This is a genomic window from Rothia kristinae (assembly GCF_016028855.1).
GTDB lineage: Bacteria > Actinomycetota > Actinomycetes > Actinomycetales > Micrococcaceae > Rothia > Rothia kristinae.
On the sequence record NZ_CP065738.1, the window covers coordinates 1,890,635 to 2,005,977 of the forward strand.

96 protein-coding genes, 5 tRNA genes, 1 pseudogene and 1 riboswitch (2 of these 103 running past the window's edge) are annotated in these 115,343 nt (G+C 70.8%); of the genes and pseudogenes, 68 read left to right on the forward strand and 34 right to left on the reverse strand.

Annotation, left to right across the window (positions count from 1 at the left end):
• On the reverse strand, positions 1-1,901 hold the 5' portion of the coding sequence (locus tag I6G21_RS08320; protein ID WP_129357587.1) for a DNA gyrase/topoisomerase IV subunit A. Its footprint begins 646 nt before the window's first position; the window shows 1,901 of its 2,547 coding nt (coding positions 1-1,901); it begins with the start codon at positions 1,899-1,901; its stop codon lies beyond the left edge, outside the window.
• A gap of 138 nt (positions 1,902-2,039) precedes the next feature.
• Here I6G21_RS08320 and I6G21_RS08325 point away from each other — a divergent pair, with 138 nt between their 5' ends.
• The 3 genes from I6G21_RS08325 (at position 2,040) to I6G21_RS08335 (ending at position 6,697) form a co-directional block, all read left to right on the forward strand.
• Positions 2,040-4,766, forward strand: a complete 2,727-nt coding sequence (locus tag I6G21_RS08325) for a bifunctional acetate--CoA ligase family protein/GNAT family N-acetyltransferase (RefSeq protein ID WP_129357586.1) — start codon at positions 2,040-2,042, stop codon at positions 4,764-4,766.
• 111 nt (positions 4,767-4,877) lie between these two features.
• Positions 4,878-5,477 (forward strand): DUF5998 family protein, encoded by a 600-nt coding sequence (locus I6G21_RS08330; RefSeq protein ID WP_075513917.1) that lies wholly within the window; start codon positions 4,878-4,880, stop codon positions 5,475-5,477.
• On the forward strand, positions 5,474-6,697 hold the full coding sequence (locus I6G21_RS08335) for an alkaline phosphatase family protein (protein ID WP_232238434.1): 1,224 nt from the start codon (positions 5,474-5,476) through the stop codon (positions 6,695-6,697). The genes I6G21_RS08330 and I6G21_RS08335 overlap by 4 nt, the downstream gene beginning before the upstream one ends.
• A 72-nt stretch (positions 6,698-6,769) precedes the next feature.
• Here the strand turns inward: I6G21_RS08335 and I6G21_RS08340 are convergent, their stop codons facing one another.
• Entirely contained in the window at positions 6,770-7,780 is a 1,011-nt protein-coding gene (locus I6G21_RS08340) for a hypothetical protein (protein WP_129357585.1), read from the reverse strand.
• Positions 7,781-7,864: 84 nt separating this feature from the next.
• Positions 7,865-8,929 (reverse strand): septation protein SepH, encoded by a 1,065-nt coding sequence (gene sepH, locus I6G21_RS08345; protein WP_165590124.1) that lies wholly within the window; start codon positions 8,927-8,929, stop codon positions 7,865-7,867.
• Positions 8,930-9,272: 343 nt separating this feature from the next.
• Between sepH and I6G21_RS08350 the strand changes: the two genes are divergently transcribed.
• Positions 9,273-9,572 carry a DUF4193 domain-containing protein gene (locus I6G21_RS08350; RefSeq protein WP_058731643.1) on the forward strand — a complete coding sequence of 100 codons (300 nt, stop codon included), beginning with the start codon at positions 9,273-9,275 and terminating at the stop codon, positions 9,570-9,572.
• Between the two features lie 123 nt (positions 9,573-9,695).
• Here I6G21_RS08350 and I6G21_RS08355 read toward each other — a convergent pair whose 3' ends face one another.
• On the reverse strand, positions 9,696-10,277 hold the full coding sequence (locus tag I6G21_RS08355; RefSeq protein ID WP_081101582.1) for a DUF3093 domain-containing protein: 582 nt from the start codon (positions 10,275-10,277) through the stop codon (positions 9,696-9,698).
• Between the two features lie 224 nt (positions 10,278-10,501).
• Here I6G21_RS08355 and dut point away from each other — a divergent pair, with 224 nt between their 5' ends.
• From dut to I6G21_RS08375, 4 genes are all read left to right on the forward strand, one after another.
• Complete coding sequence (gene dut / locus I6G21_RS08360) at positions 10,502-10,960, forward strand: dUTP diphosphatase (protein ID WP_129357584.1); 459 nt, start codon at positions 10,502-10,504, stop codon at positions 10,958-10,960.
• Between the two features lie 69 nt (positions 10,961-11,029).
• Positions 11,030-11,827: a DUF3710 domain-containing protein gene (locus tag I6G21_RS08365; protein WP_129357583.1), complete on the forward strand. Its 798-nt coding sequence runs from the start codon at positions 11,030-11,032 to the stop codon at positions 11,825-11,827.
• 1 nt (position 11,828) lies between these two features.
• Positions 11,829-12,293 carry a hypothetical protein gene (locus tag I6G21_RS08370; protein WP_061225476.1) on the forward strand — a complete coding sequence of 155 codons (465 nt, stop codon included), beginning with the start codon at positions 11,829-11,831 and terminating at the stop codon, positions 12,291-12,293.
• Between the two features lie 40 nt (positions 12,294-12,333).
• The gene (locus I6G21_RS08375; RefSeq protein WP_196826034.1) at positions 12,334-13,083 is read left to right on the forward strand and encodes a DUF3159 domain-containing protein; all 750 of its coding nucleotides are present in this window, start codon (positions 12,334-12,336) and stop codon (positions 13,081-13,083) included.
• Here I6G21_RS08375 and I6G21_RS08380 read toward each other — a convergent pair.
• Together I6G21_RS08380 and I6G21_RS08385 are read right to left on the reverse strand one after the other, a co-directional pair.
• Positions 13,034-13,771, reverse strand: a complete 738-nt coding sequence (locus I6G21_RS08380; protein WP_064725255.1) for a potassium channel family protein — start codon at positions 13,769-13,771, stop codon at positions 13,034-13,036. The genes I6G21_RS08375 and I6G21_RS08380 overlap by 50 nt on opposite strands.
• 2 nt (positions 13,772-13,773) lie before the next feature.
• Positions 13,774-14,511: a potassium channel family protein gene (locus tag I6G21_RS08385; protein WP_058730299.1), complete on the reverse strand. Its 738-nt coding sequence runs from the start codon at positions 14,509-14,511 to the stop codon at positions 13,774-13,776.
• A gap of 116 nt (positions 14,512-14,627) precedes the next feature.
• Between I6G21_RS08385 and I6G21_RS08390 the strand changes: the two genes are divergently transcribed.
• From I6G21_RS08390 to acnA, 4 genes are all read left to right on the forward strand, one after another.
• Positions 14,628-16,676, forward strand: a complete 2,049-nt coding sequence (locus I6G21_RS08390) for an APC family permease (protein ID WP_129357581.1) — start codon at positions 14,628-14,630, stop codon at positions 16,674-16,676.
• On the forward strand, positions 16,673-17,989 hold the full coding sequence (locus tag I6G21_RS08395) for a class I SAM-dependent RNA methyltransferase (protein WP_129357580.1): 1,317 nt from the start codon (positions 16,673-16,675) through the stop codon (positions 17,987-17,989). The genes I6G21_RS08390 and I6G21_RS08395 overlap by 4 nt, the downstream gene beginning before the upstream one ends.
• A complete protein-coding gene (locus I6G21_RS08400) occupies positions 17,986-18,186 on the forward strand; it encodes a hypothetical protein (RefSeq protein WP_129357579.1) in 201 nt (66 codons plus the stop codon). The genes I6G21_RS08395 and I6G21_RS08400 overlap by 4 nt, the downstream gene beginning before the upstream one ends.
• Positions 18,187-18,472: 286 nt before the next feature.
• On the forward strand, positions 18,473-21,280 hold the full coding sequence (gene acnA, locus I6G21_RS08405; protein WP_058730302.1) for an aconitate hydratase AcnA: 2,808 nt from the start codon (positions 18,473-18,475) through the stop codon (positions 21,278-21,280).
• A gap of 92 nt (positions 21,281-21,372) precedes the next feature.
• Here the strand turns inward: acnA and I6G21_RS08410 are convergent, their stop codons facing one another.
• The 5 genes from I6G21_RS08410 to I6G21_RS08430 all read right to left on the reverse strand — a co-directional run bounded on the left by I6G21_RS08410 (position 21,373) and on the right by I6G21_RS08430 (position 26,566).
• Positions 21,373-21,882, reverse strand: coding sequence for a Rieske (2Fe-2S) protein (locus I6G21_RS08410; protein ID WP_129357578.1), 510 nt, complete (start codon positions 21,880-21,882; stop codon positions 21,373-21,375).
• 113 nt (positions 21,883-21,995) lie between these two features.
• On the reverse strand, positions 21,996-24,140 hold the full coding sequence (locus I6G21_RS08415) for a 3-hydroxyacyl-CoA dehydrogenase NAD-binding domain-containing protein (RefSeq protein WP_129357577.1): 2,145 nt from the start codon (positions 24,138-24,140) through the stop codon (positions 21,996-21,998).
• Between the two features lie 120 nt (positions 24,141-24,260).
• Complete coding sequence (locus I6G21_RS08420; RefSeq protein WP_099049727.1) at positions 24,261-25,547, reverse strand: ribonuclease D; 1,287 nt, start codon at positions 25,545-25,547, stop codon at positions 24,261-24,263.
• Positions 25,548-25,590: 43 nt separating this feature from the next.
• Positions 25,591-26,055: a peptide-methionine (R)-S-oxide reductase MsrB gene (gene msrB, locus I6G21_RS08425; protein ID WP_081046413.1), complete on the reverse strand. Its 465-nt coding sequence runs from the start codon at positions 26,053-26,055 to the stop codon at positions 25,591-25,593.
• Positions 26,048-26,566, reverse strand: coding sequence for a hypothetical protein (locus tag I6G21_RS08430; RefSeq protein ID WP_100514587.1), 519 nt, complete (start codon positions 26,564-26,566; stop codon positions 26,048-26,050). Before I6G21_RS08430 ends, msrB begins: the two co-directional genes overlap by 8 nt.
• An 85-nt stretch (positions 26,567-26,651) precedes the next feature.
• Between I6G21_RS08430 and I6G21_RS08435 the strand changes: the two genes are divergently transcribed.
• Positions 26,652-27,905, forward strand: coding sequence for an alpha/beta hydrolase family protein (locus I6G21_RS08435; protein ID WP_058731813.1), 1,254 nt, complete (start codon positions 26,652-26,654; stop codon positions 27,903-27,905).
• A 10-nt stretch (positions 27,906-27,915) separates the two neighbouring features.
• Here I6G21_RS08435 and ybaK read toward each other — a convergent pair whose 3' ends face one another.
• Positions 27,916-28,407, reverse strand: coding sequence for a Cys-tRNA(Pro) deacylase (ybaK, locus tag I6G21_RS08440; RefSeq protein ID WP_058731812.1), 492 nt, complete (start codon positions 28,405-28,407; stop codon positions 27,916-27,918).
• A 204-nt stretch (positions 28,408-28,611) separates the two neighbouring features.
• On the opposite strand from ybaK, the gene zapE reads away from it, so the two are divergent.
• Together zapE and I6G21_RS08450 are read left to right on the forward strand one after the other, a co-directional pair.
• A complete protein-coding gene (gene zapE, locus I6G21_RS08445) occupies positions 28,612-29,667 on the forward strand; it encodes a cell division protein ZapE (protein ID WP_129357576.1) in 1,056 nt (351 codons plus the stop codon).
• An 18-nt stretch (positions 29,668-29,685) separates the two neighbouring features.
• Positions 29,686-30,423, forward strand: a complete 738-nt coding sequence (locus tag I6G21_RS08450; protein ID WP_058730315.1) for a TSUP family transporter — start codon at positions 29,686-29,688, stop codon at positions 30,421-30,423.
• A gap of 133 nt (positions 30,424-30,556) precedes the next feature.
• On the opposite strand, the gene I6G21_RS08455 is transcribed toward I6G21_RS08450, so the two are convergent.
• From I6G21_RS08455 to I6G21_RS08465, 3 genes are all read right to left on the reverse strand, one after another.
• Positions 30,557-30,628, reverse strand: a tRNA-Val gene (locus I6G21_RS08455).
• 29 nt (positions 30,629-30,657) lie between these two features.
• Positions 30,658-30,728: transfer RNA gene (locus I6G21_RS08460), tRNA-Cys, on the reverse strand.
• Between the two features lie 56 nt (positions 30,729-30,784).
• Positions 30,785-30,857 (reverse strand) — tRNA-Gly (locus I6G21_RS08465).
• 284 nt (positions 30,858-31,141) lie between these two features.
• On the opposite strand from I6G21_RS08465, the gene I6G21_RS08470 reads away from it, so the two are divergent.
• The 6 genes from I6G21_RS08470 to rpe all read left to right on the forward strand — a co-directional run bounded on the left by I6G21_RS08470 (position 31,142) and on the right by rpe (position 36,279).
• Positions 31,142-31,213, forward strand: a tRNA-Val gene (locus I6G21_RS08470).
• A 151-nt stretch (positions 31,214-31,364) separates the two neighbouring features.
• A complete protein-coding gene (locus tag I6G21_RS08475) occupies positions 31,365-32,297 on the forward strand; it encodes a PD-(D/E)XK nuclease family protein (RefSeq protein WP_129357575.1) in 933 nt (310 codons plus the stop codon).
• Positions 32,294-32,893: a peptide deformylase gene (def, locus tag I6G21_RS08480; protein WP_075513899.1), complete on the forward strand. Its 600-nt coding sequence runs from the start codon at positions 32,294-32,296 to the stop codon at positions 32,891-32,893. Before I6G21_RS08475 ends, def begins: the two co-directional genes overlap by 4 nt.
• Entirely contained in the window at positions 32,893-33,828 is a 936-nt protein-coding gene (gene fmt / locus I6G21_RS08485) for a methionyl-tRNA formyltransferase (protein WP_129357574.1), read from the forward strand. The genes def and fmt overlap by 1 nt, the downstream gene beginning before the upstream one ends.
• Positions 33,825-35,471 (forward strand): RsmB/NOP family class I SAM-dependent RNA methyltransferase, encoded by a 1,647-nt coding sequence (locus I6G21_RS08490; protein WP_129357573.1) that lies wholly within the window; start codon positions 33,825-33,827, stop codon positions 35,469-35,471. The genes fmt and I6G21_RS08490 overlap by 4 nt, the downstream gene beginning before the upstream one ends.
• A gap of 106 nt (positions 35,472-35,577) precedes the next feature.
• The gene (gene rpe, locus I6G21_RS08495) at positions 35,578-36,279 is read left to right on the forward strand and encodes a ribulose-phosphate 3-epimerase (protein WP_129357572.1); all 702 of its coding nucleotides are present in this window, start codon (positions 35,578-35,580) and stop codon (positions 36,277-36,279) included.
• On the opposite strand, the gene I6G21_RS08500 is transcribed toward rpe, so the two are convergent.
• Positions 36,254-37,192: an SDR family oxidoreductase gene (locus I6G21_RS08500; RefSeq protein ID WP_100463581.1), complete on the reverse strand. Its 939-nt coding sequence runs from the start codon at positions 37,190-37,192 to the stop codon at positions 36,254-36,256. The genes rpe and I6G21_RS08500 overlap by 26 nt on opposite strands.
• Before the next feature lie 148 nt (positions 37,193-37,340).
• Positions 37,341-37,479, forward strand: a riboswitch (FMN riboswitch).
• A gap of 148 nt (positions 37,480-37,627) precedes the next feature.
• Here I6G21_RS08500 and pnuC point away from each other — a divergent pair.
• The 7 genes from pnuC (at position 37,628) to hisF (ending at position 44,078) form a co-directional block, all read left to right on the forward strand.
• Positions 37,628-38,365: a nicotinamide riboside transporter PnuC gene (gene pnuC, locus I6G21_RS08505; protein ID WP_129357571.1), complete on the forward strand. Its 738-nt coding sequence runs from the start codon at positions 37,628-37,630 to the stop codon at positions 38,363-38,365.
• A complete protein-coding gene (gene ribD / locus I6G21_RS08510) occupies positions 38,362-39,465 on the forward strand; it encodes a bifunctional diaminohydroxyphosphoribosylaminopyrimidine deaminase/5-amino-6-(5-phosphoribosylamino)uracil reductase RibD (protein ID WP_269148339.1) in 1,104 nt (367 codons plus the stop codon). The genes pnuC and ribD overlap by 4 nt, the downstream gene beginning before the upstream one ends.
• A gap of 74 nt (positions 39,466-39,539) precedes the next feature.
• Positions 39,540-41,534, forward strand: a complete 1,995-nt coding sequence (gene ribB / locus I6G21_RS10860; protein ID WP_129357569.1) for a 3,4-dihydroxy-2-butanone-4-phosphate synthase — start codon at positions 39,540-39,542, stop codon at positions 41,532-41,534.
• The gene (gene ribH / locus I6G21_RS08520) at positions 41,531-42,016 is read left to right on the forward strand and encodes a 6,7-dimethyl-8-ribityllumazine synthase (protein ID WP_058730307.1); all 486 of its coding nucleotides are present in this window, start codon (positions 41,531-41,533) and stop codon (positions 42,014-42,016) included. The genes ribB and ribH overlap by 4 nt, the downstream gene beginning before the upstream one ends.
• Positions 42,017-42,130: 114 nt before the next feature.
• Positions 42,131-42,394 (forward strand): phosphoribosyl-ATP diphosphatase, encoded by a 264-nt coding sequence (locus tag I6G21_RS08525; protein ID WP_058730306.1) that lies wholly within the window; start codon positions 42,131-42,133, stop codon positions 42,392-42,394.
• A gap of 30 nt (positions 42,395-42,424) precedes the next feature.
• A complete protein-coding gene (gene hisG / locus I6G21_RS08530) occupies positions 42,425-43,270 on the forward strand; it encodes an ATP phosphoribosyltransferase (RefSeq protein WP_129357568.1) in 846 nt (281 codons plus the stop codon).
• A gap of 43 nt (positions 43,271-43,313) precedes the next feature.
• The gene (gene hisF, locus I6G21_RS08535; protein WP_129357567.1) at positions 43,314-44,078 is read left to right on the forward strand and encodes an imidazole glycerol phosphate synthase subunit HisF; all 765 of its coding nucleotides are present in this window, start codon (positions 43,314-43,316) and stop codon (positions 44,076-44,078) included.
• Between the two features lie 54 nt (positions 44,079-44,132).
• Here hisF and I6G21_RS08540 read toward each other — a convergent pair whose 3' ends face one another.
• The gene (locus I6G21_RS08540) at positions 44,133-44,804 is read right to left on the reverse strand and encodes a maleylpyruvate isomerase family mycothiol-dependent enzyme (protein ID WP_129357566.1); all 672 of its coding nucleotides are present in this window, start codon (positions 44,802-44,804) and stop codon (positions 44,133-44,135) included.
• An 81-nt stretch (positions 44,805-44,885) separates the two neighbouring features.
• On the opposite strand from I6G21_RS08540, the gene hisI reads away from it, so the two are divergent.
• The 10 genes from hisI (at position 44,886) to I6G21_RS08590 (ending at position 58,656) form a co-directional block, all read left to right on the forward strand.
• Positions 44,886-45,371, forward strand: a complete 486-nt coding sequence (hisI, locus tag I6G21_RS08545) for a phosphoribosyl-AMP cyclohydrolase (RefSeq protein ID WP_129357618.1) — start codon at positions 44,886-44,888, stop codon at positions 45,369-45,371.
• Entirely contained in the window at positions 45,368-46,996 is a 1,629-nt protein-coding gene (locus I6G21_RS08550) for an anthranilate synthase component I (protein WP_129357565.1), read from the forward strand. Before hisI ends, I6G21_RS08550 begins: the two co-directional genes overlap by 4 nt.
• A complete protein-coding gene (locus I6G21_RS08555; protein WP_129357564.1) occupies positions 46,993-47,649 on the forward strand; it encodes a Trp biosynthesis-associated membrane protein in 657 nt (218 codons plus the stop codon). Before I6G21_RS08550 ends, I6G21_RS08555 begins: the two co-directional genes overlap by 4 nt.
• Positions 47,650-47,715: 66 nt before the next feature.
• Positions 47,716-47,979 (forward strand): HGxxPAAW family protein, encoded by a 264-nt coding sequence (locus I6G21_RS08560; protein ID WP_061225461.1) that lies wholly within the window; start codon positions 47,716-47,718, stop codon positions 47,977-47,979.
• A 133-nt stretch (positions 47,980-48,112) separates the two neighbouring features.
• Positions 48,113-48,949, forward strand: coding sequence for an indole-3-glycerol phosphate synthase TrpC (gene trpC / locus I6G21_RS08565; RefSeq protein ID WP_058731320.1), 837 nt, complete (start codon positions 48,113-48,115; stop codon positions 48,947-48,949).
• On the forward strand, positions 48,946-50,415 hold the full coding sequence (gene trpB, locus I6G21_RS08570; protein WP_129357563.1) for a tryptophan synthase subunit beta: 1,470 nt from the start codon (positions 48,946-48,948) through the stop codon (positions 50,413-50,415). Before trpC ends, trpB begins: the two co-directional genes overlap by 4 nt.
• Positions 50,412-51,380 (forward strand): tryptophan synthase subunit alpha, encoded by a 969-nt coding sequence (trpA, locus tag I6G21_RS08575; protein ID WP_129357562.1) that lies wholly within the window; start codon positions 50,412-50,414, stop codon positions 51,378-51,380. Before trpB ends, trpA begins: the two co-directional genes overlap by 4 nt.
• Entirely contained in the window at positions 51,377-52,264 is an 888-nt protein-coding gene (gene lgt, locus I6G21_RS08580; RefSeq protein WP_058731319.1) for a prolipoprotein diacylglyceryl transferase, read from the forward strand. The genes trpA and lgt overlap by 4 nt, the downstream gene beginning before the upstream one ends.
• A gap of 301 nt (positions 52,265-52,565) precedes the next feature.
• A complete protein-coding gene (gene gltB, locus I6G21_RS08585) occupies positions 52,566-57,203 on the forward strand; it encodes a glutamate synthase large subunit (protein WP_129357561.1) in 4,638 nt (1,545 codons plus the stop codon).
• Positions 57,196-58,656 (forward strand): glutamate synthase subunit beta, encoded by a 1,461-nt coding sequence (locus I6G21_RS08590; protein WP_064725235.1) that lies wholly within the window; start codon positions 57,196-57,198, stop codon positions 58,654-58,656. The genes gltB and I6G21_RS08590 overlap by 8 nt, the downstream gene beginning before the upstream one ends.
• Positions 58,657-58,776: 120 nt before the next feature.
• Here the strand turns inward: I6G21_RS08590 and I6G21_RS08595 are convergent, their stop codons facing one another.
• Complete coding sequence (locus I6G21_RS08595; RefSeq protein ID WP_100463594.1) at positions 58,777-59,328, reverse strand: flavodoxin domain-containing protein; 552 nt, start codon at positions 59,326-59,328, stop codon at positions 58,777-58,779.
• 139 nt (positions 59,329-59,467) lie between these two features.
• Between I6G21_RS08595 and pyk the strand changes: the two genes are divergently transcribed.
• Both pyk and I6G21_RS08605 read left to right on the forward strand, forming a co-directional pair.
• Positions 59,468-60,937, forward strand: a complete 1,470-nt coding sequence (gene pyk, locus I6G21_RS08600; RefSeq protein WP_061225457.1) for a pyruvate kinase — start codon at positions 59,468-59,470, stop codon at positions 60,935-60,937.
• A 98-nt stretch (positions 60,938-61,035) separates the two neighbouring features.
• Positions 61,036-61,120 (forward strand) — tRNA-Leu (locus I6G21_RS08605).
• Between the two features lie 36 nt (positions 61,121-61,156).
• Here I6G21_RS08605 and I6G21_RS08610 read toward each other — a convergent pair.
• Positions 61,157-64,135: an ExeM/NucH family extracellular endonuclease gene (locus I6G21_RS08610; RefSeq protein ID WP_129357559.1), complete on the reverse strand. Its 2,979-nt coding sequence runs from the start codon at positions 64,133-64,135 to the stop codon at positions 61,157-61,159.
• Between the two features lie 324 nt (positions 64,136-64,459).
• Between I6G21_RS08610 and I6G21_RS08615 the strand changes: the two genes are divergently transcribed.
• Positions 64,460-64,924, forward strand: coding sequence for an SRPBCC family protein (locus I6G21_RS08615; protein WP_064725233.1), 465 nt, complete (start codon positions 64,460-64,462; stop codon positions 64,922-64,924).
• A 209-nt stretch (positions 64,925-65,133) separates the two neighbouring features.
• The gene (locus I6G21_RS08620; protein ID WP_100463597.1) at positions 65,134-65,808 is read left to right on the forward strand and encodes an ANTAR domain-containing response regulator; all 675 of its coding nucleotides are present in this window, start codon (positions 65,134-65,136) and stop codon (positions 65,806-65,808) included.
• Positions 65,809-65,850: 42 nt separating this feature from the next.
• On the opposite strand, the gene I6G21_RS08625 is transcribed toward I6G21_RS08620, so the two are convergent.
• Positions 65,851-66,309, reverse strand: coding sequence for a hotdog fold thioesterase (locus I6G21_RS08625; RefSeq protein ID WP_061225455.1), 459 nt, complete (start codon positions 66,307-66,309; stop codon positions 65,851-65,853).
• A gap of 70 nt (positions 66,310-66,379) precedes the next feature.
• On the opposite strand from I6G21_RS08625, the gene polA reads away from it, so the two are divergent.
• The 3 genes from polA to rpsA all read left to right on the forward strand — a co-directional run bounded on the left by polA (position 66,380) and on the right by rpsA (position 72,394).
• Positions 66,380-69,148 carry a DNA polymerase I gene (gene polA, locus I6G21_RS08630; RefSeq protein ID WP_269148338.1) on the forward strand — a complete coding sequence of 923 codons (2,769 nt, stop codon included), beginning with the start codon at positions 66,380-66,382 and terminating at the stop codon, positions 69,146-69,148.
• 55 nt (positions 69,149-69,203) lie between these two features.
• Complete coding sequence (locus I6G21_RS08635) at positions 69,204-70,685, forward strand: GNAT family N-acetyltransferase (RefSeq protein WP_100463598.1); 1,482 nt, start codon at positions 69,204-69,206, stop codon at positions 70,683-70,685.
• Positions 70,686-70,921: 236 nt separating this feature from the next.
• The gene (gene rpsA / locus I6G21_RS08640; protein WP_064725231.1) at positions 70,922-72,394 is read left to right on the forward strand and encodes a 30S ribosomal protein S1; all 1,473 of its coding nucleotides are present in this window, start codon (positions 70,922-70,924) and stop codon (positions 72,392-72,394) included.
• 207 nt (positions 72,395-72,601) lie between these two features.
• On the opposite strand, the gene I6G21_RS08645 is transcribed toward rpsA, so the two are convergent.
• The gene (locus I6G21_RS08645; protein WP_058731324.1) at positions 72,602-73,252 is read right to left on the reverse strand and encodes an IMPACT family protein; all 651 of its coding nucleotides are present in this window, start codon (positions 73,250-73,252) and stop codon (positions 72,602-72,604) included.
• Positions 73,253-73,617: 365 nt separating this feature from the next.
• On the opposite strand from I6G21_RS08645, the gene I6G21_RS08650 reads away from it, so the two are divergent.
• Positions 73,618-74,367 (forward strand): SLC5/6 family protein, encoded by a 750-nt coding sequence (locus I6G21_RS08650; protein WP_129357558.1) that lies wholly within the window; start codon positions 73,618-73,620, stop codon positions 74,365-74,367.
• Positions 74,368-74,588: 221 nt separating this feature from the next.
• On the forward strand, positions 74,589-75,209 hold the full coding sequence (gene coaE / locus I6G21_RS08655) for a dephospho-CoA kinase (RefSeq protein ID WP_232238436.1): 621 nt from the start codon (positions 74,589-74,591) through the stop codon (positions 75,207-75,209).
• Positions 75,210-75,222: 13 nt separating this feature from the next.
• Here coaE and I6G21_RS08660 read toward each other — a convergent pair whose 3' ends face one another.
• Both I6G21_RS08660 and I6G21_RS08665 read right to left on the reverse strand, forming a co-directional pair.
• Entirely contained in the window at positions 75,223-75,960 is a 738-nt protein-coding gene (locus tag I6G21_RS08660) for a hypothetical protein (protein WP_129357557.1), read from the reverse strand.
• Positions 75,893-77,359 carry a siderophore-interacting protein gene (locus I6G21_RS08665; RefSeq protein ID WP_129357556.1) on the reverse strand — a complete coding sequence of 489 codons (1,467 nt, stop codon included), beginning with the start codon at positions 77,357-77,359 and terminating at the stop codon, positions 75,893-75,895. Before I6G21_RS08665 ends, I6G21_RS08660 begins: the two co-directional genes overlap by 68 nt.
• A gap of 139 nt (positions 77,360-77,498) precedes the next feature.
• On the opposite strand from I6G21_RS08665, the gene I6G21_RS08670 reads away from it, so the two are divergent.
• From I6G21_RS08670 to I6G21_RS08680, 3 genes are all read left to right on the forward strand, one after another.
• The gene (locus tag I6G21_RS08670) at positions 77,499-79,328 is read left to right on the forward strand and encodes a BCCT family transporter (protein ID WP_129357555.1); all 1,830 of its coding nucleotides are present in this window, start codon (positions 77,499-77,501) and stop codon (positions 79,326-79,328) included.
• A gap of 182 nt (positions 79,329-79,510) precedes the next feature.
• Entirely contained in the window at positions 79,511-81,016 is a 1,506-nt protein-coding gene (locus tag I6G21_RS08675; RefSeq protein ID WP_129357554.1) for an APC family permease, read from the forward strand.
• Between the two features lie 27 nt (positions 81,017-81,043).
• A complete protein-coding gene (locus I6G21_RS08680; protein WP_061225448.1) occupies positions 81,044-82,372 on the forward strand; it encodes an NAD(P)/FAD-dependent oxidoreductase in 1,329 nt (442 codons plus the stop codon).
• Positions 82,373-82,399: 27 nt separating this feature from the next.
• Here I6G21_RS08680 and I6G21_RS08685 read toward each other — a convergent pair whose 3' ends face one another.
• The gene (locus I6G21_RS08685) at positions 82,400-83,323 is read right to left on the reverse strand and encodes an AraC-like ligand-binding domain-containing protein (RefSeq protein WP_232238437.1); all 924 of its coding nucleotides are present in this window, start codon (positions 83,321-83,323) and stop codon (positions 82,400-82,402) included.
• Positions 83,324-83,461: 138 nt separating this feature from the next.
• On the opposite strand from I6G21_RS08685, the gene I6G21_RS08690 reads away from it, so the two are divergent.
• The 9 genes and pseudogenes from I6G21_RS08690 to I6G21_RS08725 all read left to right on the forward strand — a co-directional run bounded on the left by I6G21_RS08690 (position 83,462) and on the right by I6G21_RS08725 (position 95,098).
• Positions 83,462-84,889 (forward strand): aldehyde dehydrogenase family protein, encoded by a 1,428-nt coding sequence (locus tag I6G21_RS08690; RefSeq protein ID WP_061225446.1) that lies wholly within the window; start codon positions 83,462-83,464, stop codon positions 84,887-84,889.
• Between the two features lie 76 nt (positions 84,890-84,965).
• Complete coding sequence (locus tag I6G21_RS08695; protein ID WP_129357552.1) at positions 84,966-86,492, forward strand: GMC family oxidoreductase; 1,527 nt, start codon at positions 84,966-84,968, stop codon at positions 86,490-86,492.
• A gap of 159 nt (positions 86,493-86,651) precedes the next feature.
• On the forward strand, positions 86,652-88,853 hold the full coding sequence (gene uvrB, locus I6G21_RS08700; RefSeq protein ID WP_129357551.1) for an excinuclease ABC subunit UvrB: 2,202 nt from the start codon (positions 86,652-86,654) through the stop codon (positions 88,851-88,853).
• Positions 88,854-88,864: 11 nt separating this feature from the next.
• Complete coding sequence (locus I6G21_RS08705) at positions 88,865-89,911, forward strand: DUF4238 domain-containing protein (protein WP_129357550.1); 1,047 nt, start codon at positions 88,865-88,867, stop codon at positions 89,909-89,911.
• A 400-nt stretch (positions 89,912-90,311) separates the two neighbouring features.
• Positions 90,312-90,614 carry a transposase gene (locus tag I6G21_RS08710; protein ID WP_165869973.1) on the forward strand — a complete coding sequence of 101 codons (303 nt, stop codon included), beginning with the start codon at positions 90,312-90,314 and terminating at the stop codon, positions 90,612-90,614.
• 164 nt (positions 90,615-90,778) lie between these two features.
• Positions 90,779-90,913: pseudogene (locus tag I6G21_RS10910) on the forward strand (IS3 family transposase); the annotation flags it as partial.
• A gap of 74 nt (positions 90,914-90,987) precedes the next feature.
• Positions 90,988-91,365 (forward strand): DDE-type integrase/transposase/recombinase, encoded by a 378-nt coding sequence (locus I6G21_RS10915; RefSeq protein ID WP_408015190.1) that lies wholly within the window; start codon positions 90,988-90,990, stop codon positions 91,363-91,365.
• Between the two features lie 863 nt (positions 91,366-92,228).
• Entirely contained in the window at positions 92,229-93,395 is a 1,167-nt protein-coding gene (locus tag I6G21_RS08720; protein WP_129357547.1) for an SIR2 family protein, read from the forward strand.
• Entirely contained in the window at positions 93,392-95,098 is a 1,707-nt protein-coding gene (locus tag I6G21_RS08725; RefSeq protein WP_165869971.1) for an ATP-binding protein, read from the forward strand. Before I6G21_RS08720 ends, I6G21_RS08725 begins: the two co-directional genes overlap by 4 nt.
• 529 nt (positions 95,099-95,627) lie before the next feature.
• On the opposite strand, the gene I6G21_RS10920 is transcribed toward I6G21_RS08725, so the two are convergent.
• The 3 genes from I6G21_RS10920 to I6G21_RS08735 form a co-directional block, all read right to left on the reverse strand.
• Positions 95,628-96,191, reverse strand: coding sequence for a DDE-type integrase/transposase/recombinase (locus I6G21_RS10920; RefSeq protein WP_408015178.1), 564 nt, complete (start codon positions 96,189-96,191; stop codon positions 95,628-95,630).
• Positions 96,136-96,654, reverse strand: a complete 519-nt coding sequence (locus tag I6G21_RS08730; RefSeq protein ID WP_129357545.1) for a transposase — start codon at positions 96,652-96,654, stop codon at positions 96,136-96,138. Before I6G21_RS08730 ends, I6G21_RS10920 begins: the two co-directional genes overlap by 56 nt.
• Before the next feature lie 231 nt (positions 96,655-96,885).
• A complete protein-coding gene (locus I6G21_RS08735; protein WP_331250953.1) occupies positions 96,886-97,374 on the reverse strand; it encodes an Lrp/AsnC family transcriptional regulator in 489 nt (162 codons plus the stop codon).
• Between the two features lie 250 nt (positions 97,375-97,624).
• On the opposite strand from I6G21_RS08735, the gene I6G21_RS08740 reads away from it, so the two are divergent.
• The gene (locus tag I6G21_RS08740) at positions 97,625-99,055 is read left to right on the forward strand and encodes an MFS transporter (RefSeq protein WP_129357544.1); all 1,431 of its coding nucleotides are present in this window, start codon (positions 97,625-97,627) and stop codon (positions 99,053-99,055) included.
• A gap of 135 nt (positions 99,056-99,190) precedes the next feature.
• Here the strand turns inward: I6G21_RS08740 and I6G21_RS08745 are convergent, their stop codons facing one another.
• Complete coding sequence (locus tag I6G21_RS08745) at positions 99,191-99,427, reverse strand: hypothetical protein (protein WP_058731294.1); 237 nt, start codon at positions 99,425-99,427, stop codon at positions 99,191-99,193.
• A gap of 291 nt (positions 99,428-99,718) precedes the next feature.
• On the opposite strand from I6G21_RS08745, the gene I6G21_RS08750 reads away from it, so the two are divergent.
• From I6G21_RS08750 to I6G21_RS08770, 5 genes are all read left to right on the forward strand, one after another.
• Positions 99,719-100,918 carry a TerC family protein gene (locus I6G21_RS08750; RefSeq protein WP_129357543.1) on the forward strand — a complete coding sequence of 400 codons (1,200 nt, stop codon included), beginning with the start codon at positions 99,719-99,721 and terminating at the stop codon, positions 100,916-100,918.
• A gap of 129 nt (positions 100,919-101,047) precedes the next feature.
• The gene (locus tag I6G21_RS08755; protein WP_061225440.1) at positions 101,048-101,383 is read left to right on the forward strand and encodes a hypothetical protein; all 336 of its coding nucleotides are present in this window, start codon (positions 101,048-101,050) and stop codon (positions 101,381-101,383) included.
• A 32-nt stretch (positions 101,384-101,415) separates the two neighbouring features.
• A complete protein-coding gene (locus I6G21_RS08760; protein WP_081101570.1) occupies positions 101,416-102,381 on the forward strand; it encodes a fumarylacetoacetate hydrolase family protein in 966 nt (321 codons plus the stop codon).
• Positions 102,382-102,406: 25 nt separating this feature from the next.
• Positions 102,407-103,147, forward strand: a complete 741-nt coding sequence (locus tag I6G21_RS08765) for a 3-keto-5-aminohexanoate cleavage protein (RefSeq protein WP_165869970.1) — start codon at positions 102,407-102,409, stop codon at positions 103,145-103,147.
• A 32-nt stretch (positions 103,148-103,179) separates the two neighbouring features.
• Positions 103,180-106,599 (forward strand): PHP domain-containing protein, encoded by a 3,420-nt coding sequence (locus I6G21_RS08770; protein WP_129357542.1) that lies wholly within the window; start codon positions 103,180-103,182, stop codon positions 106,597-106,599.
• A 27-nt stretch (positions 106,600-106,626) separates the two neighbouring features.
• Here the strand turns inward: I6G21_RS08770 and I6G21_RS08775 are convergent, their stop codons facing one another.
• Together I6G21_RS08775 and I6G21_RS08780 are read right to left on the reverse strand one after the other, a co-directional pair.
• The gene (locus tag I6G21_RS08775) at positions 106,627-106,887 is read right to left on the reverse strand and encodes a Txe/YoeB family addiction module toxin (RefSeq protein ID WP_058731840.1); all 261 of its coding nucleotides are present in this window, start codon (positions 106,885-106,887) and stop codon (positions 106,627-106,629) included.
• 1 nt (position 106,888) lies between these two features.
• Positions 106,889-107,149, reverse strand: coding sequence for a type II toxin-antitoxin system Phd/YefM family antitoxin (locus I6G21_RS08780; protein WP_058731839.1), 261 nt, complete (start codon positions 107,147-107,149; stop codon positions 106,889-106,891).
• A 212-nt stretch (positions 107,150-107,361) separates the two neighbouring features.
• Here I6G21_RS08780 and I6G21_RS08785 point away from each other — a divergent pair, with 212 nt between their 5' ends.
• Entirely contained in the window at positions 107,362-108,648 is a 1,287-nt protein-coding gene (locus I6G21_RS08785) for an SLC13 family permease (protein WP_129357541.1), read from the forward strand.
• A gap of 150 nt (positions 108,649-108,798) precedes the next feature.
• Complete coding sequence (thrS, locus tag I6G21_RS08790) at positions 108,799-110,814, forward strand: threonine--tRNA ligase (protein WP_129357540.1); 2,016 nt, start codon at positions 108,799-108,801, stop codon at positions 110,812-110,814.
• A gap of 78 nt (positions 110,815-110,892) precedes the next feature.
• Here the strand turns inward: thrS and I6G21_RS08795 are convergent, their stop codons facing one another.
• On the reverse strand, positions 110,893-111,399 hold the full coding sequence (locus I6G21_RS08795; RefSeq protein ID WP_058731453.1) for an FBP domain-containing protein: 507 nt from the start codon (positions 111,397-111,399) through the stop codon (positions 110,893-110,895).
• A 114-nt stretch (positions 111,400-111,513) separates the two neighbouring features.
• Between I6G21_RS08795 and I6G21_RS08800 the strand changes: the two genes are divergently transcribed.
• Complete coding sequence (locus tag I6G21_RS08800; protein WP_058731452.1) at positions 111,514-112,080, forward strand: HIT family protein; 567 nt, start codon at positions 111,514-111,516, stop codon at positions 112,078-112,080.
• Between the two features lie 13 nt (positions 112,081-112,093).
• Here I6G21_RS08800 and I6G21_RS08805 read toward each other — a convergent pair whose 3' ends face one another.
• The 3 genes from I6G21_RS08805 to I6G21_RS08815 form a co-directional block, all read right to left on the reverse strand.
• Entirely contained in the window at positions 112,094-112,699 is a 606-nt protein-coding gene (locus I6G21_RS08805; protein ID WP_058731451.1) for an LOG family protein, read from the reverse strand.
• A 131-nt stretch (positions 112,700-112,830) separates the two neighbouring features.
• Positions 112,831-113,952: a hypothetical protein gene (locus I6G21_RS08810; protein ID WP_165869969.1), complete on the reverse strand. Its 1,122-nt coding sequence runs from the start codon at positions 113,950-113,952 to the stop codon at positions 112,831-112,833.
• Positions 113,945-115,343 carry the 3' portion of a M3 family metallopeptidase gene (locus I6G21_RS08815; protein ID WP_129357539.1) on the reverse strand. It continues 743 nt past the right edge of the window, so the window shows 1,399 of its 2,142 coding nt (coding positions 744-2,142); its start codon lies beyond the right edge, outside the window — the gene reads right to left on this strand; the stop codon is at positions 113,945-113,947. Before I6G21_RS08815 ends, I6G21_RS08810 begins: the two co-directional genes overlap by 8 nt.

Here is a 115,343-nt window from a genome sequence, read left to right on the forward strand (position 1 = left end):
CCCACCACCCGCTCCCCGCGGGCCAGGGTCAGGAACTCCGCCACCGGCACCCCGGTGCCCAGGTTCGGCGCCTGCCCGCTCAGCTGCAGCACCGGCAGGTCCATCACGTTCACCCGCAGCATCCGGCCGGCACTGGTCACCGCCCCGACCTCCCCGCGTGCGGTCGCGGGGATGCAGGAGACCAGCGCGTCGTGCTTGATCCGCTCGCCCGGATCCGCCAGCCGCTCCCGGCCGCCGGGGGCCCCGGGGGTGCGTCCGAGCAGACCCGAGGCGGACAGCGCGACCCAGCACGGGTCGTCCGCGGTCTCCAGGGCCAGGCCCAGGCCCAGGCCCTTCCCGGTCTTCTTCGCCCCGGCCGGGGTCGCCGCCTTCGCCAGCTGCGCCAGATCGTCCGTCTCGGTGAGCACCGTGCGCCGGTCCGTGCCGTACTTCTCGGCCACCTCGCCCAGCTCCGCGGAGACCACCGAGCGCAGCGTCGCATCCGAACCGAGGATCTCCTCCAGCTCGGCGATGCGCGCGCGCAGCTCCTCCTGCTCCCGCTCCAGCTCGATCCGGGAGAACTTGGTCAGCTGCCGCAGCCGCAGCTCCAGGATGTGCTCGGCCTGCACCTGGGTCAGATCGAAGACCTGCATGAGCCGCGTGCGGGCCTCGGCGGTCTCCTCGGCGGCGCGGATGATCTGGATGACCTCGTCGATGTCCACGATGGCCAGCAGCAGGCCCTCCACCAGGTGCAGCCGGTCCTTCGAGCGGCCCAGCCGGTGCTCGGTGCGCCGGCGCACGACGTCGATCCGGTGGTCCACGTACACCCGCAGCAGCTCCAGCAGGCCCAGGGTCTGCGGCTGCCCGTCCACCAGCGCGACGTTGTTGATGCCGAAGGAGTCCTCCAGCGGGGTGTGCTTGTACAGGCTCAGCAGCACCGCGTGCGGGTTGAACCCGTTCTTCAGCTCCACGACCAGGCGGGTGCCGTGCTTGCGGTCCGTGAGGTCCACGACGTCGGAGATCCCGGACAGCTTCTTGGCCTGCACCCCGTCCTTGATCTTCTCGATGATCTTCTCCGGGCCCACCATGTACGGCAGCTCGGTGATCACCAGGCCCTGCTTGCGGGCGGTGACCTGCTCGATGCTGACCTTCGCGCGGGTCTTGAAGGAGCCGCGCCCGGAGGCGTAGGCGTCGCGGATCCCGGACAGCCCGACGATCGTGCCGCCGGTGGGCAGGTCCGGGCCCGGGATGAAGGCCATGACGTCCTCGAGGGTGGCCTGCGGGTGGGTGATCAGGTGCTGGGCCCCGGCGATCACCTCGCGCAGGTTGTGCGGGGCCATGTTGGTGGCCATGCCCACCGCGATCCCCGAGGAGCCGTTGACCAGCAGGTTCGGGAAGGCCGAGGGCAGTACCCCGGGCTGGGTGAACTGGTTGTCGTAGTTGGGCACGAAGTCCACGACGTCCTCGTCCAGGTCCCCGGTCATCGCCAGGGCCGCCGGGGCCATCCGCGCCTCCGTGTAGCGGGCCGCGGCCGGGCCGTCGTCCACGGAGCCGAAGTTCCCGTGCCCGTCCACCAGCGGCAGGCGCATCGCGAAGGACTGGGCCAGGCGCACCATCGCGTCGTAGATGGCCGCGTCCCCGTGCGGGTGCAGCTTGCCCATGACCTCCCCGACCACGCGGGCGGACTTCACGTGCCCCTTGTCCGGGCGCAGGCCCATCTGGGTCATCATGTACAGGATCCGCCGCTGCACGGGCTTGAGCCCGTCCCGGGCATCGGGCAGGGCCCGGGAGTAGATCACCGAGTAGGAGTACTCCAGAAAGCTGGTCTCCATCTCCGCGGAGACGTCCACGTCGACGATGTTCTCCACGACGTCGACCGGGAACTCCTCCTGCATGCTCGAGCTCTTGCGGCGAGGGGCCATCGGTGATCCTTTGCGCTTCGGGGTGGGCGGGGGACGGTGCCGCACCAGTCTAGGTCACGCCCCTCCCGGGCGGCCCCGGGGTGCCGCCGCGTCGTCACGCCCACCCGGAAGTATGATGCGCCCGACTAGGATGGGGTCATGGCCGAGTCCGAGCAGCCCCCGTACCCCGCCCACTGGGAGGCCGACGTCGTCCTGCGCGACGGTGCCACCGCCCACCTGCGCCCCGTGCTGCCCACCGATCGGGACGCCCTGGAGCGGATGTACGCCGGGCAGTCCGAGCAGACCATCTACCTGCGCTTCTTCACCTACAAGTCGGCGCTGACCGCCAAGGAGCTGACCCGCTTCACCACCGTGGACCACACGGACCGGGTGGCCTTCGTGCTGATGCTGGGGGAGGAGATGATCGGCATCGGCCGCTTCGATCGCACCGGGGATCCCGCCGAGGCCGAGGTCGCCTTCTTCATCTCCGACGCCCACCACGGCCGCGGCATCGGCTCGATCCTGCTGGAGCACCTGGCCGCGGCCGGCCGGGAGCGGGGCATCCGGCGGTTCACCGCCGAGGTGCTGCCGGAGAACCGGAAGATGCTCAGCGTCTTCTCCGAGGCCGGCTACGAGCTGTCCCGCGGCTTCGACGACGGCGTGGTCATGGTCCACTTCGACATCGACCCCACCGAGCGCTCCCGCGCCGTCATGGAATCCCGGGAGCACCGCGCCGAGGCGAAGTCCGTGGCCCGGCTGCTGGCCCCCCGCTCGATCGCGGTGATCGGGGCCAGCCGGGACTGGACCAGCCCCGGCCACGAGGTCCTGGTGAACATCGTGGAGGGCGGGTACACCGGGTCCGTGTACGCCGTGAACCCCGAGGCCCTGGAGGTCGCCGGGATGATGGCCCACCCCAGCATCGCCGAGGTCCCGGAGATCGTGGACGTGGCGATCATCGCGGTGCCCATCGACCGGGTCGCGCAGGTGGTGCGCGAGTGCGGGCGGGCCGGGGTGCGCGGGGTCCTGGTGATCACCAGCGGATACGCCGACGACGGCGCCCGCGGCCGGGCCCGCCAGCGGGAGCTGGTGCGCATCGCCCGGAACCACGGGATGCGCGTGATCGGCCCGGCGTCGATGGGCATGGTCAACACCGACCCCGAGATCCGCCTGAACGCGACCTTCGGCGAGCACGCCCCCGGTGGGGGCGCGCTGGGGCTGTTCAGCCAGTCCGCGGCCATCGGCGTGATGATGTACACCTCGGCGTTCCGCCGCAGCATCGGCGTCTCCTCCGCCTTCTCCGCCGGCAACCGCGCGGACGTCTCCGGCAACGACCTGATGCAGTACTGGGAGGACGACCCGCGCACCCGGGCCGTGTGCCTGTACCTGGAGTCCATCGGCAACCCCCGCAAATTCTCCCGGATCGCCCGGCGCCTGGCCCGCACCAAACCCGTCATCGTCGCCAAATCCGAGGTCACCGGGCGCCAGCTGCCCCCGGGACACACCGGGCGCACCAGCTCCGCCCCGCCGGAGGCGCTCAACGCGATGATGCGCCAGGCCGGGGTGATCCGCGCGGACACCTCCGAGCACCTGATGGACATCGCCCAGATCCTCGTCTCCCAGCCCCTGCCGCGCGGGCGCGGGGTCGCGGTGGTCTCCAACGCCTTCGCGCTGAGCCGGGTCATCGAGGACGCCTGCACGGCCCACGGGGTGGAGGTCCGCCGCCGCGAGGACGCCCTGGACACCTCCGGGCTGGAGACCGACCCGCGCGAGATCATCCGCGAGGCCCTGCTCGCGGCCCTGCGCGCCCCCGACGTCGACGCCGCCATCGTCACGCTGCTGCCCACGCCCCTGGCCGATCCCGACCAGATCGCCGCGGTGCTGATGGACTGCGCGGCGCAGACCGGGACCCCCGTGCTCGCCGCGTTCGTCGGGGTGCTGGACTCCTCGGCCTCCCGCCGCGGCATCTTCCCGTGCCCCCGCACCCTCGAGGAGTCCGCCGCGGGGCAGGAGGAGCCTCGGGAGCTGCCGGGGCTGCCCTGCTTCGAATCCCCGGGGGCCGCGGTCGGCGCGCTCGCGGCGATCATGGACTACGTCGACTGGCGGGAGAAGGAGGAGGCCTTCCTGGCCGAGGTGGACGGCACCGACGCCAAGGCGGTGCGGCGGCTGCTGCGCGAGGAGGCCCCGAGGATCCCGGGGGAGGGGCTGCTGGAGCTGGATCAGCAGCGCACCCGGCAGCTGCTCGGGGCCTACGGCATCGAGGTGCTGGAATCGGTGCCCTTCGCCACCGAGGAGGAGGCGGCGCGGGCCGCCGAGCGCCTGGGCTACCCGGTGGTGCTGAAGACCACCGACGCGACCCTGCGCCACCGCCTGGACTTGGGCGGGGTGCGCCTGGGCATCGAGGACGAGGCCGCGCTGCGCCGGGACATCGCCCTGATGCGCCGGACCCTGCGCCCCTACGGGGAGGTGGGCCTGGAGGTCCAGGCCATGGGCGCCCCCGGGCAGAACTGTGTCATCCGGGCCATCGAGGATCCCCTGCTCGGGCCCGTCGTCTCCTTCGGGATGGCCGGGGACGCGGTGAACCTGCTGGAGGACTGGGCCCACCGCGTCCCGCCCCTGACCCAGCGGGACGTGCGGATGATGGTGCGGGCCCCGCGGGCCAGCCGCAAGCTGTTCGGCTACGAGGGGCTGCCGGTGGTGGCGGTGTCCCTGCTGGAGGAGCTGCTGGCCCGGGTGGCGCAGCTGAAGGACGCCCACCCGCAGATCGCGCGCCTGGAGCTGAATCCCGTCATGCTCTCCGCCGAGGGGCTCACGGTGCTGGGCGCCCGGGTGGATCTGGGCAACCCCCAGCGGCGCACGGACTCCGCCCGGCGCACCATGACCCGGTGATCCACAGGGCCTCCCGGGGCTGGCCGGGCGGGACGTAGAATGGCCGGACGACGGGGCGCCGCGCACAGCACGCCCCGCGCAGCGGATCAGCGGCACCAGGAAAGCGAGTCGATGGCAGAGTCGGGATATCAGGGACGGAAGCTGGAAGAGGACATCACCAACGCGGGCTTCTACCCGCAGCTGGTCATGGACGTGGTCACGGACGCCCTGGACGGGGCCGTGCCCACCTCGCACCTGGTGCAGGTGGAGACCCACTTCGATCAGACGGAGGTCCACCGGCACGTGACCGTCCTGGCCCTGGCCGGCGAGGTCGTGCAGGTGACCCACGTGGATGACCAGGCCCTGGACGAGGACGGCCAGGACGTGGTCGCCCACGTGTCCACGGAGACCGTGCCGATCCGCAACCTCACCTCCGTGACCCTGTCCTTCGCCTACCGCCAGCCCCAGGAGTACACCCCGCGCACCCCCGCCTCGGAGGTCACGCTGATGATGTCCTGGACCGGCTCCCAGCGCATCGACGTGCAGCCGGCCGACTGCGGGGATCCCGCCTGCGAGGCCGACCACGGCTACACCGGGGTGGCCCCCCGCGAGGACGTCGTGCTGCGCATCTCCGCGGAGGCGGACGGCCCGCAGGCGGTGGAGGACGCCAAGGAGTTCGCCCGGGCCCTGCGCCGGGCCAACACCGCCCTGTCCGGGACCTCCCACCTGTGAGCCCGGCCCCGCTGCGGGACCTGCTCGGGCGCGAGATGCCCCCCGCCCCGGCCTACGGCACCGGCGCCGTCGCCGATGCGCTGGCCTCCGCCGCCGCCCTGCATCGGCCCGTGCAGGCGCTTGCCGAGCAGCACCGGCCCGTCGGGATCGCGGACCGGCTCGGCCTGTCCGCCGCGCTGGATGAGGCCGGGCGCTCCCGGGGCCCCTACCGCAACGTGTGCCTGGTCCTGGTGGACGGGCTCGGGGCCGAGCAGCTGGACCGGCACCTGGGCTACGCCCCGACCCTGCGCCGGGCCGCCCGCCTGGCGGATCTGGACGCGGCCTTCCCCTCCACCACCGCCGCATCCCTGGCCACCCTGGGCACGGGGGAGTCCCCGGGTCGGACCGGGATGGTCGGCTACGACGTCGTGGACCCGTCCCGGCGGGTCGTCGTCAACCAGCTCTCCGGATGGGACCCGCAGGTGCTGCCCGAGCACTGGCAGCCGCTGCCGACGATCTTCCAGCGACTGGAGGGCCTGACCGGCGTCGTGACCGTCTCCCAGCGCGCCTACGCCGGGTCGGCCCTGACCCGGGCGGCCCTGCGCGGCGGGGACTTCCTGGCCGCCGGCTCCACCACGGCCCGCGTGGCGAAGGCCGCCCAGCGGCTGCAGAGCCCGGAGCCCACCCTCATGTACCTGTACTGGCCGGAGCTGGATCAGGCCGGGCACCGGCACGGCGTGGATTCCCCCGCCTGGCGCGAGGCCCTGGAGGAGCTGGACTCCGGGCTGCGGCGGCTGCGCTCGCGGACGGGGGAGGAGACCCTCATCCTGCTCACCGCGGATCACGGGATGGTCGACGTTGCCGCCCATCACCGCATCTCCTACGACGAGCACCCGGAGCTGGTCGCCGGGGTGGAGCTGACCGCCGGGGAGCCGCGCCTGGTCCAGCTGCACCTGGCCGATCCGGAGGATGAGATCGCGCGGCGGCGGCTGATCGAGGCGTGGGGGGAGTGCTTAGGGGACCGGGCCTGGATCCTGGACCGGGAGGACCTGCTGCGCGCGGGCTACTTCGGGGCGCTGCGCGAAGGGGTCCGCGGCCGCATCGGGGATCTGCTGATCGCCGCCTCCGGGGAGCTCGCCCTGTACGACCTGCGCCGGGTCTCCCCGCTGGCCAAGGGCATGGTGGGCCAGCACGGCTCCTGGACCGACGCCGAGCGGACGGTGCCGCTGCTGGCCCTGTGAGCCGGATCGAGGCGGACCCGCCCTCCCGATCCGGGCGCTCTGCGCTCGGGTGGGCCCGCTCCGAGGAGGGATCTACTCCCCGGGGACCGGTTCGTCCTGCCCCGACTGCCCGTCCTGGTCCTGCCCGCGGGTGTCCTGGGTGGGCAGCTGCCCGCCGGGGTTGGTCGGGGCCGGGGCCTGGGTGCTCGGGGCGGGTGCCTGGGTCGTGGGCTCGGGTGCCGGGGCGGAGGTCGGCTCCTGCGTGGGCTCCCGGGTCGGCTCCGGCGTCGTGGGCTGCTCGGTGGGTTCCTGCGTGGTCGGCTCCGGGCTCGGCGCGGCGCTGGTGGTGGGCGCCTGCGTGGGCTCCTGGGTCGGCTGCGGGGCCACCGAGATCTCCCCCTGCTGCGGAGGCTCGATGACCGTGGGCTGCGGGGCCGGGCTGGTCTCCTGCCGGGTCGGCTGCGCGCTGCTGGGCGAGGGGGAGCTGGAGGTCGTGGGCGGCGCCGAGGAGGTCGGGGCCGGGGCGGGCTGGTCCCCGCGCTGCTGGTAGAGGTAGGTGGCCCCGGCGCCGATGCCGAGACCGATCACGGCCAGACCGGCCAGGGCCGCGATCCGCCCGGCCCGTCCGCGACGAGCCGGGGACCGCCCACCGGCCTGATCCGGGGCTTCCGCCCCCGCTGCCTCGGGGGCCGCGGCGGCCTCGCGGGCCGCCGTGATGGGCGCGGCCTCGTCCCCTCCGGGGGTTGTGCCGTTCGCGGCGGACGCGGCCGCCGCGGCCCCCTGCCGGCGTCGGCGCGCCCAGCGGCGCCGCTGAGCGGTGGCCTCCGGATCGTCGGGCAGCTGCGGGCCGAACAGCTCATCGTTCAGACTCACCATCGGCTCGGTGGGCTGACCCGTCGCGGTCTGTGCGGTCGCATCGTCCACGTACTCGTAGCCCGGTGCCAGCGCCTCGCGCTCCTCCTGCGCGGCGACCTGCTCGGTCGCCTCCGTCTGCGGAGCCGACTCCTCGGCGCCCGCGGCCTCCCGGGCGGCGGAGTCCTCGGATCCGCCGTGCGGGGCCGCGGGGTCCTGTGCGCTGTCGCGACGACGCCGTTTCTTGGCCATGAAGTCACTGTCCCATATCAGGTGCGGTGGTGGTCGATGCCGATCCCGTCCGGCGGGCGGCCCGGGAGCGTGCGGGGGTGTGGATCAGTGCCGACCGCCGAAGACGATGTCGTCCCAGCTGGGCACGGAGGGACGCCGGCCGGAGCCCCGCTGAGCCCCGGCGCCGGGGTGCCGGCCGTGGTCGGCGTCTTCGTCGGCCCGAGGATCGGTCTCCTCCGGGGCGGAGGCATCCTCGCCCATCCGCTCGGCGAGGCTCTGCACGCGGGCGTCGGAGGAGGGATCGGTTCCGGCCGCCCGGCCGCGACGCCGCTGCAGCTCCTCCAGCAGCTCGTCCTGGGCGTCCTGCGCGGGCTCCGGCACCGTGCGCAGCTCCGCACGCTCGGCCGGGTCGGTCTCGGCCGTCGCGGATTCCGACGGGGCGGGATCCTGCCCGGCCGGGGCGGACTCGTCCGCCTCCGGGGCCTCCGGATCCTGCGCCTGATCGTCCAGCTCCTGCGGGCCGGGGGAGGGCTGGCCCGCCGCCTCCTGCCCTCCGGTCTCGCGGCCCAGGAGGAACTCGGCGACGGCGTTGGCCGCGGTCACGGTCTGGTTGGCGGGGTTGTAGACGAAGCGAGCCGGGAACTCGGCGCCGTCGGGCAGCTGCCCCAGGGCCGCGGGGGAGTAGTCCACGGACACCGAGACGTTCCACTGCCCGTCCTCGCGCTGCCAGGAGTTCCACTGGGCGTCGCCCTCGGCGAAGCCCCAGTCCTCCCGCACGGCCACGATCTGCTCGTGCAGGCTCGGACGGGTCGAGACGGCGGTGCGCTCGGCGTGCAGCGGGGTCACCGCCACGGCCTTGGCCTCGGCGACGATGTGGGAGCGCTCGGCGAGGATCGGCCATTCGTAGCGGCGCACCCGCTCCGGCTTCCACCCGGACTCGGCCACGATCTCATCCACGCTGGCCCCCTGGCGGAACCGGGTCTGGATGTCCCGGGGCCCGAAGACCCCGTTGCCGGACAGCCCCCGGGCCGGATGGGCGCGACGGGCCTTGACCACGGCGTTGCGCAGGTCGGAGTCGAGGGGCGCGCTGAAGCGCTGCTCGCCATCCGGGGTCTCCAGGATGAGGTGCTGCCCGTCATCGTGCACCCCTACGAATCGCAACTGCTGCATCGGCTCTCCTTCGACATCGTGACCGTCCGCCGGTCCCGCCGCCCCGGCGCCGGGCTCGGCGATGACGGCTCCCGCGAGGGTATCACTGACCAGAGTACCCGTTCGCTCCGCGCGGATTCGGGCAGGTGCGGGGCCTGTTTCCGCCCCTGACGACGCCGTGCGCGCGCCACGGCTGGACACGGTGTGTCCGATGGTGTTCAATCGTCGCGTTACCGGCGCCGCACCGTCCCCTGCACCGCGAATCCGAGGGGCAGCATCGCGTGCCGAACGGACCGCACATCCGTCACGACCGGCTCTCATCGAGGAGAGCGGGTCCCCCGACATCGAAAGGGTGACTCACCCAATGGCCACCGATTACGACGCCCCCCGCAAGCAGGACGAAGAGACCAGCGCCGACTCCATCGAGGAGCTGAAGTCCCACCGCGGGGATCAGCAGTCCAACGTCGTCGACGAGGACGAGAACGCCGCCGCGGAGAGCTTCGAGCTGCCCGGGGCGGATCTGTCCCACGAGGAGCTCTCCGTCGTCGTGCTGCCCGCCCAGCAGGACGAGTTCACCTGCGCCTCCTGCTTCCTGGTCCGCCACCGCTCGCAGATCGCCCGCGAGGAGGACGGCCTGTACTACTGCGTGGAGTGCGAGGGCTGAGGCTCGCGCCTCCCCAGACCGGCGAGGGCCCGGCGGATCCGCCATGATCCGCCGGGCTCTCGCCCGTTCCGGCTGCGTCGGTGGCGCCGCCGGACCCGAAGGCCGCCGTTCGCGCGGGCAGTCTCAGCGGCGCCACCCGGGGTTGTCCTCCGGGGAGGCGGCCGGCTCGGTGTACTCCAGGGCGTGCTCGTCCTGCTCGTCCGGATCCCCGCCCAGGGCCCGCACCAGGTCCTCCGGGTGCCGGGCGTTGGCCAGCCAGTAGGGGGTGGGGTCCGCGGGATCCTCGATGCGGATGCGCACCACGGGGGAGACCCACGGGCGGAAGCACATGTAGGCCCGTCCGTCCGCGGCCGGCCCCGCCGCGATCCGAGCGGCGTCCCCGCGGAATGCCTCGGCCCGCCCGACGTAGCGCCGTTCGATGTGGGCCCGGCCCACCTGCAGGGAGTCCTGGGTGACCTCCAGGACCGGGGAGGTGGCCGTGAGGATCACCCCGAGCAGGCCCGCCAGGACGACGGCCACGGCGGTGCCGATCGGGATGCTGATGGGGGCCCCGATGAGGAACACGGCCAGGCCGAAGACCACCACCAGGATCCAGGTTCCCACCGAGGGAACCAGCTTCTCCCGGAACAGCACCTCCCCGGGAGCCGTCACGGCCGGGGAAGAGGCGGGGGCGTCATCGTGCGGGGTGGGCAGGGATGCTGACATGCCTCCAGGATCTCACGAACCCGACCCCCGCACGCCCCGCGGCCCGGGGGCCGGGCGGTGCGGCAGGGTCCCGCCCCGCCGGTTCCCCGTCCGGTGAACTACAGTGGCCTACGGGCCCCCGACGCCGTCCGCGTGCCGCGGCGCGAGCGGCAGACGGGAGGCTGGCGCCCCGGCCACACGCCGTCTTTTCGCATCCCGTCCACCGAGGAAGTGCTCCCGAGACCATGAGCCAGACCACTGAGATCCCGCTGCAGCTGCTGGACCCCGAGCTGGACCCGCCGAGCTACGCCCACCCCGGAGACGCCGGCGCGGACCTGCGCAGCCGGGTGGACCTCGTGATCGAACCGGGCCACCGGGCCGCCGTGCCCACCGGCGTCGCCCTGGCCCTGCCCCGCGGCCTGGTGGGGCTGGTGCACCCGCGCTCCGGACTGGCCCTGAAGTACGGCGTCACCGTGCTCAATGCCCCCGGCACGGTGGACTCGGGATACCGGGGAGAGATCGTGGTGACCCTGCTGAACACCGACCGCAGCGAGCCCTTCGCGATCCGCCGCGGGGACCGCATCGCGCAGCTGGTGGTGCAGCGCCACGAGACCGCCGCGTTCACGCTCGTGCCGACGCTGGCCGCCGAGGACGAACCCGCCGCCCGCGGCGCCGGCGGCTTCGGCTCCAGCGGGACCCGCTGACGACACCACCGACGCGACCCGGCACCGGGTCGGCACACGACCGAGACGACGAGGAGAGGCTGAGGCAGCATGCTGGGATTCGGCAGGAAGAAGAAGGACCAGGCCGAGCAGGAGCCGGCGGTCGACGAGCAGAAGGACGCCGCGCGGAAGGATGACGCACGGAAGGACCCCGCGGCGTCGCAGGCCGAGGTCAGCGACGCCGCGGGGGAGGCCCAGGCCCCTTCCGAGACCGAGGAGCGGACCTCCCAGCGGGCCCAGACCGGGCCCTTCGACCTCGCCGAGGTCGACGCGGCGGACCTGGAGGGGTTCATCGACCTGGGCGGGCTGCGCATCCGCCGCGAACCCGGGGTGAACCTGCGCCTGGACGTGGATCAGAAGTCCCAGCGGGTCGTGGCCGTGACGCTGGAGGATGGTCAGGCCAGCGTGCAGGTCCAGGCCTTCGCCGCGCCGAAGTCCCGCGGGCTGTGGCCCCAGATCCGCACCGAGCTGGCCGAGTCCGTGCGCTCCCAGCAGGGCATGGTGGACATCACCGAAGGGCCCTTCGGGCGCCAGGTGCTGGCCAAGATCCCGGCCAGCCTGCCGGACGGGCAGCGGGGCCTGCGCGTGGCCCGCTTCGTCGGGGTGGACGGGCCGCGCTGGTTCCTGCGCGGGGTGTTCACCGGGGACGCGGCCGTGCAGGAGCAGGCCGCCGCCCGCATGGAGGAGCTGTTCCGCGGCATCGTCGTGGTGCGCGGGCGCGAGCCGATGGCCCCGCGGGACCTGCTGCCCCTGGAGGTCCCCGCCGAGGCCGTGCGTCGCACCGAGCCCCAGGAGGAGCCGGACCTGCAGGTCCCGCAGCGCGGTCCCGAGGTCACCCAGATTGGCTGAGGTGCCGACCCCGCCCCGGCCCGAGCGGCGCGGCGGCACCGCCGAGTACCTGCCGGTGCACGGGTCCATGTCCCACCAGCCGGGGATGAGGCCGCGGGTGCGGGTGCTCGTGGAGGGGCGGATCAGCGAGGTGCGCCTCCAGCCGATCGGGGCCCTGCCGCGCTACGAGGCCGAGGTGGAGATCCGCCAGTCCCTGCGCACCGTGGTCAGCGCCCAGACCAAGGCGGCCCGCGGCTCCTTCGCCGCGCCGACCTCCGCGATCGCGATGGACACCCCGGAGCTCTCCGACGCCCCCGGTCCGCTGGCCCCGGGGGCCCGGGTCCGCCTGATCTGGCACGGCCAGCGCAGCGTCCCCGGGCTCGACGCCGGGACGCGGCTGCGCTGCTCCGGGATGCTCGCCCGGGATGCGGTCGGCCCGGTCATCTACAATCCCCGCTACGAGATCGTCTCCCGGCACACCCCGTGACCGGCGTCGACCGACCCGCCCAGGAAAGGACCCCGGACCCGTGACCCAGGACCCCGGACAGCGTTCGCCCCAGCACCCCGAGTCCGACGGGGCCTCACCGGACTCCCTCGGGCGCACCCTGGCCGCCTCCTACGGCGCCTCCGGAACCTTCCGCCGGGACGAGCAGGGCCGCATCGACCTGCTGCACGCCGTCGGCGGGTGGCGAGGGATCGCGGAGTCCGTGCTGCCCAGCCTGGTCTTCCTCGTCGTCTACCTTTTCACCCAGCACCTGGGCCACGCCCTGTGGGTGGCCGTGGCCGCGGCCCTCGCGGCCGCCCTGCTGCGCGTGGCCCAGCGCGGCAGCCTCCTGCAGTCCCTGGCCGGGGCCGCGGGAGTGCTGGTGTGCGCCGGATTCGCTCGCTTCACCGGCCAGGCCGCGGACTACTTCGTGCCCGGCTTCTGGATCAACGGCCTCTATCTGCTCGGCGCCCTCGTCTCGATGGTCGCCCGCTGGCCCGTGATCGGGCTGTTCTACGGTTTCCTGCGCGGGGAGGGCACGGCCTGGCGCTCCCGGCCCGAGCGGCTGCGGGCCTACCAGTGGGCCACGGTGGTCTTCGCGGGGATGCTGGCCCTGCGCCTGGCGGTGCAGCTGCCCCTGTACGCGGCTGATCTGGTGGGGCCGCTCGGGGCCGCCCGGATCGTCATGGGCACCCCGTTCTACCTGCTCGTGCTGTGGCTGGGGTGGCTGATCTCCCGCCCGGCTACAGCTCCTGACCGTGGGCCGTCTGATCGCGGTCCGGAACCTGCCTGACCCCCTGATCCTCGGTCCCGGCCTCGCCCGCGGCGCGGTTGAAGGTCAGCTGCAGCTCCCGCTCCCCGTGGGCGGTGGTGATGAAGAACAGCTCGTCATCGCCCTCCAGGACGTCGTCGTCGCTGGGGGTGATCGGGATCCCGTCGCGCAGGATCGCCACCAGGGTGGTCTGCTCGGGCCACTCGATCGCGCCGACCTCCGTGCCGATGAACCCGTGCCCGTGGGGCACGGTGTACTCGATGAGGGTGGCCCCGCCGGCCTGCAGGTTCAGCAGCCGCACGACGCCGCCGACCTCCACGGCCTCCTCGACCAGCGCCGTCATCAGCCGCGGGGTGGACACGGCCACGTCCACTCCCCAGGCGTCGTCGAACAGCCACTCGTTCTTGGGGTTGTTGACCCGGGCGATGGTGCGCGGCACCCCGAACTCGGAGCGGGCCAGCAGGGAGACGACGAGGTTGGACTTGTCATCTCCGGTGGTCGCGACGATCACGTCCGCGGACTGCGGGGCGGCCGCGCGCAGCACGGACAGCTCGCAGGCGTCCCCGATCAGCCACGAGGCGCCCTGCAGGTTGGAGCGCCCGATGGCCTCGGGCTTCTCGTCCACGAGGGTCACCTCGTGGCCGTGGGTCAGCAGCTCCCGGGCGATCGAGGATCCCACGGATCCCGCGCCCACGATCAGCACCTGCACCGCTAGCTCCTTCCCTCCCCGCGCCGGCGCAGCGCCCGGCGGGGCCGATCGTCCTCCCGGTACTCCTGCTCCTCCGGATCCTGCGGCGGATTCGCGAAGACCTTCGCGACCTCGTCCACCTCCTGGGTGCGCAGCATCGCGTGCACGACGTCGCCCTGCTGGTAGCTGGTGTCGGGGCCGGGCAGCTGGCCCTCGCCGAAGCGGGTGATGAACGCGATGCGCACCTCCGCTGCGGCCTCGATGCGCTCCAGCGGCAGGCCCGCCCAGGCCGGGTGCAGCTTCAGCTCGGCCAGCACCAGCCGCCCGGAGGCCTCCCGGTAGTCCCCGGTGACGTCCTGCTCGGGCAGGATCCGGCGCAGCACCTGGTCCGTGGACCAGCGCACCGCGGCGACCGTGGGGATGCCCAGGCGCTGGTAGAACTCCGCGCGATTCGGGTCGTTGATCCGGGCGACCACGTGCTGGACCTTGAAGGTCTCCCGGGCCACCCGGGAGGCCAGGATGTTGGAGTTGTCCCCGGAGGAGACGGCGGCGAAGGCGTAGGCCTGCTCGATGCCGGCCCGGCGCAGCGTGTCCCGGTCGAAGCCGATGCCGGTGATCTGGCGGCCCTGGAAGTCCGCGCGCAGGCGCCGGAAGGCCGCCTCGTCCCGGTCGATCACGGACACGGTGTGCCCGGCGGTCTCCAGGGAGTGGGCGAGCATCACGCCCACGCGCCCGGCACCCATGATGACGAAGTGCGGCACGGCGGGATCAGTCCTTCCGGGGCGGTACGGGGGCGGTGAGCGGTCGGGTCCGAGCTCCACAGTAGTGCACCCGTCCCCTCCCGGCGCACCCCGAGGCGGTGGGGTAGCGTGGGCCTGTGCGAACCCCGGGCTCCCGTCTGCGCGACGCGGTCCTCGGCGCTCCCCAGGAGACCGAGCGGCTGCGTCGGCTCTCCCTGCCTCGGCGCCAGGCCATGCCCGTGTTCGGCGCCGACGGCGTCTCCTCCCTGGCCTACTCCCCGGACGAGGTCGTCATGGTCCTGGCCCTGGCGGGCACGGCCGCGCTGAGCCTGGCCCCGTGGGTGGGACTGCTCATCGCGGTGACCCTGCTGCTGGTGATCGGCACCTACCGGTACAACCTGCGTGAGGTCGCCCGCTCCGGCGGGGACTTCCAGGTGGTCTCGGATCGGCTGGGACCCCGGGCGGGCACCGCGGCGGGGGTCAGCCTGCTGTTCGACTTCGTGCTGACCGCGGCCGTCTCCGCCGCGGCGGCCTCCTCCTACCTGGTGACCCTGCTGCCCTCGCTGGCCGGGCACCGGGTGGGGATCTGCCTGGTCATCATCGCCGTGCTCACCGCGGTGCGCCTGCGCGGGATCGGCCTGATCGGGCGGCTGAACCCCGTGCCCGCATACCTGTTCGTCCTGCTGGTGGCGGTGCTGGTGGCCGTCGGGCTGGCCCAGGACGCCGCGGGCACCCTCGGACCCGCCCCGAGCGCGGACTACGGCATCCAGCCGGGCCGCCAGGTGGAATCCGTGGTCACCGGCGCCGGGCTGGCACTGCTGGTGCTGCGGGCCTTCTCCTCGGGCGCGGTGGGCCTGACCGGCGTGGAATCGGTGTCCAACTCCGCCCGGTTCTTCCGCCGCCCCCGGGCACGCGGCGCCTCCCAGACCCTCCTGGCCATGGGGCTGGTCTCCGCGGTCTTCCTGGTCGCGGTGCTGCACCTGGTCCGGGCCACCGGCGCCGTCGTCGTCATGGATCCGCGCCAGCTGGTCATCGACGGGGCGACGGCCCCGGCGGACCTGCACCAGATGCCCCTGCTGGCCCAGGTCTCCCGGGCGGTCTTCGGCGACGGGCTGCTGGGGGCGCTGGTGCCCATCGCCACGGTCCTGGTGCTGCTGGTCGCCCCGGCGGCGGCCTACTCGGGCTTCCCGGTGCTGGCCTCCGCGATGGCCCGGCGCGGCTACCTGCCCGTGCACCTGAACGCCCGGCTCAACCGCGCCGTCTACGCCAACGCCGTGCTGCTGCTCGGGGTCGCGGCCTGCCTCGTGGTCCTGGCCTTCGGCGCCCAGGTCAACGACCTCATCCAGCTGTACGTGCTGGGCGTGCTGTTCTCGATGTCCCTGACCCAGGCGGCCGTGATCCGCACCCGCCACCGCAGCATCCGCCTGGTCCTGGACCGGCTGCCCCGCAAGCGGCTGATCCGCGACCAGCTGGTCACCTGCGTGGGCTTCGCCGCGACCGTGCTCGGGCTGCTGATCGTGCTGGTGACCAAGCTCGTGCAGGGCGCCTGGGTCACGGTCCTGGTCGTGCTCGTGGGAACCTGGCTGTGTCTGCGGATCAAGAGCCATTACGAGCGAGTCGATGAGGAGTTGGCCGTGCGCGAGAACAACCCCCTGAAGGCCCTGCCCTCCCGGGTGCACGCGATGGTCGTCATCCCGCGGCTGCGTCTGCCCGCGCTGCGGGCCCTGGCCTACGCCAGGGCCTCCCGGCCCTCCAGCATCGAGGCGCTGGTGCTGAACATCGACGAGACCCGCACCCACCGCATCCGAGCCCTGTGGGACCGCTACGAGGTGCCCGTGCCCCTGACGATCCTCGCCGCGCCCTTCCGGGACCCGGTGGCCCCCGTGGTGCGCCACGTGCGCCGCTTCCTGAAGCGCTCCCCGCGCGACGTCGTCGTGGTCTACATCCCGGACTACGTGGTGGAGCACTGGTGGCAGGCCCTGCTGCACCACCGGCTCTCCCGGCGGCTGGTGCGGGCCCTGCGCCGCGAGCCCGGGGTGATCACCGCGGTGGTGCCCTGGCGGCTGGGCCGCGAGGACGGGCAGGACGTGCCCGATCCGACGCAGACCCCGCGGGTCGTGGACGGGCAGGCCCCGGGCGAACCGGCGGCCTCGGAGACGACGCAGACGGCGGAAGGACAGCGATGAGGATCGGCGACGAGTTCGCGGTGCGCCTGACCGGCATGGCCCACGGCGGGGCGGCGCTGGGTCGGCACGAGAACCGCGTGGTGTTCGTGCGCCACGGGATCCCCGGCGAATCCGTGCTGGTGGAGGTCACCGGCCTGGGCCCGAAGGGCCGCTACGCCGAGGCCCGGCTGCTCGAGGTCCTGGAGGCCTCCCCGGACCGGCGCGAGCACCCGTGGCCCGCCGCCGATGCCCTGCTCACCCTGCACCCGGTCGGCGGCATGGAGTACGGGCACATCCGCCCCGAGCGCCAGCGCCTGCTGAAGGCCGACGTGCTGCGCGAGCAGCTGGTGCGCCTGGGCGGGATGGATCCCGCGGACCCCCTGCTGGAGCAGCTGACGGTCGTCGATCCCGCGGCGCTCGCGGACCCGGCCGTGCTGGCCGCCGCGGGGAGCTCGGACCGGCAGGGGCACTCCGACCCGGAGCCCTCCGGGGCTCACGGCGGCTGGCGCACCCGGGTGCACTTCGCCGTGGACGACGAGGGCCGCCCCGGGATGCACCCCTACCACGAGGAGCGGGTCATCCCGGTGGAGCGCTTCCCCCTGGCGGTGCGGGAGATCCAGGAGCTGGGCCTGGGCGCGGGGCGCTTCCCCGGGGTCTCCCGGATCGACGTCGCCGCCCCCTCGGCGGGTGCGGGCTCGGCTAGCCGGCCGCTGATCCTGTTCACGGCCGCCCCGGACACGCAGGATCTGGCGCCGCTGGGCCGGGAGCTGGATGTGGCCCTGGACGCCTGCCCGGCCGACGTCGAGGTCTCCGCGGTCCTGCAGCCGGCGCGCATCCCCGGACGCCGCGGCCCCCGGCCCCAGCCGATCGTGCTGCGCGGGGATGACCACGTGGTGGAGACCCTCCCCGTGCCGAGCCCGGACCGGCCCGATGCCCCCGCCCCGCTGCGCTTCCGCGTGGGTGCGGGCGGGTTCTGGCAGAACCACCGGCTGGCCCCGGCCGCCCTGACCGAGACCGTCCGGCAGCTGGCCGACGTCCGCCCGGCGGATACCGTGTGGGACCTGTACGGCGGGGCCGGGCTGTTCGCGGCGCTGGCCGCGGACCAGGTGGGTGCGGGCGGCACGGTGTGGTCCGTGGAGGGCTCCCAGGTCACCTCCGGGGACGCCCGGCACAATCTGGCAGGACAGGGTCCGGCCCGCACCGAGGGCTCGCGGGGGGCGAAGGTCATCGCCCAGCGCGCCGCGGTGGAGCGGGCCCTGACCGGCAGGCCCCGTACCGGGACCCCCGACGTCGTCGTGCTGGATCCTCCGCGGGACGGGGCGGGCGCGCCGTGATGCGGCGGCTGGCCGCCTGCGGGGCGCGGCGCATCGTGTACGTGGCCTGCGACCCGGCGGCCCTGGGCCGGGACGCCGGCTTCCTGCGCGCGGACGGCTGGGAGCCCACGGCGGTGCGGGGACTGGACCTGTACCCCGAGACCCACCATCTGGAGGCCGTCGCCGTCTTCCAGCCGGGCCCGGACCGCTCCCGCTGAGCGCGAGCTGAACGGTGGGCCGCGTCAGGGGAGGGGCCGCGCCGTGCCCTGCCGCCGGACGCGCCCCGACGGATGTGGCCTCGGCTACGTCCCGATGCTGGGATGGCTGGGGTGAGCGGGTAGACTGCACGGCGAAGGCTTAGCGTCACTGTGTCTCCAAAGGTCTGCATCACACACCGGAAGAAGGCGAAGGCGCCCCACTCACGGGCACGCGACCGCTGGGATCCCACCGGACGAGGACGGCAGCTGGGCCTGGACCATGAAGCGGCGAGAGGAGTGCCACGCAATGAGCACCGTGGACAGCTTCGGTTCCAAGGACGTCCTGGACGTCGACGGCACCGAGTACGAGATCTACCGGCTGGACAAGGTCGAGGGTTCCCAGAACCTGCCCTACAGCCTCAAGGTTCTGCTGGAGAACCTGCTGCGCACCGAGGACGGTGCCAACATCACCGAGGACCACATCCGGGCGCTGGCCTCCTGGGACCCCACCGCGGAGCCCGACACCGAGATCCAGTTCACCCCCGCGCGGGTGATCATGCAGGACTTCACCGGCGTGCCCTGCATCGTGGACCTGGCGACCATGCGCGAGGCCGTCAAGGAGCTGGGCGGGGATCCGAACAAGATCAACCCGCTGGCCCCGGCCGAGCTGGTCATCGACCACTCCGTGCAGATCGACTCCTTCGGCAACAAGGACGCGATCGAGCGCAACATGGACATCGAGTACCAGCGCAACGGCGAGCGGTACAAGTTCCTGCGCTGGGGCCAGACGGCCTTCGAGGACTTCAAGGTCGTGCCCCCGGGCATGGGCATCGTGCACCAGGTCAACATCGAGTACCTGGCCCGCACCATCATGGCCCGTGAGGTCGACGGCGTCCTGCGCGCCTACCCGGACACCCTGGTCGGCACCGACTCCCACACCACCATGGTCAACGGCCTGGGCGTGCTGGGCTGGGGCGTGGGCGGCATCGAGGCGGAGGCCGCTATGCTCGGCCAGCCCGTGTCCATGCTGATCCCGAAGGTCGTGGGCTTCAAGCTCACCGGCAAGATCCCGGCCGGCTCCACCGCGACCGACGTCGTGCTGACCATCACCCAGATGCTGCGCGAGCAGGGCGTGGTCGGCAAGTTCGTGGAGTTCTACGGCGAGGGCGTCTCCGAGGTGCCCCTGGCCAACCGCGCGACTATCGGCAACATGAGCCCCGAGTTCGGCTCCACCGCCGCGATGTTCCCGATCGACGAGGTCACCCTGGACTACCTGCGCCTGACCGGGCGCTCGGAGGAGCAGGTGGCCCTGGTGGAGAAGTACACCAAGGAGCAGGGCCTGTGGCACGACCCCTCCCAGGAGGTCGCCTACTCGGAGTACCTGGAGCTGGACCTGTCCACCGTGGTCCCGTCCATCGCCGGCCCGAAGCGCCCGCAGGACCGCATCGAGCTGACCAAGGCCAAGGAGCAGTTCCGCTCGGACCTGACCAACTACGTGCACGAGGACGTCTCCGAGCAGGAGAAGGAGTCCTTCCCCGCCTCGGACGCCCCGAGCCACTCCGCGACCGAGGAGCAGGAGGAGCAGGAGCGCCCGCGCGCGACCGTCTCGGCCGCCGCCGGGGCGGAGGGTCGCGCCTCGGATCCCATCGAGGTCTCGATGCCGGATGGCCGCGAGTTCGAGATGGACCACGGCGCGGTGGCGATCGCCTCGATCACCTCCTGCACCAACACCTCCAACCCGTCCGTGATGATGGCCGCCGGTGTGCTGGCCCGCAACGCCGCGGCCAAGGGTCTGACCTCCAAGCCGTGGGTCAAGACCTCGATCGCCCCGGGCTCCAAGGTGGTCACGGACTACTACGAGAAGGCCGGGCTGCTGCCGGACCTGGAGAAGGTCGGGTTCTACGTGGTCGGCTACGGCTGCACCACCTGCATCGGCAACTCCGGGCCCCTGGAGGACGAGGTCTCCCAGGCGGTGAACGAGAAGGACCTCTCGGTCACCTCGGTGCTCTCCGGCAACCGGAACTTCGAGGGCCGGATCAACCCGGACGTGAAGATGAACTACCTGGCGTCCCCGCCGCTGGTCATCGCCTACGCCCTGGCCGGGTCCATGGACTTCGACTTCGAGAACGACCCCCTGGGCCAGGACCCGGACGGCAACGACGTGTTCCTCAAGGACATCTGGCCGGACCCGACCGAGGTGCAGAAGATCATCGACGACTCCGTGTCCACGGAGGCGTACACCACCGAGTACGGCACGATCTTCGACGGCGACGAGCGCTGGCAGTCCCTGGACACCCCCACCGGAGACACCTTCGAGTGGGATGAGGAGTCCACCTACGTGCGCAAGCCCCCGTACTTCGAGGGCATGGCCATGGACCCGGAGCCGGTGGAGGACATCCACGGCGCCCGGGTGCTGCTCAAGCTCGGGGATTCGGTGACCACGGACCACATCTCCCCGGCGGGCTCCTTCAAGACGGACACCCCCGCGGGGCAGTACCTGACCTCCCACGGGGTGCAGCGCAAGGACTTCAACTCCTACGGATCCCGGCGCGGCAACCACGAGGTCATGATCCGGGGCACCTTCGCCAACATCCGCATCAAGAACCAGCTGCTGGACGGCGTGGAGGGCGGGTTCACCCGCGACTTCACCCGCGACGGCGAGCAGGCCGCGGTCTACGACGCCGCGCAGCACTACGCGGAGGAGAACACCCCGCTGGTGGTGCTCGGTGGCAAGGAGTACGGCACCGGGTCCTCCCGCGACTGGGCGGCCAAGGGCACCCGGCTGCTGGGGGTGCGCGCGGTGATCACCGAGTCCTTCGAGCGCATCCACCGCTCCAACCTGATCGGCATGGGCGTGCTGCCGCTGCAGTTCCCGGCCGGGGAGTCCCACGAGTCCCTGGGCCTGGACGGCACGGAGACCTTCTCCATCACGGGAGTCACCGAGCTGAACGAGGGCCGCACCCCCAAGACGGTGCACGTGACCGCCGAGCACCCGGAGGGCAAGACCACCGAGTTCGACGCCGTCGTGCGCATCGACACCCCGGGGGAGCGGGAGTACTACCGCAACGGCGGGATCCTGCAGTACGTGCTGCGCAACCTGGTGCGCCAGCAGTAGGGCCCGTTCCACCGACGACGGCAGGCCTCCGGCCCGGATCGATCCGGGCGGGAGGCCTGCCGTCGTCTCCGTCCCCTGTGCGCGGGGGGGGGTCAGCTGCTGACGATGATCCGCCCGTTCTTGACCTGCGCGGTGAACTCGGGCAGCGGCTTCTGGGCGGGCCCGGCCTGCACGGAGCCGTCTTCGATGGAGAACACGGAGTGGTGGCACGGGCAGGTCAGCTGGGCGCCGTCGGCGTTCACGGTGCAGCCCTGGTGCGGGCACACGGTGGAGAACGCCTTGAACTCGCCCTTGCTCGGCTGGGTCAGCAGCACGGTCGTGCCGTCCTTCGCCTTCTGCACGGACCCGCCCTCCGGGACCTCGTCGGTGCCGGCGAGGTCCAGGGGCTCGGCGATGGTCTCCGCATCCGTCGCGGAGTCCTTGCCGTCACCGCAGGCGGCCAGCAGCACGGCGGCCCCGGCCGCGGCCCCGGCACCGGCCAGGGCCCGACGCCGGGTGGTCCCGGCGGGCCGGTCGGACCGGGCGCCCGCCTCCTCGTGGCCGCAGCGGGCGCAGCGGGGGGCGGCGTCCTCGGGGTGGGAGCGGGTGTTCTCGGCGGGCATGGCAGGGGCCTTCCTCATCGTCGCTGGGTCATCGCGGTCGCTGTGTGCGCGGCGCGGCCGCCCCGGGGACGGTGCGGAAGGCCCCGTGCGGAATCCTCGCGGGAGCCGGTGCCTCAGATCCGGTCGAAGGCGCCCACCCGGTCCAGGTAGCGGGTGATGCCGCCGTTGAAGAAGGGCCAGTTGGCGCCGAGGATCATGGCCAGGTCGATGTCCGCCCGATCCGGGACCACGCCTTCCTCCAGCATACGAGTGATCTCCCGGGCCAGGGCTTCTTCGGCGTCCGTGTGGATCGTCTCAGCGTCCTTCCCCTCGCCCTCGGCCTCGATCAGCTCCTGGGCCTGCGGGGTCAGCCCGCCGGAGCGGTCCGCGATGGGCCGGATCTTCGACTCGGCGAGCCGGCGGAAGTTGCCCGAGACGTGGAAGCGCTCACCCTGGTAGGTGCGCAGGGACTCCAGCAGGTGCACCCCGATGGGCAGGCCGACCAGGTCGATCAGGGTGAAGGCGTCCATGGGCAGGCCCAGGGACCGCAGGGCCTCGGAGATCCGCTGCGCCGGGGCGCCTTCGTCCAGGTCCCGGCCCACCTCGGAGAGCACCACGCCCAGGATGCGGTTGACGATGAACCCGGAGGAGTCCCGGGCGCCCACGGCCACCTTGCCCAGGCGCTGGGCCAGGTCGAAGGCGGTGGCCACGGCCTGATCGTCGGTGTGCTCGGTGCGCACGATCTCCACCAGCGGCATCACGGCCACCGGGTTGAAGAAGTGGAAGCCGATGACCCGCTCCGGGTGCGCCAGGTCCTCGACCATCTCCGAGACCAGCAGGGAGGAGGTGTTGGTGGCCAGGATGCAGTCCTCGCCCACGCTGCGCTCCAGGTTCGCGAAGACCTCCTTCTTCACGGAGGTCTCCTCGAACACGGCCTCAATCACCAGGTCGCAGTCGGCGTAATCGGACGTGTCCACCGTGCCGGAGACCAGCTCGCCCAGCTGCCCGGCCTGCTCCTCGCTGAGCCGGCCCTTGGCCACGAGCTTGTCCAGCTCCCCGCGGATGGTCTCCAGGCCGTGATCCACCCGGGAGCGCTCCACATCGGAGATCATCACCGGAACCTGCAGGCGGGTCAGGAACAGCAGGGCCAGCTGCGACGCCATCAGCCCCGCGCCGACGACGCCGACCCGGCCGATCCGCCGCGGCTCGGTGCTCGGGGGCACCATCGAGGGGTGCTTGGCCCGGTGGGTGACCAGATCCAGCATCGCGTACAGGGCCGAGGGCAGCTGATCCCCGGCCACCAGCTCGCCCATCGCCTCGATCTGCGCGGCCCGGGAGTCCGCGCGGGTCTGCTGGGGCCCGGCCGCGAACAGCTCCAGGGCGGTGTTCGCCGCATCCGAGGCGCCGGCGGTCTTGCGGGCCACCACCTGGCGGGCCCGGGTCACGGCCTGCTCCCAGCGTTCGCGCAGCGCGGGGTCATCCTGCGCGCCGGTGTCCGCGGCGAACAGGGCGGCGTCGGGATCGACGGCCTCCGGGCGGTGCACCTCGGTGCGCCCGGTCACCACCTCGCCGAACCAGGCCAGGGCCTCGGGGCGGGCGGCATCGTCGTCGGCGCCGGCCTCGGTCAGGGCGTCGAGGATCCCGGCCTCGCGGGCCTGCTCCGATGTCAGGGTGCGGTTGCTGTTCAGCGGGTTCTCGAAGATCACGGTCACCGCCTGCTCCGGGCCGATCAGGCGGGGCAGATCGAAGATCCCGGCCCAGCCGGGGAACAGGCCCAGGCGGATCTCGGGCAGGCCGATGTTGCGGGTTCCGGGATGCCCGATCCGGTAGTCCGCGGCCAGGGCCAGCTCCAGGCCGCCGCCCAGGGCGGTGCCGGTGACCCGGGCGAGGGTCGGCACGGGCAGCTCGCGGATCGCCTCGACGAACTCGTGGCCCATGGACCCGATCATCTCCAGGGGTGCGTCGGTTCCGCGCAGATCGCGCACCAGGGACAGGTCCACACCGGCGGCGAAGGTCGGGGCGGTGCCCTCGATCATGACGGCCTGCACCCGGCCCTCCTCGGCCAGCTCCCGGACCTCGCTGACCGCCTCCAGCAGGGCGTCGATGGATCGCGGCCCGAGGGTCTCCGGGCGCTTGTCGGCGTCGTTGTGCAGGGTCAGGACGGCGACCTTGCCGTCCGTTCCGGGCAGATCCAGGATCTCCCGGCGCACCTGGGTGACGACCTCGTCGCCGCAGTGCTCGGTCAGGGGGGTGTGGTCCGTGGTGGGGGTGGTGGACACGGGGCATCCTCTCGTTGTGTCGGATTCCCCACCAGCCTAGCTGTAAGACGCGTCACGAGGTAATCGGTACGGGCGGTATCGCATGACGCCGCGGATGGGCCCCGCGGAGGCCGATCCGCCTCAGGCCGGGGTGTCCGCCCAGACCTCGGCCAGCGGCGCCGCGCACAGCTGGATCTGCCACGGCCGGGCCCCCAGCTGCTCGAGCTGCGCCCCCAGCTGGCCGGGATCCTCCTGGGCGTGGTCCCAGCACAGCCGCCGCAGGTGATCCGGGGTCAGCAGGTTCTCCACCGGGGTGCCGGTCTGCTCGGCCAGCTCCGCCAGGCGGGCACGGGAGGCGGTGAGCAGGGCGAGGGAGCGGGGCCGCTTGGGCTCCCAGGCCTTGATCGGCGGCGGGGTGTCCGAGGGCACCGTCATCGGCACCGGGTCCGGATCCTGGGCGGCCTCCCGGATCGCGCTCACCCAGCGCACGGCTTCGCGCTTGATCAGCTTGGTGTGGAAGCCGGGGATCTGCACCAGCGCGGGCACCGAGCGGGGCATGGCCTTGGCCCCCGCGATCAGCACCGAATCCTTCATCAGGCGCTTGGGGGCGATGTCCTTGGCCTCGGCCAGCTTCTCCCGCTCCGTCCACAGGTTGCGCAGGGCGGTGAGCTGACGGCGGGTGCGCAGCTGACGCAGCCCCTTGGTCCGGCGCCACGGATCCTTCGCCGGGGCCGGGTGGGCGGCCTGCTCGATCTCGTGGGCGAACTCCTGGCGGGCCCACTCCAGCTTGCCCTGGGTATCAAGCTGCGCGATGACGGCCTCGCGCAGATCCGCCAGCAGCTCCACATCCAGGGCGGCGTAGACCAGCCAGGACTCCGGCAGGGGGCGGGTGGACCAATCCGCGGCCGAGTGCTCCTTGGCCAGGTGGTAGCCCAGCAGATCCTCCGTCATCGCCCCCAGCCCCACATGCGCGTAACCGAGCAGGCGCCCGGCCAGCTCCGTGTCGAACAGCGCATCCGGGGCCATCCCGACCTGGCGCAGACTCGGCAGATCCTGGGTCGCGGCGTGGATGATCCACTCGACCCCGCGCAGGGCCTCCTGCAGCGGGAGGAGATCCGGGAAGGCCTCCGGATCCACGAGCAGGATGGGGGAGTCCCCGCGCTTGAGCTGGACGAGGAAGGGGCGCTGACCGTAGCGGATGCCGGAAGCCCGCTCCGTGTCGATGGCCACCGGCCCGGTGGCCTCCGTCAGCATCCGGGCGGCGCGGGCCAGCCCCTCGGGGGTGTCGATGACCCGCGGCACCCCGTCGTGCGGGCTGTCGAGGGGAACCACCTCCGGGATGCTCAGGGTGGGATCCAGACCCAGCTGCCCGGGATCGGGGGTCGCGGGGGAGGAGGCGGAGGGGACGGAGGCGGTGGCTTCGCTCATGACCATCCCAGTGTAGGTGCCCCCGCGCGCCAGCGCGTGGGGATCAGGCCTGCTCCGGGGTGAAGTCCAGGCTCACCGAGTTCATGCAGTAGCGAAGATCCGTCGGCGTGCCCAGCCCCTCGCCCTCGAAGACGTGCCCCAGGTGCGAGTCGCAGGACGCGCAGCGCACCTCGATCCGCTCCATGCCCAGCGAGGAGTCCCGGATGTAGCGGACCCGATCCTCGGCCAGGGGCGCGAAGAAGGACGGCCAGCCGCAGCGGGCGTCGAACTTGGTCTGGGCGGAGAACAGCTGCGCCCCGCAGGCCCGGCACGAATAGGTTCCGGGCGAGAACTCGTCCCAGTAGCGGCCTGTGAAGGGACGTTCGGTGCCGGCCTCGCGCAGCACAGCGTACTCCTCGGGGGAGAGGATCTCCCGCCAGTCCGCCTCCGTGCGCCGCCCGGGATCACCCAGCGGCCCGGGGGCCCGACGGTCGAAGGGGCTGTTCTGCTGGTTCTGCTGCTCAGTCATCCACATGTCCTGTGCCCCAGTACAGGTGCAGCACGGGCACCCCCAGGGTCTTCTCCGCGGTGTTGGACCAGCCGATGTTGAACGTGTCCTGCACCGGGTGCGGATCCGTGATGATCAGCGCCTGGGTGGCGCCATCCCGGATCTCCTCGGCCATGGCCTCCACCGGGTCGCCCGTGCTGGTGCGTCCCGAGGCGGTCAGTCCCGCGCCGCGCAGCACCTCGAGGGAGGTATCCAGGATCTCCTGGGCCTCGGCCTCCAGGGTCTGCGGGCCCTTCTCCGAGGAGGAGAACACGTCCGCGGCCTCACTGAACTGCAACAGCGTGAGACGGTCCAGGAATTCCATCCACTGCGGCTGGCGCAGCTGGGCCGGGACCAGCAGGCGCACCGTCGGGGCGGGGCGTCCCGGATCCGCGTCCCCGCGCGGGTCGGCCGCCGCGCCGCCCGCGATGCGGATGTTCTCGATCTCCTGCTCGCCGAGGGTCTTCTCGGTCACCACCAGTACTGTGCTCATGGGCACAGCCTACCGATCTCCCCGCGGGATCGGCGATGATGGGGGAGTCCGCGCCCGCGTCCCCGGCGGGCGGGAGAGGAGAGCCATGACGAGCACCGCGTCGACCCCGCACACCGGCCTGCGCCGAGCCCTGGGCTCCCGGTCCTGGCGGGCCGGCCTGCGCACCGGCCTGATCGCCGGTGGCGCCCTGACGGGTCTCGGCGCCACCGCCGCGGCCGGCATCGCCGGCTACTACGCCCGCATGTCCGTGACCCCGCCGACGCCGACCAGCAGCGAGGTGCTGCCGATCCTCGGCGTCGGCTTCGACACCCCCGACCCGGAGGAGGGCAGAACACCCACCAGCGTCACGCTGCCGGCGAACGCGGAGACCCTGGTCCCCGGGCGGTACCAGATCTCCTTCGACGGCGGGCGCTCGCAGGCCCGTCTCGGGGAGATCCTCTCCTACTCGCCCAAGCTGGGCACGGTGGTGCGGGCCGTGGAGCACGTGGAGTCGGGGGATCTCGGGGCGGCGAAGAAGGTCCGCTGGTCCGGGGCCATCTGGTGGGATCCGGCCGACGCCGGGTACCCGTTCGAGGAGGTGACCCTGGACCTGCCGGTCGGGGAGGCCCCGGCCTGGCTGGTCCCCGCCCCCGCCGGCTCCTCCGGGCAGACCTGGGCGATCATGGTGCACGGGCGCGGGGCCAGCCGTCAGGAGACCCTGCGTGCTCTGGCCACCACCCAGCGGCTGGGCCTGACCAGCCTGCACGTGACCTACCGCAACGACTCCGACGCCCCGGCCTCCGCCGACGGCCGCTACGGCCTGGGCTTCACGGAGTGGCAGGACGTGCAGGTGGCCGTCGAATACGCCCTGGCCCACGGGGCCCGGGACCTCGTGCTGTTCGGCTGGTCCATGGGCGGGGCGATCGCGCTGCAGACCGCGGACAAGTCCCCGGACGCCGAGCGGATCCGGGCGCTGGTCCTGGACGGGCCGGTGGTGGACTGGTTCGAGCTGATCCGCTTCCACACCCGGCAGTACCGCCTGCCCCTGCGCCTGGGCCAGCTGGTGGCCGATCTGCTCAGCGCCCAGCGGGCCACCCTCATGACGGGGCTGGACCACCCCATCCGGCTGACGGATCTGGACTGGATCACCCGCAGCGCCGAGCTGCGCGTGCCGACGCTGATCCTGCACTCCGTGGACGACGAGTATGTGCCGGCTTCGGCGTCGATGGAGCTGGCCGAGCGCAGCCCGCGGGTCACGCTCGTGCCGTTCCAGAAGGCCCGGCACACCAAGGAGTGGAACGTGGACCCGGCCCGCTGGGAGGCCGCCGTCCTGGAGTGGCTGCCGGCCCAGCTGGGGTGAGGGGCGCGGCTCAGCCCTGGGCGATGGGCGCGTAGCGCCCGCCGGTGACCGCCAGCAGGTCCGCCGGGGCCAGCTCAACGTCGAAGCCGCGCTTGCCCCCGGAGACCAGCACGGTCTCGAAGGCCTGGGCCCCTGAGTCCAGCAGCACCGTGACCGGGGTCTTCTGGCCCAGCGGCGAGATCCCGCCGACCACGTATCCGCTGCGCTTCTGCGCCACCGCCGGATCCGCCATGCTCGCGGACTTCCAGCCCATCGCCGCCGCGGCCGCCTTCATGTCCAGCTTCCCCGCCACGGGCACCACCCCGAGGGCGAACTGGCCGTCGTGGGTGATCATCAGGGTCTTGTACACCTGGCCCGGGTCCCGGCCCAGCTTGGCCGCTGCCTCCGCGCCGAAGCCCGCGCCCTCCTCGTGCTCGTAGGGCAGCTCGGTGAACGCCACCCCCGCCTCGGTCAGGGCGCGCACCGCCGCCGTCGCCCCGTGCTGTTGCTTCTTCTTGGCCATGGGAACCGCTGCCTTTCTCCCGGAATCGGGGACGATGCTGGATGCGCAGTGCCGGGCCCGGAGCTGCCCGCGAGAGGCGGGGCCGGCCCGGACGCCGTCGGCACCACTGTAGGCACGGGCAGGGGATAGACTCGGCGTGGCGATCCGCACATCCGCGGCGCGCCCGACCGATCCGCAGCCATCCCCCGTCCCCCGAGGAGTCCGGTGCCTGAGACCGTCCACCTGACCGACCGCCGTCCCCGCGTCTCCGCCGAGCAGCTGCTGGAGGGCTTCCGGCCCTCCGAGCGCTTCGGCGAGGTCTCCTTCGACACCTACATCCCGGACCCCGACCAGCCCTCCCAGGCCGCCGCGGTCCAGGCCCTGCGCGACTTCGCCCGCGGCGTCGGCCGCGGCGGCGGTGGGGGCGGGGGGCTGTTCGGGAAGCTGTTCGGCCGCGGCGGCAAGGGTGCCGCCGGGAAGGCCGGGATCTACCTGGACGGCGGCTTCGGCGTCGGCAAGACCCACCTGCTGGCCTCCCTGTTCCACGCCGTGCCGGGGCCCGCGGCCTTCGGCACCTTCGTGGAGTACACCAACCTGGTGGGGGCGCTGACCTTCCGCAAGACCGTCGAGGCGGTCAGCGGCTACACCCTGGTGTGCATCGACGAGTTCGAGCTGGACGACCCCGGGGACACAGTCCTGATGTCCCGGCTGATGCGGGAGCTGTCCGACGCCGGGGTGAAGCTGGCCGCGACCTCCAACACCCTGCCCGGCTCCCTCGGGGAGGGCCGCTTCGCCGCCGCGGACTTCCAGCGGGAGATCCAGGTGCTGGCGGACCAGTTCGAGGTCATCCGCATCGACGGCGAGGACTACCGGCACCGCGGCCTGCCCGAAGCGCCCCGGCCGGTGGAGGAGGCCGAATTCGACGACGCCGTCGCCGCGGCCTTCGAGCCGGAGCAGACGGTGGCCGTGGACGACTTCTCCGCCCTGATCGAGCACCTGTCCCAGGTCCATCCCAGCCGCTACCGGCAGATGATCGACGGGCTGGATGGGATCGCCTGGCGCGGGGTGCAGACCATCACGGCCCAGGCGGTGGCCCTGCGCTTCGTGGTCCTGGCCGATCGCCTCTACGACAAGGACCTGCCGATCGTCTCCTCCGGGGTGCCCTTCGACCGGGTCTTCACCGAGGAGATGATGGCCGGGGGCTACCAGAAGAAGTACTACCGGGCGGTCTCCCGCCTCACGGCGCTGGCCCGCGAGGGCGGCACCCCCGGGACCGCTTGAGCGGCTCGGGTCGGATCCGTGGCCTGGCTGGTGCTGCCCGCCGTGCTGGTGGGCACCGTGCTGCAGCGCATCTGCGGCACCGGGGTGGGCCTGTTGGTCGCCCCCGTGTTCGCGCTGCTGCTGGGCGGGGCGGACGGGGTGCTGCTGACGAACATGACCACCTTCGTCTCCGCGACGATGCTGACCGTGGCGATGCGCCGGGAGGCGGACTGGGCCACCTGGGCCCGCCTGTTTGCGTGGTCCCTGGTGGGCACGGTGCCCGGGGCGCTGCTGGTCCGAGCCCTGCCGGCCGCCGTGCTCCAGGTGGTGGTCGGCGGGGTCGTGCTGCTGGCGATGGCGGTGATCCTCACCTCGGCGGCCCCGCGCAGGAGGCGCGGCCCCGGGGCGGGGGTCGCCGCTGGAATCGCGGCGGGGCTGCTCAACGTCACCGCCGGGGTGGCGGCCCCCGCCGTCGTGCTGTTCGCGCGGATCACCGGCTGGGATCAGCGGGCCTACGCCGCGACCACGCAGCCGCTGTTCATGAGCCTGGCCGTGACCTCCGTGGGGGCGAAGCTGCTCCTCGGGGCGGCCCACCCGGCGCATCTGCCCTCCGCGTGGCTGTTCCTCGGGATCGCCGCGGCCGTCCTGGTCGGGCTGCCGCTGGGCGCCCGGCTGGGCAGGGTCATCGCGGCGTCGGCGGCGCGCACGCTGTCCCTGCTGCTGGCCGGGGCCGGTGCCGTGCTGGCCGTGGTCCGGGGCGTGGCGGGCCTGATCTGAGGCGGACGCCGGAGCAGCACGGGCAACTCGTGAGGGGTGGCCACGCGAGGAGTGCGCCGGGGGAGGCCAGCGGGCGCGGAGACGGAGAAAGCCCCGGATCCTGGAGGGGATCCGGGGCTTTCTCCTTGAAACGTGCGCGATACTGGGATCGAACCAGTGACCTCTTCCGTGTCAGGGAAGCGCGCTACCGCTGCGCCAATCGCGCGAGAAGCATGAACAGCGTCATGATCTGCGAGGTGAGGACGGGATTCGAACCCGCGTACACGGCTTTGCAGGCCGCTGCCTAACCACTCGACCACCTCACCATCGTCCGGTCGGGGACTTAGGGGTCCGTGCTCCACGCGAAGCGGAGCGGTATCCGAGCGGTTGACGAGACTTGAACTCGCGACATCCACCTTGGCAAGGTGGTGCTCTACCAACTGAGCTACAACCGCATGTCTGCCTGCCGCTCACATTCGTGCGGCTCGCCGTCCTCCGGGGGAGTCCGTCGCGCTGACAGGTGAATACTCTACACACCCGGCGCGGAGATGCAAAATCGAGGCCCCGGCGCCGGTCGAACCCCGCGTCCGCCCCGGAATTCCGCGGATCGCGCCGCCTCGACGGGCCGCGGTCAGGGGCCCTGACCGCCGACGCCTCACTGTGGGATACGCCATGTGAAGAAGGGGATCTCCGGATTTGCGGGCCCTCGACCCGGTGTGTATAGTTCTGGGAGTGCCGAGCGCGATTGGCGCAGTGGTAGCGCGCTTCGTTCACACCGAAGAGGTCGCTGGTTCGAACCCAGCATCGCGCACGAACAGGCTCCCCGCCGGAGCCGCGAAGGCCCCCGCCGGAACCGATTCCGGCGGGGGTCTTTTCCGTTCACGCTGCCCGGCGTCGCGCCCGGTGCGTGCCGCGCCATCCGGCGGCGACCCTTCCGTCCCCTGCCCAGGAGCACCCCTTCCATGACCCAGCCCCGGCTCGCCACGCAGACCGAGCACGGTCGCATGTACGCCCGCGCGGACGGCGGCGAGCCCGAGGTCCCCTCGATCACCACGGTCATCGGCCAGCAGGCCACGGACCTGGGCGGCTGGCACGGGTACATGGCGGCCAAGGCCGTGCTGGAGGATGACCGGGCACTGCGCGCCGGGCGCTCGGCGGGGCTGCGCCACGCCGTCATCCGCGACGCCGCCCTGGCCGCCGAGCGCTACCGGGACCAGGCCGCCGCCCGCGGGGATCGCGTGCACGCCTACTGCGAGGCCGTCGCCCTGCGGGCCATGGGCCGGGAGCACGACGTCGACGGCGCCCGGGAGGCGCTGATGCTGCATCAGGAGACCGCCTGGGCTGATCGCTTCGACGAATGGTGGGAGGCCTACCGCCCGGAGCCGCTGGCCCCGGAGATCACCGTGTGGAACCGGACCGTCGGCTACGCCGGGACCCTGGATCTGGTCGCCCGGATCGGCGGGCGGGTGTGCATCATCGACTACAAGACCAAGGGCACCGACCGCAAGGGCCGCGTCAAGGCCCTGGACGAGAAGGTCATCATGCAGCTGGTGGCCGGGGTCAAGGCCGAGGAGTCCCTGGTGGATCCCGCCGCCGGCACCTGGGAGCCGTGGGCCTACGGCGACGCGCCGGTGCTGCTGGGGGTGGCCCTGGGGGAGACCGAGGTCCGGGCCCAGCAGGCCAACCCGGAGCTGCTGCGCCACCACTGGCGCTCCTTCTGCGCGCTGCGCCGCGTGTGGCAGCACCACCACGAGCTCGCCCAACTGACCCGCGAGGCCGCCCTGCCGCCGCTGATGGCCGTCGTCCCCCCGCCCCATCGGAAACCCGACGCGGCACCCGCCGACACGCCGGAACCTGTGACCGCCGATCCCACGACCACCAGGAGGGCCTCATGACCATCCTCCCCGTGCGCACCATCGGAGATCCCGTGCTGCGCACCGCCTGCCGCCCCGTCGGGACCCCCGACGCCGAGCTGGCCAAGCTCATCGAGGACATGCTCGAGACCATGTTCGACGTCGGAGGGGTCGGCCTGGCCGCCCCGCAGGTCGGCGTGGAGCTGCGCCTGTTCGTCTGGGGCCTGGAAGGTGTCGACGGGCCCGTCGGACACGTGCTGAACCCCGTCCTGGAGGTCTCCGAGGACCCCCAGGAGGGCGGGGAGGGCTGCCTGTCCGTGCCGGGGCTGTCCGCCGAGACCCCGCGGGCCCGCTGGGCGCGGGTCACCGGCACCGACGTGCACGGGCGGCCCGTGGACGTGGCCGGGGAGGGACTGCTGGCCCGGTGCCTGCAGCACGAGACCGACCACCTGGACGGCACCCTGTACGTGGATCGGGTGCGCGGGGAGGACCGCCGCCGGATCATGCGCCAGCTGCGGGACCGGGACTTCGGGAGCCGCTCCCAGGCGGTCACCGGGCAGCGCTCCGGCCGGGTCTCCTCGGCCTTCGGCGCCGGGGCCTCCGTCGCGCCCGGCGCCTCCTTCGGGGGTGGCCGCTGATGCGCGTGCTCTACGCCGGGACCCCGGCCACCGCCGTCGCCCCCCTGGAGGCCCTGCTGGCCGATGCCACCGGGCGGATCGAGGTCGTGGGGGTGCTCACCCGGGAGGATGCCCCGGTGGGGCGCAAACGCGTGCTCACCCCGTCCCCGGTGGCCGCACGCGCCGAGGAGCTGGGCCTGCCGGTGATCCGGGCCAACCGCTACGACGACGCCGCGCACGCCGCGGTGACCGCCCTGGCCCCCGAGGCCGCGGCCGTGGTCGCCTACGGGGCGATCCTGCCCGAGCGCGCCCTGGAGGCCGTGCCGAAGGGGTGGATCAACCTGCACTACTCGGACCTGCCGCGCTGGCGCGGGGCCGCTCCGGTGCAGCGGGCGCTGATGGCCGGGGAGCGGGAGCTGACCGCCTGCACCTTCCGGATCGAGCGGGGCCTGGACACCGGTCCCGTCTACCACCGCCTCACCGAGCCGGTGGGCCCGGAGGACGACGCCGGGACCATGCTCGATCGGCTCTCCGCGGCGGGCGGGCCCCTGCTGGCGCGCACCCTCGGGGAGATCGCCGAGGGCACCGACCGCCCCACCCCGCAGGAGGGGCAGCCCACCACCGCGGCCAAGCTCACCGCCGAGCAGGCCCGCATCGACTGGCAGGCCCCGTCGGAGCAGGTGGCCGCCCTGGTGCGCGGCACCACCCCGGAGCCCGGGGCGTGGACCACGCTGGAGGGGCAGCGGGTCAAGGTCGCCGGGCTCGTGCCCGTCGGCGCCTCGTCGGGGCACCGCCCCGGCACCGTGCGTCTGGAGGGCCGGCAGGTGCTGGTCAGCGCCGGGGACGGGGATCTGCGGCTGGGCAGGATCCAGCCCGCGGGGAAGAAGATGATGGCCGCGCCCGACTGGGCGCGGGGATCCGCACGCCTGGATGAGGGGAGCGTGGAGTTCGCATGAGCGCACAGCAGGGCGGCGGACGCGGCGGGAACGCGGGCTCCGGGCCCGGACGCGGTGGGCAGGCCCGCCCGGGGGAGCGGCGCAACGCCAAGGGGCGCCAGCGCCACCGCGGGGCCGGGCCGCAGCGGGACTTCTCCCGCACCGCTCCCAGCCAGCGGCGTCGCACGGGGGACCCGGCGCGCCTGGTCGCCTTCGAGACCCTGCAGGCCGTGCAGACCGAGGACGCCTACGCCAACCTGGTGCTGCCCCGGTCCATCCGGCGCCACCGCCTGGACCAGCGCGACGCCGCCTGGGCCACCGAGCTGACCTACGGCACCCTGCGCGAACAGGGGCTCTACGACGCGATCCTCGCCCGGTGCGTGGACCGGCCCCTGGCACGCCTGGACGCGAAGGTGCTGACCGTGCTGCGCCTGGGCGCCCACCAGCTGCTGGGCATGCGCACCGCCGCCCACGCCGCGATCAACGAGACCGTGGGCCTGACCCGCGCCGTCGTCGGGGCGGGCCCGGCCGGGATGGTCAACGCCGTGCTGCGCCGGGTCAGCGAGAGGACCCGGGAGCAGTGGCTCACCGAGCTGACCGCGGATCTCACGGATGAGACCCGCCGGCTGGCCCTGGAGCGGTCCCACCCGGTGTGGATCGTGCGGGCCCTGCGCCAGGCCCTGGCCGCCCACGGCCGGGTGCCCACCGAGATCGAGCAGCTGCTGGCCGCGGACAACGCGGCCCCCGTGGTGCACCTGGTGGCCCTGCCCGGGCTGGGGTCCCTGGAGGAGGCCGAGCGCAGCGGCGCCGAGGCGAGCACCCTGGTGCCGGGGGCCGCGACCTACCGGCACGGGGACATCGGCCGCCTGGAGACCGTGCGGGAGGGGACCGTGCGCGCCCAGGACGTCGGCTCCCAGCTGGTGGCCCGCGCCCTGGCCGCCGCACCCCTGGAGGGGGAGGACGGGCGCTGGCTGGACCTGTGCGCCGGTCCCGGCGGGAAGGCCGCGCTGCTGGGGGCCCTGGCCCAGCAGCGCGGCGCGGAGCTGGTGGCCAACGAGTCGGCCCCGCACCGGGCCGAGCTGGTGCGCACCTCCCTGCGGCCCCTGGACCCCGCCCGGTATGCGGTGCTGACCGGGGACGGACGGCGGATCCGGGAGACCCTGGCCGATGCCGAGCAGCTGCCGGAGCAGACCTCCCTGGCCGTGGAGGCCTTCGGGGAGTCCGGGGAGATCTTCGACCGCGTGCTCGTGGACGCCCCGTGCACCGGCTTGGGGGCGCTGCGTCGTCGTCCCGAGGCGCGCTGGCGCAAGCAGCCCGCGGACGTGGCCGAGCTGCTGGAGCTGCAGACCCAGCTGGGCCGGGCCGCGATCGAGGTGACCCGCCCCGGCGGGGTCATCGCCTACGTGACCTGCTCCCCGCACGCCGCGGAGACGCAGAACGTGCTGGCGGACCTGCTGGAGACCGGGCAGGTGCAGCTGCTGGACACCGCGGCGATCACCCGCGACGCGGCCCTGCCGCACGCCCTGGACGGGGAGAAGGACCCGGGGCTCACGGCCCCGGACCTCGCCCCGGCCGAGGGTCAGGACCGGGCCTCCACGGTGCAGCTGTGGCCGCACGTGCACGGCACGGACGCGATGTTCCTGGCGCTGCTGCGCCGCATCTGATCAACGGCGGCTGCTGCGCCGCATCTGATCAACGGCGGCTGCTGCGCCGCGTCTGATCGGGCGGTTGCTGCGCCGGAGCTGAGGCCGACCCGCCCGACCTGGAAGAATGGGCCGGGCATCGACGACCCGAGGAGCACCCGCCGTGACCCACCTGCGCATCCACCCCTCCATCCTCTCCGCGGACTTCGCCCGGCTGGGCGAGGAGCTGGCCGCGATCTCCACCGCCGACGCCGCGCACATCGACGTCATGGACAACCACTTCGTCCCGAACCTCACGTGGGGTCCGCCGGTGGTGCAGCGGCTGCGGGAGGTCTCCCCGGTGCCCTTCGACGTGCACCTGATGATCGAGGACGCGGACCGCTGGGCCCCGCGCTACGCGGAGATCGGCTGCGAGTCCGTGACCTTCCACGCCGAGGCCGCGATCGCCCCGATCAAGCTGGCCCGGCAGCTGCGTTCGAACGGGGCGCAGGCCGGGATGGCCCTGCGACCGGCCACGCCGGTGGAGCCGTACCTGGATCTGCTGGCCGGCGGGGAGCTGGACATGCTCCTGGTGATGACGGTGGAGCCGGGCTTCGGAGGCCAGGCGTTCCTGGACGTGACCCTGCCGAAGATCCGGCGGGCCGCCCGGGCGCTGAAGGGCGCGCCGACACCGGTGGCCCTCCAGGTGGACGGCGGGATCTCCGAGGCGACGATCGCCCGGGCCGCCGAGGCGGGGGCGGACGTGTTCGTCGCCGGCTCCGCGGTCTACGGCGCGCAGGATCCGGCGGAGGCCATCGCCGCGCTCAGGCGATCCGCCGCCCGCTCATGACCTGCTCCAGGCTCAGCGGGGGATGCCCGGTGAGCCGTTCGACGTCGTCGGTGACCTCCGCGAGCTCACCCGCGGCGATCGCGGTGTAGGTGGAGATCCAGGCCTCCAGCTCCCACTCCGGGGCTCCGTATCCGGCGCGGGAGGCCCGGGCCTGCTCGAGGGTCTCATCCTGAAACCGGTAGTCCTCACCCGTGGCCTCGGACATGATCCGGGCCGCCTCGGTCATGGTCAGCGCCTCCGGGCCGGTGAGCGTGTAGGCGCGGTCCTCGTGGGCGCCCGGATCGGCGAGCACCGCGGCGGCGGCGTCGATGACGTCGGTGCGGGCCACCGCCGCGACCCGCCCGGTCCCGGCGGGCCCCCGGATCACCCGGTCCTGCCCGGCGAAGTCCTCGAACACGTCCAGGTAGAAGTTGTCCCGCAGGAACGTGTGGCGCATGCCGGTGGCCCGGATCGCGGCCTCGGTGATCCCGTGGGTGCGGGCGAAGGTGAAGGTGGCCTCCGGGCCCGGGTGGGCGAAGGACAGGTAGACCAGGTGGCGCACCCCGGCGGCGGAGGCGGCCGCGACGGCGTCGATCTGCTGCTCGTCCCGGTGCGCGGCCTCGGTGATCGAGACCATGAACACGGTGTCCAGCCCGGTCATGGCCTCGCGCAGACCTGCCGGGTCGGCGAAGTCCCCGCGGGCGGCCTCCAGCAGACCCTCGGAGTCTTCCACCCGCTGCCGCACGGCCTCGGGGCGGCGCACCAGCAGGCGGTGGGGGATCCCGCGCTCCTGCAGCAGGCGGGAGACCCCGCCGCCGATCAGTCCCGTGGCCCCGGTGATGCCCACGCGCACCGGCTGGGCGTCGGGGTGCTCCTGGGAATCCTGGTGGTCGGCGGCGGCTTTGCGGGCGGAATCGGCGGGGTGATGGCTCATGGATGCTCCTCGGGATCGACGGTGAGGTGGCGGTCTCTTGGGTGTAACGGTGCGGTGCGACGGATTGTTTCCTCGGGTGTCCGCGGATGATGCCGCATCGTGGCCTGCGGCACGCCTTTCGGGAGGGTGTGGCATAGTGGGTGGCGCAATCGTGCTCCGGGGGTCGGTGAAACTCCGAACCGGCGGTAGAGTCCGCGAACCGGGACGGCCCTGAGATCAGGGGCCATCCCGGCTGATCCGGTGGAATTCCGGAACCGACAGTCACAGTCTGGATGAAGGTGCACGAGCCCACCGCGACCCGTTGAACGGGGTGCGCGCGGGGTGTCGCCGTCGTCCCGTCCAGGGGCGTCCGCCGACGCACCCGGCGCAAGACCCGCCAGCTCGGCGCGCGTGTGTTCTCCCCGGGGCCTCCGCGGTCCTCGAGAAGGAGAGAACATGGACTTCCTGCGGTGGCTCTTCGACGCCCAGCTCACCATCGGCGGTGGGTTCATCCTGTGGCGCGAAGTGATCGGCAACCTCTTCGGCCTGGCCTCGGCCCTGGGCGGCATGCGCCGGAAGGTCTGGGCCTGGCCGGTGGGCATCATCGGCAACCTGCTGCTGTTCACGGTGTTCCTCGGCGCCGTGTTCGGCTCCCCGAATCCCGTGAACATCCTCGGCCAGGCCGGGCGCCAGGTCATGTTCATCATCGTCTCCGTCTACGGCTGGTGGCAGTGGCGGGCAGCCCGCGGGCAGGACGGCGCCGCCGTCACCCCGCGCTGGGCCAGCACCCGGGAGCGGGTGCTGCTGGTGGTCCTGCTCTTCGGCGGCACCGCCGCCCTGACCCCGGTGTTCCGGGCCCTGGGCTCCTACGAGCCGGTCTGGTCCGACGCCTGGATCTTCGTCGGCTCCCTGCTGGCCACCTGGGGCATGGCCCGCGGCTGGGTGGAGTTCTGGCTGATCTGGGTGGCCGTGGATGTGGTCGGGGTGCCCCTGCTGTTCTCCGCCGGGTACTACGCCTCCGGGCTGATGTACCTCTTCTACGGCTGCTTCACCCTCACCGGCTTCTTCGTCTGGTGGCGCACCCGACGCCGGGAGGACCGGGTGCGGGTTGAGACCCGCTTCCCGGACCCCACCGTGGAGGTGGCCGGCGGCGCAGCCGAGACCCCCGCCGAGTCCTCCACCGAGCGCCGATGAGCCCGGCACCGAACGCCCGTGCCGGGAGCGGGCGATCGTCCGGGTCGAGCGCGGAGGAGCGGCTGATGGGCCTCGCCCTGGCCGAGGCCGCCCGAGGCCCCCGCGGGGCGAACCCGCTGGTCGGGGCGGTGCTCGCGGATCGGGACGGCACCGTGCTGGCTGTGGGCCACCACCGCGGGGCCGGCACGGCCCACGCCGAGCCGGACGCGCTGGCCGCGGCTCGGCGCGCCGGAACCGACCCGCGCGGGGCGACCCTGTGCGTGACGCTGGAGCCGTGCGATCACACCGGGCGCACCGGCCCGTGCACCGAGGCGATCCTCGCCGCCGGTGTCACCCGGGTGATCATCGGCGCCCCGGATCCCACCGGGGGCGGCGCCGGGGGAGCGGCCCGCCTGTGTGCGGCCGGCGTCGAGGTGATCACCGGGGTGCTGCCCGAGCAGGCGCGGGAGCTGAACCACCGCTGGACCCGCGCCCGCGCCGAGGACCGTCCCTTCGTGACCGCCAAGACCGCGAGCACCGCCGACGGCTTCGTCGCCGCGGCCGATGGGACCAGCCGGTGGATCACCGGGCCCGAGGCCCGCGCCCACGCCCACCGGCTGCGCGCCCGGGTGGACGCGGTGCTGGTGGGCACCGGCACCGCCCTGGCCGATGACCCCCGGCTCACTGCCCGGGACGAGACGGGCGCGTCCCTGGCGCATCAGCCGCTGCGGGCGGTCATGGGACGCCGCACCCTGCCGGACACCGCCGCCCTCACCCGCGACGGCGGAGCCCTGCGCCTGGACACCCGCGACCCGGTCGAGGCCCTGCGGCGGCTGCGCGAGCGCGGCGTCGAGCACGTGCTGCTGGAAGGCGGGCCCACCCTGCTCACCGCCTTCCTCGCCGCGGACCTCGTGGACGAGCTGTGGTGGTACCGCGCGCCCCTGCTCCTCGGGGAAGGCGCCCCCGCCATCGGCCCGCTGGGCGTGGGCGGGCTGGGCGAGGCCCGGCGCTGGCGCACCGACCGCACCGGACCCGGCATCTCCGACGCCGCGCGCGGCGTCGAGATCCTCGGCCCCGACGTGCTCACCCGCTGCGAACCTCAGCCCCGGCCCGCGCCCTGACCACCCCTCACCCACCTGAGACCCCCACCCCTCGAGAACGGGCGCGCCGCCGACGACGCGCCGGAGAGGACCCCATGTTCACCGGAATCATCGACCATCTCGGCACCGTCGAGACCCTGGAGCGCACCGGCGACGCCGCCCGGCTGCGCCTCCGCGCCGGAGACCTCATCCGCGACCTGCCGCACGGCGGCTCCCTGGCCGTGGACGGCGTGTGCCTGACCGCCGTGCCCGACCCCGAAGCCGGCGAGGGCGTCTTCCTCGCCGACGTCATGGGCGAGACGCTGCAGCGCACCACCATCGGCCGCCTCGCCCCGGGAGATGCGGTCAACCTGGAACGCTGCCTGCCGGCCGGCGGGCGCTTCGACGGGCACATCGTGCAGGGCCACGTGGACGGCACCGGGAGCGTCATGGCGATCACCGAGCACCCCGCCTGGACCGTGCTGCGCATCGGCACCCCCGAGCGTCTGGCCCCGCAGCTGGCGGAGAAGGGCTCGATCGCCGTCGCCGGGGTCTCCCTGACCGTGACCCGCACCAGCCCCGCCGGCACCACCCCCGCCTGGTTCGAGGTCGGCCTGATCCCCGCGACCCGCACCGCCACGACCCTCGGGGGCGTGCGCATCGGGGATGCGGTGAACCTGGAGACCGACGCCGTGGCCAAGTACCTGCTGCGCTCGCGGGAGTTCGAGCGGGCGCTGCTGGGAGCCGACAGCGCCCCCGAGGACGACACCCCCGCGGCGGACGCACCGGACCGCCCCGTCGCCTCGGGGTCGGCCGCCGCACCGCACCGCGCCCCCGCGGCGATCGACCCCGACGCCGCCGCCGAGCCGGTGCGCCTGGACCGGGTCCAGGAGGCCCTGTCCGCCCTGCGCACCGGCGGGCTCGTCGTCGTGGTGGACGATGAGGACCGGGAGAACGAGGGCGACCTGATCGGGGCGGCCGCGACCCTGGATGCGGCGGGGCTGGGCTTCATGATCCGGCACACCTCCGGGGTGGTCTGCGCCCCGATGAGTACCGCGCGGGCCGACGCCCTGGGGCTGCCGCCGATGCTCGCGCGCAACGAAGACCCCAAGGGCACCGCCTACACCGTCACCTGCGACGCCGCCGCCGGGATCACCACCGGGATCAGCGCCGCGGACCGGACCCGCACCCTGCGGGTGCTCGCCGACCCCGCGAGCACCCCCGCGGACCTCACCCGCCCGGGGCACGTGCTGCCGCTGCGGGCCGTGGACGGCGGGGTCCGGGACCGTCCCGGGCACACCGAGGCCGCGGTGGAGCTGATGCGCCTGGCCGGGCTGCCCGAGGTCGCAGCGATCGCCGAGGTGGTGCACGAGGACGGCTCGATGCGCCGCAGCCCGGACCTGCGGGCCTTCGCCGATGAGCACGGACTGCCGATGATCTCCATCGAGCAGCTGATCGCCCACCTCGACGCCGCCCCGACCGCGCCTCCCGCGCCCGAGCCGGTGCTGGTGCCCACCGAGCACGGACTGTTCGCGGTGCGCGCCTGGCCCGGGGCGGGCGGGGTGGAGCACCTGTCCGCCACCGCCGTGCACCCGGACGGCACACCCCGCACTGGCCCGGGCGCCCCGCTGGTGCGTCTGCACTCGGAGTGCCTGACCGGGGACGTGCTGGGCTCGCTGCGCTGCGACTGCGGACCCCAGCTGCGCCAGGGGCTGGCGATGCTCGCCGCACGCGGCGGCACCCTGGTCTACCTGCGCGGGCATGAGGGCCGCGGCATCGGCCTGGGGGAGAAGCTGCGGGCCTACGCCCTGCAGGACGCGGGCCTGGACACCGTGGAGGCCAACCTGGCCCTGGGCCACCCGGCCGATGCCCGCACCTGGGAGGAGGCCGCCGCGATCCTGCGGGCCCTGGGCCTGCACACCGGGATCCGGCTGGTGACCAACAACCCCGCCAAGGCCGACGGGCTGCGCGCCGCCGGCATCCCGGTGCGCGAGCTGGTGCCGGATGAGATCCCCCCGCAGGAGCACAGCGCCCGCTACCTGCGCACCAAGAAGGAGCGCATGGGCCACCTGCTGGACCTGACCATGACGACCGAGAGGACACCCCGATGAGCGGACACGGAGCACCCCGACGCGACCCGAACACCCCGAGAGATCCCCGCGCGCGCACCCTGCGCGTCGGGATCGTCGCGGCCAGCTGGCACGAGGAGGTCATGGGCGGCCTGCTGGCCGGGGCCCGCCGCACCCTGGCCGAGGCCGGAGTCCCCGAGCCCACCGTGGTCCGGGTGCCCGGCTCCTTCGAGCTGTCGGTGGTCGCCGCCCGGCTGGCCCGCACCCACGACGCCGTCGTCGCCCTGGGGGTGGTCATCCGCGGCGGCACCCCGCACTTCGACTACGTCTGCTCCGCGGCCACGGACGGGCTGACCCGGGTGGCCCTGGAGACCGGAACCCCCGTGGGCTTCGGCCTGCTGACCTGCGATGACGAGGAGCAGGCCCGGGACCGGGCCGGGCTGGAGGGCTCCCGGGAGGACAAGGGCGCGGAGGCCGCCGACGCCGCGGTGCGCACCGCCCTGGTCCTGGCCGACCTGGACTGAGCCCGCCCGGATCCCTCGCGGCCCCTCCGGAGGGGTCCCGGCCCCGCCCGATGGGTGAGACGCTTCAGCCTGCGGTCCGCGCACCCGGTGCGCGGGCCGGTAGGCTGGGGGACCGTGAAGGATTTCGAGACGCTCTACGCCGAACTGGCCGAGAAGGCCGCCACCCGCCCCGAGGGCTCCCGCACCGTCGCCGAGCTGGACTCCGGGGTGCACGGCATCGGGAAGAAGATCGTCGAGGAGGCCGCCGAGGTGTGGCTGGCCGCCGAGTACCAGTCCGATGCGGAGCTGGCCGAGGAGGCCTCCCAGCTGATCTACCATCTGCAGGTCATGCTCATCGCGCGCGGGCTGAGCCCCGCCGACGTCTACCGCTACCTCTGATCCCGCCCCTCCCGGAAGGACACCCCACGGATGCTGCGCATCGCCGTGCCCAACAAGGGCTCCCTCTCCCAGGCCGCCCAGACCATGCTCACCGAGGCCGGCTACCTCCAGCGGCGGGACTCCCGCGAGCTGGTGCTCGCCGATGAGGCCAACGACGTCGAATTCTTCTACCTGCGCCCCCGGGACATCGCCGTGTACGTCGGCTCCGGGACCCTGGACGTGGGGATCACCGGGCGGGACCTGCTGATGGACTCCCCGGGCGGGGCGGAGGAGACCCTGCCCCTGGACTTCGCCCGCTCCACCTTCCGCTTCGCCGGGCCCCGGGGGGTCTTCTCCGCGGTGGCGGAGCTGGCGGGCAAGCGGGTCGCCACCAGCTACCAGAAGCTGGTCACCGACCACCTCACCGCCCGGGGCATCGAGGCTTCCGTGGTGCGCCTGGAGGGGGCCATCGAGTCCTCGATCCGCCTGGGCGTGGCCGATGCGATCGCCGACGTCGTGGAGACCGGCAACACCATGCGCGCGGCCGGCCTGGAGCCCTTCGGGGAGCCGGTGATGCGCTCCGAGGCCGTGCTGATCCGTCGCCCCGGCACCCCGGACACGGACGCCCTGCAGGTGCTCTCCCGGCGGCTGCGCGGGGTCCTGGTGGCCCGGCAGTACGTGCTGATGGACTACGACGTCGCCGAGGAGCACCTGCAGGCCGCCACCGCCCAGACCCCGGGCCTGGAGGCGCCCACCGTCTCCCCGCTGCAGCGGGAGGGCTGGTACGCGGTGCGGGCCATGGTGCCCAAGAACATGACCAACCGGATCATGGACGGGCTCTACGAGGTCGGGGCGCGGGCCATCCTCGTCTCCCCGATCGCCGCGGCCCGGCTTTGACCGGACGCCGCACCGCACACACCGGAACAGGAGGAGGAAGCCGATGGGGCTGGCCGTGCGTGTGATCCCCTGCCTGGACGTGGACGCCGGGCGGGTGGTCAAGGGAGTGAACTTCGAGGGCCTGGTGGACGCCGGGGACCCCGTGGAGCTGGCCGCCCGCTACCACCGGGCCGGGGCCGATGAGCTGACCTTCCTGGATGTGACCGCCTCCTCCGGGAACCGGGAGACCACCTGGGACGTCGTCGGGCGCACCGCCGAGCAGGTGTTCATCCCGCTGACCGTGGGCGGGGGAGTCCGCGGCGTGGCGGACGTGGACCGACTGCTGCGCGCCGGGGCGGATAAGTGCTCCGTGAACTCCGCGGCCGTGCGCGAACCCGCGATCATCGACGAGATCGCCCGGCGCTTCGGCAACCAGGTGCTCGTGCTGTCCGTGGACGCCAAGCGCACCGGGAACACGGCCTCGGGCTTCGAGATCACCACCCACGGCGGGCGGCGCCTGACCGGCATCGACGCGGTGGAGTGGGCCCGCGAGGGTGCTGCGCGCGGGGCCGGGGAGATCCTGCTGAACTCGATGGACGCCGACGGCACCCGGGACGGCTTCGACCTGGAGATGATCCGCGCGGTGCGCGCCGTCGTGGACGTGCCGCTGATCGCCTCCGGCGGAGCCGGCAAGCCCGCGGACTTCCCGCCGGCCGTGGATGCCGGGGCCGACGCGGTCCTGGCGGCCTCCGTGTTCCACTTCGGCCCGGAGAACGCGATCGCCGAGGTCAAGGACGCCCTGCGCGCCGCCGGCCACGAGGTCCGCTGAGGAAGACCGCGCGGGGCTGATCCGCCCCGCCCGGGCCCTCAGCTGAGCTCGCCCTCAGCTCAGCTCGACGTCGGCCTCCCGGCCGAACAGGTGCAGCAGCAGCTCCAGGGGCTGGCCCGTGACCGTCACGGGCTCCTCCTCCGGGGCGCGCACCACCGCCTGCACCGCCCGACCCGGCAGGGACTCGCGCGCCGGGCGGCGCAGCACGCGCTCGCCGAACACCGGCTCGCCGTCGGCGTCCGTGCCGACCAGGCGCAGCCCGCCCGGGTGGCGCAGGGCCGAGATCAGGCCGACTCCGCCGAGCTTCCCCCAGATCAGCTCCTGCTCATCGGGACGGAACGGAGTCAGGGCGGCCAGCTCGGCCCGCCCCTCCTCCTGCCCGCGCACCACATCCTCGCGGTGCACCAGGTACTCGATGGTGTTCATGCCCGCATCCACCCGGCCGATCGCCCGGGTAGGGGTGCGCGCCCCCGTGAAGCGGCGCAGGCCGTCGGCGTACTCGTCGGGGGAGGCCAGCTGGTCCCCGAGCTGCCGGGTCAGCCGCTCGGTGCGCGCGGCCAGCGGCGGCAGCGCGACCCCGGCCGCGACATCCGGGCGGGTCTCGCGCAGCAGCAGGTGGGCCAGCAGGTCCCGGGTCCGCCACCCCTCGCACAGGGTGGGTCGGTCCGGTCCGGCGGCCTTGAGAACCTCGGCCAGGTGGGCGCGCAGCTCGGTGATCATCGTCATCTGCCCATGGTAGGCCCGGAGCCCGCACCGCAAGCCCCGCCACGGCGGGCGGGGGAGCGGGGCGGGTACAGTGGCCGGGTGATGAACACTCCCGAGACCCCCGCGCAGCAGCCCGCGCAGCAGCCCGCGCAGGACGCCGCGCAGCAGCCCGAGCTGGACCCCGCGATCCGCGAGCGGCTGAAGCTGGACCCGCAGGGCCTGCTGGCCGCCGTCATCCAGCAGCACGACACCGGCGAAGTCCTCATGCTCGGCTGGATGGACCCCGAGGCCCTGCGCCGCACCCTGACCACCGGGCGGGTCACCTTCTGGTCCCGCTCCCGCCAGGCCTACTGGCGCAAGGGGGACACCTCGGGGCACCGCCAGTACGTCCGCTCCGTGGCCCTGGACTGCGACGGCGACGCTCTGCTGGTGCGCGTGGAGCAGATCGGGGCCGCCTGCCACACCGGCACCCGCACCTGCTTCGACGCCGACCCGCTGCCCGCCGTCGTCGGCGACCCGCAGGAGATCCCCGCAGACCCCGCAGCACCCGCCGCCGACCGTCAGCCGCCGAAGGAGGACCGGCCATGACCCGCACCCCCGAGATCCGCCCCACCCGCGAGGAGTTCCGGGAGCTGGCCCGCACCCGCCGGGTCATCCCCGTGCGCGCCAGCGTGGTCGCCGACGCGATGACCCCCATCGGCCTGTACCGGGCCCTGGTCGCCCGGGACGGGGAACCCCGCCCCGGCACCTTCCTCCTGGAATCCGCGAACGAATCCGCCTCCTGGTCCCGCTGGTCCTTCATCGGCGTGCGCTCCCGGGCCACGCTGACCGCCAAGGATGGTGCCGCCCACTGGCAGGGCACCGTGCCCGCCGGGGCGCCGGAGGGCGGGGACCCCGCCGAGGCCATCCGGGAGACCCTGCGCATCCTGCACACCGAGCCCTTCGAGGACGTCCCCCCGCTGACCTCCGGGCTGGTCGGCTACGTCGGCTGGGACGCGGTGCGCCACTGGGAGCGCCTGCCCCACCCGCCGACCGATGACCTGCACCTGCCCGAATTCGCCCTGAACCTCGTCTCCGACCTCGCCGTGCACGACCACCGGGACGGCACCGTGACCCTGGTGGCCAACGCCGTGAACTGGGACGGCACGGACGCCCGGGTGGATGAGGCCTACGACGACGCCGTCGCCCGCGTGCACGCCATGCTGGCCGACCTCTCCCGGCCCCTGCCGCGCACCACCGTCTCCACCGCCACCGCCCCGCAGGATGTGGAGCAGCGGCTGGAGGAGGAGGTGCAGGAGAGCTGGGAGCGCCAGCAGTTCCTCAACGCGATCGTGCAGGCCAAGCACGCCATCCGGGACGGGGACATCTTCCAGGTGGTCCTCTCCCGCCGCTTCGAGGCCCCCTGCGAGGCCTCCCCGCTGGAGGTCTACCGGACCCTGCGCCGCACCAACCCCTCCCCGTACATGTACCTGTACACCTTCGCCGCCGACGACGAGGCCGCCGAGCCCTTCCACATCGTCGGCTCCTCGCCGGAGGCGCTGGTCACGGTCCAGGGCCGCACCGCCACGACCCACCCGATCGCCGGCTCCCGGCCCCGGGGTGCCGACCGCACCGAGGATCTGGCCCTGGCCGAGGAGCTGCTGGCCGATGAGAAGGAGCGCTCCGAGCACCTGATGCTCGTGGACCTGGCCCGCAACGACCTCTCCCGCATCGCCCGCCCCGGCACGGTGGAGGTCACCCAGTTCATGGACATCGAGCGGTTCAGCCACATCATGCACATCTCCTCCACGGTCCAGGCCGAGATGGCCGAGGAGGCCACCGCCTACGACGTGCTGCGCGCGGCCTTCCCGGCCGGGACCCTGTCCGGGGCGCCCAAGCCGCGGGCCCTGCAGATCATCGACGAGTACGAGCCGCACCGGCGCGGGGTCTACGGCGGGGTGGTCGGCTACTTCGACTTCGCCGGGAACATGGACATGGCCATCGCGATCCGCACCGCGGTGCTGCGCAAGGGCCGCGCCTGGGTGCAGGCCGGGGCCGGGATCGTCGCCGACTCCGTGCTGGAATCCGAGGCCGCGGAGACCGTCGCGAAATCCGCCGCCCCGCTGCGGGCGGTGCTCGCGGCCCGGGACCTCACGCCCCTGGACGCCGACGCCGACGGGGCGGGCCCCAAGGCCGACGCGGCCGATAGCGCCCGGGACGGGGCGGCCTCGTGAGCGCGGCACGGACCCCGGCCCCCACGATCGAGGGGGAGGAGGACTCCCGGACCCCCCGGACCCGCGGGGTGGGCCGGCTGATCCTGCTCAGCCTCCTGGTCCCGGCCCTGGCCTTCGCGGCGACCCTGCCGACCTGGGTCACCGCCCGGGTGGACACCGTGCTGGCCCAGCGACAGGACATCGACGTGCCCGGCACCACCGCGGCACCCGCGGTCTCCGCACTCGCCCTGGTCGCGCTGGCCGGGGTGCTCACGGTGCGCATCGCCGGGCCCGTGCTGCGCACGGTGATCTGCGCCGTCATCGCCTTGGCCGGGATCGGCACGGCGCTCGCGGCGCTGAGCGTGCCTCTGGACCCGGAGGGCGCCGCCCGCTCCAGCGTCGGGCAGCGCACCGGCGCGGTCGGAGCGGGCGGGGATTACACGGTGCACCCCTGGCCGTGGGTGTGCCTGGTCTTCGCCGTGGGCATCGTCGTCATGGCCGTGGTCCTGTGGCGGGCCTCCCGCTCCTGGCGCGGGGCCGGGCGCCGCTTCGAACGCCCGGAGCAGCGGGCCGCGGCGACCCGGGAGACGGCGCCGGCGCCCGAGCAGGCCCCGCACGCGCGGGACATCGACGCCTGGGATCGGCTCAGCCGCGGCGAGGATCCCACCGCCTGAACCGGCATGCACTAGACTGAGTCGGAGCATACGCATCGCACCCTGGGCGCAGAAGGAGCACTTCCCGTGACCTATGACAACCCCGACGTTCTGGTCTCCGAGCCGGTGGAGGGCCACGGCAGCACCGTGGCCGCCTGGTTCCTGGTCATCGTCACCACGATCGGGCTGATCGTGGCCACCGTCGCCTTCGACACCTTCCACCTGGTGGGCATGTGCGTGGGCTTCGGCATCATGATCGTGGGCCTGGGCGGCTCCGCCGTGCTCAAGGCCCTGGGCTACGGCAAGGACGGCAAGCACACCCTCGCCCGGGCCCGCTCCGCCGAGGACTAGCCCCATCGTCTTCCGACCGCAGCGCCCCCTGACCCCGCGCCACCACGGCGCCCGGGGCTCCAGAGGGGCGCTGTCGGCTTAACGGCTTCCCCACCGTTCCCCGCACCCGATCCGAAAGCGACGCACCACCCCCATGACAGTCCTGGACGAGATCATCGCCGGAGTCCGCGAGGACCTGGAGGCCCGCCGGGCCGAGATCAGCCTCGAGGAGCTGGCCAAGAAGGTCGCCTCCGTCTCCCCGACCCGCGACGCCCTGGCCGCCCTGCGCGGCGCCGGCGTCGCCACCGTCGAGATCATCGCGGAGGTCAAGCGGGCCAGCCCCTCCAAGGGGGCCCTGGCCGAGATCCCGGAGCCGGCTCGTCTGGCCCACGAGTACGAGGCCGGCGGGGCTGCGGCGATCTCGGTGCTCACCGAGTCCCGCCGTTTCCAGGGTCGCCTGGCGGACCTAGACGCGGTGCGCGCGGAGGTCTCCATCCCGCTGCTGCGCAAGGACTTCGTCATCGACCCGTACATGATCTGGGAGGCTCGCGCCCACGGGGCGGACCTGGTGCTGCTGATCGCGGCGATCCTGGATGACGAACAGCTGCGCGAGTACCTGGAGCTGACCCACCGGCTGGGCATGAACGCGATCGTGGAGGCCCACACCGAGGAGGAGGTGGACCGGGCCGTGGCCACCGGGGCGAAGATCATCGGGATCAACACCCGCAACCTCAAGACCCTGGAGACCGACCCCGCGCACTTCGCGACCCTGGCGGATCGGATCCCCGAGGGGCGCCTGATCGTCGCCGAATCCGGGGTGACCGGCCCCGAGGTGGTCGCCGACTACGCCGCGGCCGGGGCCGACGTCGTGCTGGTGGGGGAGGCGCTGGTGCGCACCGAGGACCCGCGCGAGGCCGTCTCCGAGTTCCGCAACCACGGACGCCGGGCCCGCGCGGCCCGGCTGGAGAGCATCGAGGAGGAGCGGGCATGAGCGAGCAGCCGCGCGACGGCGCCAGCACGGCAACCCCCCAGGACCCCGGAGCCCGGGACGCCGGGGATGCCGGGCTGGCCGAGGCCTTCCTCGCCGGGGACCGCCCCGACGGCTCCGCGGGCGCGCACTCCCTGCGCGATGCCCCGGGGCCGTACTTCGGGCGCTACGGCGGCCGGTGGATGGCCGAATCGCTGATCCGGGCGATGGACGAGCTGGAGGAGACCTTCGAGAAGGCCAAGGCGGATCCGGCCTTCGCCGAGGAGTTCCAGCGACTCTCCCGCGAGTACTCCAACCGCCCCTCCCTGCTCACCGAGGCCGCACGCCTCAGCGAACGGGCCGGCGCCCGGATATTCCTCAAGCGCGAGGACCTGAACCACACCGGCTCCCACAAGATCAACAACGTCATGGGTCAGGCCCTGCTGGCCCGGCGCATGGGCAAGACCCGCCTCATCGCGGAGACCGGCGCCGGCCAGCACGGCGTGGCCACGGCGACCGCAGCGGCGTACTTCGGCATGGAGTGCGTGATCTACATGGGCGAGGAGGACACCCGGCGCCAGGCCCTGAACGTGGCGCGCATGCAGCTGCTCGGGGCCCGGGTGGTCGCGGTGCAGACCGGCTCGCGCACCCTGAAGGACGCGATCAACGAGGCCCTGCGGGACTGGGTGGCCCATGTGGACACGACCCACTACCTGCTGGGCACCGCCGCCGGCGCCCACCCGTTCCCGGCCATGGTCCGGTACTTCCACGACGCGATCGGCACCGAGGCCCGCGCCCAGGTGCGCGAGGCCACCGGCGCCCTGCCCGACGCCGTCGCGGCCTGCGTGGGCGGCGGCTCCAACGCGATCGGCATCTTCCACGCCTTCCTGGATGACCCCGTGGACCTGTACGGCTTCGAGGCCGGCGGAGACGGGGTGGAGACCGGTCGCCACGCCGCGACCATCACCCTGGGGCGCCCGGGGATGCTGCACGGGGCGATGACGTACCTGATGCAGGACGAGGACGGGCAGACCATCGAGTCCCACTCCATCTCCGCGGGCCTGGACTACCCGGGGGTGGGCCCGGAGCACGCGCACCTGGCCGACATCGGGCGGGTCTCCTACCAGCCGGTCACGGACACCGAGGCCATGGACGCCCTGCGCCTGCTGTGCCGCACCGAGGGCATCATCCCCGCGGTGGAATCCGCCCACGCCCTGGCCGGGGCGCTGCGGGTGATCGAGCAGTGGAAGGCCGAGGACCCGGAGGCGGCGCGGGAGAAGGTCATGGTCGTGTGCCTGTCCGGACGCGGGGACAAGGACATGGACACCGCGGTGCGCTGGTTCGGGCTGGGCGAGGCCGAGCCCAGCTCCCAGCTGCACGGGGCGGGCACGCAGACCCAGACCGACGCCGTGCACGCCGCGGACCCGCAGGCCGCCGAGCAGCTGCCCACCGACCAGCACGAGGACACCGCCGAAGGGATGCAGCGATGAGCACCGACCCGACCGCAGCCCGCCGCGCCGAGGCCGCACCGGAAGGGGCAGAGCAGGCCGCACCCCGCGGGATCCGGCTGCCCACCGAGTTCCCGCCGGCCCCCGAGCACTCCCGGCTGGCCGAGCGCCTGGCGGCCTGCCGCGAGCAGGGCCGACCCGCCCTCATCGGGTACCTGCCCGTGGGCTACCCCAGCACGGAGGAGTCCATCGCCGCGGCCATCGAGCTGGGCCGATCCGGGGCGGACATCATCGAACTCGGCGTGCCGTACTCGGACCCCGTCATGGACGGGCCCGTGATCCAGGAGGCCACCGCGATGGCCCTGGCCCGCGGCTTCCGGGTGGACGAGCTGTTCCGCGCGGTCCGGGAGATCACCGCGGCCACGGACGCCGTCGTCGTGGTGATGACCTACATCAACCCGGTGCTGCGCCGCGGCGTGGACCGCTTCGCCCGGGAGCTGACCGAGGCCGGGGGAGCGGGGATCATCACCCCGGACCTGGTCCCGGAGGAGGCCGAGCAGTGGTTCGCGGCCAGTGCCGCGCACGGGCTGGACCGGATCTTCCTGGCCGCTCCCTCTTCCACCGCCCAGCGCCTGGAGATGATCTCCCGGGCCTCCAGCGGCTTCGTCTACGCTGTCTCGGTGATGGGCGTGACCGGGGCCAGGGAGAAGGTCTCCGACGCCGCCGAGAAGCTCGTGGCGGACCTGCGCGCCGCCGGGGCGCCCGCGGTGTGCGTGGGCCTGGGCGTCTCGCGTCGGGAGCACGTCGAGCAGATCGGGGCCTACGCCAACGGCGTCATCGTCGGCACCGCCCTGGTGCGGGCCCTGGGCGAGGGTGGCCCCGAGGCCGTCGGGGCGCTGACCCGGCAGCTGGCCGGGCGCGAGCCCTCCGGGGACGACGCGGCCGAGCCCGCCCCCAGCACCGCTCCGCGGGATCCGCGGGTCCCGTCCGGGGAGTCCCGCCTGTGAGCCCGCTCGCCGTGCTGGCGGCCATCCCGTCGCCGTCCTGGAGCGCCTTCCACCTCGGCCCGCTGACGATCCACGCCTACGCGCTGTGCATCCTGCTGGGCATCGTCGTGTGCCTGTGGCTGACCTCCCGGCGCTGGGCCGCGGCAGGGGAGGACCCGGACACCCTCTGGGACATCGCCTACGTCGCGATCCCCCTCGGGCTGGTCGGGGCCCGGCTGTACCACGTGCTGATCACCGCGCCCGAGGACTACTTCGGGCCCGGCCGGAACCCGTGGGATGCCCTGAAGATCTGGGAGGGCGGCATCGGCATCATGGGGGCGATCTCCTGCGGGGCGCTGGGCGCCTGGATCGCCTGCCGGCGCCTGGGGCTGTCCCTGACCAAGTTCGCCGACGCCGCGGCCCCCGGGATCCTGCTGGCCCAGGGCATCGGCCGCTGGGGCAACTGGTTCAACCAGGAGCTGTTCGGCAAGCCGACGACCCTGCCGTGGGGCCTGGAGATCGACCCCACCAGCTACAACTTCCCGCACCAGTACCCGCCGGGCACCCTGTTCCACCCGACGTTCCTCTACGAATCCCTCTGGGACGTGCTCGGGGCGCTGCTGCTGCTGTGGATCTCCCGCCGCGGGCTGCTGAAGCTGGGCCAGACCTTCTGGGCCTACGTGGCCTACTACGGCTTCGGTCGGCTGATGATCGAGCTGTTCCTGCGCATCGACCACTCCCAGGAGCTGCTGGGGCTGCGCATCCACGTGTGGACCGCCGGGCTGCTGGTGGTCCTCGGGCTGATCATGCTGGGGGTGTTCGGGCGCCGTCCCCGGGACTCGGAGGAGCGTCCGGATGCTGGAACGCAGGGTCACACTTTGGAGAACGCCGGGGACCCGCGGTAGTTTTGCATCACATCACCTGAGGAGAATCGGTCGTCCAGTGCGCCCCACCGGCGCCGCACGGCCCACTCGACCCTCCCCGCCGCCGCATCCGGCCGGACGGGATACGAGCGGACGAGCCTCGTCCACGCTGCAACGACGCGGCCACCGTGGAGACACTGGTTCGGAAGAGATCGCGCCGGCGCGTCCGCGCGGGCCCGGTTCCCCCAGGGCCCGCCGCCTCCTCGCCCGAGGATCTCACCTCGAGGGTCCGGGTCGGCGCACCCGACTCCACGGTGGCCCCGACCGGGAGGAGTCCGCGACCATGCCCGACGTCGACCAGACCGGTGAGCGCGCCCGCTCGCCCTTCGAGACCTTCTCCGCCGCGCCCCGGGACACCGGGCTGTACCACCCCGACCAGGAGAAGGACGCCTGCGGGCTGGCGATGATCGCCACCCTCAGCGGGGAGGGCTCCCACGAGATCGTCGACCAGGCCCTGATCGCCCTGCGCGCCCTGGAGCACCGGGGCGCGGTGGGCGCGGACGAGGGCACCGGCGACGGCGCGGGGATCCTCCTGCAGATCCCGGACGCCTTCTTCCGGGCGGAGGCCGACTTCGCCCTGCCCCCGCTGGGGGAGTACGCGGTGGGCACCGCCTACCTGCCCACCGACGGCATCGGCGCCGAAGAGCACCTGCAGGCCCTGACCGAGCTGGCCGAGGCCGAGGGGCTGCGGGTGCTGGGCACCCGGGTGGTGCCCATCGTGGAGTCCGTGGTGGGCAAGAGCTCCCGCGCCGTGATGCCGCACTTCGTGCAGATCTTCGTCGCCGAGGGCGGCGGCCAGGAGGCCTTCACCGGGCACATCCCCGTGGTGGGTCTGGACGAGGACGCCCGCCGGCGCCAGCTGGACCAGAAGGCCTTCCGGGTGCGCAAGCGCGCCCAGCACAAGCTCGGGGTGTACTTCTCCTCCTTCTCCAGCCGCACCATCACCTACAAGGGCATGCTCACCACCGCCCAGCTGGAGCCGTTCTACCCGGACCTGTCCGATCCGCGGTTCACCACCCGCCTGGCGATCGTGCACTCCCGGTTCTCCACCAACACCTTCCCCTCCTGGCCGCTGGCCCAGCCCTTCCGCACCATCGCGCACAACGGCGAGATCAACACCGTCAAGGGCAACCGCAACTGGATGCGGGCCCGGCAGTCCCAGCTGAAGTCCCCGCTGCTCGGGCGCAACCCGGAGGAGCTGTTCCCGATCTGCTCCGTCGGGGCCTCGGACTCGCAGTCCTTCGACGAGGTCGCCGAGCTGCTGATGCTCTCCGGGCGCTCGCTGCCGGAGGCGATCATGATGATGATCCCCGAGGCTTGGGAGAACCACGAGACCATGGACGAGGACCGGCGGGCCTTCTACCGGTACCACTCCACGCTGATGGAGCCGTGGGACGGCCCCGCCGCGGTGACCTTCACCGACGGCGCCCTGGTCGGCTCGGTGCTGGACCGCAACGGGCTGCGCCCGGGCCGGTACTGGGTCACCGAGGACGGTCTGGTGGTCTTCGCCTCGGAGGTCGGCGTCGTCGAGCTCGGGGATCGGAAGGTGGTGCGCAAGGGCCGAGTGTCCCCGGGGACCATGTTCCTCGTGGACACCGAGGCCGGGCGGATCGTCCCGGATGAGGAGATCAAGGCGGAGGTGGCCGCGCGCAACCCCTGGAAGCAGTGGTGCGAGCAGAACATCACCACCCTGGAGTCCCTGCCCCAGCGGGAGCACCAGCAGTCCTCCCCGCGCTCGATCCTGCTGCGCCAGCAGACCTTCGGGTACACCCACGAGGAGCTGAACAAGATCCTCAAGCCGATGGCCCGCACCGGGGCGGAGCCGATCTACGCGATGGGCACCGACACCCCGATCGCCGCTCTGGCCGAGCGGCCCCGGCTGCTGTTCGACTACTTCGTGCAGTCCTTCGCCCAGGTCACCAACCCCCCACTGGACTCGATCCGCGAGCAGCTGGTCACCTCCCTGGGCACCAGCATCGGCCCGGACGGCAACCTGCTGCGCAACGGCTACGTCAGCGCCCACCACCTGGAGCTGCCGTTCCCGGTGCTGGACAACGATGAGCTGGACAAGATCGTGCACCTGGAGGACGAGGACGGGATGTCCACGGCCCTGAAGGTGCGCGGGCTCTACGACCCGGCCGGCGGTGCCGCCGCCCTGCGCGCCCGGATCACCGAGATCTGCGAGAAGGTCTCCGCGGCGATCCACCGCGGGGTGCAGTACATCGTGCTGTCCGACCGCAGCTCCTCGGCCACCTGGGCCCCCATCCCGTCGCTGCTGCTCACCGCGGCGGTGCACCACCACCTGCTGCGCTCGGCCACCCGCACCAAGGTGGGCCTGGTCGTGGAGGCCGGGGACGTGCGCGAGGTGCACCACGTGGCCTGCCTGATCGGCTACGGCGCCTCCGCGGTCAACCCGTACCTGGCCATGGAATCCGTGGAGCACCTGGTGCGCACCGGGGAGCTGACCGAGGTCAGCCCGCAGCAGGCGGTGCGCAACCTCATCACGGCCCTGGGCAAGGGGCTGCAGAAGATCATGTCCAAGATGGGCATCTCCACGGTCAGCTCCTACACCGGCGCGCAGACCTTCGAGGCCCTGGGGCTGTCCCAGTCCCTGATGGACGAGTACTTCACCGGCACCCACTCCCAGCTGGGCGGGGCCGGGCTGGAGGTCATCGCCGAGGAGACCCGGGCCCGCCATGCCCGCGCGTACCCCGCCGACGGCGTCTCCGTGCCCTTCCGCGCCCTGGAGACCGGCGGGGAGTACGACTGGCGCCGGGACGGCGCCCCGCACCTGTTCGACCCGCACACGGTGTTCCGGCTGCAGCACGCGACCCGCACCCGCCGCTACGACATCTTCAAGTCCTACACCCGCCGGGTGGATGACCAGTCCGAGCGGCTGATGACCCTGCGCGGGCTGATGGCCTTCCGCCCGGACCGCGAACCGGTGCCGCTGGAGGAGGTGGAGCCGGTCTCCTCGATCGTCAAGCGCTTCTCCACCGGGGCGATGTCCTACGGCTCGATCTCCCAGGAGGCCCACCAGACCCTGGCCATCGCGATGAACCGGCTGGGCGCGAAGTCCAACACCGGCGAGGGCGGGGAGGACCTGGAGCGGCTGCTGGACCCCGAGCGGCGCTCGGCCATCAAGCAGGTGGCCTCCGGGCGCTTCGGGGTGACCAGCCTGTACCTGATCCACGCCGACGACATCCAGATCAAGATGGCCCAGGGCGCCAAGCCCGGGGAGGGCGGGCAGCTGATGTCCGCGAAGGTCTACCCGTGGGTGGCCCGCACCCGGCACGCGACCCCCGGGGTCTCGCTGATCTCCCCGCCGCCGCACCACGACATCTACTCCATCGAGGACCTGGCGCAGCTGATCTACGACCTCAAGCGCGCCAACCCGAAGGCGCGGGTGCACGTGAAGCTCGTCTCCGAGATCGGGGTGGGCACGGTCGCGGCCGGGGTGACCAAGGCCAAGGCCGACGTCGTGCTGATCTCCGGGCACGACGGCGGCACGGGGGCCGCCCCGCTGAACTCCCTGAAGCACGCCGGGGCGCCGTGGGAGCTGGGCCTGGCCGAGGCGCAGCAGACCCTGATGCTCAACGGGCTGCGCGACCGGGTGGTCGTGCAGGCCGACGGGCAGATGAAGACCGGACGCGACGTCGTCATCGCGGCCCTGCTGGGGGCCGAGGAGTACGGCTTCGCGACCGCCCCGCTGGTGGTGGAGGGCTGCATCATGATGCGCAAGTGCCACCTGGACACCTGCCCCGTGGGGGTGGCCACCCAGAACCCGGTGCTGCGCGAGCGCTTCACCGGCAAGGCCGAGCACGTGGTGAACTTCTTCGAGTTCATCGCCGAGGAGGTCCGCGAGCACCTGGCGAGCCTGGGATTCCGCAGCCTCCAGGAGGCCATCGGACACGCGGAGGTGCTGGACACCGAGCGGGCCGTGGCCCACTGGAAGGCCGAGGGGCTGGACCTGACCAACGTGCTGCGCTCCACCGCGGTGGAGTACGGCGGGCAGGGGGTGCGCAACCTGCGCGGGCAGGACCACGAACTGGACAAGCACCTGGACGCCGAGCTGATCCGCCTGGCCGCCCCCGCCCTTCAGCAGCGCACGCCCGTGTCCCTGGAGCACACCGTGATCAACACGGACCGCGCCGTCGGCACGATGCTCGGCAACGCGGTGACCGCGACCTTCGGCCCGGAGTTCCTGGACCCGGACACCATCACCGTGAACCTGTCCGGGCAGGCCGGGCAGTCCCTGGGCGCGTTCCTGCCGCAGGGCATCACCCTGCGCCTGGCGGGGGAGTCCAACGACTACGTCGGCAAGGGCCTGTCCGGCGGGCGGATCATCGTCCGACCCCACCGGCAGGAGGGCTACCTGCCGCAGGAGAACGTGATCGCCGGCAACGTCATCGGCTACGGCGCCACCAGCGGGGAGCTGTTCCTCTCCGGGCAGGTGGGCGAGCGGTTCCTGGTGCGCAACTCCGGGGCCACCGCGGTCGCCGAGGGCATCGGGGACCACGGCTGCGAGTACATGACCGGCGGCACCGCGGTGATCATCGGACCCACCGGGCGCAACTTCGGCGCCGGGATGTCCGGGGGCACCGCCTACGTGCTGGACCTGGACCCGGTGGACGTCAACAGGGCCGCCCGGGAATCCGGGGAGCTGACCTTATCCGGACTGGACGAGCAGGATGAGCAGGTGGTCACCGCGCTGCTGGAGAAGCACTGGGCGGAGACCGGCTCCCCGGCGGCCCGCGCCCTGCTCGACGACGTCCCGGCCAGCCTGGCCCGATTCACCCGCGTGCTGCCGCGCGACTTCGCGGCCGTGCGGAGCATCCGCGAGCGCGCCGAGGAGAACGGCGCGGATCCGGACGGGGACGCCGTCTGGCAGGAGATCCTGGAGGTGACCGCCCGTGGCTGACCCCCGCGGCTTCCTGAAGCACACCCAGCGTCAGGACCGGCCCAAGCGCCCGGTCCCGGTGCGCATCCGGGACTGGAAGGAGGTGCAGGTCGAGCAGGACTCGGCCGTGCTCAAGGAGCAGGCCTCCCGCTGCATGGACTGCGGCGTGCCCTTCTGCCACCAGGGCTGCCCGCTGGGCAACCTCATCCCGGAGTGGAACGACCTCACCTGGCGGGGGCTGACCCGCGAGGCCGTGGACCGGATGCACGCGACCAACAACTTCCCGGAGTTCACCGGGCGGGTCTGCCCGGCCCCCTGCGAGGCCTCCTGCGTGCTGGGGATCAACCAGCCGCCGGTGACCATCAAGCAGGTGGAATACAGCATCGGGGAGTCCGCGTTCGAGGAGCACGTGATCACCCCGCAGGTGCCGGAGCGGCTCGTGGACCGCACGGTCGCCGTCGTCGGCTCCGGGCCGGCGGGGCTGGCCGCCGCCCAGCAGCTGACCCAGGCCGGGTTCACCGTCGCGGTGTACGAGCGGGAGGACCGCATCGGCGGCCTGCTGCGCTACGGCATCCCGGACTTCAAGCTGGAGAAGGAGGTCATCGAGCGGCGCCTGCGGGTCATGGAGGCCGAGGGCACCCGGTTCCGGCCCGGCGTGGAGATCGGCCGGGACATCACCTGGGATCAGCTGCGCCGCCGCTACGACGCCGTGGTGGTGGCCACCGGGGCGACCAAGCCGCGGGATCTGCCGATCCCGGGGCGGGAGCTTTCCGGGGTGCACTTCGCGATGGACTACCTGGTGGCCTCCAACCGGGTGCAGGCAGGCGACGAGGTGCCCGAGGCGATCGACGCGGCCGGCAAGCACGTGGTGGTCCTGGGCGGCGGGGACACCGGTGCCGACTGCATCGGCACCGCCCACCGGCAGGGCGCGGCCTCGGTGACGACCCTGGCGATCGGGCGCAAGCCCCCGGAGGAGCGGGCCGAGCACGAGCCGTGGCCGATGTTCCCGAACCTCTTCGAGGTGGCCAGCTCCCACGAGGAGGGCGGGCGCCGGAACTATTTGGCCTCCACGGTGGAGTTCGTGGGCGAGGACGGGAAGCTGACCGGGATCCGGGTGGCCGAGACCGAGTACCGCGAGGACGGCAAGCGGGTGCCCAAGGCGGGCACCGAGCACGTGATCCCCGCGGACCTGGTGTTCCTGGCCCTGGGCTTCACCGGCCAGGATTCCGAGGCGATCACCGAGCAGCTGGGGGCGCCGCTGGATTCGCGCACCAACGTGGCCCGGGATGAGCGGTACATGACCGCGGTGGACGGGGTGTTCTCCTGCGGCGACGCCGGGCGCGGCCAGTCCCTGGTGGTGTGGGCCATCGCCGAGGGGCGGGCCTGCGCGGCGGCGGTGGAGCGGCACCTGCTGGGTGCGACGGCGCTGCCGGAGCCGGTGCGGCCCAGCGACCGGCCGATCGACCTGCTCTGAGCCGACGGCGCGGGGGGGGGCTGGGCGCGGTGGGTCAGACGCGATGGGTCTGCCCCCGCCGCGTCGGGCCGCGCGGCGTCGCTCCGGCCGGGTCTCTCCGTCTGGGGCGCTCCGTCCGGGTCAGCCGCGCTGGGCCCGCACCGCGGCCACGAAGTCCGCGGTGCTGGCCCGGTCCGAGTAGTCCGCGGATCCGCCGTAGGAGTCGATCATCTGCTGATCGGAGACGGACTTGTCCGGCTTGGCCTTCAGGAAGGTGCGCACCCCCATCATCGCGGTGCGGTGGGTCCAGGACAGGCGCGAGTAGTCGATGCCGCCGCGGAAGTGTCCGGTGGGCACCGCGCCGCGGCGCGGGGCGTAGGCGGTGGGCAGGTTCTTGGCCAGCTGCCCGTCCAGCTTCTCGGCGGTCGCGGAGACGGTCCCGGAGAAGGAGACCGTGAAGAAGCCCAGGGCCCGCCCGTCCAGGTGGGGTGCCAGGCGCTCGGCCTCGGCGGCGTCGGTGAGCTTGCCGGCGTAGTCGCTGAAGCCCAGCACGACGGCGTCGGCCTCGGCGACGTCGTCCGGGGTGGCCGAGGCCAGGTCCAGGGCGGTGCCCTCGAGGTCCTCGGCGATCCACTGGGCGTAGGTGCGGGTGTAGCCGTAGTGGGAGCCGTACAGCACGAGGGCGCCGGACATGTTCTCCTCCTGGGGTCTCTCGGATCTTCCCTCAGCCTAACCCGCGGTGTGGGAATGTGTGGGATTGAACGCGGACACGGTGGGTTCACCCGGCGCCGATGACTGTTCATGTGGCTTTGCGAGAACTAGAGTGGAAGCCATGAGACGCGCAAAGATCGTATGCACCCTGGGTCCGGCACTGTCCTCCTACGACAAGCTCTCCGAGGCCATCTCGGCCGGATTGAACGTCGCCCGCCTGAACATGAGCCACGGCGACCACGATGTCCACACCGCCAACTTCAACAACGTCCGCCGAGCCTCGCAGGACCTCAACAAGAACGTCGCGATCCTCGCCGACATCCAGGGGCCCAAGATCCGCCTGGAGACCTTCGTCAACGGCTCCGAGATGCTCGAGCCCGGCGACATCTTCAAGATCACCGCCGAGGACGTGCCCGGCACCAAGGAGATCTGCGGGACCACCTACAAGGGCCTGCCCGGGGACGTGCGCCCCGGGGACCTGCTGCTGATCGACGACGGCAAGGTCCGCCTGGAGGCCACCGAGGTCTCCGCGACCACCGTGACCACCCGCGTCGTGATCGGCGGGAAGGTCTCCGATCACAAGGGCATCAACATCCCCAACGCCGCGGTCTCCGTCCCGGCGCTGACCGAGAAGGACGAGAAGGACCTGCGCTGGGCGCTGCGCACCGGCGTCGACATCATCGCCCTGTCCTTCGTCCGCTCCGGGGACGACATCCTCCGCGTGCACGAGATCATGGAGGAGGAGGGGCTGAAGCTGCCCGTCATCGCCAAGATCGAGAAGCCGCAGGCGGTGGACAACCTCCAGGACATCATCGACAAGTTCGACGGCATCATGGTCGCCCGCGGCGACCTCGGCGTGGAGTACCCGCTGGAGGAGGTGCCGCTGGTCCAGAAGCGCGCGATCGAGCTGGCCCGCCGCTGGGCCAAGCCCGTGATCGTGGCGACCCAGGTGCTGGAGTCCATGATCTCCAACCCGATGCCGACCCGCGCGGAGGCCTCCGACTGCGCCAACGCGATCCTGGACGGCGCGGACGCGGTCATGCTCTCCGGGGAGACCTCCGTGGGCCAGTACCCGATCATCACCATCCAGACGATGGCGCGGATCGTGGAGTCCACCGAGGCCCACGGCCTGGACCGCGTCCCGGCCCTGGGTTCCAGCCCCCGCACCCGCGGCGGCGCGGTGACCCTGGCCGCGGTGAACATCGCCCAGCAGCTGGACGTCAACTTCATCTGCACCTTCACCCAGTCCGGCGACTCCGCCCGGCGCCTGTGCCGCCTGCGTCCGTCCAGGCCGATCCTGGCCTTCACCCCGGACCCCAAGGTGGCCGCGTTCATGGCCCTGTTCTGGGGCGTGCAGGCCGTGGTGGATCAGAAGGCGCAGTCCACGGACGAGATGCTCGCCGAGGTGGATCGCTACCTGATCTCCAAGGGCATGGCCACCAAGGACGAGATGATCGTGATGACCGCCGGCTCCCCGATGGGCGTGGCCGGCTCCACGAACATGGTCCGCGCCCACCGCGTGGGCGACCTGGACGACAACGGCGCTCCCGTGCCCGAGGAGCACGAGAAGCTGGGGCCGTACCGGGACTGATCCCGCGGTGATCCAGCGGTGACACCGGCCCGGGCGACGGGCTCGTGTACAGTGGGGGCGTCCTGCCGGGCAGCGATCCGGCGGACGCCCCCTTCCGCGCCCAAGTGGCGGAATCGGCAGACGCGCCGCACTCAAAATGCGGTGTCTTCGGACGTGTGGGTTCGAGTCCCACCTTGGGCACCACGGCCGCTCTGTACGGTCTCGACGGCGCGGTGGGCGTCAGGGGTGGGTTCGACGGGCGCGGCGCACCAGCAGCCAGCCGAGCAGACCCAGCCCGACGCCGGCACCGAGCGGCCCGGCAACCCAGGCCCCCGTAACGGCGAGCCCCTGGGAGCCGCCTGCCTCATCCGCGGAGGGTCCGGACTCGCTCGGGCGACCGGAGCCCCGATCTGCCTGACTAGTTCCGGCCTCACCGATCTCTCCGGAGCCGTCCGGAGCGACGGGGCCCTGACCGGGATCACGCGGATCCCGCGCACTCGGTCCCGACGGCTCCGCAGGCCCGGCTCCTGCGCCCGGATCCGACGCCGTCCCCGACGGGCTCGGCGCCACGGTGGGAGCGGGAGTGGGGACGGTGGTCGGCTCGGCCGTCGGGCTCGGCGCGGAGGATGTGGGGCCGGCGCTCGGCTCGGGAGTCGGTTCCCCGGTGGGCTCAGTCGTCGGGCTGGGGCCCGGAGCGGGCTGCTCGGCGTCATCCGCGCCCGGCCAGGTCAGACCCACCACCAGCGGATCGTGATCCGAGGAGCGGAACGGTCCGGGCGCGTAGAGGTCCTTCGCGTTCGAGTTGTAGCGGCTGTACTCCAGGCTCACGGACTCCACCGAGTTGATGCTCCACACGGAAGCCCCGGTCACGTGGGAGAACAGCGGGCCGCTGGCCAGGACGTGGTCCAGGGAGCCCGAGCGTCCGCCGTAGACGTAGGTGCTTCCAGCCTTCTTCGCGGAGCCGATGTCCGTGTACCCGGCTTCATACAGCACCTGCAGCGGATCCTCTCGCGTGTAGGCGTTGAAGTCGCCGAGCAGCAGGACGTTCTGCGTCCCCAGGGCCTCGGCGCGGGCGGAGGCGAAGTCCCGCAGGGCCTGAGCCTGGCGGACCCGATCCGCGGTGGAGCGACCCTGCCCATCCCCGGTGTCCTCGTTGCCCTCCCCGGAGCCGGAGCCCTTGGACTTGAAGTGGTTCACCACCGCGAGGATCATCCGATCTGGCTTTTCCTGGTCCTGCGGGGTCCCGGCCGGGGCGAAAGCCTGCGCCAGGGGCTGCCGGGCATTGGCGAAGGCCGGGGAATCCGTGAGGATCACCGAATCCCCGACGGGACGGACCCGGTCCGGCTGGTAGATGAAGGCCGTGCGGATGACGTCCTCCTCCGCGGGCAGCGCGGAGGGCGAAGGCACGAAGGCCCACCGACGGTGACCGGCCGCCTCATTCAGCGCATCCACCAAGGTGGACAGCGCCTCGTCCCGATCACCGCCCACGGCAGCGGAGTTCTCGATCTCCTCCAGGGACAGCACCGCCGTGTCCATGCGGTTGATGGCCGCCACGATCTTCGCCTGCTGGCGTGCCAGGTTCTGCGCATCCGCCGCCCCGCGCACCGCGCAGCCATCGCGCACGGTCACCGGGTTCCCGGCTCGGTCGGTGTAGAAGCGGCAGCCGGGCAGCTGATCCCCGGTGGTGGTGAAGTAGTTCAGGACGTTGAAGCTGGCCACGCTCAGATCCCCGCCCACCGGGGCCGGGGCCTGAGCTCGGGTATCGCCGAAGCGGGCGGGGGAGGGCAGCGCGGAATCCCCGGTCACCCACCCGGTGGGCTGCAGACGCCAGGCGTCGAACCCGTACCCGAGCACCACCGGATGATCGAAGACCACCGGGGCGCCCACCCGCACCGGATGCTCGGTGGACAGGTATGGCACCGGGGTGTCCGACGCGCCGCGGGTGTAGTCTGCGGTGGCGCCGTCGTCGAGCACATACTCACGGGCGGCGCTGTTCGCCTCGTAGGCTCGGGCCGGTTCCCCGGGAGCCACGACGTCGGTGGTCTGCTTCAGCGGCTCGGTCCCGTTGACCAGGCGGACCTCCCCGTATCGCCCCGTGTCATACGCATCCGTGACGGTGATGTCCCCAGTGGGCAGCAGCAGCATCCCCTCCAGCGCTTCCCGGGCGGTGGGATCCTCCGGCAGCTGACCGCTCACCGGCGTCACGGCGTCGGCCGGGGTGTCCAGCAGGCTCAGGCCCCCAGAGGACACCGAGATCTGGGTCTGCCCGTAGTACTCGGCCACGGTGCCCGAGACCCGCACATGATCCCCGACCCGCACCAGCCCGGCCGTATCCGGGGAGTAGACGAAGATCCCGTCCGACGCCCCCGGGGTGAGATCACTGTCCCCACCGGTGCCGGGGGTCTGCACGGTGTAGCCGCGCAGACCACCCTCCGGGTACGCCGCGGTGACCACCCCCTCGGTGGTCACCGCCTGACCCACCAGCGGACTGCTGTCCCCGGTGCCCTGGATCCGCGCGATGGGCACGACATCCCCGGGCTCATCCGACCCCGAGGGCTGCGGGTCGGGGACGCGTGGGGAGCGGGTGCCGGGCGTAGGCACCGCGGCCGTCCACGTGCTCCCGTCGAACTGCAGCGAGCTGCCCGCCGGGGCGGTTTCTCCGATGGGAGTCGCCGCGAGCCCCCGCAGCGGCTGGGGCACGGAAGGCGAGGTTCCCGCGGTCAGGCCCCGTCCACCGGTGACCCCACCGATCTGGTCGAAGTCCACGACCGCGCCCGCGGCGTCGATGATGAAGGCGGAGGAGCCGTAGGCGCCGTCAGCTCGGTCCCCGGTCTTCACAGCATTGGCGATAGGCAGGCGCACCACCAGCAGACCGGAGTCATCGATCACGGTGCCTTCCGGCAGGGTGCGCAGATGCTGCTCGCTCTGCGGGGTACCCCCGCGGGTCAGGGAGCCCACGGTCCACCCGGACAGATCCGTTCCGGCTGGGGCGGCGATCTCCTGGAAGTCCTCATCATCCGGGCCGGCGTAGGAGATCTCCGAGAGCTCCGTGGCGTCGGCGGCATCGGCGGCCTCGGCGGAGGAGGTGGACGCGGCGCTCGCGGCGGGTGCGCTGGATGAGAGCGGTTCCGCCCCGGCCGGGACGGAGCCCAACAGGAAGAGGATCGCGGCCGCGCCGAGGGCCAGGGGTCGGAGCGGTGCGGAGCGGGGTGGGTGCATGGTGGGGTCCTCGAGGTGAGAGTGCGTGATGGGTCGGCCGATCGGGTGGGGAGGTTCCGGTCATCCCCGGCAGATCCTAGGGACCGCGGGTTCCGGATGGGTGAGGGGGAGGCCAACGACGGGTGAACGGGCGCCGACGCCGTACGTTGTGGCCCAGACCGCACCGGTGTGCCGAGACCGCGCCCGACGGGTGCGGTCTCGGCACATTTGTACGGTCTCGGCCGTTCTGTGCGGTCTTGCGGCTGAGGGCGAACTCGGCCCCGCGCTCCCGGCCGCCGACTAGGGTGGATGGTGACCGCTGTTCCCTCACCCAAGGAGCAAGAGATGACCGACCAGACCTCGATCACGGTGACCCGCACCATCGACGCGCCGGCGAAGGACCTCTTCGACGTGCTGTCCAACCCCGAGCGGCACCAGGAGCTGGACGGCTCCGGATTCATCGTCTCCGACGACAAGACCGACCGCATCCAGAAGGTCGGCGACGTCTTCCGCATGAACATGCACGGGGACCACATGGGCGGGGACTACAAGACCGAGAACCACGTGACCGGCTTCGACGAGAACAAGCTGATCTCCTGGAAGACCGCCCCCGAGGGCACCGAGCCCCCCGGCTGGGAGTGGGTCTGGGAGCTGGAGTCCACCGGCTCCGACTCCACCGACGTGCGCCTGACCTACGACTGGTCCGCCGTGGACCCGCAGTTCGCCCGCGAGGTCGGCTTCCCGCTGGTCAGCGAGGAGCAGCTGGAGTCCTCCCTGGACAAGCTCGCCGCCGCCGTCGCCGGCGCCTGAGCCGCCTCGAAAGCGACGACGGCCCACGAGCCGCCGTCGCACCCGACGCCGCCTCACCCTCTGCGCATGTCCCATCCCGCCGTCCGAGCGGGTGGGCGTAAAATGCGCAGAGGGTGAGGCGGCGTCCGTCCCGGGTCCCTTCCCGAGACGCGTGCGCTCACCCCGCACCCTTTTTCCGTGACCGTCCGCACCACCCAAGGAGACCGCCGATGTCCGAGAACAGCTCCACTCCCCAGGACTCCGCGGAGACCATCGACGTCAGCGCCGCGGCCGAGCCCGCCGCGGCCGAGACCACCCGGGCCGACTCCAACCGGCCGGTGCGCCGCGTCGTCGTCGCCGAGGACGAGGCCCTGATCCGGCTGGACATCGTGGAGATCCTCTCCGCCCAGGGATTCGACGTCGTGGGCCAGGCCGACAACGGCGAGGACGCGGTCTCCCTGGCCCAGGAGCACCGCCCGGACGTGGTGCTCATGGACGTGAAGATGCCCAAGATGGACGGGATCAGCGCCGCAGAGCACATCGCCAAGGAGCGCATCGCCCCCGTGGTGCTGCTGACCGCGTTCAGCCAGAAGGAGCTCGTGGACCGGGCCACCGAGGCCGGGGCGATGGCCTACGTGGTCAAGCCGTTCACGGAGAACGACCTCATCCCCTCCATCGAGGTCGCGATCAGCCGGTACGAGCAGATCAAGGCCCTCGAGCACGAGGTCACCGACCTCAAGGAGCAGTTCGAGACCCGCAAGCTCGTGGACCGGGCCAAGTCCCTGCTGATCACCAAGATGGGCCTGACCGAGCCGGAGGCCTTCCGCTGGATCCAGAAGACCTCCATGGACCGGCGCCTGTCCATGCGCGAGGTGGCCGAGACCATCATCGCCCAGGTCGCCTGAGCCCACACCCCGGGTCGGGCGACCGCCCCGGGGCTGCGTCGGTCAGCCCTTCCGGTCAACCAGCAGATTGGTGATCCGGGCGGTGGACAGGCGCCGGCCGTCGTCGTCGGTCATCACGATCTCGTGCACGCACAGGGTGCGGCCCAGGTGGATCGCCGTGCAGGTGCCGGTGACCCAGCCGCTGCTGGCCCCGCGCTGGTGCGTCGCGTTCACATCCAGCCCCACGGCCATCTTCTCCGGGCCGGCGAACACGTTGGCGGCCATCGACCCGAGGGTCTCCGCCAGCGCCACGTGCGCCCCGCCGTGCACCAGGCCGTAGGGCTGGGTGTTGCGCTCCACCGGGAAGCGGGCGACGGCGCGCTCGGCGGTGAGCTCCTCGAAGACGATGCCCATGTGCTCGGCCATCGTGCCGATGCCGTGCGCGGGCAGCGCCTCCTGCACCTCGGGCGGCACCCCCATCGCGGTGAGGCGATCGGCGGACTGGCGGGGGGAGTCTTCCATGGCGGGCTCGGCCTTTCGAGAGGGGATGCGGGCCCGGACGGGCCGCGACGGGTGTGCTTAGGATTGTAGGGTGACTTCCACCCAGCAGCCCCAGCCGTCCGACGCCGCCGCGACCGATCCCGCCGAGCAGCCCGCCGCCGAAGGCCTGGAGGAGGTCAGCCGCCTCCTGCTGGTGGACGGGCACTCCATGGCCTTCCGCGCCTTCTACGCCGTGCCCGAGGGGTCCTTCGTCACCACGGCCGGGCAGCACACCAACGCCGTGCACGGGTTCACCGCGATGCTGCTGACCATGATCCGGCAGCTGCGCCCCACCCACGTGGCCGTGGCCTTCGACCTGTCCGGGCCCACCTTCCGCTCCGAGGAGTACCCCGAGTACAAGGCCGGGCGGCAGAAGACCCCGGAGGAGTTCGCCGGGCAGATCGAGTACATCCAGCAGACCCTGGACACCCTGAACATCCCGTGGATCACCGTGGAGGGCTTCGAGGCCGACGACATCGTCGCCACCGGGGCGCACCTGGCCGAGAGCGCGGGGGCGGAGGTCGTCGTCGTCTCCGGGGACCGGGACGCCTTCCAGCTGATCTCCGAGCGCACCAGCGTGCTGTACCCCACCAAGGGGATCTCCGAGATCCCGCCGCGCACCGCCGCGGACATCGAGGAGAAGTACGGGGTCCCGCCCCGGCTGTACCGGCACGTGGCCGCCCTGGTGGGGGAGTCCGCGGACAACCTGCCGGGGGTGCCCAAGGTGGGGCCCAAGACGGCCGCCAAATGGCTGGGCCAGTACGGGGACCTGGAGGGGGTGCTGGCCCACGCCGAGGAGATCCGCGGCAAGGCCGGGGAGAACCTGCGGGCGCACCTGGAGGATGTGCGGCGCAACTTCCGCCTCAACGAGCTGAGGCGGGACCTGGACCTGCCGGTCAGCTTCGCCCAGATGGCCCGGCGGGAGCCGGATCTGGTACGCATGGACGCGCTGTTCGACGAGCTGGAGTTCCGCACCCTGCGGGACCGGGTCCGCCGGGACCTGTCCGCCGCCGAGCCCGAACCGCAGATCCAGATCCCGCAGCGGCAGGACCTGCCCGACGCCGCGGCCATCGAGGCGGCCTTCGGGCAGCCCGGCACCACGATCGCGCTGACCCTGCAGGAGGACTACCGCCTCGGCCCCGTGCTGCAGATCGCGGACCCGGAGGCGGTGGGCACCGCGGTGCTGGAGGAGCTCGACGAGGCCGCGAGCACCACCCTGCAGCGGCTGCTCACCGAGCGGGCCGCGGACCTGCTGGTCAGCGACCTCAAGGGGCTGGTGCGCCGGCTCGGGGAGCTGGGCTACCGCCTCGCCGACGCCGGCCGGGACGTGGCCCTGGAGGCCTTCGTGCTGCGCCCGGGGGCCCGCGGCTACGACCCCGAGCAGCTGGGCGGGGAGTTCACCTCCTACTCCTTCGGCCCCAAGCTGAAGAAGCCCACCCAGGCCACGCTGCGCAAGGAGACCCCGGAGCAGCGCCGTCAGAAGGCCGTGCCGTGGCTGGATCGCTTCGCCGCGGCCGCCTGGCTGCTGCACGACGTCGCCCGGACCGTGCAGCAGCGGCTGGGCGAGCACCCGTGGGCCCAGCGGATCCTCACCGAGTTGGAGATCCCGCTGGCCGAGATCCTGCTGCGCATGGAGCTGGCCGGGGTGGCCGTGGAGCCGGCCCGGCTGGAGGCGCTGATCGAGGCGTACCAGGCCGAGATCGACACCGCCCAGCGCAACGCCGAGCAGGTGCTCGGCGGCCAGACGGTGAACCTCTCCTCGCCCAAGCAGCTGCAGACCGTGCTGTTCGAGACCCTGGGGCTTCCCACCACCCGGAAGATCTCCTCCGGATACACCACGGATGCGACCTCCCTGCAGGAGCTCAGCCGCACCCTGGAGCCGGGCACCGCCGGGTACGACTTCATGGCCTGGCTGCTGCGCTACCGCGAGTACACCAAGCTGCGCCAGGCCGTGGAGGGGCTGCGCGACGCCTTATCCGCCCAGGACCGGGTGCACACCACCTTCGGGCAGACCACCGCGGCCACCGGCCGGCTCTCCTCGATCAACCCGAACCTGCAGAACATCCCCGTGCGCACCGCAGAGGGCCGCAAGATCCGGGCGGCCTTCGTCGTCGGCGAGGGGTACCAGGAGCTGCTGACCGCGGACTACTCCCAGATCGAGATGCGCATCATGGCCCACCTGTCCCAGGATGAGGGCCTGATCCAGGCCTACCGGGACGGGGAGGACCTGCACCGCTTCGTCGGCTCCCAGGTCTTCGGCGTCACCCCGGCCGACGTCACCCCGGAGATGCGCGCCAAGGTCAAGGCGATGAGCTACGGCCTGGCCTACGGGCTGAGCTCCTACGGGCTGTCCAAGCAGCTGGAGATCTCCGTGGACGAGGCCCGCGGGCTGATGTCCAGCTACTTCCGCCGCTTCGGGGCGGTGCGCACCTACCTGCGCCATATCGTGTACGAGGCCCGCAAGAGCGGATACACCGAGACGATGTTCGGGCGCCGCCGCTACCTGCCGGAGCTGACCAGTTCCAACCGCCAGACCCGGGACATGGCCGAGCGCGCCGCGCTGAACGCCCCGATCCAGGGCTCGGCCGCGGACATCATCAAGAAGGCCATGCTGGGGGTGGATCGGCGCCTGCGCGAGGAGGGCCTGTCCACCCGGATGGTCCTGCAGGTCCACGACGAGCTGATCCTGGAGGTGGCCCCGGGCGAGCACGACGCCGCCGAGGCTATCCTGCGGGAGGAGATGTCCGGGGCCGCGAAGCTGCGGGTGCCCCTGGAGGTGCAGGTGGGCCGCGGGCCCTCCTGGAACGACGCCGCCCACTGAGCCCGCCCGATCCCGCCGAGCCGAGACACCGCGCACCCGAGACCCAGGAGACCCCATGACGCTCACGCCCTTCGAGCTGACCCGCTTCCTCGACGAGGACGGCGAGCCCACCGCCCTGTACCGCGCCGCGACCCGGCGCATCGCCCTGGGCTTCTACGAGGACCCGGGGGACGCGAAGCTGCAGCGCTGGAACGCCGAGCACGAGCAGCAGATGCGGGCGGTGATCCGCGGCTTCACGGATGAGGACACCACCCTGGCCGGGCTGCCCAGCGCGCAGGGACCGCACCCGGTGGCCACGATCTTCGGCTTCCCCAACACCGTGGAGGTCGGCGCCGGGGCGGTGCCCGCGTGGATGATCACCGGGGTGGGTGTGGCCCCGACCCACCGGCGTCGGGGGATCCTGCGCCGGATGATGGAGCCGGAGCTGGCCCGGGCCCGGTCCGAGGGCTGCGGGATGGCCGCGCTGACCGTCTCCGAAGGCGAGATCTACGGTCGCTTCGGCTTCGGGCTGTCCACCCGCATGATCACCTACGAGCTGGACCTCACCGCGCGTCCGCGGCTGCTGCCCGGCGTCGTCGAGCGCTCCGGGGCCCGGCAGGGCCGCATCCACCAGGCCCAGGGCAAGGAGCTGGTGGAGTTCGGGCTGGCGCTGCGCGAGTCGATCGCCGGGTTCCGGGCCGGGCAGGCCGTGCGCCCGCGCGGGGTCGTGGAGAACGCGGTGGGCGCGGTGAACCTCTCCGAGGATCAGCTCAAGCCCGACGGCGCCCGGCAGGCCCTGGTCTTCGAGGGCCCGGACGGGGTGGAGGGCTACGCCGCCTTCAACCACCAGGGCTGGGGCTCCTCCTCTCCGGGGCCCAACCGGGTGGTGGTCAAGGACTTCCAGGCGGTGAGCACCCGGGCGCGGGTGGCCCTGTGGGAGCAGCTGCTCAGCCTGGACCTGGTGGACTTCCTGGAGTTCCGCGCGGCCCCCGGCAACGAGCTGGCCCGGGCCCTGTCCAACCCGCGGGCTGTTCGACAGATCCGGGAGACCGACGTGCTGTGGACGCGGATCCTGGACGTGGCCCGCGTCCTGGAGCACCGGGAGTACCTGGCCGACGGCGAGCTGGTGCTGCTGGTGGATGACCCGCTGGGACTGGTCACCGGCGCGTACCACCTGCGCATCCGCGACGGGCGGGCCGAGGTGGTGCCCGGGCGGGCCGTGTCCGAGGTCGACGCGGCCCGGGCCGGGGAGGGCGCCGAGGCGGCGGTTGGTGCCGGGGAGTCCACGGGATCCGGCACTGCCGATGGTGCCGGGGCCGAGCTGCCCGGGGCGCACCTGCTGGCCGCGCGGGACGAGCGGCGCACCGAGGCCGAGGATGAGCCGGAGCTGGCCCCACAGGCCGCCCGGGTGCGCTTCCCCGTGCAGCTGCTGGCCTCCGCGGTGTTCCAGGGCTGCGAGCCCGAGGTGCGCTTCGGCCTGGTCACGGGCGAGGGCGCGGAGGAGGCGGCGCGGCTGTTCGCGGTCCGCCGGGAGCCCTACTGCGACTTCATCTTCTGACGCCGTCGACGGTCTCGGCCGTCATGGTGTGGCGCGCGGGGCCCCGGCCATTGACCCGAGGCCCCGCGCGCCCATAGACTTGACGGGTACGCCCAGGCGTACGCCCTATCAGTAACCAAGCACATGTCCGTGCCGTGCGTCCTCGTCCTGCCCGCCAGGAGGGGGATCACCCGCCGGGAGGCGGACCGCGGCGTCGGACCCGTTCGACCAACGATCCACATCGGAGCCCCTACTACATGACCACCAACACCCCCCAGGTTGCCATCAACGACATCGGAACCGAAGAGGACTTCCTCAAGGCCGTTGATGAGACCATCAAGTACTTCAACGACGGTGACCTCGTCTCCGGCGAAGTCGTCAAGGTCGACCGCGACGAAGTTCTGCTGGACATCGGGTACAAGACCGAGGGCGTGATCCCCTCCCGCGAGCTGTCCATCAAGCACGACATCGACCCGGACGAGGTCGTCGCCGTGGGTGATGAGGTCGAGGCTCTGGTCCTCACCAAGGAGGACAAGGAAGGCCGCCTGATCCTGTCCAAGAAGCGCGCGCAGTACGAGCGCGCCTGGGGCGACATCGAGAAGATCAAGGAAGACGACGGCGTCGTCGAGGGCACCGTCATCGAGGTCGTCAAGGGCGGGCTCATCCTGGACATCGGGCTGCGCGGCTTCCTGCCGGCCTCCCTGGTGGAGATGCGCCGCGTGCGCGACCTCGCCCCGTACATCGGGCAGAAGATCGAGGCCAAGATCATCGAGCTGGACAAGAACCGCAACAACGTGGTCCTGTCCCGTCGCGCCTGGCTCGAGCAGACCCAGTCCGAGGTCCGCTCCAACTTCCTGCACCAGCTGCAGAAGGGCCAGGTCCGCACCGGTGTGGTCTCCTCCATCGTCAACTTCGGCGCCTTCGTGGACCTGGGCGGGGTCGACGGCCTGGTGCACGTCTCCGAGCTGTCCTGGAAGCACATCGACCACCCGTCCGAGGTCGTCGAGGTCGGCCAGGAGGTCACCGTCGAGGTGCTCGAGGTGGACATGGACCGCGAGCGCGTGTCCCTGTCCCTGAAGGCCACCCAGGAAGACCCGTGGCAGACCTTCGCCCGCACCCACGCCCTGGGCCAGGTCGTGCCCGGCAAGGTCACCAAGCTGGTGCCCTTCGGTGCGTTCGTGCGCGTGGAGGACGGCATCGAGGGTCTGGTGCACATCTCCGAGCTGGCCGTGCGCCACGTGGACATGGCCGAGCAGGTCGTGTCCGTGGGCGAGGAGCTGTTCGTCAAGGTCATCGACATCGACCTGGATCGCCGCCGCATCTCCCTGTCCCTCAAGCAGGCCAACGAGGGTGTGGACCCGGACGGCACCGAGTTCGACCCGGCCCTGTACGGCATGGCCGCGGAGTACGACGAGCAGGGCAACTACAAGTACCCCGAGGGCTTCGACCCGGAGACCAACGAGTGGCTCGAGGGCTACGAGGCCCAGCGCGCCGCCTGGGAGCAGGAGTACGCCAACGCCCAGGCTCGCTGGGAGGCCCACAAGGAGCAGGTCCGCAAGGCCCTCAACGAGGACGCCGACGCCGCCGCTTCCGCGGCCACCGGCGGCCGCGGCGGGTCCTCCGCGCAGACCTCCTACTCCTCCGAGGCCCCGGCGTCCGACGCCGGCACCCTGGCCTCCGACGAGGCCCTGGCTGCTCTGCGCGAGAAGCTCACCGGCGGCAACAACTGATCTCGTCGGCCCTCGCCGCGCCGCCCGTCAGGGTGCCGCGGTGAGACCGTGAGATGAGGCGAAGGCCCCGTCCCCGTGATGATCACGGGGGCGGGGCCTTCTCTCATGTTCGTGGGAGTGGGGGAGTGCGCCGAGCCGTCGCTGTCGTGGGTTTTGGGGTGCGGATACGCCACGTGGGTGACGGTTCGCGGAGGGGGAGCGGCGGGGTCAGCCGTCGATCCAGGTGACGGTGCCCCAGGTGATGCGGGCTTGCCCGGAGCTCAGCGCGGCCAGGCGGGCGGCGGCCTCCTCCTGGGCGGCTGGGTCGTCCGGGACGGACAGGTGCAGGACGGCGTGATCCGGGGCGTATTCGGTGTCCTGCAGGGCGAAGCCGTGGGCGCGCAGCTCGTTCTCCAGCTGACCGGCGCGGGCGTGCTCCACCGGGACGGTGCCCAGGCGGCGTCGGGAGCGGGTCACCAGGTGGGCTTCATCCAGGGTCTGGGTGACGGCCTCGGTGTAGGCGCGCACGAGACCGCCGGCACCGAGCTTGATCCCACCGAACCAGCGCACGACGATCGCGCACACGTCCGTCAGATCCGCCCGCTCGGGGTCCAAGGGGTCGGGACGGTGGGACAGCAGGGCCTGCAGCATGGGGATGCCCGCGGTGCCGGCCGGTTCGCCGTCGTCGGAGGAGCGCTGCACGTCCCGGTCCGGCCCGAGGACGAAGGCGGAGCAGACGTGGCGGGCGTCGTGGTGACGGCGGCGGATCCGCTCGATGTGCTCCCGGGCTGCCTCCTCGGTCTCCACCCGGACCAGGTGCCCCAGGAACTCGCTGCGCTTGATCTCCAGCAGACTCTCCACCGGCTCGGTGTCGGCCAGGACGGTGCAGCGGCGCGCGCGAGTCTCGGCCTGCGGGGCGGCGTCAGTCGGTGCCGAGGCGCTGGCCTGATCGGCTGGTTCGGCGGGAGCGTCGGGGGAGGAGTCGGTCACCAGCCCAGTCTACGAACCCCGCGCCGCGGATCCGGTGAGCTGGCTTCGGCACCGGATCTTCGACGACACCGCGTGCGACGGTGCGCGTGGCAGCCCGGGCTCGGCGCGGTGGGGCCGTGGCTCGGATCTGGAGGGTCGGCGGGCGGGCTCGACGCCGGGGTTATCCACAGCCCGACCCCGAGAGGATGAGGTGTCTCACTAGACTGCGGAGCACCCGGCGCCCCAGGACCGGCGCTACTCCAAGGAGGCATCCCATGACCCAGCAGCCCCCGTTCGATCCGCACCACCCACCGGGCCAGATCCCGCCCGAGCAGCAAGCCCCCTACGGCCAGCAGCCTCCGCCGGAGGACCACGGCAGACCCGGAGCCTGGCGGGGGCCGACCCTGCGAGAGCAGTGGCACCGACTCACCCACCCGGCCGTGCTCGGTCAACGGGACCCGCTCCCACCCGGTGCGCCGCAGGGAGGGCCGGGCCTCGGCGCACCGCCGCCAACGGATTCCGCCGGAGCGGAGCGTCAGGTCTCCGTCGATCAGCCCGTGTGGCAGATGGAGGAGCGTCGTCTCAACGCCCGGAAGGAGCTGGGACGCCGCACCAAGGGGGCGCTGGTGTGGTACCCGCTGCCGGAGGGCCCCGGGCACATCGTGCTCGCGGTCCTGCTCTTATTGGTGGGGATGGGAGCCTCCGCCGTGTGCCTGCTCGGTCCGGGGCTGATCGTGCTCTTCTGGGCATTCATGGCGCTGGTGGCCCTGCTCTTCGGTGCCCCGCCGAGTCAGGTGGGGCCCGCGCTCATGGAGGAGACGGGTCCGGCCCTGGTCTGGGCCATCGTGATCGTGGGGCTGGTGATGCTGGCGGGTCTGCTGGGAGCGGTGGCCAACGTCATCGTGAACACTGCCCGGCGGCATCGGGACGCCGTGGTCTGGCCGGGGCAGGTGCTCAGCGCGGCCATCCCGGTGGTCCTGGCCGTGTGGTGGGTGTCGATGCTGCCGCCCACCATCCTCGGGTGACCCCGGTCGGCACGCAGGGGCCGGTCCACCGCCCCGGGCCACCATCCCGGGCCATCGCATCGTGAACGACGCGTCGGGAGCGTCGCCTCAGGCCCGTCGCATCGGGGACGCCGCGTCGTGAACGCCTTGTCGGGACCGTCGCCTCAGGACCGTCGCATCGCACAGGGAGGGCCTGCCTGCGAAGATGGCCTGGACAGGACATCGACGAAGGGGGACGGGCTGTGACGCTGCACATCGGACTGACCGGCGGCATCGGATCGGGGAAATCCACGGTGGCCGCGCGGCTGGGGCAGCTGGGTGCCGTGGTGATCGACACGGACCGGATCTCCCGGGAGCTGATGGCCCCCGGCTCACCCGTGCTGGAGCAGGTCACGGAGGTTTTCGGCTGCGAGATCCTGGATGCGGACGGCGCCCTGGACCGCCCGGCCCTGGCCCGGCGGGTCTTCGGCGACGAGGAGGCCCGGCAGCGACTGAACGGCATCGTGCATCCGGCGGTGCGCGAGGAGGCCGCGCGTCAACGGGTGGCCGCCGCCCAGCGCCCCGGATTCGCGGGGGTGATCGTGGAGGACATCCCGCTGCTGGTGGAGACCGGGCAGGCCGAGCGCTTCGACGGCGTCCTGGTGGTCACCGCGGAGGAACCGGAGCGGGTGCGCCGCCTGGTCGAGGCCCGGGGGATGGACGAGGGGGACGTTCGGGCACGGATCGCCGCGCAGGCCAGTGATGCCGAGCGGGCCGCGGTCGCGACCTGGACCGTGGACAACTCCGGGGCCCCGGAGCAGACCCGCGCGCAGGTGGACCGGATCTGGGCGGACTGGCAGGAGAAGCTGGTCCGCGTTCATTGATCAGTGCTCAGGCTCAGGCGCTCAGCCGCAGGGCCACCTTGCCCCAGCCCAGCTGTTCCACGCGCGCCTGGCTGAATCCGGCCTCCCGGGCCATGGTGAGCAGTCGCTCCTCGGAGCGCGGGGCCGACCCGGTCAGGGCCACGGTCATGAGTCCCTGCACCGCGGCCGACGGTGCGAGCTCATCCGGGCGCGGGGCGTCGATCACCACCGCCCGCTCCGAGGCCCGGCGCAGGGCCCGCAGGTGCGCCAGCGCTTCGGCGTCGTCCAGGAGGCTCAGCCACAGCACCGAGACCACGGGCCGGCCCCGGGCGGGGAACTCGGCGTCGTGGGCGCCGGTGAGCACCACGGGCTCGCTCAGGACTTCGGGCCCAGCCTGCGCCGAGGCCTCCCGCTGGCGGTCCGCGAGCATCCCGGCGAGGACCTCGGCCCCCGGACCCACCAGGGCGGGAGAGTCTGCGTCCATCTCCGCCAGCACCCTGAGGATGGGGTGCTGCAGGAAGGGCAGGGTCGCGGCGCGCTCGGCCATCTCCTCCCACAGCTGCGTCCGCTGCTCGATGCTGCGGGCGAAGCCCTTGCCGTGCTGACGCCGCCACGCGGAGGCCCCACCACCCAGGGCCTGCGGCAACCGGGTCAGCGCGGCGATCTGGTCCAGAGCGAAGGGCTCGAAACCCTCCCGCTGGTGCTCATCGGCCACCAGCTCTCGGCCCAGCTCGGTCAGGGACCACCGGGTGACACCCGTTTCCGTGTGCACCGCGGACGTCCGGTCGGTTGTGGCCGGGTCGTCGACGGTGGAGTCCCCGAACGGCGGGCGGTTGGGGGGCTTCGGCCCCGGGAGCGAGGGAGCCGGAGGATTCGGTCGCAGCAACGAGAGAGCCGGAGGGTTCGGTCCCGGGTGCGGAGGTGCCGGGGGAGTCCCGTCGGGTGAGCAGCCCCTCTCGGGCCAGCAGATCCAGCAGCGGGAGCAGGAGCGCGGCGTCCAGGTCCGCGGCCTCGGCGATCTGCGCGGCCTCGAGTCCCTGTGCGCCCTCGAGTCCCGGCGCGTTCTGGACCCCCTGGGAAGCCTCGAGCCCCGGGGACGCTTCGGGGCCCTGCGCGGATTCGGCCTCCTCGGCGTCGGCCAGGGCGTCCAGCAGACCGGTCTGCACGGCAGCGGCCACCGCGAACCAGGCCACCGGGGCGACGGGCAGGGTGGTCGGCGCGGCCGGTCCCCGGCCCCCTCGCGGCCCGTCGGTCCCAGTGCCGCTCGCGGACTGGGCGGCGCCGGCGGCCCTTCCGCCCTGCCCGCGCCCGGCGGCGCGTCCGGAAGAACCCGGCGCGGCGTCGGCGGCGCGCCCGGAGCTGTCCATGGCGACGTGCCAGTATCCGGTCACGGACTGGTGGGTCTTGGGGATGGCCCGCTCCCGGCTGGCCCATCGGCGCAGCGGCAGCAGACTGCGCGCCTCGCCCGCGGCCCACAGGAACGGGTCCGGCCCCAGCTCCAGCCCGGCGAAAGCCTCGCGCACCGCCCGCAGCAGCCCCGGCCCGTCCGGGCGCTCCTTGCGCACCCACGTCACGGAATCCCCCTCGCGCAGGGCGAGCTCCTGGCGGGCCGCGTCCTCGGACACGGTGATCACCGCGTGCGCCGGGGCCTGCACGGGGCGTTCGTCGAAGAACCGCCCGATCGCCGGCAGCGCGGTCTCATCCCCGACCAGCAGCATCGCGGAGATCTCCGCAGGAAGGTGCATCGAGGACTTCGGGCCGACGAAGCTCAGCTCGTCCCCGGGTCGCGCTGCCCGGGCCCAGGCGGCCGCCGGACCGTGCCCGTGCAGCACGAAGTCCAGAGTCAGCTCCCCGGCGTCGGCGTCCACCGCGCGCGGGGTGTAGTCCCGGGTGATCCGCGCCGAGGCCGGGGTCCACTCGATGCCCTCGGACAGCTGCCGCGGCAGCACCGCCTGGACCGGGCCGTTCTCGGCGAAGATCAGCTTCACGTGGTCATCGAAGCTCGGGGCCCGGAAAGCCGGGGCGGTCGTCTCCAGCCCGGCCGGGACGAAGGAGCTCAGCTGCTCCCCGCCCAGACGGATCCGCCGCATCCGCGGGGTGACCTCCTGGACGGAGAGCACCCGGACGGTGCGGACCACGAGGGGATGGACGCTCATCCGATGCTGGGCCATGGCTTCCTTCCGTCGCCGGGCGCACCGGGGAATCTGCAGGTGAGGCCAGGCTAACCCATGGGGCAGCGTCGGGGGCCGGCGTCGGATTCTGCCCGGAGCCGACTCCGCACCCGGTGATCAGGTGCCTTATGATGTTCGGATGCTTCACTCGATGCATCGACGCCTCGGTCTGAAGACCACCCCGGGGATCTTCTTCCCGGCCGCCGCGTTCATCCTCCTGTTCTCCGCGGCGACCATCGCCTTCCCCCAGACCATGATCGACGTGTTCGGTGCGGTCTCCGGGTGGATCCTGACGTACCTGGGCTGGTTCTACGTCCTGGGCACGGCCCTGTGCGCCCTGTTCCTCGTCTACGTCTGCGTCAGCCGCTTCGGCCGGATCAAGCTCGGCCCGGATGACTCCGAGCCGCAGCATTCCACCCTGGCCTGGTTCGGCATGACCTTCGCCGCCGGCGTCGGCGCGATCCTGATGTTCTGGGGTGCCGCGGAGCCGCTGACGCACTTCGCCCGCCCGCCCTACGACGGCGTCGAACCCGGCAGCCAGGAGGCCGCCCTGGACGCGCTGTCCATCGCGGACTTCCACATCGGCCTGGGCGTGTGGGTGCTGCTGACCGTGCCGGCGCTGGGCTTCGGGTACTTCACGTACAAGCGGCGCCTGCCCCCGCGCGTGTCCTCGTCCTTCCAGCCGCTGCTGGGCGACGGGATCCACGGCCCCTGGGGCAAGACCATCGACGTCATCTCCCTGATCGCCTCCGTGTTCGGCATCGCCGTGTCCGTGGGTCTGGGTGCGCTGCAGCTGAACTCCGGGGTGAGCATCATGTACGGGCTGCCGGTGGCGGGTTGGATGCAGGCGGTGATCATCGCGCTGATCACCGCGGTGGCCCTGACGTCGGTGCTCAACGGCATGGACAAGGGCGTGAAGCGGCTGTCCACCTTCAACATCATCCTGGCGATGGCGTTCCTGCTGTTCATCCTCATGGCCGGGTCCACCATGTTCGCGCTGCGCGGCGTCGTGGAGTCCGTGGGCAACTTCCTGTACATCCTGCCGAAGATGATGTTCTTCAACGACACCTTCGCCAACACCGGGTGGCTGGGGCAGTGGCCGGTGTTCTACTGGGCGTGGACCATCTGCTGGGCGCCGTTCGTCGGGCTGTTCCTGGCCAAGATCTCCCAGGGCCGCACCATCCGTCAGTTCGTGCTGGGCGTGGTGGTCCTGCCGACCGCCTTCACCATGGTGTGGGTCGGGATCTTCGGGATGAACGCCTTCGACATCGAGATGCACGGCGAGGGCGGCCTGGTGCACACCGTCGTGGCCGAGGGGGACATCCCCGGGGCCATGTTCCAGTTCCTCGGCAACTTCCCGTTCCTGCCGGTGGTCGCGGTGGTGGCGATCGTGCTGATCTTCATCTTCTTCGTCACCTCCATCGACTCCGCCTCCATCGTCATGGACTCCATGGCCAACGGGCACGAGGACGAGTCCCCGATCCGCCAGCGGGTGTTCTGGACCGTGTCCATCGGGCTGGTGGCCGCCTCCATCCTGCTGTTCGCCGGGGAGCTGGGGCTGGATGCCCTGCAGAACGTGGTGATCATCATCGGCCTGCCGGTGTTCATCCTGACCTTCGTGCAGGCGTGGATGATCGTGCGGGCCTTCAAGGAGGACGCCGGGGAGCTGCCGCCGCTGCGCACCCGCCAGTGGAAGCAGGTGCTACCCGTGGAGGAGTACCGGCGCCGCGCCCAGGAGGACTACGCCAGCGTGCAGGAGTACTCCATCCACCCCGAGTACGACGAGACCACCGCCCCCGAGTACGAATCCCTGGTGCCGAACACCTACCAGGAGATCCGCCGCCAGCGCACCGAGGGCGGCGCGGATGAGGCCGCGGAGCTGGCCGAGGGCACGGGCGCCGGGGAGGTCCCGGCCGACGATGTCGTGACCGGTGCCGAGCAGACGGTGGAGCCGCGCGAGCGCGGGTGAGGCAAGCCGGTCTGGAAGGGCCCCTTCTCCCGCCGCGATCCGTGTGATCGCGGTGGGGGAGGGGGCCCTTTCGCATGGGTGAGTTCACGTGAGGCCAATCCCAGCGCACTCAGGGACAAGCCTGCCGGCTATGGCAGGGAGCACAGTGGGGAGACGATCCGCCGTCCTCAGGAGAGCCCACCATGACCGCCATCACCGAGCACCCAGAACGGCAGGACCTGCCGCACACTCCGGGGCTTGCTCGCCGGCATCTGTCCACCACGGCACTGGTGTTCATGATCATCGCCGCCTCAGCCCCGCTGACGGTGCTCGCCGGGGGAGTGCCCACCAACTTCGCGGTCTCCGGACTGCTCGGAGTGCCCCTGGGATACCTGGCCCTGGGAGTCATCCTGGCTCTGTTCGCCGTCGGATACGGGGCGATGAGCTCGCACATCCAGAACGCCGGCGCCTTCTACGCCTATATCGGTGAAGGACTCGGACCCCGGCAGGGCATCGCCGCTGCCGTGTTGGCGCTGGTCTCGTACAACATGATGCAGATCGGGCTGTACGGGATGTTCGGCTTCGCGCTGAGCGCCTTCATCGCGACGATGGGGATCAGCCTGCCCTGGTGGCTCAGCGCCCTGCTCGGATGGGCCGTCGTCGCAGTTCTGGGTGTGCGCAGCGTGGACCTGTCCGCCAAGGTGCTCGGGGTGCTCGTGGCCCTGGAGTTCCTGGTGGTCATCGTGGTCTGCGTACTCTCCCTGGGTACCGCGCCGGAAGGGATCTCCGCGCAGACCCTCGAACCGGGTCAGTTCTTCGCCCACGGCATCGGGGTGCTGCTGGCCTTCGCGATCGCCGCCTTCATGGGCTTCGAGTCAGGAGCGATCTACTCCGAGGAAGCCAAAGACCCGCGGCGCACCGTGGCCCGCGCCACCTACATCGCCGTCGGTGTGATCGCTGTGTTCTACGCTTTCTCCGCCTGGGCCCTGGCCATGGGTGTGGGCCCGAGCATGATCCTCTCCCGCTCCGCAGAGGAAGGCCCGGACCTGGTGTTCCTGTGGCTTGCGCAGCACTCGGAACCGCTGTCCGTGCTGGCCAATCTGCTGTTCATCACCAGTCTACTGGCTGCGCTGATCGCCTTCCACAACGCCGCGGCTCGATACTTCTTCGCCCTCGGTCGCTCGCGCGTCCTGCCGTCGCGCCTCGGAGCCTCTGGGCGCTCCGGCGCCCCGATCTGGGGATCACTGGCCCAGTCCTCACTCGCCATCATCGTCATCGCGGTCTTCGCAGTGGTGGGAACCGGATCTCCCCTGGGTGAGCTGTTCCCGGTGATCACTCTGTTCACCTGGTTGACCAACGCGGCGGCCTTCGGCCTGGTGTTCCTGCTGGCCGTGACCTCCGTGGCCGTCATCGCCTGGTTCCACCGCAACCCGGAGGGGCACGGTCCGTTGGCGAGGATCATCGCGCCCACCCTGGCCGCCCTCGGCCTGCTCACCGTCTTCGGGCTGATCCTCGCGAACTTCGACCTGATGATCGGCGCAGATGGTCCCACCCCGCTGGTGATCGTCATGCCGACGATCATCCTCAGCTCGGGCGTTCTCGGCTGGATCTGGGCGGAGATCCTGCGTCGGCGCAGACCGGAGGATTTCGCCGGTCTGCAGGATCTGGACCATCACATTCAGCCCGTCGACCTTCCCACCTCTCGCTGAGAGACAACCCCACCGAAGGAGTCATCAATGAGCACCGCACACGTCATCGTCGTCGGCGCCGGATTCTCCGGGCTGATCGCAGCCCGCGAGCTGCAGACCGCCGGGTTCGACGTCGAGATCCTCGAAGCCCGCGATCGCATCGGGGGACGGGCCTGGACCCAGGAGAGGATGGGCCACACGCTGGAGCTCGGCGCCACGTGGGTGCATTGGATGCAACCGCACGTCTGGGCCGAGATCACCCGGTACGGACAGACCATCTATCCCAGCCCGATCACCGATCGCGCCTACTGGATCACCGGAGGCCAGGTGCGCGAAGGCACCGAAGCTGACATCGACACGAAGATCACCCGGCCGATGTCCGCGATCTTCGACGACGCCCGAGCCTTCTTCCCCAACCCCTACGACCCCCTGTACGTGCTCTCCGAGGACTACACCGGCCTACCCGAGCTTCCCGAGGCCTTCCGCGCGGCGGACCAACGCGGACCCCTGGACGTGCTGCGGGAGGGAGACTTCACCCAGGAGGAGATTGACCTGTGCGAGGCCTACTGGTCCGCCGGATACATCGGAGATCCCAATAACGGGTCATCGCTGATGGCCAACCAGTGGATCGCCCTCTCGGATCACAGCCTGCCGCTGCTGGATGCGCAGACTCTCCGGTACAAGCTGACCCACGGGATGCGGGGCATCTACGAGAGCATCGCCGCGGACCTGCGCTGTTCGATCCGACTGAGCACGGAGGTGGTCTCGGTCCGCCACGACACGACCGGGGCCCGGGTGGGTCTGGCGGACGGGGAGGTCCTGGAGGCCGACGCCGTCGTGATGACGGTGCCCGTCGGGGCGCTGGCCGGGATCCGCTTCGAACCGGCCCTGCCGGAGGGCATGCGCCGCACCATCGAGACCGGGTGGAACTCCACCGGCTTCAAGGCGTGGGTCAAGGTGGAGGGCCACCACAACATCTTCGGCTACGCGCCCCAGCCGCACACGGCCGCGATGCTGCGCAGCGAGTACTTCCTGGACGACGGCAGCACCATCTGCGTGGTCTTCGGGTCCGACCACACACGGGTGGACCTGGAGGACCCTGCCACGGGTCAGGCCATCCTCGACCAGTGGCGACCGGACCTGCGCGTGCTGGACTGCACCGGACACGACTGGGTCGCCGACCGCTGGTCCGGTCAGGCCTGGGCCACCCTGCGGAAGGGCCAGTTCACCGACGGCTGGCACCACTTCCGGGAGACCGGGACCCGCCTGCGCTTCTCCGGAGCGGACTGGGCCAGGGGCTGGCGCGGCGTCGTGGTGGATGGGGCCATCGAGATGGGGTTGGAGACCGCGCACCGGCTGATCCGTGAACTGAGCTGAGTCCGGACCCCGCCATCTGCTATCCGTTCAGGAAGAGGATTCAGGCGCGGCGAGGACGCGGGTTCGATACGCGCTCGGTGTCTCCCCGAACTGTGCGCGGAAAGCCTTGGACAGATGCGAGGCATCCGGGATGCCGCAGCGGGAGCCGATGGCCGAGACCGATTCGGTGCGAGCCAGCGGATCCCCCAGGGCCTGACGGATTGCCTCCAGACGACGCTCGCGGATGTACGCCGCCACCGTGTGGTCCTCCGCGGCGAAGCGCGCGTGCAGCTGCCGCACGGAGACGTACAGGTGCGTCGCGATGGCCTGTGGTCCCAGATCCTCCTCCGCCAGGTGGTCCTCGATGTACGCCACCGCCTGCTGGAAGAGGGGATTCTCCGGGACGCTGCTCGTCTCTGAGGAGAGCACGGTGACCAGCATGTCCAGGGCGGAGCGGACCAGGTTCATCGCGTGCGCTCCGGAGAGCACGTCCAGGTTGTGCGCCAGCTGCTCGAACAGCGGCACCGCGACCCGCCCCAGACCCTCCGAGCGGCTGACGCGGGTCGCGGTGATCTCACCGATGAGGTCCGGGGCGATGTGTACGAAGGACTGCGGGAACTGGATGACCAGGCTGTGCTGCTCTCCGCGCTCGTACTCCAGCAGATAGGGCCGCTGTGTGACGTACAGGGCGAGGTCCCCTGGGCCGATGCGACATGCCCGGTCATCCTGGGTGAGCACGGCTGTACCGGACAGCTGCAGGCTGAGTTTGCAGGCTGGGCGCGCGTGTGGATCGATGAGGTCCCGGGCGCGCTCCACCCGGTGGGGTCCTGTGGCCATCTCGAACAGGTGCACGTCTCCGAGGGCGACCTCGCGCAGCCCGGCGCGGAACGTCTGCTCATCCGCGGTGATGCGCAGCGGGGCGAAGGATCGCGAGATTAGGGCTCGCCACTGCGCCAGATCATGCAGGACCACGGGGCCTCCTTCCGGGGCGGTCGAGGGGTGCGCGCTGTGCCAAGTCCCGTGCACGAGAGAGCAAGGCAGGGTTCGTCCCCGCTGGAATAGTGCTGTGCACCACACTAGCCAATCGTCGTCGAGTCCTCGGGAGTCCCTATGAGCACCGTTCCCACCACCTACACTGAGCTGCTGAGCGCCGTCGATGCCGGAGCCCGGGCTCCGCGCGCCGTGCCTGTGCATGATCCGGCCACGGAGGAATTGATCGGATACGCGCCCCAGCTGGATGAGGATGACCTGGATCGCGTCGTGGCGACGGCCCGTCAGGCGCAGCGGGAATGGTCCGCTCGTTCTGAGGCTGATCGGTGTGAGCTGCTGGTGGCGGCAGCGGAGGCGATCGAGCGGGCGACCGAGCCGCTGGCGGAACTGCTCTCCCGCGAGCAGGGCAAGCCGCTGAACGGGCCCAACGCCCGCTTCGAGGTCGGGGGTTGCTCCGCCTGGACGCGGGCGACGGCCGGTTTCGAGCTGGGGGAGGAGGTCGTGGTCGACGATGGCCAGACCCGTGCGACGCTGACCTACCGTCCCATCGGCGTCGTGGGGGCGATCAGCCCGTGGAACTGGCCGATGATGATCTCCATCTGGCAGATCGCTCCCTCCCTGCGGATGGGCAACACCGTCGTGATCAAGCCCTCCGAACACACCCCGCTGTCCGTGCTGGCCCTGGTGTACGTGCTGAATTCGGTGCTGCCAGAGGGCGTGCTGCAGGTGGTCCCGGGTGGGCCGCAGCTGGGGGCGGCGATCTCCCGGCACGAGGGGATCGACAAGATCATGTTCACCGGCTCCACCGCGACGGGCCGCAAGATCGTGGAGGCCTCCGCGCCCACACTGAAGCGACTGACCATGGAGCTGGGCGGCAATGATGCCGGCATCGTCCTGGAGGACGCGGACCCGGAGGCCATCGCCGAGGGCCTGTTCTGGGGCGCGTTCATCAACACGGGGCAGACCTGTGCGGCCCTGAAGCGTCTGTACGTGCCGGATGCCCTGTACGAACCGGTGTGCCGGGCCCTCACGGAATTCGCCCGGTCCCAGCCGATGGGGATCGGCCTGGAGGAGCAGAACGTCCTGGGCCCGCTGCAGAACAGCGCGCAGTACGACGTCGTGGACCGGTTGGTGCGTGCGGCCGTGGAGGACGGCGCCCGCGTGTTGCTGGGTGGGAACCCGGATGCCGAACGGCCCGGATTCTTCTACCCGACCACCCTGGTGGCCGATATCGATCCGGAGAATCCGCTGGTGGTGCAGGAGCAGTTCGGTCCGGCCCTGCCGATCATCCGGTACTCGGACCTGGAGTGGGCGATCGAGCAGGCCAACGCCCTGGACGTGGGCCTGGGTGCCTCGGTGTGGTCCTCCGATCCCGCCCGTGCCCGGGAAGTCGCGGCCCGCATCGAGGCCGGCACCGTGTGGATCAACGGGCACGGCGGGATCGACCCGCGGATCCCCTTCGGCGGGATCAAGAGCTCCGGCTTCGGCGTGGAGTTCGGCGTCGAGGGTCTGAAGCACGTGGCTGTTCCCCAGGTCATCAACGGCTGAGGCCGCCCGACCACTCGCGTGGTCGCGTCGAAGCGCCGCTGGGTGACCGCGGCATCACAGGAGAGAGGACAGGTCGATGGAGACCGAGTACCTGATCATCGGCGCGGGCAGCGCCGGCAACGTCCTGACCCGTCGTCTGCTCGACGCAGGTCACACCGTCACCCTCGTGGAAGCCGGTGCGCAGGACACCAATCCGGACATCGCCCACTTCCGGGACCTGGGACGGATCTGGCACAGCGCACAGGACTGGGACTTCCAGACCGCGCCCCAGTCGGGCGCCAACGGGAGGCGGCTGCACCTGCCGCGCGGGAAGGTCATGGGCGGTTCCCACGCCCTGAACGCCGGAATCTGGGTGCGCGGCGCTCGCCAGGACTACGACGCCTGGGCCTATTCCGGATGCCCCGGGTGGGGATGGGAGGACGTCCTGCCGTATTTCCGGAAGATCGAGACCTTCGACGGTGGGGCGAGCGAGACCCGTGGAGGAGAGGGACTGCTGGACGTGCGAGGGGACTTCGAGCGCAATCCGATCCAGGAGGCGATGGTCGTAGCGGCCCAGCAAGCCGGATTCCCGCTGAACCCCGACTACAACAGCGGGGATCCCGAGGGGGTGTCTCGGATGCAGCTGACCATCAGGGACGGCAAGCGGTTCAACACCTGGCATGCCTACCTGCGTCCGGTGGTGGAACAGGATGGGCTGGTCCTTATTACCGGGGCCGTGGTACGCCGGTTGATCCTCGACGGCGGGCGCGCCGTCGGGGTGGAGCTGGAGCAGGACGGCGAGATCCGCGAGTTGCGGGCCGAGCGGGTGGTGCTGTGTGCCGGGGCGATCGGCAGCCCGGAGATCCTGCTTCGCTCCGGCATCGGGCCGCGTGAGCACCTCGAGGAGATCGGCGTGCCGGTGCTCGCAGACCTGCCGGGGGTCGGCGCGAACCTGCACGACCACCTGCTGGTGCCCGTGATCTTCTCCACCGATGAAGAGCATCCCGTGCCGGAAGCCACCGATGCTCCGGCGGAGGTCCACCTGTTCGCCAAGAGCACCCCGGATCAGGCCGTGCCGGATACGCAGCCGATCTTCTTCTCGGTGCCGATGTACTCGGAGGGGTACGGGGCAGGAGAGATGCCCGGACCGGAGAAGGGTTTCACCCTGATGGCTGGGCTCGTCCGACCGCAGAGTCGGGGCCGCCTGCGGCTGAGGGGACCGGACCCGGCGGACCCCGCGATCATCGACCTGGATGCCCTGGGAGTGAGGGCCGACGTCGAGGCGCTCATGGCCTCGGTGCGCCACTGCCAGGCCATCGGGGCGCAGACCGCGCTCGCCGAGGAGTGGGGTGCTCGGGAGGTGTGGCCCGGGGAGAACATTCCAGCGGATCGGTTGGAGGAGTACGTGCGGGACTCCGTGGTGACGTACCACCACCAGGTGGGCACCTGCGCGATGGGAACCCACCGGAACGCGGTGGTGGATCCTCGGAGTATGGCCGTGCACGGGGTGCGGAACCTGCACGTCGCGGACGCCTCGGTGATGCCGACGGTGCCCACCGGCAACACCAATGCCCCGACCATCATGATCGCGGAGAAGGCGGCCGACCTGTTGCTGGGCCGCTGAGGGAGGGCCCCTTCTCCCGCTGTGATCTGGGTGATCGCGGTGGGGGAGGGGCCCTTTCGCGTGGGTGTCCGGGAGATGTCCGGGCGGGAGTGCGGGGCGGAGAGTCGGCCGGGAGCGGACGGCGTCGAACACCTGTGCGATCCGGCGTAGGCTGGGCGCATGAGTCTTGCGCAGGAGATCCATCGCGTCGTCGCGCCCTTCGAGGTCGTCTCTGAATACCAGCCGGCCGGTGACCAGCCGAAGGCCATCGAACAGCTCACCGAGCGGGTGGAAGGCGGAGAGAAGGACATCGTCCTGCTCGGCGCCACCGGCACCGGCAAATCCGCTACCGCCGCGTGGCTGATCGAGTCCGTGCAGCGGCCCACCCTGGTGCTGGTGCAGAACAAGACGCTGGCCGCGCAGCTGGCCAACGAGCTGCGGGAGCTGCTGCCCAACAACGCGGTCGAATACTTCGTCTCCTACTACGACTACTACCAGCCGGAGGCGTACGTCCCGCAGACGGATACGTTCATCGAGAAGGACTCCTCGATCAACGAGGAGGTGGAGCGGCTGCGCCACTCCGCGACCAACGCGCTGCTGACCCGGCGCGACGTCGTGGTGGTCTCCACCGTCTCCTGCATCTACGGCCTGGGTACGCCTGAGGAATACGTGCGGCAGATGGTGACCCTGCGGCAGGGGGAGGAGATCGACCGGGATACCCTGCTGCGGCAGTTCGTGAACATGCAGTACGCCCGCAACGACGTGGACTTCCACCGGGGGACGTTCCGCGTGCGCGGGGATACCGTGGAGATCATCCCGATGTACGAGGAGCACGCGATCCGCATCGAGTTCTTCGGGGATGAGATCGAATCCATCCACACCCTGCACCCGCTGACCGGCGAGGTGATCCGGGAGGAGACGGAGATGTACGTGTTCCCTGCCAGCCACTATGTGGCCGGCGCGGAGCGCATGGCCAAAGCCATCGACGGCATCCAGCATGAGCTGACCGAGCGGCTGAAGGAGCTGGAGAGCCAGAACAAGCTGGTCGAGGCCCAGCGGCTGCGGATGCGCACCACCTACGACATCGAGATGATGGAGCAGATGGGATTCACCTCCGGGATCGAGAACTACTCCCGGCATATCGACGGGCGCGCGGCCGGCTCCGCCCCGCATTGCCTGCTGGATTACTTCCCGGATGATTTCCTGCTGATCATCGACGAGTCCCACGTGACGGTGCCGCAGATCGGCGGCATGTACGAGGGCGATATGTCCCGCAAGCGCACCCTGGTGGAGCACGGGTTCCGGCTGCCTTCGGCCTTGGATAACCGGCCGCTGAAGTGGGATGAGTTCCTGGAGCGGATCGGGCAGACCATCTACATGTCCGCCACCCCGGGTAAGTACGAGCTGTCCCAGGCGGACGGGTACGTGGAGCAGATCATCCGCCCGACCGGCCTGGTGGACCCGCAGGTGACGGTCAAGCCCACCAGGCATCAGATCGACGATCTGCTGGAGGAGATCACCCGGCGCACCGATCGGGATGAGCGCGTGCTGGTCACGACTCTGACCAAGCGCATGGCCGAGGACCTCACCGACTACCTGGTGGAGCACGGGGTCAAGGTGCAGTACCTGCACTCGGACGTGGACACCCTGAAGCGGGTGGAGCTGCTGCGGTCCCTGCGGCTGGGGGAGTTCGACGTGCTGGTGGGCATCAACCTGCTGCGCGAGGGCCTGGACCTGCCGGAGGTCTCCCTGGTGGCGATCCTGGATGCGGACAAGGAGGGCTTCCTGCGCTCGACGACGTCGCTGATCCAGACGATCGGGCGAGCGGCCCGCAACGTGTCCGGCGAGGTGATCATGTACGCGGACAAGATCACCGACTCGATGCGCACCGCGATCGACGAGACCAATCGACGCCGGGAGATCCAGGAGGCGTACAACCGGGAGCACGGGATCGACCCGCAGCCGCTGCGCAAGCGGATCGCGGATATCACGGACCAGCTGGCCCGGGAGGATGAGGACACCAAGGAGCTGCTGGCCATGCGGGCCGCGGCCAACAACCACACCGCCCCAGTCAAGGGGAAGAAGGCCGGGGCCGCTGGTGCTGGCTCGGCTGCTGGTGCCGGTGCCGGTGGGGGAGCGGGGAAGAAGTCCGCGACACAGAGTGACTCGGACAACGTCGCGCTGGCCGCCGCTGCTAGGATCCGAGAGGACGGCTTGGCCGCAGCGCCCGCGGAGGATCTTCTGGAGCTCATCGAGCAGATGAACGAGCAGATGCGGAACGCGGCGGCGGAGCTGAAGTTCGAGTTGGCCGCACGCCTCCGGGACGAGGTGGCCGACCTGAAGAAGGAGCTGCGTGCCATGCGGGACGCAGGACATGCGTAAGGAGTTCAGTAATGGCAAAAGATCACTTTATACCTGCAACTCTTCTCTCCAACTTCTCTGCCATCGCGGAGGGGCCAGGGCGGCAGAGGCAGATTTGGCAGCGGGTATTTAATAAAGGGATCTTCGAGAAGAAGGCAGCATCAATTGGTTATAAAAACAATCTGTACACGTCAAATTTCGACAATTCTCAAACTGGGTACAGGCATGTGGATTCGGAGTGGGCCAGGGCGGAGTCTAATCTTAGAGAGGTAGTAGAAAAAATTAGCGAAAAAGGGGGCGGTATTTCCTACTCAGAGTGGCTTGTAATTTTGGTAGATATGGCGGCGCAAATTCTTGTGCGAGGGAAAGATATTAATAACGAGATGGAAGCAAGGCCTGAACTGCTTGCACTAATCGGTAACGAGTCAAATAATGAATTTAAAAAAGAAACCAAGAATAATTTGCGACTTACCCTTTTAAATGAATGGCGTGGAATTTTTACGGCTGCAAAATGGCGTATAATTAAATCAAAAACGGAGTTTATTACATCTGATCTAGGTTTCGCCTTATTCTTTACTGATAAGAATTCGAACGAATGGGGAGTCTATATTCCATTAAGTAAGAATATATGTTTAGAAATAATACCCAGTCCCATGAGCGTTATCTGTCAATTTGATAACAATTCTTGGACGAAGATGATCCCAGCCATCTACCTCAATGCCTCTGACACAAGTCAAATAAATCGCTCTATTGCGAACTTCGCTAAAGAATTTTTAGTTGGCTCAAATGAGGATATTGTAAAAAATATACCTGAAGACGAGTGTAATATTTTTAATTACCAAACGATTTTTGATATTACGCATCAACCCATTTACCGTAATAATTTGTCTTGTCTGTCTTCATTATGGTGTCAAATTTATGATCAAACCGTAACAAATCAACAGTCGTCCATTGTGATACGAGATATTTCTCCAGTTACTCGCGCTTCGGATTCCGCCACCGTCTTTTCAAGAGCAAGAGGTGTGTCTTCATGCATTAGAATGGTAGATAATAAACTTTTATACGATAACAGAAAATAGGATCCTTTGCCTTCAAGCTCTCCCCGGCTTTGTTGACTCTGAGAAGGTGGGAGTCTCCATGGTTATCGTCAAGTTACCAATGTGGCAACAGGTGTAACGGGTTCGCCGTAGAGCATACCCCCGTGGGGCATGGCATACGGGAGGCCGGTCTGTCGCCTGACTAAAAGGCAATGGCTTGATTATGGTCCTTGGTCTCATTTGGCTCAGGGCCTATTGTTGTGGGCCATCAGGTTGTGGCCACCGTGACGGTGATGAAAGATCAGGCCCATGACCGGCACGATGGGTGGTGTCGAGACGACCATCGTGCCGGAGGAGACCCGTTCCATGATCCACCGGAACGTCCGCTGACTGTTCCGTTCCGTGTTTGATAGAGGGTGGATGACACGGAAGGATGGCGAGCATGGCCAAACCCTCGAAGTACCCGCCCGAGTTGCCTGACCCGGGGACACGGTTGACGATCGAGGCGTGGAAGGACCCTACCACCCGCCCTGCGGCTCTGCGCTGGATCGCCGAGCAGGCCGGAACGCATCCCGAAGCACTATGGAACTGGGTGAAGAAAGTCGAAGTCGGACAGGTCGAGATACTCGGCACACAGACCGTCTCGGATATCGACCGGATCCGGCAGCTGGAGAAAGAGAACCGTGAGCTTCGTCGGGCCAACGAGATCCTGAAGACCCCTTCGGCTTTTTCGCGGAGGAGCTGACCGCCCACATCGCTGATCGTGAAGTTCATCGACGTGCATCGCCACAGGTGGGGCGTCGAACCGATCTGCACGGTTCTCACCGGGAATGACATGCCGACCGTCCCTGCCACCTACTACGCCGCGAAGAAACGGGCCCCTCGGCACGCACGGTACGGGACGAGGAATTGAAGCAGTTGATCATAGGTGTCTATGATGCCTCGGGTGGGGTGTACGGGATCCGGAAGATTCACACCCAGCTGGCCCGTCAGGGCACACTGATGGCTGGGTGCACCGTCGAGCGGCTGTGTCGAGTGCTGGGCATCCTGGCGTGGTGCGGGGTAACTTCCCGCGGACGACCAAGCCTGCTCCAGAGGGTGAGCGTCCCGCTGATCTCGTGGAGCGCGAGTTCGAGGCGGACGCGTCGAACCAGTTGTGGGTCGCGGATATCACTTATGTTCGCGCGCTTGCGGGGTGGGTGTATGCCGCTTTCGTTCTGGATGTTTTCTCTCACAGGATCGTCGGTTGGCAGACTTCGACCCGCTTGTACGCTGACCTTGCGATCGACGCGCTGGCGATGGCTCCGTGTTCCCGGGAGGCTGCGGGGCAGGGCACGTCTGGGTTGATTCATCCCTCGGGTCGTGGTGTTGCAGTATCGATCGGCCCGGTATGCCGAGCGGTTGGACTCTTCGGGGGCTGTCGCATCGGTTGGTTCCAAAGGCGACTCGTACGACGATGCGATGGCGGAAGCGTAGAACTCATTGTTCAAAGCTGACATGGTGTACCGGAGGAAGGCTTGGGCCTCGGGGTCGGCGCTGGAGGTTTCGGTGCTGGAGTGGGTGCACTGGTGCAACACCAAGTGGCTTTCCGCGGTCGGGCACATCACCTCGTGCGAGGTTGAGACCGTGTACTGGGGTGCTCAGAGGACCACGAGCCCCGTCTCGGCAGTGCCCAGCGCCTGGCCCCGAGTAACACACGATGACCCTCAACCAAACCTGGGACGAAACACGACTGACCAAACCCCTGGACATCACAGCTAGACCTGCTATGCTGTTTCTGCGTTTGACTAACTCTCTGCCGGGAGACTTTCTGTGCTGTTGAGTCCAGCGGGGGCACCTCGGCAGTGTCATTGGTCATCGGTGACGTAGTATAGGTGCTGAATGCACGACTAGAGACGTACCACTGCACGGAGGAGAACTGGTTTAGCATGGTGTTGCACAGCTCGTGGTGCTCGTACGGCTCCAACACCGCGGCCCGTGACTGTACTGTCCATTGTCTGGATCGTTACCCGATGACTCCGTCGGGTTGGGACAAGACGCGAGCGCCGCACGAAGTGTTGCTCGCTCAGATCTACGGACTGGTGCCGACGACCTTCGTCACTGAGGTCCCAAACCGGAGTGCTTCGCGCGATTTCCTCGGAATCAATGCAGTGTTTCAACCTGGTGTCCCGATCAGCTGGCCTGACATTGGGCGCGCACTCCAGCGTACCGCCGTTCTGAGATCTGCCGCTATCGCTCCTAGGAAGGATGCATCTCTGTGACTTGTATGTTTCTAATCGCCCTCTATGGGCGAGACCAAGAGTAGTGAATATTAGTAAGATATCTGCGGTCGGCCTTAGAAAGATAATAGGAGTGGAAAATGATTAATTCGTTCAGAGTGCTCGGGGGTTATAGCAGGTCATGGCAAGAAGTTATTGACGGAGCACATCTCGACGAAGACCAACGTACCACACAGGAACAGGAAGAAATCCTCGCTGCGCTCCGAGAAGAACTATCGCTAATCGCAAGCTCTGAAAGCCTGGTTGTCCTCGCAGGATCGGGTGCTTCGCTGGGCATCACCGGTGCCGAACGTGCACCAACCATGCGGAGCTTGTGGATGGATGTGAAAGCTCTTCCCTCATTTGATTCAGTAGAAAATCGGCTGAGCCCCGGACCTGTTAAAGATGGTAACCTTGAGAATATCCTGTCAGATGCCCAGGCTAGGCTTTCTCTAAGTCCTGATGATGCGGAGCTAAGGAGATTCATTGCAGAGGCTGAGGATATTGTCTGGAATAAGTGTAGTTTCGTTACTGAGAATTCCGGTTTGGAGTCTCATGAATTATTCCTTCGAAAGGTGGCTCGGCGCTCTACGCGGCTCCAACGCACACAAGTATTTACTACGAACTATGATCTCGCTTTCGAAACTGCGGCGAGACGAGCCCGATTTAATATAATTGACGGATTCGGATATGGTGGCCAGGGATTTGACGGAGCCTCGTTCGATCTTGACTACGTCCGTCGCCGGCCGCACGAACCGCTTGTGCTGGAACCGAGCGTCTTTCACCTATTGAAGCTACATGGGTCCGTTGATTGGGAGGCTACTGAAGATGGTGTAAAGAAGTGGCGCGGTAACACAAAGCCGAATAATCCCGTACTCATTTATCCTTCTGCATCCAAATATCAGCTGTCGTATCAGCAACCGTACCTAGAATTTATGTCCCGTTTTCAGATTGCGCTACGTCAACCTGATGTAGGGGTCATCGTCGTTGGCTTTGGTTTCAATGACGATCATCTAGCGGCTCCGATTGAGGCTGCAATAAGAAGCAACAGCGGGTTACGTGCGGTGTTCGTATCTCCCGATATACGTGCCGAAAGGCGTGCTGACACGCTGAATTGGACCGAACAACTTATCCTGAAGGGGGATCGACGCCTCACGTTGCTCGAAGCGCGGTTTGATGACCTTGTGAGGGTGTTGCCAGATGTCCCGGCGCGAGAAGAATGGGATGCTCACTCAGAGCGAGTCCGTCTCGGAGGACCACGGTCATGATGAATACCCACCCATTCGGCCCTGAACGTCGAATCGGACATATATTTCAGGTCGAAGGGTCATTTGCTGATGTTGCATTCACCGCAGCAAACAAGTTGCCTCGAACTCACTTCGGTGAGTACCTTGGTCGTGGTGAGGTCGGTGAGTTCGTGGTCATCGACGTCGGAGGCATCGCAATATTTGGGCGTATTCTTCGCGTCGGTACACCGGTAGGTAGAGCTCAGGATCTTGCTTCTGGCACGGAGCAGAAAGTTCCAGTTGAGGGTCGCATTCAAATACTCTCAACTCTGAAACTCAATGGAACCGCCATTCGAGGGATTGCGAAATACCCCAAGGTGGGTGATGTGGTATTTGCCGCCAGCTCTGAAGCAATTTTAGCGGTCATTGGTACCCCAGTCGATTCAACAAGCTCAAGGCTTCAGCTGGGTCGTTTGTCGATCGACGAATCGGTTCCGGTCGATATTCCGCTCAAACGCTTGTTCGGACGTCATCTCGCTGTGGTGGGCGCTACCGGTTCTGGCAAGAGCTGGACGCTCGGTCACCTCGCTGAGAGTGTTGCAGCGCTGAGAGGGAAGATGATTCTTATCGACGCGACTGGGGAGTTTCGTACGCTCGGTGACCGGGCGAGGCACCTGGCATTCGGCTCGACTGACGAGGAGCCGGAAGGGACACTTCTCGCTGGCGTGCCCCATTTTATGATGCGGGAGTCTGATCGAAATGCGTTTTTGAATCCCTCTGCTGGGTCTCAATTGCCAAAATTGCGTGAAGCCGTAAGAACACTGCGTCTCGCATATGCTATTTCTGCCAACCCGAATGCTAACCCACTTCACGTGCAAATGATAGGTGATAATGACGCGATCTGCAAGGCAGATACTGCCATTGATGTTTATCAGGGAGCATTACATGAGTACATTAAGGACGTTGAGGACGCGTTTGCTCCATTTAATTTTAGGGCACTTGCAAAGCAAGTTGAATACGAATGCATCTGGCCGACGAATAGGTCCACTCCGAGTCTATTCGGGGGGACCGACCAAGCCTCTCTTGGATATGTGGCTTCTTTAATTAGCAGAATTAACGATCTGTTTCAAACCCCGGAAGTCATGGGAGTAATTGATCCGCTTCCTGATGTTAAAAACGCAATTGATTCCATAGAATGGTGGCTAGGTCAGCCGACACAGCATGTGCTTCGGATATCGCTTCGTAACCTCACTTTTAGCAACCACCTGCGAGAAATTATTGTAAATATACTCGGTCAGAAGTTGCTCGAATGGGCGCGCCAGGACCGTTTCCGGAATTCACCGCTAGTCGTAGCGATTGACGAGGCGCATCAGTTCTTTGATGTAACTGTGGGTGATGAGTTCGCGAGTACCCACCTGAACGCCTTCGATGCTATTGCTAAGGAGGGGCGTAAGTATGGGTTGACGGCCTGCGTGGCGACGCAGCGCCCAGGTGATCTCCCGGCTGGCGTTTTGAGCCAGGTAGGGATGACCATCGTTCACCGGTTAGCCGATGGACGCGATCGCCAGAGGGTGGAACAGGCTGCGGCAGAACTCGATCACTCCGCGACTAAGTTGCTTCCAGGGCTAGTCCCTGGCGAAGCAGTACTGATGGGCGTAGACTTTCCGGTGCCGGTCAGTGTGCGGATTCAGAAACCTATTTCCCCGCCAGCTTCGGACGGACCCAGCTACGATAAATGGCGCTAGCTGTTGTGAGAAGTGAGGTTCTTGGCGCAAGGGGGATGTGAGATGAGTGGGTTCTTCCCCGCAGGATGGAAGGTTCGCAACAACCCATCCTCACGAAAGAGCCCGCTCGTGTATCCCTGAGCCTGGGTGGCGGTTTCTGGATGGCATTGTGCAACCATCGACGATGGTGTGTCTCAAGTCCATGTAGCCGTCGAGTACCGTGTGTCCTGACCGACCCTGGCGACCTGGGTGGCCCGTTACCGCATTGAAGGCGAAGTGGGACTGCGTGGTCGGACTCGTCGTCCCCAGTGAAGCGTCCTGGGTTCCGTTCCGAGGTTAGGACTCAACGGGCGCTGCGTCCTGGTGGTCAGTGTAGGCCATCTCGGTCTCTGCGGGAGTGCGGCAGCCCAGGGCCTCGTGCAACCGGGTCGTTTTCCATCAGTGCGCCCACCCCATCGTGGCCACGACTACGGCCTCAGCGGACTCCCAGACCCGCTTGGAATGGATGAGTTCGGCCTTGCAGAGGTCGTTGACCCTATCAGCCAGGCCGTTATCGCAAGAGTCCTCGACTATGCCTACCGACGCACGAACCCAGCCCAGCGGCGATCAGAGCATCCGAGTAAGCCAGATTGACGTACTGGGACCCCCTATCGGACTGGTGGACCAGGCACTGCCTGCCACGGCTTGCTCCCGTGCTGACAAGCGCATGCTGGCGAAGGCCAGTAGCGTCCAGCCCCGCGGTGCGCAGGCTCGCCGATACAGCCCATCCCACGATGCACCGGGAGCAGACGCCGGTGATGAACCCAACGTAGCAGAACCCGGTCAGGTTCCTGACATAGGCGATGTAAGCTACCCACAGCTGGTGCGCACGCTCGGCGATGAACTTACGTTCCACCAGGCCCTGGCGGGTATCCGGCTGGCCGCCAGGCTTCCTCGTCACCGGCTGACGTCCGCGGCGCACGACGTGCACCCCAGCGAGTTTCATCTGTCGGACGGTCTGACCCCGCCCGATATCCCAGCCAGCGAGGAGCATCGCCTGGTGCATCGTGCGCACCCCGTCAGAGGCTGTAGTTCTCCTCTCGGACCCGTGTGAGCTCCTGGATGAGGATCTCATCCCGGACCGTCTGTGCGGAGGCCTGCCGTGTCTTCGCGGCCTGATAGGCCCGCGAGGTGATGAACCCACATTCCGTCGCACCCACGGTGCGGCAGAAGGCCTCGGCCCCGACATGCCCGCGGTTCTCGTCGATGAACCGGGGCATCTCGTCGTGGGATGCCTCGAGTTCCGCCGCGAAAAAAGCCGAAGCCTTGCACAGGATCTCGTTCGAGCGGCGCAGCTCGTGGTTCTCCCTACGCAGCTTGGTGATCTCTTCCGCTGCAGCCGTGCTGATCCCTGGTGCGTATTCCTGGTTGATGCCGTCCTGTTTCCACGAGTTCTGCAGGGTATGGGGTGAGACTCCGCCGAGGGCTTTACCGGCCGCGGTGCAGGCGACCCAGGCCGGGCCCTGTCCGGCGCGGGTCCGCTCCTCAAGCAGCTGCAGGGCGCGGACCTTGAACCCGGGGCTATACTTCTGGGGCATGTTCCGATTCTCCTTGAGGAAGCGGGTCGGAACGAAACCCGGGACGCTTCCGGGGGCGGTGCTTGAATATTCAGCTTTCGCGAACATCGTCATCGGCCGGGCAGGTTGAAAATTCAACCGAGCTGGGCGGGGCTGCCCACGACTGGCTCGGGCCGGCCATCGCCGAACGGGCAGGGGTGACGATTCAGCCGAGCCAGGCGGGCGCGAGCCCGGTTGTCCAGGCAGGGCAGGTCACTCCAGCAGCTGCGCCATCCGGTACTTCACCAGGGTCCGCAGGTACAGGGAGGTGCGGGTGCGCAGCACGCCCGGGCACAGGCGGATCTCCTCGGAGACCCGGTACAGATGCTCCTCATCCCGGGCCACCACCCGCACCAGCAGGTCCGTCTCTCCGGCCGGGGCCTGCACCTCCACCACCTCCGGGATCTGGGTCAGCCCCATCACCGTGTCATTGATCTGTCGCTGATCCAGCTCCACCGCCACATGCGCGCTCACCCGATACCCCAGGGATTCCGGCTCAACCCGCACACTGGGGGAGCGCAGCGCCCCACCGGCCTGCATCCGCTCCAGATGCGCCTGCACCGTGCGCCGGGCCAGGCGCGTGCGCTCCGCGATCGCCACCACCGTGGCCCGCGGATGCTCCTCCAACACCCGCAGGATCCGCAGATCCGTCCGATCCAACGACGCCGGCGCGCCCGCCCCACCCCGTGTGTCCTGAGGCACCAGAAACCCTCCCGTTGAACGATCTGCGCAGAAACAGTCACCGTCACCCGCGCAGAGTGAGCAGAATGAGCACCATTCTGGCACAGGGTTGCCCACTCTGCGGAGGGTCCCCACCATGGAGAGGTCCCACCCGCCGTCGTCGTCTCCGCCCCCGAGGTCCGCAGCCAGGAACCACATCAGGAACCCAGCCCGGACCCGGGAGCCGGGAGGCCGACGGCGCACCCACGACCGCGAAGGACCCATCCGCCCGATGTCCACCACCACCGCACCTGAGCGCGCCCAGCCGCCGCAGGGCTCCGCCTCACCCGCGCCCGCCCGCCGCAACTCGCCCGGGCGCGTCATCTTCTCCAGCCTCATCGGCACCACCGTGGAGTACTACGACTTCTACATCTACGCCACGGCCGCCGTGCTGGTCTTCCCCCAGCTGTTCTTCCCGCACCAGTCCGGCATCACCGGGCTGCTCGCCTCCTTCGCCGTCTTCGGCGTCGCCTTCATCGCCCGACCCCTGGGCTCCGTGATCTTCGGGCACCTCGGGGACCGGCTTGGGCGCAAGAACACCCTGGTGCTCGCGCTGCTGCTCATGGGCGGCGGCACCTTCCTCATCGGCTGCCTGCCCACCGCGCTGACCCCCGGCTGGGAGGTCGCCGCCCCGACCATCCTCGTGCTGCTGCGCTTCGCCCAGGGCATGGCGCTGGCCGGGGAATGGTCCGGGGCCGTCCTGCTCGCCACCGAGAACGCCCCCGCCGGCAAGCGCGCCCTGTACGGCTCCGTCCCGCAGCAGGGCACCCCCGTCGGCTTCGTCCTCGCCAACGGCCTCTTCCTCCTCCTCACCTCCCAGCTCACCCCCGAAGCCTTCGAATCCTGGGGTTGGCGCGTGCCCTTCTGGGGTTCGGCCATCCTCGTGTTCGTGGGCCTGTGGACCCGGATGAAGCTGCTCGAATCCGAGTCCTTCACCCGCGTGCAGGAGAGCGGGAAGGTCGCCAAGATGCCCGCCCTCGAGGTGCTGCGCCGCTCCTGGAAGACCGTGGCCATCGGAACCATCGCCACCGTCTCCAACTACGTCACCTTCTACTTCCTCACCACCTTCACCCTCACCTACGGCACCACCACCGCCACCGAGGACGCCGCCCGGGCCGCCGCGGAGAAGACCGGCAAGGCCTTCGACGCCGCCTCCTTCGTCCCCGGGCTCGGCTTCAGCCGCTCGGAGTTCCTGCTGCTGATGATCGGCGCGGTTCTGCTGCTCGTCGTCGGCAACGTGGTCGGCGCGGTGCTCGCCGAGCGGTGGGGCCGGCGCAAGGCCATGATCGGCTTCCACGTGGTCGTCGCCGCCTTCGGGCTGGCCGTGCCGTGGCTGCTGCGCGGCTCCGACGGCGAGGTGTTCTTCGCCCTGGCCCTCGGGTTCTTCGTCTTCGGGCTGATCTTCGGGCCCCTGGGCGCCCTGCTCTCCGAGCTGTTCCCCGCCAACACCCGGTACACCGGCAGCGCGCTGTCCTACAACATCGCCTCGATCCTCGGGGCGGCCGTCGCCCCGTTCATCTTCATCTGGCTGTGGGGCATCACCGGGGACATCCGTCTGGTGGGCCTGTACGTGGCCGGTGCGGCGGTGCTGTCCATCATCGCGCTGCTGTTCGTCCAGGAGCACACCTCCACCCAGGACCTGGCCGAGCGGATCCACGACTGACCCGGACCGGATCAGCCTGCCCGGCATGACGGAAGGCCCCGCGCCCCGTCGAGCGGAAGCTCGAACGGAAGCGCGGGGCCTTCTCGTGTCTCGGGCCGGCCGGAGCCGGGGGAGAGGGGCCGACGGGGCGGGGCCTCAGTGGTCCCCGGAGACCTCCAGGTCCGTGCCGTGCTCCACCGGGCGGACCCAGCCGTAGATCGCGGCGGCCAGGGAGAACAGGGCGGTGAAGCCCAGGAAGATCTGGCCCCACAGCACGAAGTCCGGGTTGTCGGTGGGCATGGCCCACAGGAACAGGGCGGCCCCGACGCAGAACACGGCGATCAGGATGAAGCCGGTGACGTGGGCGGGCTGCTTCTGGCGCTGCTCGGACAAGAGGGGTACCTCCGGGAAGGATCGGCGGGACGGGTGCTCAGTCACCAGGGTACGGCATCCCCGGGGCCCGCGGTGAGGTAGCATATCCCTTCGAGCAAGGGAGTATCCCCACCACCCCGCAGACGTCAGCACGTCGGGCACCGTCGCCCGGCCGGATGCGGGGGCCGCCCCGCCGTCGTCGGGCCCCAGCGCACCAGCGCGGAGCCGACACAGCACGGCAGGGACGGCGGGAGAGACTTGTGCGGCTTGCCGCACCCACCTCACCCACCCCTGAAAGCCCGAGGAGGCTTCGTGGAGATCTCCGCGCTGCAGTGGACTATCACCATCTGCGTCATCCTGGCCCTGCTGGCCTACGACTTCATCTTCCACGTGCGCAAGGCGCACGAACCCACCATCAGGGAAGCGGCCATCTGGTCCGCCGTGTACGTCGGCATCGCCCTGCTGTTCGGCATCCTCATCTTCTGGATGGACGGCGCCCAGTACGGCGCCGAGTACTACAGCGGCTACATCACGGAGAAGGCCCTGTCCGTGGACAACCTCTTCGTCTTCCTCATCATCATGGCCTCGTTCAAGGTGCCGCGGGCGGACCAGCAGAAGGTCCTCCTGTTCGGCATCATCTTCGCCCTGATCATGCGCACCGTGTTCATCTTCGTCGGTGCCGCGGCCATCAACCGGTGGTCCTGGGTCTTCTACCTCTTCGGCCTGATCCTCATCTACACCGCCGGCAACCTCGTCAAGGACGAGGTCACGGACAAGGACGAGGAGAACGAGGCGGACAACATCGTCATCCGCCTGGCCAAGCGGTTCATGCACACCTCGGACGAGTACGACGGCGACAAGCTGTTCACGCACATCGACGGCAAGAAGGTCATGACCCCGATGCTGCTGGTCATGGTCGCCATCGGCGGCACCGACCTGCTGTTCGCCCTGGACTCCATCCCCGCGATCTTCGGTCTCACACAGGACCCGTACATCGTGTTCACCGCGACCGCCTTCTCCCTCATGGGCCTGCGCCAGCTGTACTTCCTCATCGACGGGCTGCTGGACCGACTCATCTACCTCTCTTGGGGCCTGTCCGCGATCCTCGCGTTCATCGGCGTCAAGCTCATCCTGCACGCCCTGCACGAGAACACGCTGCCGTTCGTCAACGACGGCGAGCCCGTGCACGTCGTGGAGGTCTCCACGGGGCTGTCCCTGATCGTGATCATCGGGGTGCTCACCGTGACCGTGCTGGCCTCCCTGTTCACCCCCAAGGGGCAGGCGGTGCGCGCGATCAACGGCGCCCGGGAGGCCGCCGAGGCTTACCTGAACCTGCCCGACGACGCCCCCGACGCCGAGCGCATCCGGCTCAGCGCCAAGCTGGAGAAGCACCGGCGCAAGCTGCCCGGCATCAAGCAGAAGCACCGGGACGAGCTGATCGAGTCCGAGACCCGATACCGGGACCTGCTCGAACGCGCTCGCGGGGAGCACGAGGCCTCCTCCGCCTCCTGACCCCGCCTTCCCTCCGATCCGCGGCCCCGTCCGCGCCGCCCCTGACCCGGGTGGTGCGGGCGGGGCCGCTTCGATCTGTCAGTCGCCCCTCCTAGCGTTTCGAACACATCTTCGAAACGAGGGGGTTCCATGGTTACGGCACGGGTCAGGACGACGACGGCGGGCCAGCCGCTGCGCGTGGAGATCGACGGTGCGCGGTACCGGGTCGCGGCGGACCCGGTGCAGTGGTTCGAGCGCCGGGCGTGGTGGGAGGAGGTCACCCGTGCCCCGAAGGACCGATGCCCGCACCTGGTGGACCGGGAGCTATGGCAGGTGCAGGTGGCCCCGGAGGCGGGGTCGGGCTCCGGGCGACGCCGCGCCGGGGCGGCGGCGTCCTCCCAGGTGGCGGCGGAGGACCTGCGTACGATCTCCCTGGAAAGGGACCGCAACACGGGGACGTGGATCCTCCTGGGTCGGTACTCTTGACCAGGACATCCATCACCGATGCTGGGGAGAACATGAAACTGGGACGCGCTTACGTGGAGAGCCTCTTCGAACAGCACACGGGCATCTACACGTGGGTGGAGATCGAGGGGCAGCGGTACTACCTCCGCGAGCTCGGCACCGCCTCCGTGGTGGACACCGACTTCTTCCACAGCGGCCTGGTCCGCGAGCAGATCAACTACTTCTCCGGGGTGGGTCAGACCGAGCTGACCCACCCCCGCAAGATCATCCCCACCATGCCCATCAAGCCGGGCAAGATCCTGTGCATCGGGCTGAACTACCACGACCACGCCGCCGAGGTGGGTGTGCAGATCCCCGAGCACCCCACCGTGTTCACCAAGTTCCGCAACGCCCTGGTGGGCCCGGCCGACCCCATCGCCCTGCCCCCGGAATCCCAGAAGGTGGACTACGAGGCGGAGCTGGCCGTGGTCATCGGCAAGAACGTGCGCCGGGCGGACGAGGCCCAGGCCCTGGAGGCCATCGCCGGGTACACCATCCTCAACGACGTCTCCGTGCGGGACTGGCAGGGCCGCACCTCCGAGTGGTTCCAGGGCAAGAACTGGGACAACTGCACCCCGGTGGGCCCGTACGTGGTCTCCCGAGACGAGGTGGATCCGGTCGCGGGCCTGCGCATCGAGTGCCTGATCGACGGGGAGACGGTCCAGTCCGGGACCACCGCGGACATGATCTTCACCCCCGCCCAGCTGGTCTCCTACATCTCCACCTTCATGTCCCTGGAACCCGGGGACGTCATCGCCTGCGGCACCCCCGCTGGGGTCGGCATGTCCAAGACGCCGCGCCGCTGGCTGCGCCCCGGCGAGGAGGTCACCACCCGCATCGAGGGCATCGGGGAGATCACCAACATCTGCCGTCCCGAAGCCGAGACCGAGGACCACTTCCAGGACAAGGCGTGGTGGGGTCCGGTGCTCTCCGAACGGGAGGCCGAGGCCGCCACGGGCTGCTGGACCGAGGACGACTGAGCAGAGACGACGGGGTGGGGGTCCGGTGCTGAAGCTCTGCGTCAACGGCGCCAGAACACCTGCGGAGCATCCGCTGCTCAGCGCGGATCCCGCGGACCTGCTCGACGACGCCGTGGAGGCAGCGGCCTTGGGTGCGGGTCCCGTGCATCTGCACCCTAAAGACCGGACCGGACGGGACAGTCTGCGTGCTGAAGATGTGGCGCGGTGGGTCGGTGCCTTCCGTCGAGCCCTCCCACGCATCCGGATCGGCGTGACCACCGGCGCCTGGGCTGAGACCGAGCCTGCTGCGCGGATCGAGCGCATCCGGTCCTGGACCGCGCTGCCGGACTTCGCCTCGGTGAACTGGCATGAAGACGGCGCCGAGGAGTTGGCGTCTGCTCTCCTCGCGCGGGGGATCGCCGTGGAGGCTGGTCTGTGGGACGCCGGGGCCGCCCGGGCATGGGTGGACTCGCCCCTGAGGCGGCGCTGCCTCCGTCCACTGCTGGAGGTCCAGGACCTCCCGGCTCCCCGCGCTGCAGCAGAGGCGCACGAGATGCTGCAGGTGGTGCGCGAGAGCGCACCGGAGTCCGTCCCCCTCCTGCACGGGGAGGAGCGCAGCGCCTGGCCCGTGCTGCGCATCGCCCGGGAACAGCACCTGGATACCCGGATCGGCCTGGAGGACACGCTGGTGCTGCCGGACGGAACCTCCGCCGCGGGAAACTCCCAGCTGGTCGCCTCCGTGCTGCGCATCTCGGCAGCGGGCGCGCCGTCGGCAACCTCCGATTGACTTAAGATTCGAACACCTGTTCGATAACGGGTGTGACGTTCCCGCACCTGGTCTCCTACAGCGCCTACAGCGCGCACTACGGCGTGTGCACGCCGGAGGAGATCGTCGCGGCCGCCGCCGCCCACGGAGCCACCCACGTAGGGCTGACCGACCGGAACGGGCTCTACGGCGCCGTCAAACACGTCCGGGCCTGCCTGGACCACGGCATCGCCCCCATCCTCGGGGTGGACCTCGCGCTCGCGGACCCGGCCCGCCAGCGCCTGATCGGGCGGATCGTGATCCTGGCCGAAGGCCACGACGGCGGAGGAGGCTACGGGGACCTGTGCGCCCTGATCTCCCGCGCCCACGGCGAGCACCGGGCCGCGCCCCTCGGCGACTCGCCCCACCCGGGGGAGGCGGTGGGCAGCGTCGGACGTGGCGGCCTCCCGCCCCTGCGCGCCCGGCCCCACCTGAGCCTGGCGGACCTCGCCGAAGCCGCGGCCGCCGGGCACGGCCGGTTCGTCGTGCTGCTCGGCCCGGACTCCGACGTCGGGCGCCTGGCCGCCGCCCGCCGATACCGCCGGGCCCGGGCGGCCCTGGCCGCCTGGCGCGCCGCGCTGGGGGCCCACCGGGTGCGGGTGCACCTGGTGGATCGGCTCACCCACCCCGGCGCCCCCTACGGCCTGTCCCACGCCGCCCGCCTGGCGGACCTGGCCGCCGAGGCAGGGGTGCCGGCGGTGCTCAGCAACGCCGCCCGCTACGCCACCGAGGACCAGGCCGTCACCGCGGACGTGCTCGACGCCGCCCGCGGACTCACCCCGCTGGGCGAAGCCCACCACCAGCCCAACGGGCAGGGCTGGCTGAAGGATCCGGCTGCCATGCACCGCATCGCCGGGCGCATCGCCGCGGCGGCCACCGGCCCGGTGAGCGTGGCCGGGCTGCTCGGGGCCACCGCCGAAACCGCCCAGCGCTGCGCCCTGAGTCCCGCCGCGGACCTCGGCTACGGCACCCCCACCGTCCCGGAGGCGCACCTGACCGGCACCCGGGACACCCCCATGCGGGAGCTGCGGGCCCGATGCGAGGCGGCCCTGCACCGGATCTACGGGGCGGAAGCGCAGCGCACCGTGCGCGGGCCCGGCATCGCCACGACCCACTGGGAGAGCCCCCGGGGGCGCATGGAACGGGAGCTGGCCGTCATCGAGACCCTGGGATTCAGCTCCTACTTCCTCACCGTCGCCCATGTCTCCCGGCTCATCGGGGGGCTGGGCATCCGCCACGCCGCCCGCGGCTCCGGGGTCTCCTCCCTGGTCAACCACCTGCTCGGGATCTCCGTGGTGGACCCCCTGGAGTACGGGCTGGTCTTCGAGCGGTTCCTGTCCACCGAGCGCTCGACCCTGCCGGACATCGACATCGACGTCGAATCCGCCCGTCGCCACGAGATCTACCGGGCCGTGTTCGAGCACTACGGGTCCCAGCGGGTCACCCTCATGTCCATGCACAACGGGTACCGGGCCCGCGGGGCGGTGCGCGACGCCGCCCGCGCCCTGGGCCTGGAGCAGGCCACCACGGACCGGATCGCCCGGGCCATCTGGCGCATCCCCGCCGGGCGGCTGCGCGAGCAGCTGGCCCACCAGCCCGAGCTGGTCGGGCTGCGGGACGAGGCCGCGCGCAACCCGCGGGTGGACCTGCTCATCGACCTCGTCGAGCGTCTGGACCGTCTGCCGAGGCACCTGTCCATGCACCCGTGCGGGGTGATCCTCTCCAACGCCTCCCTGCTGCGGCGCACCCCGGTGCAGCCCTCCGGCATCGGCCTGCCCATGAGCCAGTACGACAAGCACGACATGGACCCGATGGGCCTGCTCAAGCTGGACATCCTGGGGGTGCGGATGCAGTCCGCGATGGCCCACACCCTCGAGGAGATCGAGCACACGCTGGGCCACCGCCCGGACCTGGAGGCCATCGACACCCGGGATGAGGCCACCTTCGAGCTGATCCGCTCCACCCAGACCCTGGGCTGCTTCCAGATCGAATCCCCGGGGCAGCGGGAGCTGATCGGGAAGATGCAGCCGCGGGAGGTCGGGGACCTGATCATCGACATCTCCCTGTTCCGCCCGGGGCCCATGCACTCGGACATGGTCCGGCCCTACCTGGAATCCCGCCACGGTTTCGCCGCGCCCTCCCTGATCCACCCGGATCTCGCCCCGTATCTGCGGGAGACCGGCGGGGTGATGGTCTTCCACGAGCAGATCATCAACATCGTGGATCGGATGACCGGGTGCGGGCTGGCCGCCGCGGATGAGCGCCGTCGCACCCTTGGCGGCCCGCGGGAGCCGGAGACCGAGGCGTTCTTCCGGAAGGCCGCCGCGGCCCGCGGGTACCCCGGGCCCGTGATCGACCGGGTGTGGGAGGCCCTGGCGGCCTTCGGCTCCTTCGGCTTCTGCAAGGCCCACGGCGCGGCCTTCGCGATCCCCACCTACCAGTCCGCGTGGCTGAAGACCCACTACCCGGCGCACTTCATGGCCGGGGTCCTGCAGCACGACCCCGGCATGTACCCGCAGCGGCTGCTGCTGGCCGACGCCCGCCGGATGGGGGTGGGCATCCTGCCGGTGGACGTCAACCGCTCCGGGACCAGCTACCGGGTGGAGCACCGGGGGAGCGCCGAGCACGCGGAGCCGGGGCGGGCGCGGGACTGGGCGATCCGGCTGCCCCTGACCCAGGTCTCCGCGCTGTCCGCCGCGGAGATCGACCGGATCATCGTCGGCGCGCCGTACACCTCCGCGGCGGATCTGCGGGCCCGGGTCCGCCCGCACCGGCCCTCCCTGGAGCGCCTGGCCGCGATCGGCGCCCTGGACCCGGCCGTGTTCGACGGCGTCGCCGCCCCGGGACAGTGGGCCGAGGGCCAGCGGGGCGAGGTGCGGCGGAGCGAGGACCTGCGGACGACGTCGGTGCGCGCGATCCCGCTGCAGCTGGCCCTGCCCCTGGGGGCGGCGCAGAACCCCCACCCGGCGCGGGAGAGCGCGGACCTGGCCGCGACCCTGCGCACCGAACTGGACGTGCTGAGCCTGGACGTCTCCGCGCACCTGATGGCCGGGTGGGCGGGCCGGCTGGCGGACTGGCCCCTGACCCGCGCGGCGGACCTGCTGAGCCTGCGCAACAGGACCGAGGTGTGGGTGGCCGGGGTGCGGGTCTCCACGATGACCCCGCCCATGAAGTCCGGCAAGCGGGTGGTCTTCGTCTCCGTGGACGACGGCACCGGCTGCGTGGACGCCGCCTTCTTCGACGACGCCCAGGCCCTGTCCGGACCCGAGCTGTTCGGCACCCCCATGCTCCTGATCCGCGGCACCACCCGGCGCACCGGGCCCCGCGGCATCTCCGTGACCGCCCACCAGGCCTGGGACCTGCGCCAGCTCATGGACGGGACCGCGCCCCTGCCCTTCGCCCCGGCGCGCACCCGCCCCCTGGCCGCCGGCTGAGCCGGCAGACGGATCGGGGCCGGGGACTCACTGCCCGTAGTGATAGCGGCACGCGGCGATGAGCACCTGGCGGTCGGTGAGTCGATACACCAGTCGGTGTTCCGCAGTGATCCGGCGGGACCAGTATCCGGCGAAGTCATGACGAAGCGGCTCCGGTTTGCCGATGCCCTCATTCCCGTGGCGCTGGATGTCCCGGATCAGCGTGTTGATCCGACGCAGCACGGCGCGATCCTGACGCTGCCACCACAGGTAGTCCTCCCAGGCGTCAGGGTCCCAGGTCAGCAGCAGGTCAGGCATCGGGGTCCACGAGCTCGTGGCGCTCGCCCTCTCCTGCCTCCAAACGCTGCATCGCATCCAGCAGCCGACGGGCGTTGGAGGGGGAGCGCAGCAGGTGCGCCGTCTCCTTCAGCGACTCATACTCCGCCAGGGAGAGGATCACCACCGGGTCGTGACCGCTGCGGGTGATCACCACCTCCTCCCGGTCCTGCACCACGCCGTCCAGCACCTCGGCATAACGCGCCCGGGACTCCGTATACGTCATCGTCTTCACTGCCGCCCCTCTCCCCGCGGTATCTGTACAGAAAAGAGTACAGACGGGCAGGGACGATGGGAAGAGACTGGCCCCCAGGAGCATCGCCCTACAATGGATCTCTGGGTGGCGCGCATCGCAGCCCGCCGCCGCACGCCTCACACACCCCGCAGCACCCGACCGGGGCCTCCGCACCGACCCCGGCCCCGCGCCGCACCACCGAAGGGATCACCGTGGATCCGGTCCAGACACTCTCCCTTGCGCTGCTCGCCCTCGCCCTCATCCTGGCGATCTGGCGGCGCATCAACATCGGCCTGCTCGCCCTGGCCGCGACCTTCGTCCTCGCCCTGACCGCCCACCTCACCGCCGACGACGTCTACGAGGCCTTCCCCGGCTCGATCTTCGTGCTGCTGGTCGGGGTCTCCCTGCTGTTCGGGCACCTCGAGCGCTCCGGGGCCCTGACCTGGTTCGTGGACCGGGTCTACCGCCTCATCGGGGAGCGCACCCACCTGATCCCCTGGGCCGGATTCCTCATCGGCGCCGTCCTGTCCTCCCTCGGCGCCTTCGCCACCGCACCCATCACCCTGCTCGTGCCGACCATCGCGCACCTGTCCCGCCGCTTCCCCCGTTCCTTCCTCATCAGCGAGCTCGCCGTGGTCATCGGCGCCAACTCCGCCGGACTCTCCCCGCTGAACCCCGCCGGCGCCGTCATCCGCAAGGTCGCCGACCAGCACCACATCAGCTACCAGCCCTGGCTGATCTGGGCCCTGAGCCTGGCCATGGCCGCCGCCGTCGTCCTCGTCCTGCAGATCGGCCTGGCCCGCTTCCGCGGCCCCGCCGCCGGGCAGAACCCCCAGGACATCGCCGCCGACGCCCAGCCCTACACCCGGCCCCTGGTCATCGTCGACGAGGACGCCGCCCGCGGGCTGCGCCCCGCCTACGCCATCACCGCCGCCGCCTCCCTGCTGGTCTTCGTCCTGTTCGTCGTCTTCGCCAAGACCGACGTCGGACTCACCGCCGTCGCCCTGGTCATCGTGCTCCAGCTGCTCTTCCGGCCCGAGGAGAAGAAGCTGCTGCGCTCCGTGCCCTGGCCCTCCGTGCTGCTGCTGTGCGGTCTGCTGACCTACCTCGGCGCCCTGCAGAGCATCGGCACCATGGACACCATCCAGGCCGGCCTGGAATCCACCGGCAGCCAGGTGCTCCTGGTGTTCCTGCTCGCCTACATGACCGCCGCCCTGTGCAACATCGAATCCTCGACCCTCGGGGTCCTCGGCCTGGTCATGCCCCTGGTCTTCTCCGCCTTCGGGGAGAACCCCGCCCTGACCTGGGTGCTCGCCGCCGTCGCCGCCCCCGCGACCCTCACCGTGATGAACCCCATCCACGTCGCCGGGACCCTGATCATCTCCTACACCGACGAACGCGACCAGCAGGCCCTGTTCCGCCGCCTGCTCGCCCTGTCCTTGGGCATCACCTGCGTGGCCCCCGGCCTCGCCGCGATCGTCCCGGCCCTGCTCGTCTGATCCCCCCGCCCTCTCCCCGGGGACCAGGCACGCCCCGGCCAGGAGCGCAGACGGTAGAATCGCCACGGTGCCCGCCCATCCGAGGCCGGCCCGCACCCGAACCAGCACGCCCCCGGTACCGGCGTGCCACCGAACAAGGAGTGAACGCCCATGGCCGCACCGGCCGAGACCCTGCACCTCTACGTCGACGGCGAAGCCCAGCAGGCGACCCTCGGGACCACCGCGGCCGAGCTGTTCGCCGATGAGCAGGACATCGTCGTCGCCCGCATCAACGGCACCCTCAAGGACCTGTCCACCGAGCTGGCCGAAGGCGACGACGTCGTGCCCGTGCGCATCCACGAGCCCGAGGGCCTGGAGGTCCTGCGCCACTCCGCCGCCCACGTCATGGCCCAGGCCGTCCAGCAGCTGCGCCCCGATGCCAAGCTCGGCATCGGCCCCTACATCACCGACGGCTTCTACTTCGACTTCGACGTCGCCGAGCCCTTCACCCCCGAGGACCTGAAGAAGCTCGAGAAGTCCATGATGAAGATCGTCAAGTCCGGGCAGATCTTCCGCCGCCGCGTCGTCACCCACGACGAGGCGCTCGCGGAGATGGCCGAGGAGCCGTACAAGATCGAGCTGCTGGGCCTGTCCCAGGGGCCCGGCTCCGGGGCCGACGCCGCCGAGGGCGCCTCCGTGGAGGTCGGCGAAGGCGAGATCACCATCTACGACAACGTGGACCGCAAGGGCGAGACCGTCTGGAAGGACCTGTGCCGCGGACCCCACCTGCCCAACACCAAGCTCATCGCCAACGGCTACGCCCTGACTCGCACCGGCGGCGCCTACTGGCGCGGCTCGGAGAAGAACCCGATGTTGCAGCGCATCTACGGCACCGCCTGGCCCACCAAGGAGCAGCTGCAGGCCTACAAGGATCGCCTGGCCGAGGCCGAGCGGCGCGACCACCGGCGCCTGGGGGAGGAGCTGGACCTGTTCTCCTTCCCCAAGACCATCGGCCCCGGCCTGCCCGTGTTCCACCCCAAGGGCGGCATCATCCTGCGGGAGATGGAGAACTACGTGCGGGAGCGGCACATCGCCGAGGGCTTCCAATACGTGAAGACCCCGCACATCTCCAAGGAGGACCTGTTCTATACCTCCGGGCACCTGCCGTACTACGCCGACGGCATGTTCCCGCCCATGGAGGAGGAGTCGGTGAAGTACCGGCTCAAGGCCATGAACTGCCCCATGCACAACGAGATCTTCCGCTCCCGCGGCCGCTCCTACCGCGAGCTGCCCCTGCGGTTCTTCGAATTCGGCACCGTGTACCGGGACGAGAAGTCCGGGGTGCTGCAGGGCCTGACCCGCGTGCGGATGATCACCCAGGACGACTCCCACAGCTACGTGACCAAGGAGCAGGCCCCGGGCGAGGTGCGCCACCTGCTGAACTTCATGCTCTCCCTGCTGCGCGACTTCGGCATGAGCGACTTCTACCTGGAGCTGTCCACCCGGGACACCGAAGGGGAGAAGAAGGACAAGTTCATCGGCACCGACGAGCAGTGGGAGGAGGCCACCGCCATCCTGCAGCAGGTGGCCGAGGAGACCGGGCTGGACCTGGTCCCGGATCCGGGCGGGGCCGCGTTCTACGGGCCCAAGATCTCCGTGCAGGCCAAGGACGCCATCGGGCGCACCTGGCAGATGTCCACCGTGCAGTACGACTTCAACCAGCCGGCCCGCTTCGGCCTGGAATACCAGGCCGCCGACGGCACCCGGCAGGAGCCGGTGATGATCCACTCCGCGAAGTTCGGCTCCCTGGAGCGGTTCTTCGGCGTGCTCACCGAGCACTACGCGGGGGCCTTCCCGGCCTGGCTGGCGCCGGTGCAGGTCATCGGGATCCCCGTGGCCGAAGCCTTCAACGACTACCTGGCCGAGGTGGCCGCGAAGCTGCGCGCCGAGGGCATCCGCGTGGAGGTGGACGAGAGCACGGACCGCTTCCCCAAGAAGATCCGCAACGCCGCGAAGGAGAAGGCGCCCTTCGTGCTGATCGCCGGGGGAGAGGACGCCGAACACGGCGCGGTCTCCTTCCGCTTCCGCGATGGCTCCCAGGACAACGGCGTGCCCGTGGACGAGGCGGTGGCCCGCATCGTCGAGCACGTGCGCTCGCGCAACAACGCGGACCCGACGGCGGCCTGAGTCGGGTCACCGCGCCGAGCCGTCACGGGCGTGGGTTCTGGAGGCTCCAGAACCCACGCCCGTGACGGCTCGCGTTCCTCAGCCCTCCTCGGTCAGGCGGTCGATGAACCCGCGGGCGTTGGCGAGGGTCCGCTCCCGGCGGTCCTCCACGGTCATGGTCTCCTCCATCTGACGGACCCCCTCCGGGCGGCGTCGGCCCAGGGTGTAGTCCGTGCAGCGCAGGTCCTGGCACAGGTAGGTGCCCACCGAGCTGTAATGGCCCTTCCCGCCCTTGGCGGAGGGGCGCGCTGCCGAGAACAGGGACACCCCGGAGCCGGAGTGCAGGGTCAGGCAGAACTGGCACATCTGCGCCGATCCCCGCCCGCGGTTGGTCGCTTTGGTCAGCACGACCCCGCGCAGGGAGCCGTCCTCCTGGGGCACCACCGCGTAGCCGCGCTGCGGGGACTTCGGGTCGATCCACCCGAGGAAGACCTCCGCCTCCCAGTCCCAGGCGCCCAGCCCCGCCGGCAGGCTCAGGCGGGAGGCCTCGCCCTTGGTGCAGTTGATGAAGCTGGAGCGGATCTGGGATTCGGTCAGAGGACGCATGGCTCCCAACCTATACCCGGCCCAGCGCCGACGGTCGGGCAGGTTCACCGGCCGCCGAATCCGCCGCCGTCGCACACCACCGGCACGGGCGCGCCACGGGCTAGTCTGGGAGCCATGAGCCAGCCGCAGGACACGGACCAGATCACCGACGACTTCCAGCTGCCCGGCGTGCCGGACGCCTTCCAGCGGCTGTGGACCCCGCACCGTCGGGCCTACGTCTCCGGCGGGCAGCAGGACTACGACGAGCACACCTGCCCCTTCTGCGCCGCCCCCACCCGCAAGGATGAGGACTCGCTGATCGTGCACCGCGGGGAGCACGCCTTCGTCGTGCTGAACCTCTACCCGTACAACCCCGGGCACGTGCTGGTCTGCCCGTACCGGCACATCGCCGACTACGACGAGGCCACCGAACAGGAGACCGCGGAGATCGCCCGGTTCACCCAGATCATCATGGGCGTGCTGCGCGAGCAGTCCCATGCCGCCGGGTTCAACATCGGGATGAACCAGGGCAAGATCGGGGGAGCGGGGATCGCCGCGCACCTGCACCAGCACATCGTGCCCCGTTGGAGCGGGGACACCAACTTCCTGCCGATCGTCGCCGGCACCAAGACCGTCACGCAGACCCTCGCCGAGATCCGCGAGCTGCTGGCCGGGGCCTGGCCCGCCGACGACGACGACTGAACCGGGCCTCGCCTCAGCGCCCCCACTTCGGTGCGGCCGGGCGCCAGGCCCGCAGCTTGCCCAGCAGCTCGTCCGGCTCGCTCGCCACGATCAGCCGATTCCGGAAGGACTCCCGGATGAACCCGCGAGCCACCATCTCGTCCAGCATCGCCAGCATCGGGGACCAGAAGCCGCCGACGTCGTAGACCGCCACCGGCTTGCGGTGGAAGCCCAGCTGCTGCCAGGTCCACATCTCGAACAGCTCCTCCAGGGTCCCGGCCCCGCCGGGCAGGGCCACGAAGGCGTCCCCGAGTTCGTTCATCCGCTGCTTGCGCCGGTGCATATCCGGGACGATCTCCAGGGCATCCAGCCCCTCGTGGGCGATCTCCCCGCGCACCAGGCCCTCCGGGATGACCCCGCGCACCTGGCCGCCGGCCGAGCGGGCGGCATCGGCCACCACGCCCATCAGTCCCACGTTCCCGCCGCCGTAGACCACCCCGAGGCCCTCCCGCGCCAGGTGCTCGGCCAGGCGGCGGGCCTCGCGGGCGAAGGCCGAGTCATCACCCAGGGCTGAGCCGGTGAAGATCGTGATGGCCGACAGGGCCGGGGCGTCGGGATCGTCGTGCTGCTCGGTGCTCATGCGCTCATGCTAACCACCGCCCCGCCCGACCGAGCCGCCCGGAAGGGTGGGCCGGGGTGAAGAACGGGTGAACATCCCGCGGGGAGCGCGTCACCCCCAGAGGGCGGTGCCGCACCCGGCGGGTCGTGCGGTCACCGCCGGAGCACGACCTCGCGGTGCTTGAACTCCGCGGTGCTGACCAGCGCGGGCGCCTCACCGACGGCGCGGGAGAGGGCCAGGAACGGGCCCGCCGCCCCCAGCAGCTCGCCTCCAGATGATTCGATCTCAGGTACAGATTGATCGGCGAAACCTTTGACCTGTTGCAGAGGTTGAGTGGTGTCCCTGTCTAGCGCGGCGTAGATCCGCGCCATCACGGGGGACGGTTCCCACGCCTGATGGACGAGCTCCACGCCGTCCAGGGAGGATCCCACCTCCGGGGGCGCGTACCCCGCTGCTCCGGAGACACCGCTCGAGACTTCGCCGGACACACCGCCCGGAACGGCCTCAGCGGTACTGTCCGACGCCGCGCCCGCCGTCGGGCCCTGTGCATCGCCCCAGTCGGCCAGCAGCCGCCGGGCAGCCCGCACCGCACTGTCGTGCGCGGCGTCGAGCTCCTCCGCCGGCCGCGGGGCGGCCCACGCCCGGTGCTTGGTCCGCACCTGCTTGAACTGGGTCAGCCCCAGCTCGCTCCCCACGGCGTCCTCCAGTCGGCGCACCAGGATCCCGTCTGGGGCCAGCGCGATCCAGGTGGCCCGGGCCGCCGCCTGCTGATCCAGGCGGGTCACCTGGGAGCGCTCATGGGCCGTGCCCACCTTGGAGGCGGCATCCGGGAAGGTCGCGATGTACAGCCAGTGCGGACGGCTCACATAAGCCAGCGCGGCGTCGGTCAGCCGTGCCCCGCGGTGCACCCGGTGCAGGGGCCGGAAGCGGTCCAGGTGCCGACACAGCCCGCACTGCTGGCCGCTGCGGATGCGCTGGTGCTTCGGGCAGGCCACCGTGCGGAACCGCGCCGTGCCCTGCTCATCGACCTCGGCGTGGGCGAAGCCGGCGCACCAGCGCGGCTCGACGCCGTCGGGCACGGGCAGGGCCCGCACCAGCGGGGCGTCCCCGAGGTCCAGCCGGGTCCGCAGCACCGTCCCGCACGGCACGCCGTCCTCCACGGGCTCGACGGCGACCACCGGCTTCCGCTCCCGCCAGGACAGATCCCGCCACACCACCGGGGCACCGTCCAGATCCCGGATGAGCGCGGACCAGGAGGATACGGCCTCACTCATCGGCGCCGGTCCCCTCGGCACCTTCTCCTGCGGCACCATCCCGCTCGGCGTCGTCGTCCACCAGCCCGCGACGGCGCAGCAGCGGTCCGATCTGCGGGTCCCGGCCGAGCAGGTCACGGAAGGACTGCGCCGGATCCTGCTCGGAGCCGCGGGCCAGCAGCCGGTCCCGGAACACCTGCCCGTTCTCCCGGCGCAGCCCGCCGCGGGCGCGGAACCAGTCCACGGTCTCCGCGTCCATCATCTCGGAGAAGATGTACGAGTAGTACCCGGCCGAATAGCCGCCCTCGAAGATGTGCTTGAACATCCCGGTCGCATACCGCGGGGCCACCGGAAGATCCGCCAGCCCGTACCGGGCCAGCACCTCCCGCTCGAACTCCCGCACCTGCTGCGGAGTCTCCAGCGGCTCGGCGTCGGTGCCGCGGGTGTGCCAGGCCATGTCCAGCAGGGCAGCCCCCAGGTACTCCACGGTGCGGAAGCCCTCACCCCACCGGGCCGCCTCCTGCAGGGCGCGTGCGGCCTCGGTCGGCAGCGGCTCGCCCGTCTCGTGGTGGCGGGCGTAGTGGGGCAGCACTTCCGGGTGGAACATCCACATCTCGTTGACCTGCGACGGGTACTCCACGAAATCCCGGGGCACGTTGGTCCCGGCCGCGGTGGGCCAGACCACCGTGCTCAGCAGGGAGTGCAGGGCGTGGCCGAACTCGTGGAACATCGTGCGCACGTTGTCCGCGCTGAGCAGCTTCTCCTCGCCCTGCCCGGGACGGGTGAAGTTCAGGGTGTTCATCACCACCGGGGTCTGGCCGACCCGGGCGTCCCGGGGCACGATCTCGTGCATCCACGCCCCACCCTGCTTGGTGGGTCGGGCCCACGGATCCAGGCCGAACAGCCCCAGCAGGCGGTCCTGCTCATCGCGGACCTCCCAGAAGCGCACCTCCGGGTGGTATCCGGGCAGCTGCGAGCGGGCCGTGAACTGCACCCCGTACAGCCGCGAGGCGGCCGCGAACACGCCGTCGACCAGGGTCCGCTCGAAGGAGAAATATGGGCGCAGCGCCTGGGCATCCACGGCGTAGCGCTCCCGGGCCACCCGCTCCAGCAGCACCGGGACATCCCAGGGCTGGATCTGCCCGGGCTCGACGCCGGCGACCTCCGCCATCACCGCAAGCTCCCGCTGGAACGCCGCCCGGGCCCGCGGGGCCAGCTCCTCGAGCATCCCCAGCGCCCGCTGCGGGGTCCCGGCCACGGAGCGGCGCAGCTGCAGCTCGGCGTGGGTGCGGGCCCCGAACAGCTCGGCCCGGCGGGCCCGCAGCTCAGCGATCCGCGCCGCCGTCGTCAGCAGCTCCGGAGTGCCCGCGGCCCCCTCGTCCCGGGCTTCGCCCCGCCCCCGGTTCACCGAA

Coding starts and splice junctions, on each gene's coding strand:
- pnuC (WP_129357571.1), top strand. CDS start 37,628: ATGGACTTCCTGCGGTGGCTCTTCGACGCCCAGCTCACCATCGGCGGT.
- msrB (WP_081046413.1), bottom strand. CDS start 26,055: ATGACTGAGCAGCAGAACCAGCAGAACAGCCCCTTCGACCGTCGGGCC.
- I6G21_RS08725 (WP_165869971.1), top strand. CDS start 93,392: ATGATGAATACCCACCCATTCGGCCCTGAACGTCGAATCGGACATATA.
- I6G21_RS08475 (WP_129357575.1), top strand. CDS start 31,365: ATGACCCAGCCCCGGCTCGCCACGCAGACCGAGCACGGTCGCATGTAC.
- I6G21_RS08355 (WP_081101582.1), bottom strand. CDS start 10,277: ATGTCAGCATCCCTGCCCACCCCGCACGATGACGCCCCCGCCTCTTCC.
- thrS (WP_129357540.1), top strand. CDS start 108,799: ATGGCCGCACCGGCCGAGACCCTGCACCTCTACGTCGACGGCGAAGCC.
- ybaK (WP_058731812.1), bottom strand. CDS start 28,407: ATGGCCAAGAAGAAGCAACAGCACGGGGCGACGGCGGCGGTGCGCGCC.
- dut (WP_129357584.1), top strand. CDS start 10,502: ATGAGCCAGACCACTGAGATCCCGCTGCAGCTGCTGGACCCCGAGCTG.
- I6G21_RS08325 (WP_129357586.1), top strand. CDS start 2,040: ATGGCCGAGTCCGAGCAGCCCCCGTACCCCGCCCACTGGGAGGCCGAC.
- I6G21_RS10920 (WP_408015178.1), bottom strand. CDS start 96,191: ATGAGATCCTCATCCAGGAGCTCACACGGGTCCGAGAGGAGAACTACA.
- fmt (WP_129357574.1), top strand. CDS start 32,893: ATGCGCGTGCTCTACGCCGGGACCCCGGCCACCGCCGTCGCCCCCCTG.
- trpC (WP_058731320.1), top strand. CDS start 48,113: ATGACAGTCCTGGACGAGATCATCGCCGGAGTCCGCGAGGACCTGGAG.
- hisF (WP_129357567.1), top strand. CDS start 43,314: ATGGGGCTGGCCGTGCGTGTGATCCCCTGCCTGGACGTGGACGCCGGG.
- def (WP_075513899.1), top strand. CDS start 32,294: ATGACCATCCTCCCCGTGCGCACCATCGGAGATCCCGTGCTGCGCACC.
- I6G21_RS08395 (WP_129357580.1), top strand. CDS start 16,673: ATGAGGATCGGCGACGAGTTCGCGGTGCGCCTGACCGGCATGGCCCAC.
- I6G21_RS08650 (WP_129357558.1), top strand. CDS start 73,618: ATGACCCAGCAGCCCCCGTTCGATCCGCACCACCCACCGGGCCAGATC.
- I6G21_RS08675 (WP_129357554.1), top strand. CDS start 79,511: ATGACCGCCATCACCGAGCACCCAGAACGGCAGGACCTGCCGCACACT.
- I6G21_RS08665 (WP_129357556.1), bottom strand. CDS start 77,359: ATGGCCCAGCATCGGATGAGCGTCCATCCCCTCGTGGTCCGCACCGTC.
- I6G21_RS08805 (WP_058731451.1), bottom strand. CDS start 112,699: ATGAGCACCGAGCAGCACGACGATCCCGACGCCCCGGCCCTGTCGGCC.
- hisI (WP_129357618.1), top strand. CDS start 44,886: ATGAACACTCCCGAGACCCCCGCGCAGCAGCCCGCGCAGCAGCCCGCG.
- I6G21_RS08430 (WP_100514587.1), bottom strand. CDS start 26,566: ATGAGCACAGTACTGGTGGTGACCGAGAAGACCCTCGGCGAGCAGGAG.
- I6G21_RS08340 (WP_129357585.1), bottom strand. CDS start 7,780: ATGGCCAAGAAACGGCGTCGTCGCGACAGCGCACAGGACCCCGCGGCC.
- I6G21_RS08680 (WP_061225448.1), top strand. CDS start 81,044: ATGAGCACCGCACACGTCATCGTCGTCGGCGCCGGATTCTCCGGGCTG.
- I6G21_RS08690 (WP_061225446.1), top strand. CDS start 83,462: ATGAGCACCGTTCCCACCACCTACACTGAGCTGCTGAGCGCCGTCGAT.
- rpe (WP_129357572.1), top strand. CDS start 35,578: ATGGGCCGGGCATCGACGACCCGAGGAGCACCCGCCGTGACCCACCTG.
- I6G21_RS08740 (WP_129357544.1), top strand. CDS start 97,625: ATGTCCACCACCACCGCACCTGAGCGCGCCCAGCCGCCGCAGGGCTCC.
- I6G21_RS08705 (WP_129357550.1), top strand. CDS start 88,865: ATGGCAAAAGATCACTTTATACCTGCAACTCTTCTCTCCAACTTCTCT.
- I6G21_RS08810 (WP_165869969.1), bottom strand. CDS start 113,952: ATGAGTGAGGCCGTATCCTCCTGGTCCGCGCTCATCCGGGATCTGGAC.
- I6G21_RS08800 (WP_058731452.1), top strand. CDS start 111,514: ATGAGCCAGCCGCAGGACACGGACCAGATCACCGACGACTTCCAGCTG.
- I6G21_RS08410 (WP_129357578.1), bottom strand. CDS start 21,882: ATGCCCGCCGAGAACACCCGCTCCCACCCCGAGGACGCCGCCCCCCGC.
- uvrB (WP_129357551.1), top strand. CDS start 86,652: ATGAGTCTTGCGCAGGAGATCCATCGCGTCGTCGCGCCCTTCGAGGTC.
- I6G21_RS08350 (WP_058731643.1), top strand. CDS start 9,273: ATGGCCACCGATTACGACGCCCCCCGCAAGCAGGACGAAGAGACCAGC.
- sepH (WP_165590124.1), bottom strand. CDS start 8,929: ATGCAGCAGTTGCGATTCGTAGGGGTGCACGATGACGGGCAGCACCTC.
- hisG (WP_129357568.1), top strand. CDS start 42,425: ATGCTGCGCATCGCCGTGCCCAACAAGGGCTCCCTCTCCCAGGCCGCC.
- I6G21_RS08670 (WP_129357555.1), top strand. CDS start 77,499: ATGCTTCACTCGATGCATCGACGCCTCGGTCTGAAGACCACCCCGGGG.
- I6G21_RS08635 (WP_100463598.1), top strand. CDS start 69,204: ATGACGCTCACGCCCTTCGAGCTGACCCGCTTCCTCGACGAGGACGGC.
- I6G21_RS08500 (WP_100463581.1), bottom strand. CDS start 37,192: ATGAGCCATCACCCCGCCGATTCCGCCCGCAAAGCCGCCGCCGACCAC.
- I6G21_RS08710 (WP_165869973.1), top strand. CDS start 90,312: ATGGCCAAACCCTCGAAGTACCCGCCCGAGTTGCCTGACCCGGGGACA.
- acnA (WP_058730302.1), top strand. CDS start 18,473: ATGAGCACCGTGGACAGCTTCGGTTCCAAGGACGTCCTGGACGTCGAC.
- ribB (WP_129357569.1), top strand. CDS start 39,540: ATGTTCACCGGAATCATCGACCATCTCGGCACCGTCGAGACCCTGGAG.
- ribD (WP_269148339.1), top strand. CDS start 38,362: ATGAGCCCGGCACCGAACGCCCGTGCCGGGAGCGGGCGATCGTCCGGG.
- I6G21_RS08755 (WP_061225440.1), top strand. CDS start 101,048: ATGGTTACGGCACGGGTCAGGACGACGACGGCGGGCCAGCCGCTGCGC.
- ribH (WP_058730307.1), top strand. CDS start 41,531: ATGAGCGGACACGGAGCACCCCGACGCGACCCGAACACCCCGAGAGAT.
- I6G21_RS08695 (WP_129357552.1), top strand. CDS start 84,966: ATGGAGACCGAGTACCTGATCATCGGCGCGGGCAGCGCCGGCAACGTC.
- I6G21_RS08625 (WP_061225455.1), bottom strand. CDS start 66,309: ATGGAAGACTCCCCCCGCCAGTCCGCCGATCGCCTCACCGCGATGGGG.
- I6G21_RS08550 (WP_129357565.1), top strand. CDS start 45,368: ATGACCCGCACCCCCGAGATCCGCCCCACCCGCGAGGAGTTCCGGGAG.
- I6G21_RS08595 (WP_100463594.1), bottom strand. CDS start 59,328: ATGTCCGGCGCCCTCGTGCTGTACGGCTCCCACTACGGCTACACCCGC.
- I6G21_RS08720 (WP_129357547.1), top strand. CDS start 92,229: ATGATTAATTCGTTCAGAGTGCTCGGGGGTTATAGCAGGTCATGGCAA.
- pyk (WP_061225457.1), top strand. CDS start 59,468: ATGAGACGCGCAAAGATCGTATGCACCCTGGGTCCGGCACTGTCCTCC.
- I6G21_RS08730 (WP_129357545.1), bottom strand. CDS start 96,654: ATGCCCCAGAAGTATAGCCCCGGGTTCAAGGTCCGCGCCCTGCAGCTG.
- I6G21_RS08620 (WP_100463597.1), top strand. CDS start 65,134: ATGTCCGAGAACAGCTCCACTCCCCAGGACTCCGCGGAGACCATCGAC.
- trpA (WP_129357562.1), top strand. CDS start 50,412: ATGAGCACCGACCCGACCGCAGCCCGCCGCGCCGAGGCCGCACCGGAA.
- I6G21_RS08610 (WP_129357559.1), bottom strand. CDS start 64,135: ATGCACCCACCCCGCTCCGCACCGCTCCGACCCCTGGCCCTCGGCGCG.
- rpsA (WP_064725231.1), top strand. CDS start 70,922: ATGACCACCAACACCCCCCAGGTTGCCATCAACGACATCGGAACCGAA.
- gltB (WP_129357561.1), top strand. CDS start 52,566: ATGCCCGACGTCGACCAGACCGGTGAGCGCGCCCGCTCGCCCTTCGAG.
- I6G21_RS08540 (WP_129357566.1), bottom strand. CDS start 44,804: ATGACGATGATCACCGAGCTGCGCGCCCACCTGGCCGAGGTTCTCAAG.
- I6G21_RS08760 (WP_081101570.1), top strand. CDS start 101,416: ATGAAACTGGGACGCGCTTACGTGGAGAGCCTCTTCGAACAGCACACG.
- I6G21_RS08435 (WP_058731813.1), top strand. CDS start 26,652: ATGACGAGCACCGCGTCGACCCCGCACACCGGCCTGCGCCGAGCCCTG.
- I6G21_RS08420 (WP_099049727.1), bottom strand. CDS start 25,547: ATGAGCGAAGCCACCGCCTCCGTCCCCTCCGCCTCCTCCCCCGCGACC.
- I6G21_RS08615 (WP_064725233.1), top strand. CDS start 64,460: ATGACCGACCAGACCTCGATCACGGTGACCCGCACCATCGACGCGCCG.
- I6G21_RS08795 (WP_058731453.1), bottom strand. CDS start 111,399: ATGCGTCCTCTGACCGAATCCCAGATCCGCTCCAGCTTCATCAACTGC.
- trpB (WP_129357563.1), top strand. CDS start 48,946: ATGAGCGAGCAGCCGCGCGACGGCGCCAGCACGGCAACCCCCCAGGAC.
- I6G21_RS08330 (WP_075513917.1), top strand. CDS start 4,878: ATGGCAGAGTCGGGATATCAGGGACGGAAGCTGGAAGAGGACATCACC.
- I6G21_RS08490 (WP_129357573.1), top strand. CDS start 33,825: ATGAGCGCACAGCAGGGCGGCGGACGCGGCGGGAACGCGGGCTCCGGG.
- I6G21_RS08365 (WP_129357583.1), top strand. CDS start 11,030: ATGCTGGGATTCGGCAGGAAGAAGAAGGACCAGGCCGAGCAGGAGCCG.